The organism is Bacillus sp. 5mfcol3.1 (assembly GCF_900114335.1).
Classification (GTDB): Bacteria; Bacillota; Bacilli; order Bacillales; family Bacillaceae_G; genus Bacillus_A; species Bacillus_A thuringiensis_S.
In genome coordinates this window covers 1245518-1360860 of record NZ_FOST01000001.1, presented here as the reverse complement: position 1 = coordinate 1360860, position 115343 = coordinate 1245518, and the positions used below count along the sequence as shown (strand labels likewise).

The following is a 115343-nucleotide window of genomic DNA, read 5'->3' as shown; positions in this document are numbered from 1 at the left end:
TCTTAATTGCCAAATTAATAGAGTCATCTCTTGTAATGCTTCTTGTGATAATTCTCCAATATAACTTAACATCTCTTGCAATTCTCTATCTTGCGTCATATTCAGAGTACCTTTCGCTGTTAGCATAATAGAAAATAACAATTGTTTTACTGAATCATGTAAATCACGTGCAAGTCGATTTCTTTCCGCTACCACTACATATTTACGTTCTTTCTCAACTAACTGAATACGTTGTATTGTCGTTCCAATTTGAAATGCAATTGATTCTAATAATGCTAACTCTTCCTCTGAAAAATGAGTCTTATGAGGCGCAGCCACATTTAGTAGACCAAATTTTTCTGATCCAGACCTAAGCGGAATTGTCGCATGATGTGTAACATCTTCTGTCTCTCCCCAATTACATTCAATTGCATCTTCTATTCGCTTACATTCAATAATATTAGTCGCTTTTTCTAATCTCCCATTCACAAAACGTTCTACACACCAACAGTTTCCTTCACACATCGGCTTCTTCTCTTGCCACGTAAGAGCCTCTGGTAAATTTTCGTCTACAAGCATGCTATGCTTTCCACTTTCATCAATAAAGAATATCCACCCTGTTTGTAAATTCATTACTTGTAACAATGTATGCAACACTTTTTCTAACATATCCTGTAAGTTTGTTGCTTCATTTAATAATTCAGCAATTTCTTTTAATGCTTCTAAACGATGCATCTCTTTTTCTTCAAAGTTCATTCTCATCACCAACTACAATTATAACATTAAGAAATTTCTAAATTCTATAAATAAAAAAAGAACCGAATCTCTTCAGCCCTTTCTTTATATCAATCATTTTATTATTGTTATTCTATCCAATGTTGGAATCAGAATTTTTGTTAACAAACGATTCTACTTTAGCTGTCCGATAAAGATTTTCCACCATGGATATGCTGTAAACCTTCAGTAGTAACAACCATATTCGCTGCTGGCATTTGCACTTGATTCTTATGAAACATAGACATTAATTCAAATCTTACTTGTCTAGAAGTTTCAAAATAATCTTCTGGCTTTATTAAACCTGTAATACAAAATTCATAGCCAACATATTTCAAGTTAGGATTTAAGTCTGTAACACCGACGTATTTAAATGGCTCAACAGCGTCATCCTCTACTCTATAAAGAGTTTGATCCAATTTTTCATTGCATATAACACATACTTCTTCTAACAATTCCTTCACTCTTGTTGGATCTTCCTGATAACTTACCGTGATGCGTTCAATTACACGCATCCATCCTTTATTAAAATTTTGTATTGTTCTAATCTCTCCGTGCGGGATGGTAAGTAGTTTTCCTGACCATTCACGAATTTGCATAAAACGAATACTAATCTCTTCAATAGTTCCTGAATTTGTTCCGTTAAAAGTTACAAAATCACCAACTCGAAACTCTTTGTCCGCTAATCTTGCAAAGCCTAATATAACATCTTTTAGCATCTGTTGTGCTGCAAAACCGATGACAACTCCAGCTATCCCTGCACCTGCAATAATACTTTTTATATCTACAAATTGGCTAATTAAATATATGATAAGACTGATGATAATGATATATCTAAAAATAGATCGAATTACACTTTGAATCGTCTGCTCTACCTCTTCATCAAAAAAGCTTGATTTCCTAAAAAACCAATCAATAATCCGGTTTATTACAAACGAAATAATGATTAAAACTAAAGCAAATAGTAAAAATCTTAAAAGTAAAAACTCCCTTACATAATTAAAAAATTCTTCAGTATACGTTAATAAACTCATCCATCCACTTCCTTAACTAATAAAAATTCTATACAAAGCTGCTATATTTTTAAAATTCATTAGACATTCTTCTATAAATATACCCTTTTTCATAACCTAAAGGGAGCTAGCAATTGAATTTTTTTATGACTTCACTTTAAGACTACACAACCCATCCCAATAAAAGGAAAACATTTACATAATATCGAATAGTTCATTTGAAAATATTATTACTCACGAGGGTTACAAGCAATGGGATATATTGAAGAACTAAGAGAAGTTGTTGGATCAAGACCGCTTAATTTAGCAGGCGTTGCGGTAGCTGTTTTCAATGAACAAGGACAAATACTACTACAACAAAGGCGAAATGGCATGTGGGGCGTTCCAGGAGGTTTTGTAGAACTTGGTGAATCTATAGAAGCAGCTGGAAAACGAGAAGTACTTGAAGAAACCGGAATCGAAATTGGTACACTTCAGCTAGCAACTGTATTTTCAGGTAAATAATTTTTTGTGAAATTAACGAACGGAGATGAATTTTACCTTATAACAATTGCTTACCTTTGCAAAGATATTACAGGTGGCTTGCTAAAAGCTGATGAAGTCGAATCATTACATGTACAATTTTTTAATTTAAATGAGCTACCACAAAATATTAGCCCATTCATAAAAAAATTAATTGAACAAAATGTCGTCTCAGTTTAAACGCAAAAAAGAGACCTTTTTAAAGGCCTCTTTTTCATTTCACTTCTGCATGTAAACAAGATTTAAAATGTCCAAGTGCAAATTCATGCCCTTGCGCATTAAAAGATGCAACTGCCTTTTCATAAACAACAATTTTAAATCCTTTATTATAAGCGTCTACTGCTGTGTGAAGAACACAAATATCAGTACAAACACCTACAAGATGAACTTCTTCTATTCCTCTTTCTCTTAACTTCATTTCTAAGTCGGTTCCTGCAAATGCACTATATCGTGTTTTATCCATGTAATATACATTTTCAGCATTTTTATATGTTTCGTATACATCTTGTAATTCCCCAAACAAATCTCTTCCACTTGTACCAGCTATATTATGGGGTGGGAATAATTTTGATTCTGGATGATATACATCATTTTTTTCATGTTTATCAATCGCAAAGACAACGTAATCTCCATTTTCAATATATTGCGTCGTTATATGTACAATTTCCTTCTCAATTTCTTGACCTGGTTTTCCGCAAGTTAAAGCACCTTTTTCCGCTACAAAATCATATGTATAATCAATATTAATAAGAGCTCGTTTCATAACTACTATCTCTCCTTCTTCTGTTTCACAGTAAACAATAGAAAATTTGTTATTACGACATCGTATGTACTATTCGACATTTCAAATGAAATACCTACATTTTTCTTGTAAAACTTACCTTAATTCGAGTTTATCATAAAGTGAAACTTTAATCATTGGAGAGTTTGTTCATCTCCAATGATTATTAGTTAAACCAATCGGACAGTTGATCTCCCACCTAATCTCCTCACATATACCGATTTTTAAGGCGAGGTCTTACTGCCCATTAATGCGGGATATAATAGATACACAATGGTAAAACAACTAGCTCCTATTACTAAGTCATGAATTTGGTAATTAAACGTAATTTGAATCACCTCTTGTATCGTAAACCAAATTACTGCCATCATTATACTAATCAAGACGATACGAATACACCGATTTACATCTTCAACCTCTTTCTCTGTCATAGTAGTAGCAAGTGATTTCTTCCTATTTAATCGTATTAGAAAACGAAACAAGTTATTTACTCTTGCACACTCTAGTCCAAATAAAAAAGCACACTACTTTTTTAAGTAATGTACTTTTTATTCTTATTAAGACGCAGGCTTTGTCTCAAATGTTGCTTGATTAAAACTAATAACCTTTCCTTTCGGGTCATTGTTTTCATACTGAACTGCAGTAATCGTATGACTACCTGTTTCAAGCGTCTTTTCTTTTAATTGTACTGTTGTCTGCGTTGTACTAGTTACTTGATGTCTATCTGTATACATTTGATCTACAAATATGAAGGTTTCTTTATCACTTTGAAAATTAGAAAGTTCTAATTCAACTTGCTGAATTAAAGTATCCTTTTTAATGAATACAGTCGGTATATTGCCATTTTCAGAAGTACCATCTGGAGTAATAACTTTTACTTTCCCTTCTCCAATTGACATTGCACCTTCAGGAAATACAACCATATTCTCATCACTTGCGTTTACAACTTGTTCTTCCTGTTTTGATTGCGCGTCCTCTTTTTCCTGTGGAGCACCGCAACCTACTAATAACAATACAGACAATCCAGTGATTATGAATTTTTTCAAAATTCATCCCCCCTGTCATTTGATTATAATTTATTATACAAAAATAACTTTTAAATTTTAAGACAACTTTTAAAACTTTTATGAACATATAGAAGCTTGCTCACGATTAATGTATCATACTTTCCTTAATAGAACATTAATTTTTTTTATGAAATAAATAGTAATTCCTTCTTATTTATCATTTTAGCCCAACAAATCGATATAATACCCCCTCAAAAATAAAAAGACATTGATATGTCCAATGTCTTTTCTATGTAGCACTTTAAAAAACAAATGTTGTGATTTCTTCTACTTCTTTTCTTGGAAGTTTTTTTGGCTTATCTTTCGGAAATCCTAGTGAAATAACCATATTTATTTGTTTTTCAGGCTCAATTTGTAAATATTGGCGCAGTTCATCTTGAGCTAGCAATACTGGCCCTGTCATTGGACAAGTACCAAGTCCCTTTGCATGTGCAGCTAACATTAAGTTTTGTGCCGCTAAACAGCTACTCTTAATGCCTTCTTCTTCCCAAACTGAATCTGGAACAAAAGCAATTGGATCAAATATCTTTTCACGGAACTTTGATTCATATGGTGTTGCCAAACATACGATTAATACTGGTGCCTCCGAGAAAGCTGTTGCATATGGTCCGAAAGAACGTGTAAGTAATTTCCCTGCTTTCTCTTCTCCATTTTCTGCTGCTTTTGCCGCAAGTTTATGTAATGCATCCCATGTCATTTGTTCAATTTCTTTAATCTTCTCTCGATTCATGATAACTAAGAATTCCCACGTTTGTGAATTCGTATCACTCGGTGCGTAACGCGCACAATCAATTATTTCTTTTATATCATTAGTAGATACTTCTTGATCTGTAAACTTTCTAACACTTCGTCTTCCGTGAATTACTTCTTTAAAATCTTCATAATTCATATATTAAATCCCCTTTTTACAGCGTTTTCAAAACTTGTCCTATGCTTGAATTATATCATGAAAAAAAGCCGGAAGAATACCAGCTTTTTTCTTCATGATTAATTTGTCACTTTAAACAAACGAATACTCTCTTCATATGCAGCTTGTAATTTTTTCGTAATTGGTCCTCTTTCACCAGCTCCAAACTGTTCATCACCAATCTGAATGACTGGGAATATTTCAAGTGGCGTCGCTGTAAAGAAGCACTCATCAGCTTCATATACTTCTTGTAACGAAAACTCTCGTTCTTCTACTTCGATATGTAACTCTTTCGCTAATGTAATCACGTAGTGACGTGTAATACCATGTAAAATGAAATGATCCGCTGGATGTGTAATTAACTTATTATTTTTCACAATAAAGAAATTGGAATGACACCCTTCAGTCACAATGCCATCCCGTACTAATATTGCTTCTTGATATCCTTGTTCATTTATTTTGTTTTTGATCATAATATTAGGAAGTAAATTTAAAGATTTTATATGGCAAAACTTCCACCTGATGTCCTCTTCTACTGTTACCTTAATCCCTGCCTCCATTGAAGCAACTGGTCTTGGGAACGAAACAAGATTTGCAAAATATGTCGGTTGTAAATCTGATTCATATACATGATTGCGCGGTTGTGCACCTCTTGATATTTGTAAATATACATTCCCATCTTCTTGAAATTGATTTTTTTCAATCATTTGATATAACTCTTCTACTAATTCTTCCTTCGTAAATGGTGGAATTAGTTTTATTTCTGCCATAGAGTTAAAGAATCGTTCTAAATGTAAATCTAATAAATGAGGCTTGCCATCGTATAGTCTAAATACTTCATAAATACCATCACCAAATTGGAAACCGCGCTCTTCTAATGCGACCATCGGCTGTTCTTCCTTCGTATTAATCATTCTCCCATTAAACAAGATCCAATCTTTATGAGTAGCTTTCATTCTTCCCCACTCCTTTATCACATGATTGATTTTATTGTACAACTTATGCCACCCCGAAAGAAGGAATTTTCTGTATTTTCACAAACAAAAAATACATCACTTCGTAAAAGTGATGTATTTTATCATTTATTTAAGGAAATATTTTTCAATATCATCTAACATAAGGTTCGCAGCTTTAATACCGCCTGCTGTATTCCAGATTACCTCATCTACTTGGAATACTTTATTATTTTTAGAAGCCTGTAGTTGCTTAAAGAGTGGATCTTCTGTCCATTCCTTTGCTAACGAATTTCCTTCATTATTCTTATCTGCATCTTTATCAGACGTGAAATAGAATAAGTAGTCTCCGTCCATATTTGGAATTTGCTCTTTTGTAATTCCTTTTATCGCAAAATCATCTTTATCTTGTAATGGTGGTCGTTTAAATCCAATATCATTTAAAACAACTCCCGAGAATGAGTTTTTTTGATAAATACGAACATCACCTGGCACGAAACGAATAATAGAAACTTTAGAATTCAATTTATCGCCTAACTTCTCTTTCATTCCTTCAATACGTTTTTTATAATCATCAAGAGCTTTTTGCCCTTCTTTTTCTTTATTTACAGCTTTTGTATAAAGCGTAAAGTTTTCTTTCCAATCACCGCGTAATGTTTCTGCATAAACAGTTGGTGCGATTTCTTTTAGCTGATTATATATTTTTTCGTGACGCATTTTATTTCCGATAATTAAATCTGGCTTAAGCTTCATTACTGCTTCTAAATTAATATCACGTTCAGTTCCTACAACTTCCGTATTTTTTAACTCTTTCGCTACATGAGGATACCATTCATCACCAGCACGTGGTTTCGTAGTCCCCACTGGCGTTACGCCCACAGCTAGAAGAGCCTCTGCACCTTCATTTGTTAAAACAACAACTTTTTTAGGTGTACCATTTACTGTCGTTTCGCCCATTGCATGCTTTACCGTATATGAATCTTTTGCTTTCGCTGATATATCATTTTCCTTTTTCTCTTCTTTACTACATCCTGCAATTACAACCATGAGTGTCATAATGCAGAACATAATTAGTTTTTTAGTATGTATCATATGTCCTCCCTAGATGAAATCGATTATCATTAACAATTAAAGATTAATGTATCCTACATACATTGTCAATGTATATCAGAAAACTTTTTTAATATATACTATTTAGATTCTATCCGCTTTTCTAATGTTTCTTTTTAAAACATAGTGCATAAGTATGAAAATAAATGTTGTTATTAAAATGCGTACCCTTGTTATACATAACAAAGATACGCATCCATATTGCATTATCATTTTAATTGCTAATATTGAGTATACTTAATATACGATGGATCATTATATACCCACTGCTTTCCACCAAGGTTTAACCAACCATTTTCATTTATATATACTAAATAAGATTCTGGAGAATTTAATTGGCGGATAGCTGCAGATGTAGTTGATGGACCACTTCTTAAATTTACATTCATCCCTTGTATATATGCAACCCCAATCGGGCTTCCATCACTATTGCTTGTCTTTACAAAATTAATGTACGAAGGATCATTATACACCCATTGTCCATTCCCCAAATCTAGCCATCCGTTACTTTCCTGATATACAACGTAAGATTCTGGAGAATTTAATTGACGAATAACTGAGGAAGAAGTTGATGGACCATTTCTTAAATTTACATTTTTCCCAAGAATATAAGCGATTCCCTTCGTTTGAGGTGTCGGTTGTGGGTTAGGAGGTTGTGGATTTGGAGCTACTCCAAAAATAGCTGCTATTCCATTTGCATACGCTTGACTTAGATCTTCAATAAATTGTGGATTTTTTAATAAATTTGCATCAAACGCTGTATCAATAAAAGCAGTCTCAGTTAAAATTGCATCCATTGCGGTTTCTCTTAATACCGCATAATTTTCTTTTTTTGCTCCTCGATCACGAAGACCATATTTTGTTAATACAGGATTGACAGCTGTATGCATTTTTTGTTGCTTTGCATATGCAGTGCTGCTGTTGGATAACGCATTATAAATATAGCTTTCAAAACCTGTCCCCCCGCCGCTATTAATATGAAATGAAATAAAATAATCCGCACCAAAAGCATTGGCAATATTAGCACGTTCCGATAAAGAAATAAACACATCACTATCACGTGTCATTTTAATTGTAATTGGGTAATTTACCGTTAAAATGTCTCGAACGCGTCTCGCAATTTGAAGTGTTAAGTTTTTTTCTACTAAACCATTACCAACAGCACCAGAATCATATCCACCGTGCCCTGCGTCTATAACAAGTTTCATTTTATTGCCCCGCCCCTTTCTTGTAATATGTTTGCATTGCTACTCGTCCTATTTTATGTGAAATGTACAAGTTCTGTTACAATTACAAATAAAAAAAACGCCTTATGTAAGGCGTTTTCTATCATCTTGCTTTAACCAATTTAAAATAAATATATACGATTGATAGTGAACATAACGTATGCAAAATAAAATAAATAAAAGTGTTATTCCAGCACCACTATAAAGTAAACCGAACTTTAAAAAAACATTCACAAGTGGTGGAAAGTTCATTAGATTTTGTAATGTACTAAGCATACAAAACATAATGAAAAAGACAGGGACGTATTGTAATTCATACGGCTTTTTTTTCTTACTCATTCTTTTCCGAATGAGTATATGACATAATTCTGCTACTATAAAGCACCCTCCAATTAATACAAGACCAGAAGTCATCGTCATACATCCACCTGCCTTATATTTATTTTATCGCATAAGTAATCATCGTTATATTTTCTTTACATACTCTTCATCTTCTGAAGTAAAACCAAAACTCTCTATGAAAGACTTCGCCTTTTCTGTTAATTCCTCTTGTAGCACTTTTATTTCTTTCACATTTCTTTGTTTCATCATTTCTTCAAATGTAAAATACGTATTTGCACCATAACCGTAACCTTGGTAATCAAAATGAATAATTAGCTGTGATAAAACAGCTCGTTCCTCTTGAACACTATAATCTATTACACCAATATATGTATCATCAACTTTCACACAGTACTGTACCTTTTTCTCACCTAAACTATGCGATTTAAACATTTCTTTAACAACGCTTTCATTTTCTACAGTAACTTTCTCAAACGTAATCATATGTCGTCCATCCTTTTACTATTATTGTATCAATAATATTTCCTATTTATGAAAAAAACCTTAAGACCGTATGCGATCTTAAGGTTTTTCTAATTAAACTAAGCTATACGCACGTTTTGTTTCTTCATGGAACTTATTCGTATCGTATTTATGCTCAACATAAATTTGGTGCCATACCATAAACGCAAGGACAGTCCAAATTTTACGGCTATAATCGCCTTTATCTGCACAATGTGCTTCCAGTAAGTTTAATACATACTGTTTGTCGATTAAATGCTCTGTTTTACTCTCGTTTATAATATTGATAGCCCAATCATGCATTTCGTCTTTTAACCAGTGACGAATTGGTACTGGGAATCCAAGTTTTTTACGATCTAATACGTGATCTGGAACGATTCCGCGTGCTGCTTCACGTAAAATAGCTTTCGTAGTTCCGTTAGCAATCTTAAATTCAGTTGGAATTTTAGATGCAACATCGAATACTTCTTTATCTAAGAACGGTACACGAAGTTCTAATGAGTTTGCCATTGTCATTTTATCAGCTTTTAATAAAATGTCACCACGTAACCATGTGAACATGTCAATGTACTGCATTTTGCTTACATCATCATAATCTTTAATCTCGTTATACAATGGTTTCGTGATATCCATATAGTTAACACTTTCATTGTAATACTTCATTAATTCAACTTTCTCTTCTTCACGGAAGATTTTCGCGTTTCCATAGTAACGCTCTTCAATTGGCGTACATCCACGCTCTAGGAAGCTCTTACCTTTAAATCCTTCTTTAAGAGCACCACTTAATGCTTTTAGAACGCTCTTACCTGGGCTAGGAATGTAAGAGAACATTTTTAGTGAGTTTGGCTCACGATAAATGTTATAACCACCAAATAGCTCGTCTGCACCTTCACCTGAAAGAACAACTGTTACATGCTTACGTGCTTCTTTTGCAACGAAGTACAATGGTACAGCTGCTGGATCTGCTAAAGGATCATCCATATGCCAAATGATTTTTGGGAACTCATCCATAAACTCTTTCGCTGAAATGAATACGTTATGGTTTTTAACGCCTAATTTCTCAGCAGTTTCTTTGGCAACATCAACTTCACTGAAACCACGTTGTTCAAAACCAATAGAGAATGTTAAAAGATTTGGATTCATTTCTCTTGCGATAGAAGCGATAATAGATGAATCGATACCACCAGATAAGAATGAACCTACTGGTACATCACTGCGCATATGCACTTTTACTGAATCGTATAACACATCACGAATTGCTTGGATATGCTCCTCTTTCGTTGCGCTTGAAGCATTGAAATAAGGTTTCCAGTAGCGATGGATCTCCATCTCTTTACCGATTTCTTTTACGAAATAATGACCAGGCTCAATTTTATTAACATCAATTGTTAATGTTTCTGGCTCTGGACCATATTGGTACGTAAAGTAATGTTGTAGTGACGTTGGATTAACTCCTTTATCTTCCATCACATGCATAATACTTTTCTTCTCAGATGCGAAGAATGTAGTATCACCTTGTTGTGCGACGTATAAAGGTTTAATACCGAAGTGGTCACGTGCACCGAAAAGTTTCTTCTCTTCACGATCCCAAATCATAAATGCAAACATACCACGAAGATAGTCTACACATTTTTCTTTCATATGTGCATACAATGCAATGATAACTTCTGTATCAGATTGTGTTGCAAACGTTGCACCTTTTTCAAGTAACATTTCACGTAATTCTACATAGTTGTAAATTTCACCATTAAAAATAATTACATATCGATCATTTTCATAAGTTAGCGGCTGATGTCCTGCCTCTAAGTCAATGATACTTAAACGGCGGAAGCCAAATTGTACATGTTCATCACGAAAATATCCTTCGTCATCTGGACCACGGTGGAAAATCATCGTGTTCATATTTTCAAATTGATGTTTTTCTGTTTCTGAAAACTCTCTAGGGTTTTCACATAAACATCCTACAAAACCACACATACTTCTTACCCTCTTTCGGTTTTCATTCTGTTTCTATACTACTATATCAACCCTATTTATACTAGCATAATCAACTGAATATGGCGACCAAAAACTATAAAAAAATCACTCCATTTCACATTTTTAACAATTTTTTATGAAAACATGAAAACTAGGCACTCACCTTTCTCCGCTTTTGTCATATGATATTGCAAATTGATTTCTAGGAGGGAATACCATGAGTGAAGAAAAAAAAGATTCTTCTCGCCCACCGGTTCGTAATTACTTAAAGCAAATTGATGATTTCTTCGAGCAAACACCTCTTCGCAATGTAATCGCTGATTTAAATCATTTTTTCCAAAAAGGAAACCGTTTATTAACATTCCCTGTAGATTTATATGAAGTTGGTGAAGAACTCGTTGTTACAGCTGAACTACCAGGTATACAAAAAGAGCAAATTCAAATTGAAATACAAAGTGAATACTTAAAAGTCTCTGTAAAAGAAGAGATACTCGAAGAAGAAGAAGAAACATCCCATAACTATTATCGCCGGGAACGTTCCATTTCAGAAGCATCAAGATTGATTAAGTTGCCGTATTCAATTAATAAAAAAGCAGCAAAAGCTTCTTATCAAAACGGCGTATTAGAAATTCGGGCGCCGAAACTTCCCCAACAACATGACATTTTATCCATAGACTAATGCAAAAAAATAAGGGTGCATAGCACCCTTATTTTTAATCCACTAATCGCTTCATATCACGTATAATGTCTTCATATGGCGTATTACTAATTCCACTATACTTTTTCATTACTTTTCCGTTTTGATCAATTAAATAAAATGATGTACCATGCATGACCTGACCATTCTCCGGCTTATCTACAAGTGATTGGAAATTATCTTTTGAAAACTTCGTAATATCTTCTAACGAATATCCCGTTAATAAATTCCAGTTACTAGTATCCTCTGTAAACTTTTGAATAAAAGCTTTCAGATTTTCCGGCTTATCAAGGTCTGGATCTACACTAAATGAAACAAACTGAACGTCTATCTTCTCTTCTTTTGCCATCTTTTGCAGCTTGGCCATATTTGCAGTCATTGGTGGACAAACTGTTTGACAATTTGTGAACATAAAATCTGCAACCCAAACTTTCCCTTTTAAATCTTTTGTACCAAATTGCTTTCCATCTTGATTTGTAAATTGGAAAGTTTCTAAATCCCAATTTAATGGTTTACGAAGCTTTGAACCTGATTCACTACATCCAGCAAGTACAAAGAGACAAAATACAACCATAAGACCAATTATTTTTTGATAACGCTTCATTTATAAACCTCTTTTCTCTATCCTAAATTTAAATAGGTTATGTTTATAATAACAAAAGTTAACACTACGAGAAAATTGTTTACTACATTTGTTCACGAAATCGTACGAATTTACGTATGTTACTTCTTTATTTCAAGCGAATTACTAGACAAAATATATTTTTTTACTATTATTTCTATAAATAGAATTGATAAAACTAATTTTATTGTTACTTTTGTAAATACCTCTCCCTATTTTTTAACAATTCCTTAAACATTAATCCATGTTTTACACTGTATTCCTTAACAACATTTCGGTACAATACAAATACAACGATTGTAAATGAGGTGATGTTCATGGCAAAGCGCTATGAAAATATGGATAATGTTAGTACAAAAAAATCAATTCGCTCTTTTTTACGCTGGCGTAAAGAACGAAAGCAAAACAAAAAAGATTTTTCTTTCTTAGTAGAACAATCACCCGTTAAACAAAGTGCATTTTTGCAAAGTAATGTAAAAAAAACGACTGTCACATGGATTGGGCATTCTACTTTTCTTATCCAAACGAATGGACTTAATATATTAACAGATCCAGTATGGGCCAATAAATTAAAGCTAGTTACAAGACTTACAGAACCTGGACTCTCTATAGAAGCACTGCCTAAAATTGATATTGTCCTTATTTCACATGGTCATTATGATCATTTAGATTTTTCAACTCTTCGTCAGTTGAATGATGATGTTCTATATCTTGTACCTATCGGATTGAAAAAATTATTTACTCGTAAGAAATTTAAACATGTAGAAGAGTATAAATGGTGGGAAAGTACGATAATTAACGAAGTTTCTTTTCACTTCGTACCTGCTCAGCACTGGACGAGAAGATTCTTATTTGATATGAATACGTCTCACTGGGGCGGATGGATTATTGATAATGAAACGACTATGGAAACCATATATTTTTGTGGCGACAGTGGCTATTTCCAAGGTTTCAAAGAAATCGGTGAACGCTTTTTAATTGATATTGCTCTTATGCCCATTGGCGCTTATGAACCAGAATGGTTTATGAAAGTATCTCATGTTTCACCTGAAGAAGCTGTGCAAGCTTATTTAGATTTAAACGCTACGCATTTTATACCGATGCATTACGGAGCTTTTGCACTCGCCGATGAAACACCTCGTGAAGCAATAACTAGACTTCGAAATAATTGGAATTTGCGCATGTTACCATGGGAACAACTGCATGTGCTCTTTTTAGGCCAAACTTTTATTTATAGTAACGCAACAAATGATAAGCAAGTAAATGAAAAAATTGAAACTTTACATGTGTAACGTAACGACTGATTTTCTATATCCAACATATAATATAGAAAATCCTATAATGAAATTTTAATCAGTGGGAGTTTCTTTATCCCCACTGATTATTAACCTTCACCAATCGGGCTTTTACGGACAGCCCGCCACCTAACCTCTTTGCTCCAGCTAAATTTTGAGGTGGGAGTTTTACTGTCCGCAAATAGCAGGATAAAGGGTGTTATCTATGAATGAATATTTACAGACTCGCTATATCATTAGCGGTAGTGCCTGTATAGCTCTTCTTATTTCTTACTTTCTATTTACATAAAAAAGCTACTTGAAATATATTTTCAAGTAGCTTTTTTATTACTCTGCTAAATACATAAATCCGATTGCACCTGGACCTGTATGAGTACTAATTATAGGCGTTGTATAGAAAATTTCTGATTGAGCAAACCCACTCACTTTTTCAACCGCCGCTTTCATACTTTCAGCTAAAGGAATTGCTTTCGCATGCGGAATTGCAACAGCCTTTACAACTTTTCCAGCTGTATCTTGCTCAAATAACTTAGCTAATGTTTTTACAATTTGGCCTTGGCTACGAACTTTCGTTACAGGATTATAAACACCATCTTCAAGACTAGCAATTGGCTTTATATTAAGCAGCGAACCGATAAACGCCTTTCCTTTACCGATACGTCCACCCTTCACTAAGTTTTCTAATGTATCTACTACTACATATAAACGAGTATTCTTTCTTACTTCATCTACACGTTTTAAAATTTCTTCTAGTGAGCGTCCTTCATTTGCCATTTTTGCAGCTTCAATCACTTGATATGCTAAAGCATGTGTAATAAATTGAGAATCAACAACTGTTACTTTTGTATCAGTCATTGATGCAGCACTATTTGCAGTTGCTACAGTACCACTCATTCCACTTGTCATATGAATGGAAAGTACTTCACTTCCATCTTCACCTAACTTGTCGTACATTTCTACAAATGTACCCATTGCAGGTTGTGATGTTTTTGGTAGTTCCTCTGATTTAATCATTTCTTCAATAAATTCATCTGGTTGTAGATCAACGCGATCTAAATATGTTTGTCCATTTACAGAGATTGATAATGGTAGAACATGAATGTCATACTTCTCGATTACCTCTTGTGATAAATCTGCCGTTGAATCTGTTACAATTTTAATTTTTTGCATATTATATTCTTCCCTTTCCAATACGCTCTCCTTGTTATTATACTAGTATTCCCACTGCTTTCAACAATTTGGAACGAAATTTCATCAAATTAATTATATTTTTATATCTAAAATGAAAAAGACAGAGCTCCTAACCCTGTCTCTACTCTATATCATGCATTTTTTTCAAGAGTATTTGTTTTATATACATTTAAATAATCATTCCACTTCAAACAATTTTGTAAATATTCACGGAAAGAATATGAAAATCTTGGATGTTTTTGTTTTTGAATTTTTGCAATAAATAATTGAAGACGAGACTGAATTAGAAACGATAATGGATGCTGTGCCTGTAGGACAGGGATTTCGAATATTTTAATACAATCCCCTGTTGAATGAGTGAAATAAAAACTTTTCGTAATCACAATATCAATCCTCTTTTTCATTGGATTTTTGAACTTCCTCTACTTTGCGCTGTAAGACGTGGTTTAAAGTGGAGTAAAATCAGACTTATATGATTTCTGTAGTCCTTATGGCTAGAAGATTTATACTCTATTCATCTCCACCTAATCCATCTTCCCGTCCTAAATATCTCTGAGACGGGAATCTCATTATCCATCAATTGTTTAATACATTTAGTATAAGCTTATAAAAGCGCAAAGTTTGTCTAAATTTTGGAGATTCTATAATTTTTTTCTTCTATATATTGTATACGTTTATAGCTATAGTATAACAAATAAATAAAAAAGTGCCTTTATAACGAGGCACTTTTCGACTGCATTTCTTCTCTTTTCTTTTTCCTCTTACTTACAACCTTTGATAAAGCAATACTTACTTCATAAATACAAATAAGCGGCACCGCAACTAAACTATGAGATAAAAAGTCAGGCGGTGATATACAAGATGCAATGATAATTAATGCTACGTAAGCATACCTTCTTATTTTTATTAAAAATTCCGCCGTAAGTATTCCAATACTAGTTAAAAACATTACAACGACTGGCAATTCAAAAATCACAGCAAATGGAACTGTTAAATTAAGTACAAAATGAAAATACTTTTCTGTCGTAAACATCGTATTAAACATTTCATTACCTATCGTAGTTAAAAAGTGAAATAGAAACGGCATTACAATAAAGTATCCAAAACATAAACCTGCGATAAATAATATAGACAATACCGGTATATACATTATTGTCATCTTTTGTTCATTTGGATGTAAACCCGGTTTTACAAATAACCAAATTTGTATAGCAGCAAAAGGAATTGTACAAACGATAGCAAATACTGTAGCAATCGAGAAAAAAATCCACAATACATCACTTGGACCGAGAACAGTTAATTTCATTGGTAAATCTTTTACAAGCCAAAAATAAATATCCTTTGTAAAAGTAAATCCAATAATTAAAAATAGTACAAAGGATAACACTGTATATATTACTCTTTTTCGAAGTTCAACAATATGTTCTACTACGCTCATTTCCCGATCTTCCATCTCGTTCACCACACTTTATTTATCCATTACAAGGAAAATACATTACAGTTTTTCTTTCTTTTCCTTTTCTTGAAATGCGTCATCTGTCAATTCTTTCGTTGATTTTTTAAACTCTTTTAACGTTTCCCCTAAAGCCTTCCCGATTTCCGGCAATTTTTTAGGTCCAAATAAAATGAGTACTGCTACTAAAATTAAAATTAACCCTGGAAAGCCAATATTTGAAAACATTTCCCCATCCCCTTTATTAGTAGTTTCCTTGTCCTACTATTACATAATTTTATTTTGTCAAAAAAGTTTGAAAACGTCAACAAATCCATTGCCTTTTGTCAAAAAAATTCAAAAATATAATCAATTATACAAATTTCATTTTCTATTGCTCTTGTGTATGATATGGTAAGGGAAATGACATATTATTTTATGATAGTAGAAAGGATTTGCATTATGACTAAAAAAATGACACGAATGACCCAATTTGTAAAAGAAGAAATTGCAAATGCAATTACACATGGTATCGGTGCCATTTTAAGCATCCCTGCCTTAATCATATTGATTATTCATGCTTCTAAGCACGGTACCGCATCAGCTGTAGTCGCATTTACTGTTTATGGTGTAAGCATGTTCTTACTGTACTTGTTTTCAACATTGCTACATAGCATTCATCATCCTAAAGTAGAAAAAATATTTACTATTTTAGATCATTCAGCCATTTACTTATTGATTGCTGGCACGTATACTCCTTTTCTACTTATTACACTTCGTGGCCCATTAGGATGGACGTTGCTTGCTATAATTTGGACACTTGCAATCGGAGGTATCGTCTTCAAAATCTTCTTTGTACGTCGCTTTATAAAGGCATCAACTTTATGTTACATCATTATGGGCTGGCTCATAATCGTTGCCATTAAACCACTTTATGAAAATCTAACTGGACATGGTTTTTCACTACTTTTAGCAGGTGGAATTTTATATTCTGTCGGAGCTATATTCTTCCTTTGGGAAAAGCTACCTTTCAACCATGCCATATGGCACCTGTTCGTTTTAGGTGGTAGTACGATGATGTTCTTCTGTGTACTCTTTTACGTCTTACCTACAGCATAATAAAAAAGGTTTCAGCTTACTATAAGCTGAAACCTTTTTTATTACTTATGTAATTGTGATGCGATAACTTCCTGTGTATGCTTCGTTAATTCTTTAATATCCATATTCGCATACTCTTCAGGTGTAATCGGCTTAGAAATTGTTACTGTTGCATGAGCTGACTTCATACGATTTCCATTCGCTTCAAACATCTTATATGTACCATCTAACGTTACAGGTAAAATTGCTACACCTGATTTTACTGCAAGATGGAAACTACCAGCCTTAAACTCTCCAACTTCGCCACCTTTACTTCTCGTTCCTTCTGGGAAAATTACGATAGAATGTCCATTCTTTAATAGTTCGATTCCATCTTTAATTGCTTTAAGAGATTGACGACGATCGCTACGATCCATAAATACACAATTCATAAGTTCCATCCAAGTTGGTACAACTGGGAACTTTTTAATCTCTGCCTTTGACACGAATCCAATTGGTTTATTTAAGTAACCTAGTAAAACAGGGATATCCATATTACTTTGGTGATTACTTACAACTAGTACCGGCTTGTCTTTCGGAACATTTTCAAGCCCTTTCACTTCTACTGTCCCTCCAGCTACACGTACCATTTTCTTACCAAACCAATTTGTCGTTTTATACACAGCATTATCTTTTTCTTTTGGCGCCATCGTATTTACTTGTCTTTTAAGACGCCACATTCTCGGTGTAATCGCAATTACAATTAAAATTAAATAAAAGATTTTAAAAAACGTTTGAATCATACAGAACCCCCACCTATTATCATTCCGACCTTCATTATACTAGACAAACGAAGGAAAAAGAAGAAAAAAAGTCCAAACAGCAAGTGTTTGGACTTTTTAAGCATTCTATATTAGAAACGTTTTGCTAATTCACGAGCATTAGCAATTGCCGCTTCTTTAATTTCTTGTGCTTTTTCAGGGTTTGCATTCATACCCTCAACTGCAATATAATCAGTATCATTTACACCGACAAATCCTAATACAGTTTTTAAATGATTGCGTCCGAAGTCTACAGCTGCGTATGCTCCTTCAGAATATACGCCACCTGTTGCTTGAATGTGAAGTGCTTTTTTACCTTCTAATAAGCCGACTGGACCATTTTCAGTATATTTGAATGTTTTACCTGCGATTGCTACGTTATCTAAGTATGCTTTTACTACTGGTGGATAGCTAAAGTTCCACATTGGAGTTACGAATACATAACGATCTGCATGCATAAATGTTTCTAAGTTTGTGTTCATTGCTGCTACTTTTTGTTGTTGAGCTTCCGTTAAAGTTTCAAAGCCTTCACCTGCTGCAAATTTACCCCAAGCAGCAAATACATCTGCATCGATTGCTGGTACAGTAGTATTGAATAGATCAATTGTTACAACTTCGTCTTGTGGATGCTCGTTTTTATAAGCCTCGATGAAAGCTTCCCCTACTGCCATTCCGAAAGAACCTTCTGCTGAATTTGGATTTGCTGTGATAAATAGTACTTTTGTCATTGTATTCTCTCCCTTTTTTCTCTTTATCTTCAATTCAAGATTTGTTTTTTAAAAGTTAATAACTTACCTTATGTAAGTATGATACAAAAAGTTTTATTCAATGTCAATAAAAAATAGCTACTTTTTTTTCGTAAGTTAATGATTTATTTTGTTTCTCTAAAATTTAGTATACAGATATTAAGACTTCTCATACAAAAAGGCTACCTCTATAAATTATAGAGATAGCCTTTTATTACATATTATTTTTGAAAAACATGTTTTACTTTTTCAGCTGGAATGTTACTTCCACCTCTACCTTTTACATCTTCAATCATCATTGTAATGACCATATCTGGCGCATTCAAATCAAATGCAGCGAACCAGCCTAGTTCTTTTCCTTCGGCTTCTTTAGATACTTTTAATTCCGCTGTACCTGTTTTTCCAGCAAGAGTCATTCCATCAATCTTAGCAATTTTCCCTGTACCATCCGGATCATTAATTACTTTCGTCATAGCAGTTTTTAATATATCCTGATTTCCTTTAGAAATTACATTTTCTTTCCAAGCTTTTGGTTGTTTATCTGTTTTAATAATATACGGTGATGGAATCGTTCCATCATTTACAATTGGCGCATACGTTAAAGCTAAATGAAGAGGAGTCATTAATACTTGTCCTTGTCCATATCCTGTATCTGCCATTTGAATATCATTTTTAATACCGTCATTTGCAATTTTAGAAGCAGGGAATCCATATTCAATTGGTAGTTTCTCATCGAATCCGAATTTTTTCGCTTCACTCATAAACTTGTCTTTTCCGATTTTCAAAGCTTCTTGTGCGAAGTAAATATTATCCGAGTATTTCATCGCCTTATCAAAATCAATCGGATTTGCATCTTTCACACGCGTTACATAATAATTACCCCAAGAAGAATCTTTTGTCCATTTTAATCCTTCAATTTTCAACTCTTCTTTTGGATCGATTGTTTTCGTTTCAAGACCAATTGCAGCTGTAATTGGTTTAAATACAGAACCCGGTACCGATAATTGTGTAAAGCGATTCGTCATCGGTTTTTTCGGATCATTATTCCAAGCTTCGCGTTGCGCTTTCGATGTTCCTCGTGCAATTAAATTAGGATCATATGCTGGACTACTTACTAGTGCAATTGTTTCTCCACTTTTCGGATTGATTGCTGCACTTGAACCAGCTTCGCCCTTCATTTCATTATACGTTTTTTCTTGAACAGCACTATCAATAGTTAAAGTTACATTTTCTCCATCAACAGCATCTGTTTTTGCCAAGTTTTTAATTTCTTTTCCTTGCGCATCTTCTACAAAGACACGGCCACCTTTTTTACCGCGTAGCTTTTCCTCTAATACTTGCTCTAAACCAGCTTTACCAACTGGGTCATCAGCTTGATAGCCTTTCTTTTGTAGCGTTTTTAAATCTTCAGCATTTACCTTTCCAATATAACCAGTCAGATGAGCTGCCGCTTCCCCTAACGGATATGTACGAACATTTACAGGTTTTGTTGAAACACCTGGTAAATCAATGTACGTATTTTGCGTTGCCCCTTCAGGCAAAATTCCAATTGGTACGAGATACCCTGGTTTTACCCATTTAGCAGCTAATTTTTGATCAATTTCTTCTACAGACATATTTAATAACTTCGCTACTGTTTCTTTCGTTTGCGGAGCAGTATCGCCTAACTTTTCAGGAATCAATCCGATTTCAGAAGCTTTCCCATTCGTTGCAAGACCTTTTCCATTACGATCGTATATTTCACCACGTTTTGGCTGTGTTGTCTGCATACGCACTTTACTATCTTTCGTCATGCCGGGGAAAATAAAATCAGGAGTCCAATCTATTTTCCAAGATTCTTTATCTCCATCTTTTTCTTTCACCATTTTTGCTTCATGGCCAAAAGTAATTTTACCACCAACTGTATCCATGCTTACTTTAAAAGGAACAGGGCCTTCATCTTTTTTATCTTCTTTTACTTCCCCTATTTCTACCTTTAAGTCTTTCACTTCGATACCAGAATAAATTTTTTCATATTTCTCAGTAAACTCTTTCTTTGAAATATCTTTTTTTGCATTTTTTGATAGTTGATCATACATATCTGCAAATTTTTGTTTATTCCACGCTTTTACATATGTATCAAACGCTTCTTGTGGTTTTTCTTCTTTACCACATCCAACTAACATGAATGTTAAGCAAAGAAAAAGAATCCCCCATATCTTTCTCAATCGATTCTCCTCCTCTTTCTATATTAGTACTTTTGAAAATTTTAGCATTTTTACATGCTACCTATCATTATAGCACTATCGAATCTCATCTATAAACTTATATTGGTGAATATAAATAAAAAGATTGATGCGAATTCTCACATCAATCTTCTTTATTATTGTTGTTTCTCATATACGTGGTAATAATACGTATACGGGTTTTTTTCATCTGTTAAACCTTTTTCTACAAAAATCTCTTTCCAATTTGTCATATCCATTTCTGGGAAGAATGTATCTCCTTCAAATGCATAATGAATTTTTGTTATATACAACTTGTCTACGTATGGTAAAAAGAGATCGTAAATTTGCGCTCCGCCAAAAATAAAAATCTCTTCTTCATTTTTACATAGTTCGAATACTTCTTCTACAGAATGAACAACTTCACATCCTTCAACGTGATATCCTTCATTACGAGTTACAATAATATTACGTCTTCCAGGCAGCGGTCTACCAATCGCTTCATAGTTCTTTCTTCCCATAATAAGCGGGTGACCCATCGTTGTTTTCTTCACGTATTGTAATTCACTCGGTAAACGCCAAGGTAAATTATTATCTTTACCAATTACTCTATTTTCGTCCATTGCGACCATAAATGAAACAATCATTTTTTCATCTCCTCTACAATTATACTGCAACCGGTGCTTTAATTGCTGGATGCGGATCGTATCCTTCAATCGTTAAATCTTCCATTTCAAAATCGAAAACAGATTTCACATCTGGATTTAATGTAAGTTTCGGGAACGGACGTGGTTCACGTGCCAATTGCTTTTCTACTTGTTCAAAATGATTTGTATAAATGTGTGCATCACCAATTGTATGAACAAATTCCCCTACTTCAAGACCACATTCGTGTGCAATTAAATGTGTTAGTAGTGAATAACTTGCGATGTTAAATGGTATTCCAAGGAATATGTCACCACTTCTTTGATATAGCTGACAAGAAAGCTTTCCGTCCGCTACATAAAACTGGAATAATGTATGACAAGGGGGTAATGCCATACTTGGTACGTCTTCAGGATTCCAAGCAGAAACGATTAAACGACGTGAGTCTGGTGTTTTTTTAATCATTTCAATTACATCTTTTAATTGATCAAGTGTCTCACCAGCTGTCGTTTTCCAAGCTCGCCACTGTTTACCGTAAACGTCTCCTAAATAACCATATTTATTTGAGAAATCATCATCTTCTAAAACGTTCTTTTTAAACAATTCCATCTGCTCATCGTACTGTACTTTAAATTCTTCATCTTGTTGTGAGCGAAGACCAAAATCCGTCATGTCAGGACCAGTATACTCATCACTTTCTACCCAGCTCTTAAACGCCCATTCATTCCAAATATTATTATTATGCTGCAATAAATAGCGAATATTTGTATCACCTTTCATAAACCAAAGTAGTTCACTTGCTACAAGGCGAAATGGTACTCTTTTTGTCGTTAATAAAGGAAATCCTTTACTCAAATCAAAACGCATTTGATATCCAAATACAGATACCGTTCCTGTCCCTGTACGATCTTCTTTCTTCGTACCATGTTCCATTACATGGCGGCATAAATTTAAGTATTCATTTTCAGCATGTTTCATATGTAGGAAAACCTTCTTTCAATCGTATATGCAATTTATCATAACATGAAAAATGGTAAATTTAATAATCCTAATTAATAAAATTTCTTCCGCTAATTCTTACAAAATTATTAACTTTCCAAATTTAAAAAGGTTTTCATTTTCTATTACCGAAAGTATAGTGCGGTAGAACAAAATTTATATTTGGAGGTTAGAAGTATGTCTAAAATTGAAACGCCTGTTATGACTTCTTTACAAACAGCGGTTGAAAAAATGATGAAGGATTTAAATGTTCCTGGTGCTGCTGTCGCTGTTATAAAAGACGGTGAAGTTATTATTTCAGAAGGTTTCGGCTATCGTAATATAGAAACAAAAGAGGCTGTTACACCGAATACTCGATTCGCAATCGGTTCCTCAACGAAAGCATTTGGCACACTTTCATTAAGCTTGTTAGCACAGCAAAAAAAGTTTAATTGGGATACCCCTATCCAGTCTTATATACCTAACTTTACTTTATCTGAACTACTTGCTAGCTCACAAGTTACAGGACTGGATTTAGCTTCTCATCGAACTGGAGTGAGTCGTCATGAGGCTCTTTGGTATAGTTCTTCCTTATCTCGAAAAGATCTCGTTGAAAAAATAAAACATTTACCACTTGATGCACCGTTCCGGACTGCATTTCTATATAACAACTTAATGTATGCAACAATTAGCTACATTGTTGAAAACATTACAAATCAAACGTGGGAGCAATACACTACAGAACATATTTTAGAACCTTTAAATATGAGACATACAAACTTCTCTGTTAACGATTCACAAACTACAGATGATTATGCTTTACCTTACATTGAAAATGACGGTGAAATAAAAGCAGTTCCATTCCGTAACATCGATACAGTTGGCGCTGCTGGGTGTATTAATTCCACAATTGAAGATATGGCAAATTGGGTACTTCTCCACTTAAATGAAGGAAAATTTGGAGATCATGAATTAATCTCCTCTGAATTATTACAACAAATGTATACACCACACAATTCAATTCCAGACCAACCGGTTTTATCACTCCCTGAATCTCCATTAAATAGTTACGGTCTTGGTTGGTTTATTAGCGCTTATCGTGGTAAAAAAGTGATTCATCATGGCGGTAATATCGATGGATTTTCAGCGCTTGTTTCATTTATACCAACAGAAAACATAGGCCTTGTCATTTTAACGAATGCTGGAGGAACATTACTTCCTACTTATCTCGCTAATCAAATTTATGACGAACTACTTGAATTAGAATCCATTGATTGGCATAAACGTGCTGTAGAAGATACTAAAAAAATGAAGGAAATGATGAAAGAAGCAACTGAATCCCTCCCTGAACAAATTAAAGGGACTACACCTTCGCACAAGTTAGAGGATTATACTGGTACTTTTGAACATCCTGCATACGGAACATTACAAGTATACAAACGAGATGATTCGTTATATGTACAATTTATGGAAATGGATATTCAATTAGGGCATCATCATTACGACATCTTCTCTACAAAAGTTGACTTATTCCAAATGAAAATGAGCTTATTATTCGCTTATGAAATGAATGTAAGTGGTGAATTCCCATCCCTTCAGTTACATGTACCTGCTATGTTAAGTACACAGCCGCTTACATTTAAGAAAATTAAATAATTATTTTGATGGTAAAAAATAAAGGTAGGTGCAAATCACACCTACCTTTTCTATTTCATATCAATCTTATCTGGTTGAAACCAACTTGGTTTTGATAACTCAAAGTTTTTATGATCTTCCAATACAATAGTAAGACGCTCTAACGTATCATCCAACATATGTGGTGCTGCTCTTAATGTCCAGACAACTGATGAGAAAACTGTCATGCCAACGTACACCGCATATAATTTCCAGAACTCCTCTGGTATTCTCCTATTAAAGTATCCTTCTATTTGTCCGATTGAATACGGAATACTAATGTCCCTTGCAAATAGTGCAATTTTCACGAAATCATGCAGTGGATCGCCCCAGTCATAACCATTAAAATCAACTACACCTACATATTTCCCATCCCGTACAATTATATTTTCTAAATGAAAATCATCGTGTTGAAATCGATTTGGGCGATCCTTTACATACATTTCATTTTCATCTATAAACTTAATAATCTTATCATCATTTTTTATTTTTATTCCGCATGTTTTGTATGCTTCTAAATATTTACTATGTTTTTTCATTGCTCTTTCATGCCATGGAAGTATATCATTAGGAGCTTCATATGTATGCATTTTTGCTAAATCTTTTCCTGCCTCTATGCCAATATCATATTGTTCTTTTGGTGAATACGTAGGCAATAGCTTCTTCGCATCTTCCCCTTCTAAATATGAAAAAATACTATAGCATACACCTTCTTCTTCCAATATACCTATTTCAATTGGCCTTTGTGCCTGTACGTTACGTTTTACCATTTCATTTAAAATTTGAAACTCTATTTTCTTTCTTTCATACTCTTTTATATCTCCTGTCCGAAATAAATATTTTTCATTATTTGCATTCGTAATTACATATTTCTTATCTGGAGAGAAACCTTTAGAAATTTCTTCAATATTCGCTGCATCTTTTACAATTTGTATATTGTTTTGCCGTGCTGTAATTATCTTCATATCTATTCCCCTCACATTTCTGCATTTGGTGTATAGGCTACTTCTACAATAAATCCATTCGAATCGTAAAAATCAATCGTATAGTACCTTTTTGAATAATGATTCATTTCAATTGGACCACGTATTACCTTCACTTTCGTACTAGAAAGAAAATCTGCTACTTCATCAACTACTTCTCTATGAATAGCTTGATAACAAATATGTCTAGGACCTAACGTCCTTACGATTTCCTCATCTACTTCTTTAAAGTATATTTCACTTTCTCCCGTGCTATATGCTACTTCATTTAACTTTCTCCATCCAATTATCGGAAACAACTTATCATAATAAGAAATGGATTCCTCTAAATTTGCTACTCAAAATTCAATATGATGAATACACTCCTTGTACTACTTGCACAATTTCCATCGGCTTATGAACCATATAATCGGGTGCGTCTTTTTTCACTGTTTCAATAACATCATATCCCCAAGATACCCAAATTACATTCACCCCAGCCTTTTTACAAGCTGCTACATCTCGCTGTTCATCACCAATGTATAACATATCTTGCTCTGTTATCTTTTTCGATTTTAAAAATCTTTTTATCATTTTATCTTTACCAAACAAATTTTTAGAACAATACACTTCTTGAATATTTTCGATACCATTATTGTGCAAAAACGCCCGAATATGCTCTTCTGAGTTAGATGATATGACCGCAATACCGTATCCTGTTTTATGTAGTTCATCTAATACATCCTTCATCCCATGAAATAAAACAAGATTTTTTATAGCAGGCTGATACAATTTATAAAATTCCAAAGCTAATATCGGTAATTTATACAGTGGTACATCGAGTTGTTTACATCTCTCTGTCATCGTTAATTTACGTAAATGTTCAATTTCGTCTTCCTTTACTGCTTTATACCCATGTTTTTCAGCAAGTTGATTATAAATCGGTACAAATATATTTTGTGAATCTACTAATGTGCCATCAAAGTCAAAAACAATATATTTTTGCATCTCCATACTCCTTTTGCTTCTTTTTTCTAAACCTATGTTATTCAACAACATAGTTGTCTGTCCCTTCTATAAAAATAAAAAAGAACAAGATTTTCTCTTGTTCTTTTTAAGACAACCATTTCGGCGGTACATTCGTATTCCAATAAATATTTCCTAACTCATGATGTCCAGAGTATCCATCATCAAAACGGTGATAATGGAAATTAAAATAATAACCATCTTGCGGCGGATGATCTCTTCTTACATGGAAACGCAATAAATCATTTCCTGATTTCGTATCGTAGACGTGAAAAATCTTTTCATTATTTCCACCAGCTGGTTTTTGAGAAATCGCTAATGATTGTAGTGAATCTTCTGGTACATCACTAGCAAGCTCAGCAATTGCCTCTTCAATTTTCGGTAATATTACATCTTTAAACTCATCTTCAATTACTGGACCAATTTTAGTACCAAACTTTTGCATCGACTGCTTTTCTGCTTCTTGCATTGCATAAGTAATAAAAGTATCGGTGGTTAACCTGTCATTCGTTTCTTCATATGTATAGGACGTGCTCTCCAAACTTTGTTGCCCAGCTGTGCTCGTAGGCTTGTCCGCAGCTTTGGCATTATCAAGTAATATGGAAGGAGGCGTCACTAAACCAAATGTAAATACGGTAATTAATGCGACTAAGGTTTTTCTAAACCAATTTGGCATTTATGTTCCCTCCCCTTTCACTCATTATTTTTTTATATAACGGTGGTTTCTTCTATTATACAAAATGATTGTAATTTTTGCACTTTACAATTTTGTTAACGTTCACATATTTTTCACTTGAATATGAAATTGTAAGGTTTCATACAATAAAAATACAACAATAATAAGGAGGCGATCAGATGACTTTAGATGTCATGTATTCCGCCGCAAGCATACTCGTTTTAGTATATTTTATTTATCAATGTGTTACAGACTAGAAAAAGAGCCGTCAATGGCTCTTTTTTAATGGTAAAAATACAATCCATACAATTAATAAAATAAAAATAATGCCACCAATCACAGCTGGCAATAAATAAAACTGGGCAAGTATAACTATTCCATACAAAAGTATTGCTGGTAGTAGTAAATAACGATTTGCCTTCCATCTTAACAAAAGTAAGTTCCCTTCATCACAATATAAATGAAGAAACATCTTATTCGTAAATTCATTCCAATAATCACGTGCATAGCGAGAAATTGCAACTACAGCAAATACGAGAACAATAGCTGCAATCCACCTAGGAGTCATAATTATACTTGCAGTACTGATACATACAATTTGAATATAAAATATTCGTGCAGTACTTGTACGGAAAAATTCTTTCAAAAAAGATTCGACAATACGAGAATCAGCTTTTTTTCCTAAAAGTCTTTTAGAGTACGGAAACATCCACGGTTTTTTATTCGAACTACTCGGTTTAGCCGCATGACCACCAACTTGCATAATTCCGCTCGTCCAGCGCATGCTTTCCTCCTTTTCTTTCTCAATTTCTTTAAAAAAGAACTTTTTATAATTCATTTTCGCTTTTACTAATACACTACTTAAGAAAATTACTAAACCGATAAATAGAATTGAATAAAATGGATTTTTATAAATAAAAAATAAACTAATTCCAAAAAAGGACACGCTCATAGAAAATACTACATTTTTTACAATCCATAAAACCCATCGTTTCTCCGCATGTACATGAATAAATCTCGTTAACAACGACATCATAAATCGAAATATAGTAAAGAATACCCAAAATAATAGGACTTGTATCTCTGTTACTCCGATACTTTTCATCAACACCGGTAACATAATAACGACTAATATTATATTCGTTATCGCTATTCGAACAAATGTGTACATCATGCCATACTGGACTAATTTTTGCATATGTGTTGCATACGAAATTAAAAATAAACTATCCGCTTGCTCAAAAAATGAACGAACTCCTCTCGGATATGTTACTAGATAAAATGCGAGTAATCCTAATCCGAAATAAATCGTCTCTTCCGTTGATAATTCATTTATCCATAGTGACCTATAATAGATTCCCATAAATATAAGTGCTGGTATAATAATATATAATGCGACTGTCCAATCTGTTACCGAACGTATAGACTTCCACTTCCGCTGAAGCTCATGGCGTAATCTTTTATAAAATTGTTGTTTAATCATGTTGTTCACGCCTTACGATTACATCAAAGCAGTCTAGTAATGAGCTACCCGGCATTTCCGCTAACATTTGAATAGATTCTAAATGTCCATCTGCGACTAATGTACCTTGTGAAATGAGTAAAAATCTTTCACAAATTTTTTCAGCAGTATCCAATACGTGCGTACAAAGTAAAATTCCTGCTCCGCGCTCTTTTTCTTTATATAAATAACTTAAAAACTCTTTCGTAGCTACTGGATCTAAACCGATAAAGGGTTCATCAATGATATAAAAATCTGGCTCAGTTAAAAACGCCAATATTAGCATCGATTTTTGTTTCATACCTTTTGAAAACTTTGATAAATACTCATGTTTATGCTTATCCATTCGAAAAGTATGTAATAATTGTTCCGCTCGTTCTTCCCAGCTTCCCATTTCACTTCCACGAGCAGCCATTAATAATTCAATATGTTCCCAGAGCGTCAAGTAATCATAGTATGTTGGATGTTCTGGCACGTATGCATACGGATTTTTCTTTTCACCGAATGATATTTCACCGTCCATATTTACAAGTAATCCGAGCATCGTTTTTATCGTCGTACTCTTCCCAGCACCATTTGCTCCAATAAGAGCAACTAGTTCACCTTTTTCGATAGAAAAAGCTATATTATGAATTGTTTCTTCGCCTATTTCATATCCAGCTGAGCGGATATTTACTTCTAACATGTATTTCCCCTCTTTCCATTTCCAATACAATCAAGGAAAAGAATAACATATAACTATCTATATATCATTATAAAATATTTATTTTCATAGCAGGAAAAAACATTTTTTAACAGAATATTAAATGTTTGATTACATTTTATTGGAGTGGATAATATGTCTTTTCAAATTCGTGAAGCAACGATAGATGATATAGACGCACTTTGTTCTTTAACGAAAGAATTAAAAGGTTCCTCTATTTCCTATGAAGATATGAACAATCGATTACAATTCGTACAAATGAGTCCGTTTGATTTTTTATATGTTTACGAAGAAGAAGAAGAAGAAGCTATATTTGGATTACTTGGATTTCGTATACGTGAAAATTTAGAAGATGTAACACGTTATGGAGAGATTTCAATTATTAGCGTCGATTCTAACATACGACGGAAAGGCATTGGACAAGTGTTGATGGATTATGCAGAGCAATTAGCAAAGAAACATAATTGCATTGGCACATGGCTAGTTAGTGGAACAAAAAGAGTAGAAGCTCATCCTTTTTACAAAAAATTAGGGTATGAAGTAAATGGCTACCGATTTGTAAAACATTTTTAAACTACTTATAATTGAAGGGACTATAACTATGACAAACATTAAAGCAATTTTCATTGATCGTGACGGTACAATTGGTGGTGACACTACAATACATTATCCGGGATCTTTTACATTATTTCCATTCACAAAAACATCCTTGCAAAAACTAAAAGCTAAAAATATAAAAATTTTCTCTTTCACAAATCAACCTGGTATCGCAGATGGAATAGCAACTGTAGCCGATTTTGTACAAGAATTAGAAGGCTTCGGTTTTGATGATATTTATGTATGTCCTCATAAACACGGTGATGGTTGTGAATGCCGTAAACCAAGTACAGGCATGCTGCTTAAAGCAGCAAAAAAACATGGGCTTGATTTAACACAATGTGCTGTAGTTGGTGATCGCTGGACTGATATTGTTGCAGGAGCAAAAGTAAATGCAACAACGATTCTAGTCCGAACAGGCGCTGGGTATGATGCTTTGCATACGTACCGAGACAAATGGGCACATATTGAACCAAACTACATTGCAGATAACTTTGAAGATGCAACAAACTGGGTTTTAAATCAACTATAATACAAATGAAGATTTTGATTCACTCAAAATAATTTAAAACATAGTTAAAATAGCCTTTTTGGAAAATAATTGTCTTCCATAAAACGGATCACCTCAAAAGATAGCAAGTTCCCTTTTGATACGCAAACATTGCAATTCAAATTTTATTTTTTATTAGTAACAGCAATTAACGTAAAGAAGGAATAGCTTAGTGGCTATCCCTTCTTTATTGACTTCTATTATTTACATTTGTTATCTTTTTTTATTGAGTATTCTCATCGTTTTTATACTCCAAAATATCCCCTGGCTGACACTCCAAAGCTTTACATATCGCTTCTAATGTTGAAAAACGAACCGCTTTTGCTTTCCCATTTTTCAAAATAGAAAGATTCGCCATCGTAATTCCAACCTTCTCCGAAAGCTCCGTTACACTCATCTTTCGTTTTGCTAACATGACGTCAATATTAATAATAATTGTCATATCAACCACCTCAGACTGTCAAATCATTTTCTGATTTTATGTTAATTGCTTCTTGTAGAAGGCGTTGAAGGATAGCGGCAAAAACGGCGATAACGAGCGAAGCAAAAACGATAATAAGTCCCACTAACCCAATAGGAGGGTCCATTTTTTTCGCTATAAAATGAAAAAGTGGCAAACCCAATACATACAAACCACTGATTGTAACTGCACAGTGCTTTATATTCTTTAACGATTTTACAGATAATTCCGAGAACGCTGTGTTCTCGTCAATATACTGTAAAAGATTGAAAGCCTGATAAAGAGCAACGTAAAAAGGCACAGCTGCTCCATACATCACAATGAAAACAAGATATTTTATCGAAGCAATATTAGGATACAAATTCTCTGTGAAATCCGCCATTTCCGGCACTAAAAATATGCATAAAGCAAGTACTGAAATTCCAGCAAGAAAAATAATTACTTTTAAGAACGTTGTTGAACTTCGGTTAAGATTCATTTACAATACCTCATTTATTTAATGATAACATAATTTTATCATATTATTTATCGTTTAACAATAAATAAATATCGTTTTCTTCATGTTTAATTTAGGCAAAAATAAAAAAGAATTTCTCATTACAAAGAAATTCTTTTTCTTGAAAATGTCTCTTTCAACTTAATTTTTTAAAACGTTAATTCGTAATGGAAATAACGATTATCTCTCAAATAACCATTTTCAGCATATAATCGTTGTGCTGATAAATTATCAATCTCTGTTTGCAATTTTACACCTTTTGCTCCATTCTCTAATGCGTATTCTTTAGCAGCTTCTAATAATTTTTTACCTGTTCCGGCTCCACGCTTCGCCGCTTGTACAAATAAATCATTTAAAATCCATAATTCTTTCATTGAAATGGAAGAAAATGATGGATATAGTTGTGTGAACCCAATATATTCGCCGTCTTCAACTGCTACGAAAATAACGGACTCTTTTTTCTCAATTCGATTTCGTAAAAATACTTTTGCACCTTCTAAATCAGAATCCTGCCTATAAAACATGCGATAGTTATTAAAAACTGATGCTAGTCCATCTAAATCTGCAATTGTTGCCTCATATATTCTCATTTTACTCCATTCCCCTTCCAATACTGTCTCATTATATCCGTTGCCCATTTAGGCTGGTGTATTTCTTCTTTCGGCATAAACTCTTTCATTATTGGTTTTATATCCAATATAGGAGTACCATTAATAGCATCTAATCCCTCAACAATAATTGATTTACCTTCTCTTTTGATCACCTTTACAATTGTTACACCTATGCGATTCGGGCGATTTTTTCCGCGCTGTGCAAAAATACCTACTTCAGGATAATCTTTATTATTTCTAGGATGTCTAGCAAAATACTGAATTTGCTCGTCAGTTACTTTATGAAAATAAAAAACAACTTCAATATGGGAAAAATCTTCAATCCCTTGTATACTTTCTTCTGCATACATTTCAGTTAAAGTTATACGGGATCTTACTTCTCCCCAATCATCATCTTTTATTTCCTTTCTTTCATTATGTACAAATGCGATTGGTTGAACTGAAAACATACGCATTCCCCCTTAAATGTAACCACTTACATTATAAAATATTTTCTGAATGTTTTCCAGATATATGAATTAAGTTTACATAATATAATTATAATCTATTTATCTAAAGCTACCTTGACTGCTTCAATTGCATGTATATAAGTCGTATCAAATATCGGGACTGATACGTTTTCTTGCTTTATTAATAAACCTATTTCCGTACAACCTAATATAATTCCTTGTGCTCCTTCTTGTACTAATTCTTCTATAACCCTTTTATAATACTCTCTAGATTGAAATATTATTTTTCCTAAACATAATTCTGTATATATTACTTTATTTATTTCTTTTCTATTTTTTTCTGATGGTACTATTACTTTTATATTATTTTCTTCTATACGTGACTTATAGAAATCTTGCTCCATTGTATATTTAGTTCCAAGCAGACCAACCTTTTGAATGTCTTTTCTTTTAATTGCTTTTGCAGTTGCATCAGCAATATGTAAGACTGGAATATCAATTTTCTCCTTTATTTTTCCAACTACCTTATGCATTGTATTTGTACAAATGATTATAAAGTCTGCTCCTCCCTTCTGTAATGAATACGCCGCATTCGCTAAAACTTCACCTGCTCCATTCCAATCTCCTCTAGACTGGAATCTTTCAATCTCTTCAAAGTCCACACTATTAATCAAACATTTTGCTGAATGTAGCCCTCCTAATCTCTCTTTTATTTCTTCATTAATAATTCGATAATATTCAGAAGTTGATTCCCAACTCATACCACCTATAAGACCTATCGTTTTCATACAAACACCTACCTAAACTATTTTCATGAAACTAATAGCAATGTTTTATTATGTATATTATACATAATAAAACAAGACTTTAAGTTTGGAATATAAAGTCTTGTTTTAACGGAAAATACGGAAATATTAAAGAATAATTCTACTTTCATTTCCAAGGAAATTTTTATAGAATATTCTGAAATTAACAATCTGATGTTTTTATAAATTCTTTATACTTATAATTAAAACACTCTCGATACAGCTCTTTGATTTCATCATATGATGGAACACGTGGGTTATTAGCTGGGCTACCACTTTCAATTGCATCTGATGCCATTTTAGAAATAGCATTTTCAAATTCAATTTCATCGATTCCGTATTCTTTTAAATTTGGAATACGAAGATCAAAGCAAAGTTTTTTTATTTCACCAAGCGTGTAGTCTGCTACTTCCTCATCAGAATTTGAATACAAATCCTTATTTAAACTACGTCCAATTTTTGCTAACCTTTTCATTGCACTTGTTTTTGTAAACTCTAACACTGTAGGTAATAGTATGGCATTTGATATTCCATGCGGTACATGAAATAATGCTCCCACTGGCCTTGACATTCCATGAACTAATGTAACTGATGCATTAGAAAATGCAATTCCAGCTTGTAAGGAAGCAATCATCATCGCTTCTCTTGCCTCCATATTACGTCCATCTTCATATGCTATACGTAAATGTTTCATAATACTTTCAATAGCTGAAAGAGCTAGTACATCTGTAAGTGGTTGTGAAACTTTAGAAATATACGCTTCAATTGCATGACATAACGCATCTATTCCTGTTGCTGCCGTAATTTGTGGTGGTAATGAACTTGTCAAAACTGGATCTATAATTGCTACTTTCGGTATAAAACTAGGATGCTTCATCATCATTTTTACATCTGTTTTTTTATTCGTAATTACTGCTACGCTTGTAACTTCCGATCCAGTACCAGAAGTTGTTGGAATTGCAATAAGTGGTAGTGGGTTGTTTTCTATTTCAATATCCTTTTGGACATAATCCTCAACTTCTCCACCATTTGTATATAAAACCGCTACTGCTTTCGCAGCATCAATACAACTTCCACCACCAATACCGATAATAAAATCACACTTTTCCTCTTTACAAAGAGATAACGCTTCTAACACGTGTATATTTGTAGGCTCAGCATCTACTTTATTATATGTACTAACAGTAATACTTTTCTTATTTAGTTGTTGTATACACTTTTCAACATATCCTAATTTCTCCATAATTGTATCAGTAACTATAAAAGCTCTTTTCCCTAACTTTTTTGATTGTTCCCCCAGTTTTTCAAGCGAATTCCTTCCATATAATACCGACTTTGGCATACGAAACTCAGAAACTTCTTGCAAGTACTCCACCCCTTCTTATCCTAATTAATATTTTATGATATAAATTATCGATTTGATGAATCTTTACGATTCGAATGTTTAATAGAGTCCTGTTAAAGTATAGAACGCGATAACTAAAAATACAGCAACCGTTTTCAAAATTGTAATAGCAAATATATCTTTATAAGACTGTTTATGTGTTAATCCTGTTACTGTAAGAATAGTAATAATAGCCCCGTTATGCGGTAGTGTATCCATTCCTCCTGATGCCATTGATACGATACGGTGCATAACTTCTAATGGAATATCAAATTGATTGGCCGCTGCAATAAATTTATCTCCCATTGCACTTAATACTATTCCCATACCTCCTGATGCAGAGCCTGTAATTCCAGCTAAAATATTCGTCGTTACTGCACCATTCACTAACGGATTTGTGAAAGTAGCAGAGATACCATCTCTCATAATTGCGAAGCCTGGAAGTGCTGCAATAACACCACCGAATCCAAACTCAGCTCCTGTATTCATCGTTGCAAGTAGTGCTCCACCAATACTTGTATTCAATCCAGCTTGGAAACCTGTTACTACTCGCTTCCAATATAATAATAACGTTGTTAAGATCCCTATAATAAGTGCCAATTCTACAGACCAGATTCCTACTACTGCACTTAATTCTACTTTTCCAAATGCTTTCATACCAATTGCAGAAAAATCAAAACCGCTTGGATACCACTTCGGTATCATAATAGTAAACACTTTATTCATTACACCTACTAAAATAAGTGGTATAAATGCAATAAGTTGTTGTGCTCTTGTGATTTCAATGTTATTAATTAATGGCATATTTTTTTGTTCTAATTGCAAAGATGCTGCCATTTCAGTATTTCCATTATTAAAACCAAAATACCCTTCACCTGCTGCTTTTGCCTTCTTACGTCTACTCTCTAAATATAGTAAACCTAATGTAAGAACAAAAATTGCTCCTACAATCCCAAGTATCGGTGCAGCATAAATATCCGTTTTAAAAAATGTTGTAGGTATTACATTTTGAATTTGTGGTGATCCAGGTAGCGCATCCATTGTAAACGTTACTGCTCCAAGAACAATCGTTCCAGGGATTAAACGTTTTGGAATATTAGCTTGTCGAAACAACTTAGCTGCGAACGGATAAACAGCAAACACTACTACATACACACTAACACCACTATACGTTAAAATAGCCCCCATTAATACAATCGCTAATATAGTACGTTTTTCACCAACTAACTCAATAATCGTTTTTGCGATAGAATCTGCAATTCCTGACATTTCCACTACTTTTCCAAATATTGCTCCTAATAAAAACACAGGAAAATATAACTTTATAAATCCAACCATTTTCTCCATAAAGATATTAGAAAAGAAAGGTAATACATAACTAGGTTCTGTCAAAAATACTGCAAATAATGCAAATATCGGTGCGAATAGAATAACAGAAAAGCCTCTGTATGCTACGAACATAAGTAAACTTAGTGCTAATAATATAATAACTAACTCCAATTTTACCCCTCCATTAAACAGAACATTCTAAAATTTATTGATAAACTTCTACTAATCTTTTAATTCTGACATCCCTCCTCTTATTCATACAATTTTTTCATGCTAAAAATGTCTAATTATAAATATTCGATTACATATGAAAAATCCCTTTAAACAGAAACGAATTCCTCATCATACGTTATAAAGGGATTGCTAGCATCTATATTTACTAATTTATTAAACTTTTTTCTGCACAAAAATGATACAGTTCTTCAACATCTTTCACTATGTAAGTCGCACTAACTTCAGTCAGTTCTTTCTCACAGCCATAGCCATATAAAACACCAATTGAAGCAATTCCATTCTGATTCGCACCTATTATATCGTGCTTTCTATCACCAATCATTATCATTTCTTCTTTATTTAGTTCTTCATTTGTTTGTAAAATATGAGCAATTATTTCTTCTTTTTTTATTCTCGTACCATCTAAATTACTTCCAATGATATCTTCGAAATAATTCGTTAATTGAAAATGCTCTATAACTTGTTTCGCAAATACAGTGGGCTTTGAAGTAGCTACGAATATGCGATTTCCTGAACTTTTTAATTGTTGCAAGAGCTTCAGAATCCCCTCGTATACATTATTTTCAAACAATCCACGCTGCTTTAAATACTCACGGAAGTAAAAAACTGCACGTTCAACCTCTCCTTCACTCATATTATATCTCTCTACGAATGATTGCTGTATAGGAGGACCTATAAATGAATCTAACTCACTTATATGTACTTCTTCAATTCCTACTTTTTTTAACGCATACAAAACCGAATTTACAATCCCTTCTTTCGGATCCGTTAAAGTTCCATCTAAATCAAATAGAAATGTTTTATACATGTTTCATTCCTCCACTTAATTTGCTGTATAAATAACTGCTAACATCTCTTCCACTTCTCCCTATTATACTATCATTATCTATTTTTTCGAAAAATCAATTTCCATATGTCACATACTTTCAGTTACAAAATACGATAGATATGATAAAGTAAAAAAGTTACAATTATTTTAATAGAAACTGGTGAAACAAATGTCAATTACGTTAATTTTTATAATGGCTTTCACAATTGTAATCCACGCAGTTGAAACAAGCTCTTATAGTATTCGATTAGCCGGGGTTCGTTTAAAGAAGATTGCTGTCGCATTATCCGTCGTAGGAATCGTATTACTCATTTCAAGAACGTCAAACTTACTACAAGCCTTTTTACTTGGCGGGATTGTGGACGAAGCAAAACTAGATCCTTCTATTGATTTAGAGCATATTATACGTCTTGTACTATTATCTGCTTCTATCGGTACATTGCTTGCGATTATACTGTATCCAACTTTGACAAAACTATTTGGATATGTCATTCAAAACTTTGAAACAGACGGTTCTTTCATTCGAATGATGAAAACGAATAACATTCAAAAATTAAAGTACACAAAAAAATATGTCCGCTTTCCAAAGTTAGAAATGATTCATAGGCTGCGTATCGGCGGTATTCCAAAGCGTATAATGCTTATTAACATGTTCGCTACTGCAATTTATACAGCGGGAGTTCTTTCCGCACTATATGCTTCTTTTTTAATTCCAGCTTTCGCAACAAAAGCCACTACAGCTTCTGGTCTTATTAATGGTTTTGCTACTATTTTATTAACAGTGCTACTAGATCCACGTATTGCTCTTTTAACAGAGCGAGCTCTTCAATCAGAAGAAGGTGCTGAAGCAATGAGTAAAATGTATGCTTGGCTAATGATTTCTAGACTTTTTGGTACATTACTTGCTCAACTGTTATTCATACCAGGTGCTTACTGGATTACATGGATTATAAAGCTTATGAATTAAATTTACTCTCTAAAAAAAAGCAGGTGAGATAACAAATGACTATACAAACAGAACAAGATATCATTCGCTTAATAGAAAACGACGAATGGATGATGAATGTATTACAAATGGCAAAATCACTAGAGTTACCTGATTGGTGGGTTTGTGCCGGCTTTGTTCGTTCTAAAATTTGGGATACTTTACATGACTATGAAGCTAAAACGGCTATGCCTGATGTTGATGTAATTTATTATGATAGTCTACATCAAGATGAGATATACGAACAATCATTAGAAACGAAATTAATGAATATGGATGCTACTATCCCTTGGTCTGTAAAAAATCAAGCTCGTATGCATGTAGTGAAGAATATGCCACCATATTCTTCTTCTGTTGATGCTATTTCTAAATTTCCTGAAACAGCAACAGCTTTAGGAGTTACACTTGATGAACTAAACAACGTCATATTAACAGCCCCATGTGGTATTGAAGATGTCCTTTCCTTACAAGTGAGACCAACAGCTCATTTTCTTGAATCGAAAGAACGATTACATATGTACAAAAACAGAGTTATAAAAAAGAATTGGCAAAGTAAGTGGCCTAACATCACAATCACATATCCAGAAATATAGAAAGGGTGCCTCTCATTTATAGAAGCACCCTTTTCTTCATTTCAAAAAATGTATGACTGTTTCTGCAAACCTATCTGCTTCCTCATAATGAGGTGAATGACCGCTCTCTTCAAATACGATATACTTGCCATTTCGGGCATCTTTATTAAATGTTTTAATTTGTTCTTCACACGTTACTACATCATGTTTTCCTACAATTAATAACATTTGATTCTGTACTTCTTTTATTTTATATAATAATGATTTATGACATGCACCCTCTAATTTTAATCTATCAAAATGAATTTGAGAACGATTTGAAAATACTTCCCACTCTTCATCACTATATAAACTATAGTCTGTTTCATCTTCCTTATAATTGTAAATCTCCATTCTTTTTTCTTCTAATTCAGCGCTTAATCTTATATAAGCTTCTAACAACTCTTCTGAACTAGCATTGCTAGATGAATAAGCAAAGCACTCTTTTGCTACTTCTTCTTTTCCATGCTTTTTTAATAAATGCCCTGTCTTTTGTAACAAAGCTCTACTTGTTAATGCAAAGTCGAAAGTTGGCCCTTCAAATATTATTTTCTCTATTGAACTTGGATATATCGACGCATATAACAATGCTACATATCCACCGAAAGAATGTCCAATTATAGACCACTTCTCAATTTGTAATACTTTTTTTAATTCCTCACAGTCTTCAATCAAATCATTTAATCCAAAAGCTTCGTCTTCAGTAATTTTTTCTGAACGACAAACACCTCTTTGATCTATCATAATTACATATAAAGAATCTTTTAAACGTTCCGCTTGGTGCAATGAAAAATCATAACAACTCTCTCCTGGACCACCATGCAAGTATAAGACTGGCTTATTTTTAGGATTTCCATGTGTTTCAACGTATAGCTTTTTCCCTCTAATATTCATATACTCTCCTGTTTCTATCCAATTCGTCATAAACATCACCATCTTCTTTTTTTACTGAATATTATAACATTTAATGTTAAATAATCCCTATTACATTTAAGAAGACGATAATTATTGCGAGTGGTGCTACAAATCGAAGTAAAAATGCCCAACAAATAAATACTTTCTTCCCATAATTTCCACCTACAAAAAACTCTGCTTCTAGTACTTTCTTTTCCATCTTGAATGATACGAAAATACTAATAAATAGTGCACCAAGCGGCATTAATATATTACTAGATAAAAAGTCTACTGCATCAAAAATATTCTTTCCAAAAATCGTAATATCACTCCATACTCCAAATGATAACGCAGATGGTATACCTACTAAGAAAATACAGAAACCGATAATCCATGATAATTTCGTTCTTCTGTCTTGTTCACCATTTGCTAATGCTGAAACAACAGTCTCTAGTAGAGAAAACGCTGATGTTAATGTTGCAAATGTAAATAGCGCAAGAAATACTGTTAAGAACAATCCACCGAGTGGAATTTGACTAAATACTGATGGTAATACGATAAATAGTAATCCAGGTCCTTCTGTTGGCTCCATTCCTAATGAAAATACAGCCGGAAAAATAGCAAGACCCGCAAATAAAGAAACAAATAAATTCAATCCAACAATTGTTATTGCTGATTTTGGTAAACTTTCTTTTTTATTTAAATAGGAACTATACGTGACCATAATCGAAATCCCGATACTAATCGCAAAGAATGATTGCCCCATTGCGAACAAAATACTTTCCGAAGTAATCTTTGAGAAATCTGGTTGTAAGAAAAACTTCACACCTTTCATTGCATCATCAAGTGTTAACGAACGAATAATAAGAGCGACAAATAAAACGAACAATGCTGGCAACATATATTTACTTGCTTTTTCAATTCCATTTTGTACACCTTTTGATACAACCCATATCGTAATGAACATAAAAGCGAAATGTCCTATAATCGCCCAAGTGGGATTTCCAATTGTTTCAGTAAATAATGCTCCGTAATTTTGTCCCGGAGTAATAAGTTGTCCCGTTACTCCTCTGAATAAATAAATTAACACCCATCCACCTACAACGCTATAAAACGAAAGTAGTATAAAACACGTTCCAACGCCAAGTCGTCCAATCCAGTGCCATCCTGTATTTGGCGCGATACTTTTAAATGCTCCAACTGCTTGTTTCTGTGTACTGCGACCAATCATAAATTCAGCTATAAGTAGCGGTAGCCCAATTAATACAGTAAATAATATAAAGATTAAAAAGAATGCTCCTCCCCCGCTTTTCCCAGCGATATAAGGAAACTTCCATATCGCACCAAGTCCAATTGCTGATCCGGCTGCTGCCATTATAAAACCTAATTTCGAAGTCCATTGCTCCGTCTGTTTCATCTCATTTTCCTCCTAATTAAATCTTTTTATATAAATAAATAAATTTTATAGACCTATCCAAATAAACCCTCCATTTCTTCTTCCATATAATAAAAAAATGGCCTAGCATCTCTATATAAAGAGACGCTAAGCCATTTACTTAACGCGGTACCACCCTTATTGATTCCATTATGAATCCACCTTAGTAGTAATCGTTTGATTACAAACCTAATATCGAAGGTTAACCGTTAAGATTTACTAAGAATGTGATTCCGTTCCACCTTACTGCTCCTAGGCGAGTTCAGGATGTCATTTGACTATGTCGCACCAACCCATAGCTCTCTGTACAAATACATGACCTTACTACTCCTATTCAACACATTTTAATATTTAGAATATATTTTCTTTTGAAATTAATATGAAGTATATCGGTTATATTTGTAACTGTCAAGGGATATATTATTTTTTTGTCGAAAAAGATTTCTCAAGACGTTAATATTGGTCTAATAGCTCTAACATGCCATTCACCAAAAAGTCATTTGGATCATGTGTAAATACTATAGATTGTTCAATCGCCTTCACATCTACTTCATATTTCTTTAGTTCTCGTTGTATTAATACTTTTGCCATATCGGACAATAGTGCTTGTAGTCCATCACGTACTTGTCCTTCCGTTAAAACGTACTTTACGATGACTTCAAAAAATAATACACCCCTTTAGTTTTCCCTCTACTATCGTCGTACACTGTACATAGCCATTACAATCTATAAAACAACAATAAAAATTTAACACTTAATGCACTAATAAAATTATAATGCTCTTTTAAATTTCTACGCTAAAACGCAAAAAAGCACTTGTTGCCTTTAATTAACAATCAAGTGCTTTAAGTTCATATGTTTTTAAGTAGCATAAATTTATAAGTTTTGTAGTAACAGTATGACGCCTTTTGTACATCATGACAAATACTATGTTAAAACTTACGAGTTTGTACAAGTTCGTTAGTTTCATATACAGTCTATGTGGTTTATATTTATCCCCCGGTAAAATATCATCTCGCCTAAACTCGTACTTCTTTTTCTACTCTATCATTGCACATAGTACTCCATGATGGTACAACTTTCATGAGTTATTAATTCAATTTAGATATATCTATTACTGTAAATTTTTTAGAGGTTATTATTTTTCACTTCCTCAAACCACTCATCAGCAAAATCATCAGCCGTTTTTATATCCTCATTTGTATGTATTAAATCATACTTATATTCAGCTTTAAACTTACCACTCTTAGCATCGTATATTAATTTCATCTCAGTTGGCATATCTTTTTCGTATTCTTTGCATAATGTTTCAATTTCTTCGATATCTTCACCTATAATTTGTAGCACCTAAAACATTCGTTCTGGAGATACATCATATTTTTCTTCTCCATTTTCCAATGCATCATTAACCTTATGACACTCTACATACTTTTTGTTAATTAAATAAAAGAAACTACTAGATATCATATCAGCTTGCAATTCAATAAATCTATCTTCAAATTCTTTCATACTATCTTCTCACTCCTTAGATTAATTTTTAAGAACTTTAAGACCAGGATTACCATTAATAAGGTAATTAACTATAAATTTTTCTGGAAGTATATCATTCAGTACTGAGTAGCCTCTGAATATACGCATTTTAACATTGGCTTTTCCCTCTTTTTATTTTTTAGCATGATGCAAAAAAGCTTACTCCTCCTCAAATTTCGAGTTAGAATAAGCCTTCTACGTATGTCGATCAAGTCTGTTCAGCAAGTTTACACAGAATTCAAAATAAACCTCTATATCATTTGCAATACTTGTTCCTTAACACCTTCGTCAAACTTAGCACCTTCCACATTTGCTCCCTTCCAAACTACATTGTCAAGTTTGGCACCGGTAAAATCCGCATCCATAAAATTCCCATTTAAAAGGGTCGCTCCTGTTAAATCTGCATTTGTTAAATCCGCATTTCTAGCATCTACTTCTGATAAATTAGCATTTTCCAAATACGCTTTTTCGAAGTTACCATCAGTAAGATTGGCACTACTAAAATCCGTCCCAGTGCACTCTGCTTGTTTAGCATTGATTCCAGATAAATTTGCATGGCGAAAAGTAGCATGATTTAAAATTGTTCCAACTAATTCTCCATATGAAAAATCAACTTCGTCAAAACATGTTTCAAAACAACTACTTATATTCAATTTTGCATATTTCATATTCGATGTAGAGAAATCCGCTTCACCAAACCTACAATCTGCAATGTGTATTTCCTCTAAATTACAACTTCTGAAATCAGCAAACTCAAAATCACAATCAAAAAACGATGCTCTCATTAATGAAGAAGCTCTTAACAGAACTCGTTTTGCCATGATACGCTCTGCCATTACCTCTGACAAATCTGAAAAAGTAAGGTCTAAATCACTCATATCTAACTGATCTATAACCTCATCATTGTATTGAGATCTATTTAATATTTCCATGACTCTTATTCTATCATTACCATTACCATTCTCATTCATTATTATGATCTCCTTTCATTTAGCTTTTCAGATAGTCCTTCCAAGCAACATTTGGAGAATAAGTTACCCCCATCTGATCTTCATCAAAACTTGGTATAGCCATTACTTGTGCTTGTTCCAAATACTTCATTACTTGTAGCCAATTATCAAGTAATGTATCACTATCACTCTCTAATGGATTATTTAAAATATCAATACAAAGGCCACCCCAATCTAGCTCAGATACCACAGCTGGACTATTTTGTAATAATTCCTTATCAAACATTTCTAAAATATGACCGCTAAAGTATGTTCTAGCCCCTATCCCTAAGGGACCGTTAGGAAGAAACCTAACTGGTATTGGTTGGGAAGATATTTCCATCCACATTTGTAATCGCTCACGTTGGGTATTCCACGGATATGATAAAGGCCAAAAAATTTGAGTTACTCCATAACTTGGTTTCGCAATTTCTGCAATTTGGTCAGATAACTCAAAAAAAGCAGGCCATAATTTTTTAGGTATCGATTTATGAAACTCAAACTTCAAAAATGAGCGATGACTCCAGTTAACTTCGAAACTCCCACTATAGTTCACCGATTTATCACGATAAAGGTAAACTTCTGATACTTTATGCTCTGAAACTACTTTTTCCAGGATTTCCTGACGATTATATTCTACTCGTACCATTTCACTGTTACCCCAATGAGTAGGAGCAAATTTTTCATTTGACTCAAACACATCCAAAAGACGACCTAATACTTCTTCTTCGTTAAAAGATACTGTAGGATACATTGTAATTGAGAAAAAATCAGGTTTCATGTATATCCCCCTTAATACTAAAAAATATAGTCACATAATAATTTTTATTCATAGTTTTTTCCATCGGCCTCCACCAGGTAAACGTGAATTGCCCTCCCATTTATGAGTCACTTTTCCACTACTTGGGTCAGTATAGTAAATCTCACTCTTTTCTCCTAAAGGCCCACTTGGTCTTGGCTTAGGAGGAATCCCATTTAAATCGGGTTTGTCACTTGATATTGTCACAACATGACTCCCATTTTTATCTTCGAGCATTTCTCTTTCAGCTCGCATTTGGCTGTCGTTATGAATAGTTTGCTCTTTTTCACCCATTTTGTGTTTGTGATCATGAACTAAATCAATTTCCCCCTTATCATTACGCCCAATGCTATCTGGACGCGTAAGATGCCCTTCACTAGATGTATATGTAACAACCTCACCAGCATTATTGTCCTCTAATTGGCGATCAAGATGTTCTCCCAAAGCTTTTCTCCCTTTTATTTCTTCTTCTCTTCCACGCTCTTGGCTCTTTCTTAAATTTTCAGTCCTAGCATCCCAATCTTTACGCTCTAAAGGTTTTTTCGTTTCTTCACAATGACGATCATATCTAATATCATCTGCTGCTTTATAATCTCCTCGCGCTTTAGCTTCATCTATTTTCTTTCGATAGTATTCTTCTCGTTCTGAAGTTAGTTTAATTTTGTTTGGGTTTGTATTACTACCTTTACCCGTACCCTTAACAACCTTACTCTCCATATACTGATAAGCCTCTTTCAGAGAATACTGTCCTCCTCCTGAGACATTTCCTACTCCAGCCATGGCGAAGCCTTTTCCCTCGCCTGGGATCCATTTGTATTCCAGTAATGTTTTTACTGCGTGCTGGATTTTTTCATTCCCCTGCAAGAAGGTTGTTTTTACGGTTGTGGCGCCTTTGTTCCATAGATTTCCGATTTTGTCGGCAAATCCTTTTGCTGTGGAGGCTACAAAGTTTACACCCTCTTTTACTTTGTGGCTGGCTGTTTTTATGCCATCGACAGCTGCTTTTCCAGCTTTTCCAGCTTTTCCAGCTACCATTGTTACGCCTTCGCCTAGTTTTTTTCCTGCTTTTACAATCGTCTTCCCAAAGCTAGAAGCGACATACTTTATTCCTTTTCCAGCAAGACTTGCCACTTTTCCAACAGGAACAAAGTTTAGGAGCGTCCATCCTGCGGCGATGAGTCTTTCTTTTGATGATAATTCTTTTCCTGTAATAGGGTCTTTACCGGTAACTGCACGAATTGCATCATTTACTCCAATGAATTCAGCTGCTCCTTCTACGCCCTTTTTCCACCATGATTTTTCATGTTTCTTTTCTGTTTTATGGGTTTCTTTCAATTTTTCATTTTGTTTCTTTTGATATTCTTCATCTGCTTGACGAAACTTTTGAGCGATACGCCGTAATTCTTTTTCTGTAACTTGTAAGTTACGTATGTAAGATTCCATGAGTCTCATTGATCTCATATATTCCCCATAAAAATGCTGACTCGTTGCTCCTTGCCATTGCATTTGAATACTAAACATAGATTGATTGAGATTTTGTTGTATGGTCTGGCTGTGTGTTTGCATCTCTGATATGTTTTTGGCAATTTGTTCGAGTTGTTCAGGTTTGACTTTAATCTCCAAACCTTCTCCCACCTTCCTCTATTTTATACCAAAAAGAAATAGAACTGCATCATTTTTTACTTATTCTCTTTAGAGAAAACATCAAAAATACTGTTATCACAAATCGCTTCAATTTCTTCCTTTACAAATAATTTTTGAAATTTTGTTCCTGGGTTTAATATTACATTTGCCTCTAAATCTATTGTTTTTAATAATTCAACTGCATTCATAGAGACATACGGACATTCTTCTGGAATAACCATTTCTAGATGCTTTAAATCCGAATACAGTGGTAACATTAATCCTTCTTCCATTTCAAAATAATGAATTTGTAATTGTGTATTATTAGTAGAAATCAAATTTCCTTCTTCATCTACACTTGTATCCCCTTCGACAGAAGCAACAACGAATAAATTTGATTTCTGTAATATTTCATAAAAATAGCCTCTTTTTTCTTCATTTTGCAACGCTTCCACTAACGCCTCATCTAATGGACTAATTTCTAGTAAACTCATTAACTTTCACTCCTTATTTGGAATAAAGTTCGCCATCTTACTTGAGATAAGATGGCGAACTTATTATCTACTTATTTTTGAGCATCCATAGCTTTTACTTTTTCTAAATTCTCCATTGCTTTTTGGCGCAATTCTCCATCAATCGTTGTTGCATATTGTGGTCGAGTTAAAAACTCAAAACATTTATATGCATTATTGTTGTCATTTTTGTCTAAATACCCTTTACCTGTTTGTAACATTTTTTCAGAGACAACTTTCATAAATTCTTTTGCAGGTGCCTGCTGATATCCTAAGTTCATCGCTTGATGAGTTAGCTCAACTACTGATGCTAAATCTTCAATAGTGTTTATACGAGTAGCCTTTTTATTAGCAGCATCAAATGTACTTAAATATTCAATGGCAACTTTTGCTTTATCTTTCACTCCAGTCATTTCAATCCCCGGTGTTTTATAAAGAATTTGATAGATTTCTAAAGCTGATAGGTAATTACTCTTTTCAATTTCCCACCCTTCTTTTAATACGCGATTTGCGACATCCGAAAATCCTTTTTTATCATTAACCCCACGATAGGAAGCTTGTCCATAATAGTGTAAAGCTTCGTAAAGCTTTCCGTTCTGATTCGCTTTTGTATTTGCTACTTCTATTAGTTGGATTCCCTCCATCTTTTTCGACGCATTGTCAATAACACTCATACCAACGATTTTTTCAATTGTTTTATCGATATCTTTCAACTGTGCCAATAATGTATACGATGGAAGTACAGTTTTCTCAGCCTTTTCTTGCCAATCTGGTGTTCCATTGATTTGCTCCCATTCAACTTCTGTTTTTTCCCATAGTTTATTTGCATAATTCACCATTTCTTCTCTTGAACGCTCTAATGGATGCTTTGTACGAATTGCATTAGCAATATTCAATACAGCTGTATAATATTCTCCTTTATTTGCAGCCTCATTTGCTTTTCTTTCAAACATAAGTGGCATTAACATTTTATTTGCTTCATCTCGAACAGATTGTTCTACCCTTGCCGTACTTGCTAATAGGTTTGCTTTCTTTAAGGCATCTTCCACTGAAAGTTCAGGGTCTTTCATCTGTCCCCTAAGCCCATCTACCGCTATACTAAATTGCTGATTTAATTTTTCTTTTTGTTGGTCTTTTGCGACATCAATCCATTGATTTGCTAATAGTAAAGCATTTTCATAGTTTAGACTTTCAGGGGTTAAATATGTTTCAATTTTCTCAATCGCTTGATTGATCGGATTTGGTTTTTCTGGTTTTTCTGGTTTTTCTGGTTTTTCTGGTTTCATTTGACCATCTGCATCATTGCTATTTGTTTCTTTATGATTTACTTCTTTCGTATTTTCTTTGTTGTTTTTATTAGCTTCAATTAATTGATCTTTTTTCTCTTTCTCACTAGCTATTTCTGACGCCCCAGTTTTATTCGTATTATCTTCTTTAACAACCACTTGTCCTCCATTACTGCTAGTTACAGTTTCTTTTTCTGGACTTACGTTTTCTTTTGCATCATTTTTAGATGTCACTACTGGTGCTTCGATGTTAATATTTTTTAATTCTTCTTGTAATAGTTTATAGAAAATCTTTTCTACACGTTGATTTGCAGCCTCTACTAATTTAGGATCCACGCTTTCAAGCACCGAAGTAACTAAGTAATATTTACTTAAAGATTGTTCTAGAGAAGCTATATCTGTTTGGTTATTTAACCAAACATCCTCCTCTTGTACAGCCTTATCGTATACTAACTTTGCAACTGATTGAATATACTCTTTCTTATTTTCTTTTAAATAATCTTGTAATTCTTGTTGGGTTGTAACTTTTTCCTTAAGTGTATTCATTTGGTTACGTAAATAAAATAATTCACTTTGATTCGAATAATTCTCCTTATTAGCTAAAATTTCTCCCAAATTGTCCAATGTTAATCTATGATCAGCAACTGTCTGTGCATTTGAAGATGCATTCAATTGAGATATAAGTGTTAACTCTTTATTTTCCTCCGAATATTTAGCCCTACTATTTAACGTGTCAGAATTTTGCCCTTTTCCATAATACTCATTAAAGAATACAGATGAATACCTCTCTCCATTCCCAGCATACCACTCAACTAAAATATCTCCCGTTATTGGTGATACTGTAATTTGATCGTGTGGCACTGGTGGTTTTGGTTTTTCTGGTTCCTTATCACCATCCGGTTTTGGTTTTTCTGGTTCCTTATCACCATCCGGTTTTGGTTTTTCTGGTTCTTTATCACCATCTGGTTTTGGTTTTTCCGGCTCTTTATCACCATCCGGTTTTGGTTTTTCTGGTTCTTTATCACCATCTGGTTTTGGTTTTTCTGGTTCCTTATCACCATCTGGTTTTGGTTTTTCCGGCTCTTTATCACCATCCGGTTTTGGTTTTTCTAGTTCCTTATCACCACCTGGTGTTTTCCCCGTATCCACCAAACTATCCGGCAAATTTTTACTCGGCTCCACCACAGGACCACCCATATTAGTTGGCAGTTCCGGCTTTTGTGGCGCTGGTGCATCTGATAATTTGATTTGTGGATCTTTCTTTTCCACCGACACATCATCTGGCTTATACGTCACTGGTGTAATCGGTGATTTATTATTTCCGATTAAGTCTGCTAAATTAATGTTTGGTTTTTCCCCAGGTTTATCATCTTTTTTTGCAGGATCGGCAACTAAATTTGGGAACATAGACTGTAAATTACTTCCTGTAATACGGTCATCTTTTTTCTCTTCTGTATTACTTGCTAGTTTTACCGTTTCTCTTCCTGCTGTACTAAAGCCTTTGTCATAAACAAGATATCCTGACGTTCCAAATAAAGCCACCGACATTACTGATATAGCAACTTTTTTTCCTAGATTGTTGTTGTTTTCTTCCATGTTTCTTCCCCTTTTCACATCTTTATTGAATCCAGCCGTTTGTTTTCATCTCTGTTAGTTTTTCTTGTGCTGCTCTTACTTCAGTTTCATTTTCATTTGCTTGTACCGTTTTTCTTAAGAAACGACTCGCTTCTTCATATTTTTTTTGTTTAATTTTAAACATCCCGAATGCAAAATTCACATGCGGATCTTCATCATTTTGTGAATATGCTTCCGTGAAAAATTTCTCTGCTTCATTTCCTTGTCCCACTTTGTCGTATAAAATCCCTATATTCACAAGCGTATTTGTGTCACGAGTCCCGTTGTTAACAACTCTATTGTAAGCCTCTAACGCTTGTTGATACGCCGCATTACTTTTTCCGCCATCTCGTGTTTCATAAAATTGACCAGCTTCATAATATACAATTCCTAATTGATTTAGTAACTCTATATTTTTCGTATCTTTTTGAATTGCAGCTTGTAATACTTGCGATGCTTGTTGATAATTCACTTCTTTTTTTGCACTATCAATTAAATTTGTTTTATTCCAAAGTACATATAAATTCGAAAGTTCAATTGCATATATAGCATTCTTTGAATCTTCCATAATGGCTTCCTTAAAGAAAGATTCTGCTTTATCTAATTGCACAGTTGCAGTTGCTAGTTGTCCTTTTAAATATGAAACAATTGCCTTATCTTCATTTGTTTTCGTACTCATTTTGACAATAACATCTTCTGCTTTTTCAAATTCTTTCATTTTCATATGACTTACAGCTAAATCTCGCATCGCATCTTTTTTATATGGTTCAATTCCTTTTGCATTATTCGCTAATGCTTGTTCGAAATTCGGAACTGCTTCTTGATATTTTCCTATACGGAAATTCGCTGAAGCTAATAGATATGCTGCTTCATTATTTTCTTTATCTATTTCTCTATCTTTTATTAATTTTGTAAGGTAGTCGATTGCAATTTTATTTTTCCCTTCAGCAATGTAAATCGTTGCTAGCTGAAGATGAGCTTCATCTTTTCCTTTCACTGCGATCGCATGACCAACAGCTTCTTCTGCTTTTATATATTTTTTATCATGATAGGCTTGGCGTGCTTGTCCCATAAATTTTTGGTATTTAGCATTTGTTGTATAAAAGTAAAATAGTGTTGAACCACCTATAACAACTACTACAATTGAGCCAATAATCAAAACCCGTTTTTTATTCTTGTTCCACCATATTGAGAAGGCGGACGGTTCTTTTTGTTCATGCGTTAATGTAAGAGGTTGATTCGATGCTTTTGCATTTAAAATTTCATCATCTATATCATATTCAACTTGTTTTTTTGTTTGTTTACGGCTCTGTAAAATGCTATTTGGAACTGTGATTGTAGCTGCTATTTCTGGCATCGGTGGCTCTTTTTCTTCTTTTATCTCTTTAATAATGCTTTCAATTTCCTTTTTTAACGCATGATCAATGTTTGGAAATTGTACGATTCGTGAATAGACGAAACAAGCATACTCTTTATTATTTTCTCGCTCCAATTCAGTAGCTAGTTCCACATAACTTTGCAGCACTTTTTTTTGATTTATTTCAGATTCTTGATTCTCTAGTAGTTGAATAATATATGCGAGTTCTTGTTTTAGAGCTGTTGATGGATTGAGTGAATTAAAAATTGTTTTATATTCATATAATGCCGCTTGTTTAAATCCTCTCTCTTCTAATAATCTTGCAATTTCCAAACATTTCGATACAAAAAGAGAGTGTTCTTCTTCTGACTGCCTTTTCGCATCAATTTTTACTATTTCTCTTGCACTATGAAATACATCGTACCATTGTGCAAAGCTTGGACATTCTGCGAAAGTGTTACTATTCCATGCTTGATTAAATAACTGTGCGATTTCCCCATTCCATTGATTATGCAATTCTTGCTGAAGTAACGTATATCTTTCACATTCCGTCTGCATTTCTTCCGTTTTAAAGTAACTTGCATCCGTCCATTTGTTATTTCGAATTTCCTCACTACACCAACTTAATACTTCACCTAATAAAATGGCGCCAGCAAAACGGTCGGCTTCTTTTTGCCATATCCCATTTTCCAAATACACTGGTGCATAACCCGCTGAACCTGCTGGCAATAATGAAGGTCTTTTACTTTTTGGTCCATACATTTGCTCAACATCAACAAGTTCAATATAATGTTGGCCTTCAATTGGATTTTCACTTAAAAAAGGTATGAGTACATTACTGGATGATAGATCATTATGAGCAACCTCATTTTCCTCCATCATTTTAAGTGTTGTAAGAAATGCTTCTGCAATAAAGAAACATTGTTCTTTTGATAACACTCGTTGTTCTTGTAAAATATCAGCCCAAGTTGGCCCTTCAATCCAAGGCATTACAATACTATTAGCAAGATCTTCTGATTTTTCGATAGCAGATGTATGTTCTTCTGTAGTAACGATATAGCGTGAGCATACTTTAAGACCAGCTAAGGAGGAAAGTGGCTTTAAAAATGCTAGTTGATGTTTTTCATCACGATAGCGCTCTTTAAAAACTTTTAACGCAATTCGTTCCACACCATTTTCATGTTGTAATTGATAAACTGTTCCTTGTCTTCCCTCTTGCCCATATGGCATTTCAATCCCAATAACTGCTGGATGTTTCTCAAAACGATAAACATCTTTATTAAAAATAATTTTTTCTCCTACTTCTGGTCGGAATCCCATTTTATCCCCTTACTCTCATATGACAATTTTTAAAGAAAAGACCAGGAACAATAGCTCCTGGTCTTTTGCAATTGTTCTATTATTAATATGCGTTATCTGTGTTACGGAATTTATCAGAAATACGTTTTAATTCTGATGAAATACCTTCTAAAATTGGAATGTATTGTTGCATCGCTTGTTTAGATTGAGCAAATTCGCCTCGGAACTTCGCTTGTGTTGCCCCAGCCCATTGTCCTTCTAAACTATTAATGTCACCTTCAAGTCTATTAATTTGGTTTTGAGCTTCCCCAGCTGCGTTTGTAAAGTTACTAGCAATTCGCTCAAGTTCTTCTGGTGTAATTTTAATTTCTGCCATTGTATATATTTCCCCTTTCAATTCTTAAATGATACAACAATTAGATTATAAACTATATTCGAACAATTTTAAAAGGGGTAAATTACAAAAAAATTCTATTTTCTTGTAATTTAACCCTTTTTTAATATTATTTAACCTTTAATTCTGACCATTTCACAATAATTTTATTTGTCATTTTGTAAAGTAAATGTGGTGGTGTATATGCACATTTTATTTTCATTGGCTTTCTACGTATACAATATCCATCCCCACTAGATAATTCTCGATCCATCTCAGTATGTGGAAGCTTTATATTAAAGAAATAGACATCACTATTTTGAGTCGTACCTAATAAATAACCAAAACTTCTCTTTCTAATTTCTGTAAACCATTTTTCATGAGAATAGCTATTTACACTAGACGTTGTAGCGGCCACAATAAAATGAATCCCTTTATTTTTACAATTTTGAACTATTTGTTCCATTTTATTTTTCGAATCAAAGTCGTTAGATAATATCGCTAACATTTGATCAATATCATCAATTGCAATAATTATTTTTTTATATGGCATCTCCACTTCTTCTTTTGAATCTAAAGATGGCATAACTACTTTTCTATTATTTATTACTTCTAGTAAATCATCTAACATTTCTTTTAATTGTATACCATCTGTAAACCTCTTCTCTACATGAGGCAAATCTCCAAGAGCTAAAATACCTGTAGGTCTTTCACCAAAATCTACTAAGTATAATTCGACTTCATCCGGAGAATATTGATAAGCAGTAGAGAACAGAAGTGTTTGTAATAATGATGTTTTCCCACCTTCTATTCTTCCACCGATAAATATATGATTCATTTCGTCCAATGAAAAACTTTGTAAACGAATATCGTCTGTTTCAACTCCTGCAGAAATTTGAGCTGGTTTTAATCGCCCAACTAAATCTTCTACATATATTTCTTTAGGAACCATTGGAATCTCTCTTGCTTTTTCACCATTCCATTCACTGCTCATTGTTTGAATAATCGTTTTTAACTGCTGTGAATATTCTAATTCACTTTCACCAATAAACGGCAATGCTGCTTGGAACAATTCAGGCGGTTGTCCTTTCATTAACCCACGACCAGCAGGAACTTCGATTAATGGGAAATTAGGTCTACCAACTAAACTATGATATTCAGTTCTATCTTGCAATTCAAATGTAATTGCCATCGGTATATTATTACGAACACGATCAAACATATCAATTGTTTGATTAAGCGAGAAATAAAAGTACACGCCGTATGTGCTTGATTCTCGTAATAACATTTCTAATATTTCATTCTCTTTTTCAAATTCATTTTTAAATCTTATATAACCATCTACCATTACAACAATAGCAGGAACTTTCTTTCCGACCATTCGATTATACATAGAAAATGACTTTGCACCGATGTTAGAAAAACTCTCTTTTCTTTCTGTAATTTCTTTCTTCAAAAAACCAAATAAACGTTTCATTTTTTCATATTCGTCCTCTTGTACAATCCCGCCTATATGAGGTAAATCTCTAAAATCTAAAAACATACGTCCAAAATCAATAATATAAAAATTCACTTCAGCTGGTGTATGAGATACTGCTAGGGACATAATGATCGTTTGTAACATCGTTGTTTTTCCTGTTCCTGGCATACCATATATATTTAAATGGCCTTCTTTTAAATCGAGCTTTAAAGGATACTGCGCTTGATTTCCGACATCATCAATTAATCCAACCGTAATTTGTAAATTTTCTTTCTCCTTATTCCATACATCAGCAGTCCAATTTTCCATTTCATAAAACTCTTTTAATAATAATTTTTCTGGTAAAGGTGCCAACCACGGCCCTGGCAATGCTTTAATATTTTCTTTCTCCGATACGTTCTGTATATAGTGAATAAACGCTTGTAATTGCTTTGGACTATTTGTCATTGGTTTTGGGCGCTTTTTCACTTTTATTCTTTCACCCGAAAGCTTAACTTCTGTAAAATCAACAACAGCAAGAACTTTCTCTTCATCTGGATTATAAGGTGCTCCACTCCATGCAGATTGGAACAATTCCAATATTTCATTACTTCCAACCTGTAAATAACCTCTTCCCGGTACATTAATTTTAGAAGCATCTGGAATTTTTAACATTTCACGACTATCGGCGTCATCTTGTACACGTAAACAAATTCGAAAACGTGAGTTACTCCAAATCTTATCATTTACAACCCCTGAAGGTTTTTGTGTAGCTAATAATAAGTGAACTCCTAATGTCCTTCCTATTGCAGCAACACTAATTAGTTCGTCCATAAATTCTGGTTGTTCCTTTTTCATTTGAGCAAACTCATCAATGACAATAAATAAATGTGGCAAAGGTTCTTTTTCACGCCAGCTTGTTTCATAATATTCATCTAAATGTTGAACATTTCCAGCCTGAATAAACAATTTTTGTCTTCTCTCTAATTCCGCCTTTAATGATATTCTTGCACGCTCGATTAAGTTCGGATCTTCTAAGTTTGTAATAGATGCGATAATATGTGGTAATCCTGCAAACGTGTTTGACATTCCGCCACCCTTATAATCGATAAGCATAAATGCCATCTCATGAGGATGATAGGTAGCCGCTAACGCTGCTATAATAGACTGGATCACTTCACTTTTCCCTGAACCTGTTGTACCAGCCATTAAACCATGCGGACCATGTCCTTTCTTCTCAATTTTATCGTGAATATTTAGAAACACAGGTTTACTTCCTTCTCTTACACCTATTGGAACCGGCAATGAAGTCGGATATCGATTTTTATTCCATCTCTCTAGCACCTGTAACTCTTCCATTTTTTTCACTTGGAACAAATCTAAAAAAGTTAATACTTTCGGTATGTTAGCCGCTGTAGAACTTTTCATTCGAATAGGAGCAATACTTCGCGCACCTGATTCGCATCGTTCAAATGAAAGTCGGTCTACTTTAAAACTAGCACGCGTTGTCCCGCTATTTTCAGCTGAGCTTGAAAATGTTTCTACTAACTCACCATTTTCTCCGTTTAAGCTAATAACAAGATCACATTCCATCGGCAATCGTTCTCTCTGTTCTGCAAATATAAATGTAGATGCTCCGACACTTTCCCCTTCTCTAAGTAACATTGGAAGTATAGGATCATCTTCTAAAAATTCTCTCGCGGATAAGAAAAAAACATACATTGGGATTAAAGGTATTTTCGCATCTACCTGTGCAGAGGAATTATAAATTCTACGCATATTAAGTGGTGTGAACAACGCTTCAGCTAATTTCTGCGCTTCTTGTTGATTCTCAGATAAAAAACGCATGCTTCTCTGCTCATCCCACACATGAGGAATCCACCTCATCCAATCCCATTCTTTCTTTTCCTTCTCATGATAGAAGGCTGCTATTTTCACTTCATTTGGAGCGTGATGTGTCATAATTTGCGTCGTTACAATTCGAGTGAAGTTCAATCGATCTTCTTTATTGCCAACCACACCAATTACATCATTTTTTTTCAATGATATTGAAATATGACCATTAGGGATTGTATTAAAATCTCTTTTCACATTTTGTGCTTCTGTGATTAATGGATTTTCCTCATAACCTTGCTGTTCAGGCACTTTCAATTCAACATAAAATGGTCTCTCACCTGTTCCAATACGGATATCTAAAAAGTCTGGGCTTTCAGGTGTTCGCTCCCATAAATTACTTTCTCGATTTTCAATTCTTTGTACACTCTTTAGTGGACTTGGATTTTGTGTTATTAAATATTTCGCTTGTTCAACCTTTAACGTATCTAACTCCACTCGATGCTTTTGAATTTGCTCCAAATATCTTTGTTGTAACTGCTCCACCATTTGCCTATGTTCTTTCTTTTTACGGAAATGCCCCATCGTTGTAATTGCATACGATCCTAACATTGGGATACTCGAAACCATCATAAGTGGCATATAACTTGCATTCATCTTCATAAATTTCATCATCACAAAATACAATATCAATGTTAAAATTGTCATCATCGCTGGTAATAACATTGTTTCAATAGAAAATTTAGGTTCTTCTGGTATATTTGGCGGATCATGAATAATAACATCCCCTGTTGGTATATCTACTTTCACACGCGGAGAGCGCTGAAAATATGGTGATTTTTGCACAAAGCATTTCTCCTTCCCCATTCAAAACTATTACTCAATGATTTTCCATACATAATCTTCTTCACTAGAAGATATACCTTGTTTAACAGGTTCATTATTAACTTCTTCTGCCGGTAACATTTCAAAAGAAGGGATAATCGCCCCTTTTTTATTTAGCATTACATATTGTCCATCCCAAACATCATTATCTCTCAAAGTCTCGTCATTTCGAATAGAATGCCACTCTTCTTTATCCTTTGTCACTCTAATTTCGTAAATTTCACTTAATGTTTCATCTATTTTTTCGTGATGTAAAATTGCTTCAATAATTTGTATTACTTTCACATCATTTGGGATCGCAATATCTATTTCTTCATTTGATTGTTTTATGTACGTCACAATAATCTCTTCCACGTATATTCACCTTTCCGTTGTATTCTTACCAAGAAATATCTAAAAACGAAATATCATCGCTCGTCGGTGAGCACTGTGCCCTCTCGATTTTTTGTAAGACTTCCTCAAAGTTATACTGCATAAGCGACATAAGTCCATCTGAATGAATTACAATTCTATTTACTTCTTCTCTAGATAACTTCTTTGAAAAAATATCCAATTCACCACCAATAATACCATGATGTGTAGACCATCTTTTCCCTACACTTCTCTCAAAATTCAATTCATTTAAGCACTTTTTCTGATTTTGGAACAATTGTACAAAAGAATCGCCATGTGTAACTATTGTTACATCTACTTCGTCTTGATTTGGAATGAGCTCTATTTTCCCAGCAATGAACATAGCTTCACTACCTTTTCTCCTCTTTTCTTCCAAAACATCGAGAAGTAACCATGGTGTTTCTTCTGGCAATTGAAATACCCTCACTTCCTCTGCTGCTTCTTCTTTCCACTTTTCCAACTCTTCATTTAATAGAATAGAAATATTCTTTTCCTTCAATGTTTCAAATAAATTTAATAATTTCATACCAAGAAATTTCGCAGCGATTTCACCATGAAAAGACATTCCTACACCATCACATAATGCAAAGGTAATACTAGTCCCATTATCTTGAAATATAAGAAAATCTTGTCCACTCTCATTTAAGTCTTGCGTTTCTTTAGCTCTTACGTAACTATATCGATATGTAAAATTTTTACCTTTCTTCTCTTGTAATACTGTTTCTTTTTCTTGCGACAGGATATACTTCACTATTTTTCTCCCTCCTATCGAACCGGCGTTGCAGCAGACATTTGAAATCCAAGTGATACTAAATCTGCATTTGTACCTGGAAACATCATCACTGCACCATCCCCAATATGAAAACCATACTCAGTCATCATCTCACGATAACTTTGAGGGATAGGAGAGGAAAGTCGTTGCAACTTTGCACCATATTCATCCGTAATTTCTGTATGTGGCATAATCCCTTCCCACTTCTTTATACTAGTAATTTGTTCTTGCATAATTTCATCCGAAATAAAGATATTTTCAATTAGTACATTTCCATCAGGTACAGACATATTCATAATTCTTCGCACAATTAATTCTGGATCTTCGCCAGTTGAAGCACCATCTGTCATATGACAAACAACAGGAGCTGGCCCGTCTTGTAAATTCGGTAATTCCTTTTGCAATAACTTCTCCACTACAGAGAAAGCCTTTGCTGTATCAGTTAAGCGATGCGTTTGAATTTTTTCTAGTGGACGTAGTCTTGCTACCTCATCTATTGTTTTCACCCCACCCAAAAGATCAAAAACTTGATCGCTATAAGCTAAAATAGATAACTTATATCTTGGAAGCAATCGACTACCTTTTGTCGAACGAAATACCATTTGGCGAATCGCTAAAGAAAGAGCATCCGTTACAATGTCAATTCTCCTTTTTTCTTCTCCCTCTACATCCATCATTTGATTCATTGATGCGCTTACATCAAGAAGATAGATTATATAAGCTGGTGTTTGTTGTGTTGCTTGAGTTTGATATAACATGTTTCATACCCTTCCATACATTATTATATGAACTTTTTTTATATTCACATTTCATTATAACTTATGAATTTTCTTTTTCTCAATTTATTATAAAATGTTCTCGATATAATTTACATATTTTCACACAAAAAGACATTTTTCTTCTCTTTAACTTATGTTTAAATATACAAAACCCTTCTATATTCATAGAAGGGTTTTAATATTATGGTATAAGACGAGTACAATCTCTCGGAAAAGCACTCGCCTCTCGTACATTTGTTAATTCTAATAGTTTATATACAATCCTTTCTAACCCAATTCCGAAACCTCCATGCGGAGGACAACCGTATCGGAATGTATTTAAATAAGATTGAAATTTCTCTGGATGTAATCCTTTTTCTTTAAACGAAGCGAGTAACATTTCATAATTATGAATTCGCTGTGCCCCTGACGTTATTTCTAGCCCTTTATATAATAAGTCGAATGAATCAGTAATAGCTGGATTCTCTTTATTTTGCATCGTATACATCGGTCTCGCTTCTTTCGGATAATGTGTAATGAAAACAAATTCACTATTATATGTTTCCTTTACATATTTCCCTAGTAACTTTTCACCTTCTGTATCTAAATCCCCTACAGGAGATTCTTTACGATACTTACTTTTCAAAATTTCTTGTGCTTCTAACAATGTAATTTTAGGTATTTCAGTAATAACAGGTACTTCTATTTGTAATAGTTGTAGTTCTATTTCACATTTTTTTGCTACTTGTTGAAACATATATTGTAAAACATCCGTTTCTAGTTGCATCACTTCATAAAAATCATGAATAAAACCAAGTTCTACGTCTAACGATATATATTCATTCAAATGACGGGAAGAATTATGATGTTCCGCTCTATATACAGGTGCAATTTCAAAAACACGTTCTAGTCCCCCAGCCACCATCATTTGCTTGTAGAACTGTGGTGATTGTGCTAAATAAGCTTCTTTTTGGAAGTATGGAAGCTTAAAAACATTTGCTCCTCCTTCTGCCCCTTGCGAAACAATTTTCGGCGTAAAGATCCGTGTGAAATCGTTCTCTATAAGAAATTCACTAAAGCTCTGAACGAGTGTAGATTTCACTTTAAAAATCGCTGCGGTTCGCTCATGTCTTAATGAGAGTACCCGCTCATTAAGTAGTTGATCTAAGCCAACTTGTAACTTCTTTTTATTTATTTCAAATAGAAGTGGTTCTGCACCGTTTATTACTTTCACTTCATGAGCAAGTACTTCAACACCCAATTCTGTTTTCGACGTCTCGACTATTTCACCAATTACATGAACAACACTTTCTACATCAACTTTATATCCGGCCAATTCATTTTCTAATACACATTGAATTACTCCTGTTCTGTCCCGTAATAATAAAAAACTAATATTTCCAAGGTGCCGAATTTTTTTTACCCATCCTTGAAGTAATACAACCTTTCCACTTTGCTTTGTACATTCTTTTGTGAGTGAACGCTTCATTATTGAATCCATTATTTTTCCCTCCAGTAATTTTATATTTATTTACGTTATTGTTGTCATCGTCATCATCCACGGTCACTCACCCCCTTTCAAAGAATACAAAAATCCGCCCCTATAAATAGGGACGGATTTTTTTCCGCGGTACCACCCAAATTGTCATACTGACCATCTTAGCCCTGATAACGGTAGGTACCGTTTGCTTTTACTAATAATCACGTTCAAAGCAACACTCACAGGTGTCTTTCCATCATGCGGTATCGCAACCTTCCCAGCAACCGGCTGCTCTCTGTAGACCTTTGCATCATGTACTTTTCCTGATCATCACTTTTTATATTTACAGAGTATTCTAACTCTTTATCCTATAAAATGCAAGCACTTTTAAATATATTTTGATTTTTCACATCCAGTTTTGTACAATCTCCTCTAAAGCCATTCCACGTGAACCTTTCAGTAAAACAACATCTTTTTTCGTTATAACTTTCAATACTTCCTCTGCTATTTTGGCTTTATTATCAAATGACTTTATTTTTCCTGTATGATAGTTCTTTCTTGCTTCTTCCGCTACAATTTTGGCTAACTCTCCATACGTAAATACATATTGAATGCTCTCCTCATTTAACATTTTACCAATTTCTCTATGATATGTTTCAGCTTTCTTGCCTAACTCCAACATATCCCCAATCACTATAATTTTTTTCTTATAGGCATTTAATTTCTGCAACGTTTCAATTGCAACCTTCATGGAGGAAGGACTGGCATTCCATGCATCGTTAATAATTGTAAAACCTGTTTTAGCGGTTAAAAACTGAAAGCGCATTTGTGTAATGTTTATTTGCTGCAATGCTTCTTGTATTTTTTCTATAGGGACTTTGTAAAATTGACCTACAGCGATTCCGACAATCGTATTAAAAATATTATGTTTTCCATGTAAGGGAACATCGTACTGTATTTTTGAATGATTTAATTTAAAATGAACACCATATTCATCTAATTGTACGTTCGTTGGAAACAAATCATTTGTATACTTTCCACCAAACGACTTACTTTCTATACCTAGCATATTAATATTTTGAGAAAGTAATGGCTCATCACCATTATATAAGAACAGTCCACCGTCATTTAATCCGTCTACAATTTCAAATTTAGCCTTCGCAATCTCTTCTCTTGATCCAAGCGTTTCTAAGTGTGACTGTCCAATCATTGTAATGATCGCTACATCTGGCTGTGCTATTTGTGCTAAGTTTCGAATTTGTCCCGTTTCGCTCATTCCCATTTCAAGTATTAAAAACTCTGTATCCTGTTTCATTTCTAAAATCGTTAGTGGTAAACCAATTTGACTATTTAAATTTCCCTTCGTTTTATGCACACGATAAGTTGTACTTAATATCGTGCTTATTATATCTTTTACCATTGTCTTTCCATTACTACCAGTAATTCCGATAACTTTCACATTACTTGTCTTTCGGTAATATCGCGCTATTTTTTGCAGTGCAAGTAATGTGTCATCTACAAAAATAATCGGTATTCCTTTTGGAGGATCACCGTAAGACTTTTTCCATAAAGAAGCAGCCGCACCTTTTTCCATCGCTTCTTTTACATAATCGTGTCCATCTTTCACCCTAATAATCGGAACAAACAAATTCCCTTTCGTAATTTTTTTAGAGTCAATACAGACGCCTTGCATCTCTATATAATGAAATGATTCTTGTAGTCCTTCACCATTTACTATCTCTTCCAATTTATTTAATTGTAATTGAATCAAATCGTCACCTTTTTCCAATTTTTACATAAAAACCAATTCATTTACGCATATTAATAAAAAATTTTATAGCGAGGTGTGTATATGCAAAAAGCAATTAGTTTCTTTCTCCTATTGTTTTGCCTAATTGTAGTAAACGAAACATACGCCTATTCACCAAAATCTTTACCAATCTCTCAAAACTCTGATCAATGGCAAGTGAATATTGATAAACCGAAAAAAACAAACAAGAATATGCTTCAAGCTAAAAAAGATGAATTTCAAACATATCATTTTTCAGTAAAGAATGTTGGGAATAGTGAGGTATATAACGTAAACGTCGAAGTATTCCGCAACGAACCAAATAAGAAAACGAAATATGAACTCTTTTCCCTAAAGGAAAGTCGTTTAGCAAGTGGAAAAACTGGATTTGAACACGCTAATTTACCTGTTGCTACAAAAGCGGATGAGGTTGATGTGATTATTACATGGCAAGAACACCCATTCCGATCGATGCGAAATGGTCAAAAAGTTGAATCTAGAAAATTTAAAGAGCATTTTGTTTTTAAAGAAGCTAAAAAGTAAATGGGATCCGGATATATTCACACTAACATTGATATAGCTTTATTTACTAGTACCAGTTCGTAAGCAAATTAAAAAGTCGTGGCTTAATGCCACGACTTTTTATATTAATTCGTACTAATGCCTCTCGCTGCCCAAATGCGATCGATATCAGCAGCATGTTGTCCGCCATATAAAAGAGCATCTGCTTGCTTAATCGCTTTTGCTCCATCACTGAATTTAGAGTTTGGTGTTAATGACCAGTGTGATTGTAAAATGATTTTTGTTGCTACATCACGGCCAAAAGCTTGTGCCATTTCGTATTGACCTTGTGCCCAAATTTCACCATCATCATGCACTTCATTCGTTATATCTTTCGGATATACTTTATTCGTATCTAATCGGCGTAAGCATGTTGGATCTGAACTAGAATAAGCTGTCGCATCCCATTCTCCAACACATGCTTTACCATATCCAGTAGTCGATACTGCATCTTCATATGTAGCACCTAAGAAGTCGCCAAATCCTTCTCCCATCGCTCCACCTTCTGCTGAACTACCAAAGCCAGGAACTTGGTTATCTTGAATCGAATGCCCATACTCATGTGCGATAATACCAGCATCTTCTGCATCATCAACACCGCCAGTACCGAAAGTTAAAGCTTTTGTTGATGGAGAATAGAATGAGTTATCATCAGTTGTACCATTAACATTCACTTTTATCGAACGGTTATTAATATTTTTAAAACCTAGACTTTGAATGTAACGTTGCAATGTGTCGATATGATAGTACGACATAACATCTTCAAAGCTATCATTTGCGCGTGTATAGTTAAATTGTAAATTCGTAGATTTTGTTTTCGCTTTTGAAGAAATCGTTACATATTCTCCAATTAAAAATCCTGTTCCATCTAAACCTTTTAACGTAACAGTTTTCAGTTGGTTCGTTAGAGCTGTTGAATCTGCATCGTTATTATCTTTTAAGCCTACTTTACTACCGCTAGATACGACTGGGTTAGGTAAAAATACTTTTCCTGACCCTTCAGCTTTTCGGTTTATATCAACCTTTTTAATTAACTTTCCATTTTCTGCATCAATAAATGTTTCCCATGCACCAAATGGATTATTAGAATGGACTACAACTTTATATACTGGACGAGCAATTCCTTCTTCAACAATATATCCGAACTCTTTATCTGTAGGAGCCCATAAATTTTGCTCACTTGCTTCTCCAACATACGCCATTGATTTTTGTATTGCATCTTTTTCACTAATTTTTGTCGTTACTTCCTTCACACCTGTAACAGGCTGATAATCAGAAACAGCGAGTACTCCCTTTCCCTCTCCGTTAAGCGTAACTGTTATTTGTTTTGAAAATACAGGTGCACCATTAACAACTTGTTGGAACCTAACATATGAAGCTACTGACGTTTCTGTTGTAGAAATATATTGCAAGTCTGAAAGGTCTGTTTTCAATCCATACTGCGCAGCATTTTCTTTTAAATATTCAGTTGCTTTTTTCTGTGGCGAATAAGCTTCTAACTTTACTTGCTGTTGTTTTTCCAATGCCGAAACCGTAGAAATTGTCCCCATTACTAACGGCACAGTCATTGCCATTGCCACCATTTTTTTATTAAACATAGAACCACTCCCCCTAATAAAGTAGCTCAACCTTATCCCATTACCACTCGGCAATCATTCCTCGCAAAACGGATGGATAAAAATTGAATCTACGAGTAATTCTCTATGGACACTTCTATTACCTTTCCATTTAGGGTAAGTGAAATTTTCTCAATATTTATGTGTAAAGTAAACACAATATTTTAGAAATATATTTCTAAAGCAATTCCTTAACTCTTAAACTTTTTAAATGACTTTGTAAAAAACAGGCCACTTTTTTACCTAACGGTAGGTTGATAAAAATATTAATGAATGATACGATTTATATAACCTTTTTTAGGAGGCTTTATTATGAGCAAAAGTGAAGAAACACTCTCTTCAATTGTGGAAGCAAGCTATCGACTGTTTGCCGGACATGGTATTACCAAAACGACTTATTCAATGATTGCTGAAGAAGTCGGAATTGCTAAACCGTCCATTTATTATTACTTTAAATCTAAAGATGCATTAATCGAATGTATTTTCACAGAATTATGTGCTGCGATGCAGTTTTCTTCCTTCTTCCATACAGAAGAGTTTACGAAAGAAAATTTTATTGAAAAATGCATTGAAATTGGATTCAAAATAATTGATGAACAGCAGAACGATCCTTATTTTAATCGTGTGTTGCAAGAATATGTATTACTATCTTCAAGAAATGATATGTACAAAGATCGATTACTAACTGTGCAAACAGAATATTTACAAGGGTTTGAATCACTCCTTACAAAAGCAAATGAACTGCAATTGATTGAAAATATAAATCTAGTTTCAAAAGCTCATATGTTAGCATTAGTGCTTGATAATGTCGGGAATTTTATGATGTTACATGTGGATATAGATTATAGACAAATATGGATGGAAGCTGTAAACAGTATTTTTGAAAGAAGGGATTGAATTGAATACTAAAAAACGAATTATCGGCTTAGACTTTGCTAGAGCTTTGGCGATGTTTGGTATGCTGCTTGTTAATTTTATGGTTATAACAGGTGCAGAAGGAAATGGTCCCCCATTTTTAATAACTTTCATGTCACTTTTTGAAGGTAGAGCTTCTGCCTTGTTTGTTATACTTGCTGGAATTGGCATATCTTTAATGACTAGATCATCTGTTGCTAGCAATGAAAAAATAAAAATTTCTAATAGCCGAAAAATCACCTGGAAACGGGCACTATTCTTATTTATTTTAGGATTACTTTTATACGTAATGGAGTGGACTGGGGATATATTACACTACTACGGTGTTTACCTTTTCGTTGCTGCATTACTCATTACAGTCCGAAAAAAAGCATTACTCTTGTTATCTATTATTATCCTACTCTTGGCACAATCTCTTCAGCTTACTTTCAATACTTTCGAAGGTTGGGGAGGCCCTACTCCATTTATAAACTATGTAGACTTCTGGACAGTAAACGGTTTTCTTCGCAATTTATTCTTTAATGGTTATCACCCTTTTTTCCCTTGGTTTTCGTTCTTCTTAATCGGTATGATAATTGGCAAATTAGATCTTCATAATAAAAAGATTAGAGATAGGTTGCTCTTGCTCGGTATTACATTCACCATACTGATAGAACTTTTATCAAAAGGGCTCACGCATTACTTCATTCCACACATTGGCAAAGAAGCTGCTACATTTTTGTTTAATACGGGACCTATTTTACCAAATATATTATATATTTTATCTGCTACAGGATTTGCTATTGCTATATTAATAATTTGTCTCTATTTCGCTGAAAAATATGAAAATAATTGGTTTGTTACTTCCATTATACAAACAGGTCAATTAACATTAACTCATTATGTAAGTCATGTATTTATCGGTATTGGAGCATTAATTCTATTCGATAGAATGGAACATCAAACACTACTTTTCGTTTTATTATTTGCTACTATATTTTTCATTTTCAGTATTTTGTTTAGCGTATTATGGAGAAAGAAATTTTCTAGAGGACCTATTGAATGGATTATGAGGAAATTAGCTAGTTAATTTACCTCCATACGAAAAAGGAAGTTGGAATCATTCCAACTTCCTTTTTTCTTTAATTAGCTGCACTTAATTTAATTCTAAGTTTTGTTTCACCTAAAGAAAGTTCATCGTCTTCGTTCGTTAAGTGACCAAATGTAAATTGTTTTACGAGTAAGTTTTCTTCCAATAAATCTTTATGGTTCGTTAACGTTCGTTGTAGTTCTTCTTCTGTATCGAGAATAACATCGACTCGTAAATTAACTGGTAAATTCAACTGTTTACGATATTCTTGAACCGCACGAATGAATTCACGCGCTACTCCTTCTTGTAACAATTCTTCCGTTACATTCGTATCTAACATAACCGTATATTGTCCGTTAGTCGTATTAGAGAATCCTGATTTTGCAACTTTCTCAACTAACACATCTTCAGCAGTTACAACTACTTTTTCTCCTGGTGTTGCTTCGTAAACTACTCTTTCTGTTGATACAAAGTTTTGTACTTCTTCTTGTGATAATTGTTTTAGCCAACCATTCACTGCATTCACATTTTTACCGAATTTCGGCCCCGCTGTTTTAAAATTGAGCTTCAATTGATATGATGTGTATTTTGTTTCATCGAGTTCAACATGGAACGCTTTTACATTTAACTCATCCATAACGATATCACGATAAGATTCCCAATCCATATCATTCTCGTTATGCTCAAGTAATACAAGTTCTGCTAGCGGCTGTTTTACTTTTAAAGAATGCTGATTACGGTTACTTCTTCCAAGTTCAACAACTTGTAAAACAGCATCCATTTCCGCTTCTAATTTCGGCTGAAGTAGTGATTCATTTACAACTGGATAATCAGCTAAATGAACGCTACTTCCTTCTAAATTAAGATGAATGTCTTCCGCGACAAACGGTGTGAATGGTGCAATTAATTTACTAATTGTTACAAGTACTTCATGAAGTGTCTCATACGCAGCAGCTTTTTCAGCGTTCATACCAGATTCCCAGAAACGATTACGTGAGCGTCTTACATACCAGTTACTCACTTCATCTACAAGTACTGCAATTTCACGAGCTGCATTCGTAAATTGATAATCATCAAGTACTGTTCTCACTTTTTTCGTTGTACTATGCAATCTTGATAATACCCATTCGTCTAATTTCGTACGCTTTACATCATACGTTTCTTTCGGGTTATACTCATCTAAATTTGCATATAAAACGTAGAAGCTATACACATTGACTAATGTATCTACAAATTTAGATTTCGCTTCCAGTACGGTTCTTTCAGAAAAACGCTTCGCATTCCACGGAGCACTATCAACAAGTAAAGCCCATCTTAGCGCATCTGCACCAAACTTATCTACTAAATCAACTGGATCTAGTGCATTCCCTTTACTTTTAGACATTTTCTGACCTTCTTCATCTAAAACATGCCCTAGTGATAACACTCGTTTATACGGTACTTTTCCTGTATACAGTGCTGAGACTGCTAATAAACTATAAAACCAGCCGCGTGTTTGATCAATTCCTTCTGCAATAACATCAGCTGGAAACTGCTCTTCAAATAACTCTTTATTTTCAAATGGGTAATGATATTGTGCAAATGGCATGGAACCACTATCAAACCAAACATCAATTACTTCTGGTGTACGATTCATTGTGCCTCCGCATTTTTCGCAGCGGACTTGAACTTCATCTACATAAGGCTTATGCAATTCTAAATCTTCCGGTGTTTCTTTCGTACTATGCTTTCTTAATTCGGCAATGCTTTTCGGCGCAAACTGATGATCACAACTTTCACATTCCCACACGTTTAATGGCGTTCCCCAATATCTATTTCGGCTAATATTCCAGTCCACCATATTTTCTAAAAACTTACCAAATCGTCCATGTTTCATATGATCCGGATACCAAGTAACTGAATCATTATTTTGTAAAAATGTATCTTTAATTGCAGTTGTTCGGATTAACCAACTTTCTCCTGCATAATAAAGTAGTGGTGAATCACAACGCCAGCAATGTGGGTAGCTATGTTCATATTTTTCTTTATGATATAGCAAACCTTCTTTCGCTAAATAACGAACAATGTCAACGTCACAATCTTTTACAAATTTACCTTTCAAAAATGGTACCGCTTCTGTATACTCACCTTTTTCATCTACAACGTGCAAGAATGACAATCCTTCACTTTGAACAACTCTATAATCGTCCTCTCCATATGCTGGAGCAATATGAACAAGTCCTGTACCACTATCTGCCGTTACAAAATCTGCTGCGATAACGCGGTAACCGTTTGTAACTTCTTTCATCGGAAATGGTGCTGTATAAGATGTGTTTAATAATTCTTCGCCTTTATGAACAGATAATACTTCATAGTTTTCTTTTAATACTTCTTGTACACGTTCTTTCGCAACAATGTATACATGACCTTCTTGTTTTGCTTTAACGTATTCCATATTTGGATGTACAGCAAGCGCAACATTTGCTGGAAGTGTCCAAGGCGTTGTTGTCCAGCCTAAGAAATACTCATTTTCACTATCTTTCACTTTAAACTTCACTGTTGCACTTAAATCTTTTACTGTTTTATACCCTTGTGCCACCTCATGTGAGCTCAATGAAGTTTGGCAGCTTGGGCAGTATGGTGAAACTCTATGTCCTTTATATAACAATCCTTTTTCATGGATTGTCCCCAAAATATGCCATACACTTTCAATATATGGATTCTTTAAAGTTACATATGGATCATCCATATCTACCCAATAACCAATACTTTCAGTGAATTCACGCCACTGCTTTTCATATGTGAAAACACTCTCTTTACACTTTTGAATAAATGGTTCAATGCCATATTCTTCGATCTCATGTTTACCAGAAATACCAAGTTGCTTCTCAACACCTAGTTCTACAGGTAAACCGTGTGTATCCCATCCTGCTTTTCTTACTACTTTATAACCAGCCATCGTTTTATATCTTGCTACTAAATCTTTAATTGCCCGACCAAGTGCATGGCCGACGTGTGGTAAACCGTTCGCCGTTGGTGGCCCTTCATAAAATACGAAAGACTGTGCGCCTTCTCGATTCTGAATTGATTGTTCGAAAATATTTTGTTCGTTCCACTGTTTGCGAATTCGCATTTCTCTTCCTACAGCTGATTCTTTTACATCTACTTTTTCCATATACAATCACTCCTTTGAATATTTTAAAGCACACAAAAAACCCATCCCTATAAAGTAGGGACGGGTTTACCCGCGATACCACCCTAATTCTATTAGCTTTTTCACTAATAGCACTTAGCAACGTACTATCATACGTGTTCTTTGTAACGGTAGACATCCGTCCGGGCTTACTTACTTTCAGCCTCGGCTCCTCGGAGATGATTTTCAAATAACGTCTGCCCACCGGCTTTCAGCAATATACCGGCTCTCTGGAGAACAGTTCACTATTTTACTCTTTCTCGTCTTCAGATTTGTATACTTTATTAAAAGTTATTTTATGCCATTTGACAACTAATTGTCAACTAATTCAAAATATATGCTTATCCTTATCCCCTATTCTTATACAATTACTTTTCAAATTCTCGCAATGCTGCTAAATTTTCATCATCCTCAATAAGTTCAGCAAAAAATCCCGATTCATCCTCACGAAGGACAATTTCAAGCTCTTCCTTCGCCTCTTCATTTCTATTTAACTGTGCTAAATAACAAGCACGATCATATCTTGCTAACAAATCACTTGCATCCATTGTTAATACTTCATTTGCTATTTTTTCTGCCTTTAGTGTTTGGCCGGCACCATGATATGAAGACGCTAAAGAAAGGAGAATTGCTGTTTCATTTGGATGATGTATAGAAGCATTTTCTAATACATGAATTGCCTCTTCAAACCTTTCTTGACTTTGATACATTTCTCCTAAAGCAAGAAATGCTCTACTTACGAACGGTGTTTGCTCCGTTAATTGTAAGGTCATCTTTTCTGCTTTTCTTTCTTCCCCTGCTTTAAAGAATACTTGTGCTTGCAGAAGAAGTGTATCATAATCATCTGGTAGTTCTCGAACCATTTGCTTCGTTAATTCCAAAGCATCTCTTAACATATCTTCTTCCTCGCACTCAACGAAAAGATTTACAAGTTGCTTCGCTACTTCATAATCCCATCTATTTTCTAGTGACGTGTGCAGAATCTCTATTGCTTCTTTATTCATCTCTAAATTCTCATAAAATAGCGCAAATCGCTGTGCTGCCATGCTATTTTTCGGATTTAACTTTAAAGAGATTTCATATAAATCAATTATCATAGTAACCATTGAAATTTCTTTCGCACGATTTTTCATACGATAAAAAGCTCTCGTAATGATAGATCGTTTCGGCTGTTCATGCAGCTGGCGTTCAATCCATATTTCCGTAACCGCAGCTGCAGCATACATGAATGCTGTACTTCTTTCTGCTTTTTTCACCTTTAACGTATGAAGAAAATCTCGTATGTTAGACAATTTTTTATGTTGCTCTACTGCTTTTACATAAACATCAAATATACGTTCATTATCAAAATCTTTTTGTATTACTTTCATTGCAACTTCAATTGCTTTTACATTTCTTTTTTTCACTAATACTTTTGCATAATGATATAGAACTTCTATATGCTCACCACCTAATTGTAGCGCGTATTCAATCTGTGCTTGTTCTTTATCTATTTCATTCATCGCTCCGTACACATATGCAATCGCATCTAAACGCCATATTTCAGGTACTTCTTCCTCTAATTGTTCTAGTTCAGTCAGCAATTCTTCCTGAAGATTCATATCTACTGAAAGCTGTGCCAAATATTCCATATTAATATGCAACGGCTCTTCCTTCATCGCCTGAACCATATGACTTTGTTCTTTAGAACGGTTTTCTTCTTTTTCGTATATTTCCGCAAGCTGTAAATGTACACCTACGAAATTCCCATCAAGCTCTAAACATGTTTCATACGCTTGTTTTGCTTCCGTCAATTGCCCTAATGCCATAAGTGCTTCACCAATTCGGTAATACGGTAATGCCGTTTCCTTTTGTTCTATCGCCTTATTATATCTTTTCATCGCTTGGCCGTACTGTCCAATAGATTCATATAAAATACCTGCATAACAACCGTACTCACTTACTTCATTACTTTCTTTGTGTAACGTTCTTAAAAACGCTATACCTCGTTGTACAAATTCCGTTCCTTTAATTCGATTCACATATTCATCTAACGCACTTGCTACATTATAATCGCTTTTCTTTATACCATTTTCTAACTTAGATAGCGCTACTTTAAACCCTTCTTCATTTCCACCAAGTTCAAGTTCAGCATCCCATAAAACCATTCCTGCATTCATGAGGAAATCTTGGCTCTTTTCAATTTGCTTCTCAAGACCAAGAATGTATTCTTTTGCTTCCTTGTATTGTTCTCTTGCCATATACACTTGTGTAAGTCCGAAGTGAGAATAAACATCCTCATCGTTTTCTTCTAAAGCACGCTTATACAATACTTCTGCTTCTTCCAAGCTATCATTTTGAAAATGATAGTCACCTAATTTTACGTAAAGAGGTGCTTTATCATCACAATTCTCAATACCGTTTAATAAAATTTCTTTCGTACTTTCCTCATCCTTCAAATCAGATTCGTATATTTCCGAAAGTTTCGTATAAATGTAAGGTGCATTACTATCCAAATGAATCGCTACTTTAAGCCCTTTTATTGCTAAATATAATTTTCCTAGTTGATGTGCACATCTCGCTCGTTCATACCATACATGTGCTTCATATTTATACTCTTTTAACAAGTCATTAAAGATTTCATATGCTTCTTCATATCTTTCTAAATCTATTAATATTAAACCGTGATTCGTTAAAGTGAACCTTTCAGGACTGCGCTCTAACGCAACTTGAGAGTATTGCAATGCTTTTTCAGATTGATCAATATACATATAGGATAAAGCGAGAAAACTCCAAGCAATAGGCTGATCTGCGTCTAATTGTAACGATGAACGAAAGCTTGAAATTGCTTCTATATAACTTTCCTGCTCAAAAGCATATCTTCCATTTATCAAATGATATAATGCACGATTATTTTTCTTCTCAACGCTTGTCAGCATTTGCTCCGCTTTCTCTACTTCCTGAAGACGAATAAAACACTGTGCACCATGCAATTTAACAAAGTCCGAGTTCGGAAACTTTTCCATTAACTTATCGATACAATATAAAATAAATTCTTTATCTACTTCAACATCTAAGTGCTTTATCGTATATAGCCACGTATTTGGATTATCGCTCGTTTCTTTTAAAAATTGTACTAAGTTACTAATTCCCTCTTTGTCATGTTCATCTAAATGATCCGTAAGAGAAAAAATAGATTTAAAATAACGATTTTCTTCCTCACTTAGAAACGCTAGTTGCGCCTTCTTTTCTTTCGGAACAAACGTGATTGCTAAACAGCCTGTATAACGATATTTTTCTTGTAATTTACTATATTCTACAAGAACTGGTTCTATAAAGTTTGGATCTTGAACATAGAAAGCTTGCAATGTATCATCATATCCAGATAGAACTTGTACGTGTGAAGCATGCTCAATATCTATACTTAATAAAACAGGAATTCCTTCATCAATCAGTCTCTTATAATTCTCTTCATTCCCTTTAAAATAACGATATTCATAACCTAATTCTTCTAAATAAGAAACAGTATCTGAAAACTTCGATCCTGTCATATCAAAAATAAACTCTGCTATTTCATCTTGTGTACGTGTCTCTCCCCATATACGCAACATCATCTCTAAACTTGTCGGAACACAATAATTATCCTTTTGTACAATAGGAACTATCGGCAAGTGAACCTTTTTTCCATCCGGATTTTTTTCTAAATTATGATATAAAGATTCTTTTAAACTCTTTTCTTTTTTTAATAGCTTTTGTAAATCTGCAAATTTATTCATTTTGTAAAGCGCTTCTGCACGTAAATGTACAAAGTAAGTATTATAGGCATGATATGGCAGCTGAGTATTTATGTTATCTATTACCGCTAACATCTCTTCATATTGCTCTAAATCTAATAAATACTTTACCTTCTCAAAATGAAAATATGGTACTTGTGGGAACTTTACAATCGCATCATCAATTAACTGTATCGCACGTTTTTGTTCTCCTTTATTTGCATACAATTGTGATAATAAATAGGTAGATAACTCTTCACAATCTTCATGCTGCATGCCAGCAATAAATTGTTCTTCCGCTTTCTCCCATTCGCCTGTATGCATATAAACGTAGCCCCATTTATCAAACACTACGCGCGTACTGTACTCCTCTGCTTTTTGCATATACATTAGCGCTTCTTCATTTCTTTTCATTTCTAAAAGACATCGTACTAACGTAAAATATGTTTTCGCTAAAAAATCTGCATCTATTTCTTCTTTATTACTCTCTTCCAAAGTTTCTTTTAACAGCTGCTCTGCTTCAAGAATTTTCCGCTCATCAATTAGCTCATCACAATATAAAGAGAGCGTTCTCATATTTGGGAATTTTTTATAAGCGTAACGAATGAGGAATGAACTGTATTGGTGCATAAGCCCTTCATCAGTAAGGCGAATTAATATATCGAACTCCTTATGCGAAGTAATATTGGCAAGCCAATTCTTCACATAGGATAAAGTATTCGTTTCTTTTATATATGCAATTTCATTATTTATTTCCTGTAATCCATCTACAAATCTCTTGTCTTTTAAACAAGTTTCTAACTGCTTAAAATCTAGCATGCATTCACCTCGAATTTATATTTATACTGCTACTTGCTTAGATTTTACACACCATATAGTATGTATTCAACTAAAATCTCTTATAATGAATGGTATTAATTAATATTATTCAAATTTATAACAAAATATAGTAAAAATGATTGTTTTTCTCCGTATTTTGTTTAATTATATGGAATAACGTAACATGCGGTTTTAATCTTGTAGAAGCTGAAATTAGTACATAAAATTATATCAGCGATAATTCAAATATATCGGCGATTTTTAAATTATATCGACATTAAACGACAATCCTTATATATCATGACTTTTAACATACTATGTCACCAAATGTAATTTTCATATTCGGAGCGTATACTAAAGAAGAATGCACATGAAATATTTTAAAAAATCGTAGTTCAGCTTCATATTGAGCTAGCGCATCATCATATGTTAATCCTTTAGCTATTAAACGTTCTACAAATTGTTGCTTATCACCCGGATCACCTGCAATCCCCTCTTCTTTTAATGATTGATACAAATCGTTTTTATCATTGTGATGCATATTTGAATCTAAAAAGTTCACTTTATCGCTTACTCTACATTCAATATTTTTCACACCTAATTCACTTAAATATATCGGTATTTTCATGCCTATATTGCCATCTTTACCATTTCTTTGCGTATCATTTTCAAATAATTTCTGCAAAACACCTAGCTGAATAAATTCCGATTGTTTCTCCCCATCTAGTAAATAAGAAGCCATATTAGAAATCCAATGTGGTTCAAAACAGATTATTTTTCCGCCCTTTTTAACTGAATGTATCATTTTTTGTAGCATTGTTTCTGGAGTAGTCATATGTAATAAGAAAGCATGACAGATTGCTATATCGTATGTATCGTTCAATTCAATTTCTATAGCATCTCCCTCCAGAAATTCTGACTCGTACGGAAGTGAACGAAACAACTCTCTCGCTTCAGCTAATAATGTTTCTCCACTATCAATGCCTGTATACTTTGATCCTTCTGGAAGTAAAGGCATTAATAATAAGCCTAAATAACCATATCCACAACCATAATCAACAACATGGACTGGCTCAGAAATCTTCCAAACTGAATTCACTAGAAAACTTACATAATCGATATTGTAATATAAATCTCTCGTATTTTTTAAATACGCTAGTTTACTGTTCCAATCGTATGTTTCCAACCTCTAACGCCTCCTTTTATATACACCCCTTACAATTCTCCATTTAACAAAAACATTCCTACATTTTTAATAATCCCCCCAGAAATTGGTTTTAATAAGGGGAGATTACTGCTTACATGACTCCTATACCAAATAAAAAGGCATACATATCTGTAATGATACATACACCTTTTATGCTACATCTCCTCAGGAGCCTCCACCCCAAGTAAACGTAATCCTTCTTTTAATACAACCGTCACAGCATAAACCAATGCGAGTCTGCTGTCTTTTTCTTTGCTCTCTTCTAATATACGAACATTACCGTAATATTTATTGAACGATTGTGCTACATCTAATACATATTTCGAAATAATCGATGGCTCATTTTTATTGAAAGCTGCTTCAATTATTTGCGGGAATTTATTTAGTAATTTTACGACACTCCAGCTATGATTGTCTTTTAAAGCAAATGTACATGTTTCAAATTCTACACTTTCTTTTCTTAAAATAGAACAAGCACGTGCATGTGTGTACTGTACGTACGGGCCTGTTTCTCCTTCAAATTTCAGCATGTTTTCTAATGAGAATTCGATATTATGCATACGCTCATTTTTTAAATCGTGGAAGATGATTGCACCAACACCGACTTGCTTTGCTACTACTTCTTTTTGTTTTAAGTTTGGATTTTTCTCTTCAATATTTTGTTTTGCAAGTTCGATTGCTTCTTCGAGTACTTCTTCAAGTAAAATAACTCTTCCTTTACGTGTCGACATTTTCTTACCATCTTTTAAAATGAAGCCAAACGGTACGTGTTCCATACCATCAACCCAAGTATAGCCAAGTTTTTTTAATACGGTGAAAAATTGATTGAAATGTAAGCTTTGTTCTGGACCAACAACATATAGCGCTTTATCAAACCCATAAGTGTTTTGACGATATAAAGCTGCCGTTAAGTCACGCGTTGCATAAATCGTCGCACCATCTGATTTTCTAATTAAGCAAGGCGGCATTCCTTCTTCTTCTAAATTAACGACTAATGCACCTTCTGATTCTTCAAGCAACTCATGTTCTTCTAAAATCCCAATAAAATCTTCCATTAAATTATTATAAAATGCTTCTCCCTGAAAATTAGTAAATTCTACGCCGAGAAGTTCATAAATGCGCGAAAATTCTTTAAGGGACTCATGACGGAACCAATTCCAAAGCTCTACCGCTTCTTCATCACCTTCTTCTAATTTCTTAAACCAAGCACGTCCTTCTTCTTCTAGTTCTTCGTCGTCTTTTACCTCTTCATGGAATTGGACATATAACTTAAATAGCTCACGTATTGGATCTTCTTTAACTACTGCTTCATTTCCCCATTTTTTATAAGCCGTAATTAACTTTCCAAACTGTGTTCCCCAATCTCCTATATAATTAATCCCTACAACTTCATAGCCACATTTTTCAGCGATATGTTTCAGCGAATTTCCTATCATTGTAGAACGTAAATGCCCCATCGAAAAAGGTTTCGCGATATTAGGAGAGGAATAATCAATTACTACTGTTTTTTCACAGCCAAAGTGGTTTTGACCGAACTCTTCTTTCTCCGCTAAAACTGTTTTTAATACTGCATCACTTACAGTTTCACGATTGAAAAATACATTTACATACGGACCAACGGCTTCTACTTTCGTAAAAAACGGATCATTTAATTTCTCAGCAACTTCCTTTGCGATAAGAGCTGGTGCTTTTTTATATTGCTTCGCTAATGAAAAACATGGGAACGCTGCATCTCCAAATTCATCTTGTTTCGGTGTTTCAATTAAATCTAAAATTTGTTTTTGCGTTAATTCATTCGTGAAAATATTAGATAAACTTTCCGCAAACTGCATTTTATAATCCATGATACAACCTCCTTATTTTTTAAAACACAAAAAACTCGTCTCTAAAAAAGAGACGAGTTTTAACCCGTGGTACCACCCTTGTTGTTCGTTACGAACCACTTTCCCGTTTATAACGAGGACAGGGGGGCCTCGGCTTTCTCTACTATTCGTTCAAGAAGCATCTCCGAAGTGCGCTTCATCTTTTTCTTCCGTACTAGGCTCACACCATCCCTAGCTCGCTTTCCTTCTAAAAAAGACTACTCTCTTCATCACAGACAGTATATTTAATTAATTATTGCTTATTATACATCTTTTCAAACAATTAGCAAGGGTCAATTACACCAAAATGAAACTTAGCACTTTTTCTTTTGTATACATGAAAATTGTGTTTTTCAAATCTAGAACTACGAAAATGATCTTTTAAAACAACACGTTTTCTCGCCACTCGTTTTGCCTCCGCAATTGTTTCGTCAGTAATATCATGATACAAAGCGAAGTGTTTTAATCCTTTAATTCCATCGGATTCTATGACAGTTTCTTCAAACATCGGATCAAGGTAAACGACATCATAACTATTGTCTTCACATTGCGCTAAAAATGAAAAATGCTCCGTTTGCTTTACTTGGATTCTTTGCATTGCTTCATCGATTTCAGAAACAGATGAAGACCATGTTTTCAAACCATTTTCCATAATATAAGCCATATATTCATTGCCTTCAAGTCCTGTTACTGTTCCACTTTCACCAACAACATAACTAGCTACAACACTATCTGATGCCATACCAAGCGTACAATCTAACACTCTCATTCCGCTCTCTAATTTAGCAGCTTGTACAAACGGATCGTGCTCTCCACGCATTAACCTTTTCACACGAAACATCGCTGAGTTCGGATGAAAGAAAAATGATTCTTCCGTACCTTTCGGATAAATAGCTAATCGGTTCTTTCCTACGACAAGTACATCTTGTTCATACTGTTCATGCAGCTTATGTACTGGTATGTCATTACGTTTAACGAAAGAAGCATTTAATTCTGCTGCTACCTTGTTTGCATAATCTGTCATTTCTTTGTTCGTTCTTCCTGCTGTTGTTACTATCATTCTTTCACCTCTATATAAAGAAAAGAGGGAGATTTACTCTCCCCCTTCTTTTAGCAATTCTTTTCGAAAGCTTGCTCTAAGTTCGTAATAATTTCGTCCATAGTTGCACCTTCAATTTCATGACGGTGAATGAAGTGAACAACTTCTTTTCCTTTTAATAATGCCATAGATGGTGAAGATGGAGGAATTTCTCCGAAGTATTCACGCATTTTTGCAGTAGCATCTTTATCTTGACCTGCGAATACAGTTACAAGATGATCAGGTTGTTTTTCAGCACGAACAACCGCTTGACCTGCTGATGGACGTGCTAAACCAGCTGCACAACCACAAACAGAGTTTACAACTACTAAAGTTGTACCTGATGTATTTTCCATAAATTCTGTTACAGCTTCTTCTGTAGTTAACTCTTCAAACCCAGAACGCACTAACTCTTGGCGCATTGGGATTACCATTTGGCGCATGTATTCTTCATAAGCATTTGACATCTTGTAATCTCTCCTTCAACTTTCATTCCAAATTCATCATATCACGCTCTATTAATAGGTGCAAAAGAAAGATAACGATGATTTCATTTTTTTGTAGGGATTTCACAAACCCCACCGCGGCAATGTCCCACTGGAACAAGTTTTCTATTATTAGCGATATAATCGTATACTTTACTTCCAAAACCAAGTACGATAGATAGCTTTATAAAAGGAACTGCAAACCAATAAGATGGAACGGCCTTTGCTAATACATCTATGCTCTGAATGCCGTCATACCACTTATTATTTTTAAAAATATACAGTCTTTGTTCCATTTTACTTTGTAGTTCTTGAGAAAGCTTATATTTCTCAACTACATCTTCATTTCGAAATGAAACAAATTTCATCTTACCCTTTTTATCTAATTTTTTCGTACGTTCTGCAACGGCCGTACACATCGGACACCAACTATCATAGAAAACAATCATACATTATTCCCCTTTACGAGACTCCGTCATTTGTTTCCATACAGAACCTTTTGCTTCTTCTCCGCCTTCAATACGCTCTAATGCTAGACGTGCTTGCATCGCTACTTCAAACTCTGAATCATCTTGCGCTGCTTTTAATGCTGGAATCGCACTTTCATCTCCAAGTTCAAATAAGAACATCGCTGCACGCCAGCGTACTAATTTACTTGGATCTTTCAGAGATTTAATCATAACGAACATCGCTGCCGGATCACCTACATCTGATAAACAATCTCCTGCAGTACGACGAACACTTACAGAGCGATCTAACAACGCTTTATATAATAACGGTAATACTTCATCACCTTTTACCATACCTAAATACGCTGTTGCTAAACGGCGTATTGAAACTTTTTCATCATCTAACGCCATCTTCAACACTGGAATATCTTCTTCAGTAGGATCCATTTGTTCTAATGCTGCAAAACGGTTTTTCCAGTCAGAATCTTTCATCATCTCTTCTGTTACTTTATATGGCTCACGCTTTTGAATCGTTACTTCAACAGCACCTGCTTGATTTAATAATTCTTTAACCGTTTCATTTACACGTTCTTCTGAATAAGCAGCAACAATCTCTTCTACTACTTCTTTCCCGATTTCTTCAAAATTACCGTAACGTGTACTTTGTTCTACCCATTTACGCTCTTTTACAACGTTTGGTGCAGACATTTGTACTTTCATAATTGATTCTTTGAAACGATCTGGTAAGCCAACGCGTTCTTCCGATGTTCCATCTGTTAACTTTACTTGCATTGGAATTGTAAAGAACATTTGAACAAACACTTTCACTTCTCCAAAATGAGACAGTTGTTGTTCTTCACTTTCTTCCACTACTTTTTCGCCAAAAACAGCACGAACTTGTTGTAATAATACTTTCCAGTCATACTTTGCATTTCGCTCGACTGCTAAAAAGTCAGCTACATGATACACACCTTTAATGCCTTCAATTTTCAAAATTTCTTGCACTTGCATTGGTGCTTGTTCTTTATTTTCATTTGTATAATTATTACGCGCTCCTGATGGTAATACTTCATTCAAAATAACTTTCATTGTATTTGGACTTGGCGTCGGTTCAATTGCTTTAATCTTCACGTAAAAAACTCTCCTTTATTGCGTGTTCTTAGCTGTATTGTAACATGTTATCACTCTATACTCCTACTCGGATGCTTAATTTTACTACTTTCTTCCCGCTACCATACTATTTCATTCTTTTTACATTTCAAATTAGGAATGAGGTTTTAAAAGCTTTCGTTTCCGATGCTTTTTATTTTTTATCCATTTCTTGAGGTACCGCCAGTATTAAAAAAAACACACGCTAAGCAAAAAAATATAATAAGCTGTCCATATAGACAGCTTATTTACATATTTTTCGTTCTCGGAAGTTGATCTTGTAGCGCTCTTTCTCGTAATTCACTATGTTTTCCAAAGAAAATAGTGAAAGACAAGGCGATGAATACATTTGCAAAATGACAAAACTGTAAGAATACACGAGTATTTGTAAGAAAGTTCGATGTTTTCCTTTTTCTTTTTTTATTATAGTGAAAAAGAAGAACGAAATATTCTCTTATGTAGGAAAGGAAGATAATAATGATTGATTTATTAAATAAATGGATGTTAGAAAGTACAGGAAATTTCAATATCGTTGTAGGACTTACAGCACTTCTATTTTTGGGTTCAGTAATTACACTTATTATTATTTACAAAAAAATTGGTAAACCAGATGAAAGAACAACTCCTATTCATTTTAAAATTATTTCTTGTATGTTTACTACTCAAATTCTAATGAATTGCATATTTATTTCTTTAGTTGGTAAAGATATTGAGAATTTCCGTCAAATCTTTATATTATTTGAAGCCTTTGTATTCTTCGTTGGAGCTATTTATTCGTTTAAATTATATAGACAAGAATTTAAATAATTCACTTGCAAGAAACAATAAAAAGGGGGATTCCTTACTCTCAGAAAGGATCCCCTTTTTTATTTTCTATCACTCGATTCTTCTTTTTATACATTCCTATCCTCGCATGGGTTTTACGGTTCTCGATTGTTACTGGATTAGCCGAAAAACGTAATAAAATTTTGTATACTCTTTACTTGTTTTCCAAAAAAAGCTGGCGGTACTCCTTCTTTAAGTTTATTAAAATACTTTCCACAATTTTTTCCGTAGCTATTACTTAAAATCACCTTTTATTACGATGCCCCCTCCCGCCTTCTCTCCAAAAAGGTAATACTCTCAATCACAACTTCAGTTCTATATATTCTCTTGCCTTGTTCATCATCGTAATTACTCGTCTGAATACGCCCTGTAATCCCAACAAGTGATCCCTTCTTACAATATTCAGTTACATTCTCAGCCGATTTTCGCCAAACGACACAATTAATAAAATCGACTTGTTGTTCACCTAAACTATTTCGAAATCCTCTATTCACCGCAATACATATTCTTGCATAAGCAACGCCTTGTTTTGTGTAGTATAATTCTGGCTCCTTTGTCAATCTACCGATTAATACAACTCTATTCATCATAAGTTATACCACCTCACATATTTTTCTCCATTGTAAGGAGAAATGGATGAATGGTAAAAAGCACAAAATGATGTATCCGTAAGTAAAAAGTATTAATTTAGACCTTACAAAACAAAAAAAGAAACCATACATAGTTCAAACATGTATGGTTTCAAAATTTATTACACTTCAGTACAAGATATGTAATATCCTCCGCGAGCCATCTTTATTTCAGCACGGTACATTACATTTTCTAAGTAAAAAGTAATCGGTTTAACTTTACTCTCAAATTTTAGTCTTTCATTGCATTCAGTTGCATATCCTTCAATCGCTGAAGTAATAACTTCAGATGATGGATACGTTAAAGCTTCATCTAGTTCTATGAAAAAACTTTTAGAAAATAGTTTTTTCATAATCCCCTTCTTCCCTTTCATCATATTCCATCTCCTTCAATTCAAGTTGATAACATCCATATTATACCATACGTTCAATATATCTTTGAAAATAAAAAAACCTGCATTTTTCATGCAGGTTTTTTTATTAGTCATTTTTCGTAAAGTAAGAAACGAAACGAAGAATTTCTAAGTATAACCAAACTAGTGTAAGCATTAGTCCCATTGCAGTGTACCACTCCATATATTTCGGAGCTTGACTACGTACACCATTTTCGATTAAATCGAAATCTAGTAATAAGTTTAATGCAGCAACTACAATAACAACTGCACTAATAATAATACCGATTGTACCACCTTGGTGAATGTATGGAACAGTTACACCAAACATATTTAGTAGGAATACGACTAAATACATAACCAGAATTCCGAGTGTTGCTGCCATAACGCCTGTACGGAATTTATCCGTTACTTTTACTACGCGTGTTGCATATAACACTAACATTGCAAATAGAATTGAGATTGTTAGTAATACAGCATTTAAAACGATAGAATCGCCAAATTTCATTGTATAAACTGCTGAAATACTTCCTAACACAACCCCTTCTACCGCTGCATAGATTGGTGCACCAAAAGGTGAAATACGCGGGAAGAACATAGACGCAAATGCGATGATTGCCGCAACGATTAAAGCACCAATTAATACTGGCATCTTCATCGTCCCCTGCATCATCTGTATGTATGAATAGACAGACGTTGCAAGTAGCAAGATAAGCATAATGAACGTTTTGCCTACTGTTCCGCCAATTGTCATCGCAGAAGCGCTTGCTCCCTCTTTACGGAATGCCTCTTTTTTCAACATTGGATTAGATGTTCTCATTTTTTCCCTCCTAAAATAGGTTCTACCAATAGTGTAAAGTTTTTCTCTTTACTTTTCAATATATGCAGCTTGTTTTTATTTTAATCCTTCAACCATGTCTGATAGTTCACTCCATCTTTCCATCTTTTTTTCTAGCTCTTCTTCTGTTTTCTGCTGTGCTTCAGATAATTCTTGTGCTTTTGTGAAGTCAGATCCAACTTTCGCAAGTTCTTCTCCAATTGACTCAATTTTTTCTTCAAGTTCGGCAATCGTATCTTCAATCGTTTCCCATTCACGCTGCTCATTGTATGAAAGTTTACGTTTACGTTGTTGTTTTGGAGCTTCTTCTACTACTTTTTTCTCTTTTTGAACTTCCGCTTTCTCCATAAGTTCTCTCGTTTTTTCCATTTCTAAATAATCTGTATAACTACCTAGGAACTCACGCACTTCGCCTCCGCCAGTAAAGATGAACAGTTCATCTACTACTTTATCTAAGAAGTAACGGTCATGCGATACAGTTAAAACGACACCTGGGAAATCTTCTAAATAATCTTCTAGTACTGTTAATGTTTGTGTATCTAGATCATTCGTAGGTTCATCAAGTAAAAGTACGTTTGGTTCTCCCATTAAAATACGTAATAAATATAAACGTCTTCTTTCACCACCAGATAGTTTACCAAGCGGTGTACCATGTGAATGAGTCGGGAATAAGAAACGTTCTAACATTTGAGATGCACCAATTACTTTTCCATCTGTTGTATGAATAACTTCTGCAATCTCTTTAATGTATTCAATCATACGCTGATTTAAATTCATTTCTTCATTTTCTTGCGTATAATAAGCAACTTTTACAGTTTGCCCAACTTCAATTTCACCACTATCAGGAGATAACTTACCTGCAAGCATATTTAATAGCGAAGATTTCCCGCTTCCATTCGCCCCAATAATTCCGATGCGATCGCCTGGTTTCACGATATGATTAAAGTTGTTTAATACCGTTTTATCACCAAATTTTTTCGTCACATCTTTTAACTCAAGTACTTTTTTCCCAAGACGGCTACCGCTAAGTGCAATATCAACTGACTGTTTTGCAGCTGGCCCTTCTTGGCCCTTTAGCTCATCAAATCGTTGAATACGTGCCTTTTGCTTTGTTGAACGGGCTTTTGCACCGCGGCGGATCCATGCTAGTTCGCGGCGATATAAGTTTTGACGTTTTGATTCTTGCGCAATTTCTTGTTCTTCACGAAGTGCTTTCGCTTCTAAAAACGTACTGTAATTCCCTTCATAACTATACAGTTTTCCATTATCTAATTCGAAAATACGATTCGTCACACGATCTAAGAAATAACGATCATGGGTTACAAGTAATACTGCACCATTATATCGAGCTAAATATTCCTCTAACCATTCCACTGTCTCATGATCAAGATGGTTCGTAGGCTCATCTAAAATTAATAGATCCGGTGTTTCAATAAAACATTGCGCCATCGCAATACGTTTTTTCTGTCCACCAGATAAATTTCCAACAGTTGCAGTGAAGTCCGTAATTCCTAATTTCGTTAAAAGAGATTTCGCATTTGCATTTGCTTCCCATGCACTCATTGCATCCATACGTTGCTGCACTGCAAATAATTGTTCCTGTACTTTTTCATTACTTGGATCTTTTTCGATATGTAATAGCGCCTTTTCATACTCACGAAGAAGACGAATTAAAGGAGTATCACCATGGAAGACTTGCTCTAGCACTGTTAGTTGTTCATCAAACTCTGGTTGCTGTGATAAATAACTAATTGTATACCCACGAGAATGAGTCATATCACCTGTATCAGGAATTTCTGCCCCTGCAATAATTTTTAATAACGTCGATTTACCAGTTCCGTTTACACCGATAATTCCGGCACGGTGTCCTTCTGCAATACTAAATGATAATCCATCAAATAACGGTTTTTCTCCATATGATTTTGATAAGTTTTCCACAGTTAACATTTTCATATTTGTGCATTCCACTCTTTCATAAATTGTTCAATAAACTGTTCCATATAACGATGACGAATTTCAGCCTCTTGTTTTGCTGCATTCGTATTCATTAAATCTTTTAATTTCAAAAGTTTTTCATAAAAATGATTTAAAGATGGATCATTATTTTTTCTATACTCTTCTTTCGTCATTTCTTCACGCGGCGGAATAGTTGGGTCATACATTAATCTCCCTTTTGCCCCGCCATATGCAAATGTACGTGCAATTCCAATTGCACCAAGAGCATCTAAACGATCCGCATCTTGAACAATTTCCCCTTCAAGCGACTCAAGTGTGCCGCCATGGCCACCTTTATAAGACATATTGGCGATGATATGAAGAATATGTTTACTTTCCTCTTCTTCAACACGTAACTCTTCTAACCAATCTGAAACTTTTTTCATTCCTGCTTCTTCAGTTTCGTTTAGCTTTTCATCTGCCACATCGTGAAGTAATGCTGCCATTTCAATTATAAAACGATTTCCACCTTCTTGCTCAGATAAAGAAATCGCCAGTTTATGTACACGCTCAATATGATACCAATCATGTCCACTCGCATCTTTTTCTAAAATATGTTTTACAAAAGTAATTGTTTTTTGGATTTTTTCTTGTTTTGTCATTTTATCTTCACCCAGTTACTTATTGTAACACGCCCGCATTTTTTCATCACATATTTTCTTGTCTGCCCATACACTAGGTGGTAGGCATCATCATGAAGGAGGAATAAATATGTTCTATAATAATCAACCGCCTTATCCAAGGCAACCATTTTACCCTCAACAACAAGAACAAAGATACACAGAACAATACGAAGAACAAGAGTTACAACAGCAAGAACAACAATATGACGAAAACCCATATGCAACAATGCAAAATCAAGAAACTGAATTTCAACAAAATCCATATGGAACACGTCCAAATTATGAATATCCTCAAAATCCATATGCGGTACCACAAAACCAAGAACAACCATATCAACAAAATCCATATGCAGCACCACAAAACCAAGAACAACCATATCAACAAAATCCATATGCAGCACCACAAAACCAAGAACAACCATATCAACAAAATCCATATGCAGCACCACAAAACCAAGAACAACCATATCAACAAAATCCATATGCAGCACCACAAAACCAAGAACAACCATATCAACAAAATCCATATGCAGCACCACAAAACCCATACACAACTCAACCACAACAACCGCAATACCAACAACAAATGTATCAACCAAACTACGACGCACGTGTCTCACCACCTAAACCACCAACAATAGATCCAACGCAGCCACAAATTTTACCGCCAGGACCAACATTAGACATTACACAACCACAAATCTTACCACCTGGACCAATTACTGAACCAACACAACAACAAATTCAACAAGTTGTCGGTACACAGTTTTTACCTTTCAAGAAACCCGTACTAGATTTCGTAAAACCATGGGTAGATTACGGTTTAAATGAAGCAAAACATACATCACACGAACACGCATTAACAGAAGTTGCTGCGATTATGTTTTTAGTTGGTAAAGGCTTCAATCCGACGATTGCACATTATATCGTTGAATCTTGGGAAAAGAATGAACAATTTTAGGATTGTTTATTTGATAAAATACAAAAAACACAAAAGTGCCAAAACCCTTATATCACAAGGGTTTTGGCACTTTTTGAAATCCAGAAAAAATTTTATTGAAATAATTATTTTTATAGATTTTCGTACTTTTTTATATAGTACGTGAACAAAATGTGAGCAAAATGTGTGCAAATATACGAATCGCATTTCGCTGTTGTTGCACCGGTTATTTAAACCCATTCTCAATTATGAGATTTATATGAGAAACTAACACTTTTTCCTGTTGCCACTCGGACAGTTTCTTGATAGCAAGCCACACCCAGACATTATTATTGATGGGATTGATATACTAGAGAACATTACTCCTTATATTATTTTAAATATAATTTGGTCGTAATTAAAATAAAACAAAAAGAGGACGTATATATCACGTCCTCTTTTTGTTTTAGATATGCTCACCATGATCAATATAAGTATCGCCGTATTCGTATGCCGGCGCAGGTGGTCTACCGTGATCAAAATCGGCCACATTAGAAATATAATCTGGTCTTTGTGGTGCAGGCGGTCTACCATGATCAGCTTGTGATGTAAAAGTTTCAGTAAAGCTTCCAATAGTTAAAACAGCAGCAAAACTAAAAAATCCTATTAGTACTTTTTTCATTTTAACGCACTTCCCTTCTGAAGTAATTCTTTAGCATCATAAGATATATTAAAGTATTGGCTAGCCTTCTCATGATTACCTTCTTGATAAAGTTTTTTCGCTAAAATTCCAGAGTACTCTTCCATAAATCCATAAAGTTTTTGGGATTCGAAGTAATTTAGTCCATCTGCAATCGTTGTTTCTAAATTCTGCTTATAACTTTCATCGTATTGTGCTCGAAGTATTCGTAAATGATGTGTATATTCAACGTCAGCTAATTCAAAACCTTGAGTCAAAAATTCTTGCGCTTGTTCAATTTCATTTATTTTGAAATGTTCTCGAGCCAGTAAGAATACAGTTTTATGATATGGTTTTTCAGATTTATACACATCCATTAAATGTCGAATTGCAGTTGCGGATATACCTTGTTTTGCATAAAGAAAACCTAAGTTGTATTGAATTAAGGTAATTAGTCGAGTACAGTTATGTTTTTTAGCCATATCCAAGCACTTAACAAAAAGCTCTTCTCCTTGTTCAAACTGACTTAAAGTGACACTTGCCAAGCCTAGGATTGTATCGCATTCAATTTGATTTATTATATAATCTTCATGTTTTTTGTATATGTCTTTTGCTTTCATAACATGCTTAATTGTTAATAAAGGTTGTTGAAGGTGGTAATATAGTTCACCAAGTTTATAATTAAATTCAGCTTTTTCAATGTCATTAGGAATATACTCTAAAAGTCGTTCAGCTTCTTCAAATTGCTCCATCGCTTCCATATAGTTAGCAATCATAGTGTTATGCACAGCTTTATAGAAATGGTAGTAGTATCTTAAATACTCATCAATAGTTTTTGTTGTAAGTTTTTCAACTGCATCAAAATCACTACGAGTTACATATGATTTATTTATTAACACTTTATAACTATAATCCAATAGAGAATAGTACAATAAGAGATTTTGATCTTGTAAATCTCGGTTTTGTTCGACCATTAAGACACTAATCTTTTCATCAACTTCTTCTTTCATTCTTGTCGCCTTTGTTATTTGTTTAGATAGAATAACCTTATACCATTCATTTAATAGTCTAGTAACTTTTTCATTATTCAGAATTATCATAACGCAATCTCCTTTATTTAGTTTATATAAAATCAATCATAACAAAGTTTAATTGTAATAAGTTGTAAAAAACAATTTTATAAATAATATCCAGAATATTTAATTTAATTTTTATCAATTGACGTAAAAACATCGGTAAATCGTTAGATTGTAAAGAAAGAATTATCTATATAAAACTAATTGTAATGCTAGTAATGGTATAGCGTGAACCTTATTTGTCGAAAATTTTTGGTAATTATTTGGTTTATAAGTATTTATTTCCCATTATTTTGGGGTTAATATCTGAATTATGCTAACAAATAAAGGTAAATTAGCATGATATTGTCTTAATTAATATTTTAGGAGGTATGAAAAATGAAAAAGATTAGTAAAGTTTTAAGTGTTGCAGGATTATCTCTTGCTATATTCGGAGGAGGAACAATTGCAAGCGCAGCTGAGAATAACACAGTTGATTCTACTATAAAAAAAGGTAATGTATTAGATTTAACAGATCAATCGAATGTACAAATAGGTGAGGTACTAACGTTTGGGGAACTTGTTAATCAAATTGCTGCAGATACCAATAAACCTAGAGAAGAAATTTCTCAGCAACTCATGGCTCAGGGGAAAGCTCGTGGGCAATCATCTGCTGCAACACTTGCCGCTACGTACCGAACACTAACAACCAATTTTTCAGTAACACCTTTCTATAGCCCTTCATTAAGGTTTTATTGTGAAACAAATGAATGGGGTGGAAGCTTCAGGGGTATTAAGGAAATAAAACATATTAATATGAATAGAGATGCAAATGGTCTTTCTAAAACGTTCAGTGGTACAGTTCAAGCAAATTTAGAGGATCCTAACAGAATTTTCTATATTGTTAATGGTGATTTTCATAATAATGGCACAACTACTTTTAATGGCAATGTATCCATTACTGTAGGGAAGACAGGAAGTGTAGGTTTTAATGCATCTTATGCGACGAGTCACTATAAATATACTTATAAAGAAGGATATGTATATTTTTAAAGTTGATAAATTTTTAAATGATCGATTACTTCTTAATTACATGTTAAGTTCATTATACATGCTAATTTAATGGAGGTGATCTCTCTGCAACCTAAATATATTCTGTTCATTCAAATTCTAATAGGAATACTAATAATCATAGCACCAATTATTATTACTGGTGAATTATATAATGTTTCAAAGACTATGGGTGATTTGCTAGTTGCTGAATTAATAATAAGAACACTTTCTTTCATAATAGGACTTGTAGTTATTAGCAAGGGGTTTGAAAATTATTCTAAATAGTTATTTGTACGTTATTTTCTAGAAACTTATAAAAAAGGTCTACTCATATTGAGTAGACCTTTTTCTCTACTTCACATACACATAGGCTTCATTTGCAGTTATATAGTATGTTACGCCTTTACTGTTGTGTACTTTGTATTGTGGTGAACCATTAACGGATACTTTAGCATCAATCGTAAATCCAAGTCCTTCATCTACCGTTCCTGCTACATCTTTATCAGACCAAGAAGCAGAGTCATAGAAACGAAGGTCGTCCACTTTAGAAGCAACACGTTTTCCTACTACAGAACTTGAAGTAGTAGTTTGTTCCTCTTGATATTTAATGTAAGATGGGTTGTTATAAATCCATTGGTTACCGCCAAGATTTAACCAATCACCTTGTTTTCCCCATACTTGATATGCTTCTCCTTTATTTAATTGACGGGTAACACCATAATTTGTTGATGGTCCACTTCTTAGGTTTACGTTAAATCCATCAATATAAGCTACTCCTGTTTCGCCTACAACGTTTTGTGATGGTTCTTGTGGTTTTGGTTTAACTGTAACTGTTGAGCCTTCATACGCTTTTTGTACGTCCGCTCTGAATTGTGATTCTGATACACCATGACTGCGAAGGTAATCAATCGGATCTTCGTGGTCAGTTCCACCTAATTTGTAAGTAATATCTTTATGTGTCCATAAACCTTTGCTTGGATGAATCCCTCTATCTTTTAAAATCTTAGCTAATAGTTTTACATAACGCTCGTAAGAAGATTTAAATTTATCTGGGTTGCTAGTTTCAGAAAGTTCTACGTGAACAAATCTTTTATTTGCATATGGTCCAGCACCGTAAGCCACATATTTTGTATCGGCAATTTGGACTGTTTCGTTCCAATCTACAGCATAGTGTACAAATGCATTTCTCCATGTTCTAGCTTCATAATTTCGAATATTAATCGCTGGTGCTTCTGGTGTTGCTGTACTATGTGCCACAACGCCCTCATAAGCGCCCACACCGTAGCGATATGCTTGTTTCGGTAAGTCTTGGATAATTAGTACTCTATCCGCAAAAGAAGCCGTAGCAAACGAAAATAAGAGTAATAGAGTCATAAATAATGAGCTAAATAGTTTAATTGGTTTTTTCATTGTGTGTTTCCCCTTTTTGCCAAACAAAAAGAGCACCGTCTTTTGACAATGCTCTCCTTATGTAAGGCGTGTATTTTTTTATTTGGTAGCATGTTTTTCTTTTCGTGCATCACTTCTTTGAATCTTTGCTTGAATTTCGGATGCTACACTTTCTAATAACCATGCAGGAATCCATTTTTCCCAGCCAATTCGCGCACAGTTTGCTGCGAAACTATTAAAAATGTGGTAACTCAATCCACCGACTACCATGAAGAAAAAGAAATCAGGTAGTTTAAGAGCAATATCAAATAAATGTGCAAGGGCTGGTAATGATAAAAGCACCACGGTTCTCGTGATGCCCTCAATTCCATATTGTGATGAGTATGTTCCGTCTAGCTTTGAAGCTTTACTACCCGTAATCCAGTCGAGCATGATAATCCAGCAGTAAATTGATATCCAAATTAAATTAGCTTTGCCATAGAGTAAATTAATTATTGTTCCTAATCCACCACCGATAGCACCACCTACTTTAAATTGAGTACTTGTAATAACATCGCTTATATTCCATGCCTTGATGAGTTCGTGAATTCTTTCCAAGTTCTCACCTCCTTTCAAATTTTGACCAAAATAAAAAAGCGTGCTGCAGCACGCTCAATTTCGATAAAGTTATATGTTCATTTTCTTCCACGCGTATTCTAGTGGTTCAGCACGTGGTGGTTTTATTACTGCTTTTTCAGTAGTATTGCTTTCGTTTCGGGAGAAATTAAACATAACCCCTTTTCGTGTGGTGGTTTGTCTCACCCCTGTAATATACATGTCACTGATTTCTAATTTTGAGCCTTTGCGTATTTGTGGTTTACGTTGTACGGGTGGATACAGTGTTTTTGGTTGAATTATTATGCCTTTTATTGTCATAAAATCACCAGCCTTATTCTACTCTTAATGCAATGTTGTACTCTGAAAATGAACTCCATACACTTGAGTAGTAGGTGTTAAATAATTTATATTTCTGGACTTCTCCATCTTGAGAAATTTCAACGATATCACCAATTACAAAATTTGAACCCCTATATGTGTAAAGGCCATCAAATTTTGCTCTTAATCCATCTACGTTATCTCCCATAAAAAATGATGTAAATATTATATTTCCTTCTAAAGATGGTGCCTTTAAAAATACCTTATCCCAAATGAAAATAGGAACAGAAACATTTTTTAATCCCTCATATATAAGTTTACTTCTAGCAGCCACCAGTGCTGCATAAGGGTCCCACTTTGGGCAAGCACTCACTAAGACACTAAAAGGAGAAGATATAGGTGTGAATTGTTCTTGTTGATATAGTTCATCTGGAATACCAAATAATCCTATTACCGTCTTCCCTTTTCGTTCTGGAAGATTATCATCGTTTTCATAAACACAATAGATAACAATGTCTTTATCAACGTATAAATATAGGTCCACCATAGCAATTGGTTTGCTAATAGTAGTAACACTAGTATTGTTAATTGTTTTCCCTTGATGAAAACATAATGGATAGAACGCACCAGGTCCTCCATAGGTAACGTCCTTCTCTTTATCATATCGTTCAATTAATCTAAAGCTTGCATCAGTAACAGAATTAGCAGAATCCCTTATATCAAAATTGGAATATTTACCTGCTATAATATCTTGGCTACTTGCATTAACGGCATCAAATGGACGTAATTCTATAGAATGGTTCTTCATACCGTCGTTGCCGCTTGAGTACATGACATAAATTTTATCTTTTGATGGCGCATCAGCATTTAATTGCTGCCATCCAGCCTTTTTCATTTCATCGATAATCTTCATAAAGACTTCTCTTCGCTCTAGTCTGTGTAACTTACAAATTTTATTTGTCATTCTGTATGTTCCTCCTTAACTTAAACGTATCGCTTTTATAGAAACATTAAAAGTAGAGGTTGCCACGCCCCTATTTTCTATATAAAGATGTACCTTGTTTGTATGATCTTTATCCTCACAAGGAATAGCCAAAATATCATATGTTCTTTTTTCTGATAAGCTTTTATAGACTTGATTCCCATTCTCTTTTTGATCGTACATAAATAACATTGCTTCAACATTTGAATCATTTGTAACTTGAATCGTGCGAATATCGTATTTGTTACAACCTACATCCAATGGAGTATATAGAGTTTTTCCTGGTTCAATTGTAATTTGTATATTCCTTTCAATAAGGATTGACGGTGTAATCTCACTTTCGGATGTATATCTATATAATTTCATTACAGTTCCCATATTGTATTCACCTCAATTATGTTTTAGATGAATATTAAAATAAAATGGTTCAAATGCTAGGAAATTTGTATCCTTTACAACTTTTACCCAAAAATCACGCGTGCTTTGTGCGGCTACTGAATCAATCTGTATTTCATTTAAATAGCTTGTCCCATCTAACGAAATAAGCGCCCAGGTGTAACCGACTTTCTCCATGTACTGTTGAATGGATAGTTTTATATTTGTAGCAGCACCGATGTTATCATTTACGATTGTCATTTTTACAATACGCTCGTTATTCACCATGTAACCTAAGTTCGTTGGATCCGTTGTATTTAATTCTTCGCTATTCATTTTGATTTGTAGGGATGAACCCGTGCAATACATATCCCCACCGTAAAAGGTAGCTTGTTTCTTTGCTATAAGTTCGTTTTCCTCATCATATATTTCTATGATTCCCTCAAACTCTAAAGAAGGAAGTAGAATATCAATGCCTGTATGAGCTGCAGCTACAATGTTAGTAGACAGGATATTATCTGCAGTATCTTTTAATACAACCTTATAATTTTCATATAGTTGGCGCAGACGTAACATATTGCTTGTTGTCATAATAATTTTATTGATGTCTAGCGGTACAAATCCCTCTGCAGTTCCTCTTTTTAAAACAACACCAATTCTTTTTGCTGCTAATGAATCGTTATCCACATAATCAAAAAATGTATCTGTCTTTGTGTAAAAGTCCCATTGATCTTCCTTGCATAATGCCATCCACTCTTTATTGCTTTGTGAACCATTAGCAGAATAGGATTCAAGGAACTCTACTTTATTCTTTTCATTTTGATAAATCAGTAAGCCACCTTCATCTCCTTCTTTTGTAGGAGCATAATCCGCAATAACTTGGATTGCAAAGTTGTCTTGTGGTCTGTCAATTAATAGCATAACGTCTTTATCTACAGAATGATTCATACGTAGGAATCCTTTTTTTACAGCGTTGTTAAATGCATTTGATGGTGACATAAGCCATTTTGGATTTACGGAATCAAAATCATCTACAAATATTTTTCCGCTTTCTTTTTCATACAAGGATACTTTAGGCTTTTTAATTAAATCTGGTGATAGTAATTCTCCCTGTAATACGTCAATAGCATCTATAATATTATCTTGAGCTTCAATTACAACTGTATGAATTCCAGGTTCAATGTCCAATTTCTCATAAACTAAACATTGAAGAATAGTTGATTTTGGAGAAAGTGTGTAAGTTTCAGAAGAACCGTCTATAGTGATTTTTATTGGATCTCTATAACTTGTACTATTGATGTATTTAGAAATAATGCGAATTCCCTTTCCAGAAAATACGAACTCGCATTTTGTAGGTTCAGTACCATGATTTGAGTTCTTGTATGACAACGTATTATTAGAGTCACCTACCGCATTACTATTATGAAACCAAGGTCCTGTGTACCGAATATTGCTATCCATATCATCAAACCGTTTCCAACCTGGTTCCGGTTCTTTTAATACATCACCAACTTTAGCGCTTAAATCTGCGTAATCAATAGCAGCTAAAAATGTATAAATAAGTCCAGGTGTTCCTGGTGGTAGAGCGGAGCCTTTTGCTGTAACTGTAACGAGATGCTCACCTCTCACTAAATCTAGTCTTTCAAAACAAACATGAAAAGAACTAGAAGTAGCAGGAACAGAACCAGTAAACTTAGTTCCATCAATACTGACTTCAATGTTAAATCTGTGTTCATGCCATCTTTTAAGCATTATGCGCAAAGATGTTCCAGTAAACTTAAATGAAAATGTGCGGCCCTCTTTTCTCCCTACAAACCAGGCACTTTCATTAGTAAGATCTCTATCATCGCCCACTACATCCCATTTTCCATCCTGTTCATTACTAGTGCCATATGGTGGCACATCGTAAAAAAACTTACCTGGACCTACGTTTGCTAAACTACAATACTCTCGTGTCCAACCGGATTCTGGGTTTAGTAGACTTTTTCCTAATTGATTGGCCATTGTATACTCTCCTGCTTATCTTGTTTTTTTCCAGTTTGAATTTGTCCACCAAGATTGACGACTATGTCGCAGCCATAACTTCGGATCATCATTTTCCTTTTCGATGATTATTAATTCATCTGGTTTTTCTGCATCTAGTACTCTCTCCATTTTGAATAGTTCATTATCCTCTAGAACTGATTCTCGTTCTGGTATACGTTCAAACCGTTCATATTCCTCTGTAACGCTTTCTAATTCATGTTCCCTATCGAATGTATCTACTTCGTTAGTCACGGCGTCTGCAATGGCCTGTCGCTCTAATAATTCTTGTTCACTAACGATTGCATATCGTTCAGATTCCCTTGCTGCATGTACAGTTTCAATTACTTTTGTATCTGTTGTTATAACTTCTTTATCAGCTGGTGTTATATCAGAGATTATTCCGCCCTCAAATTCACGTATACCGGTAAAAGCTTCTTGCTCTGTAATAAGAGCTTGTTGTGTATCCTGTTTATAAGAAATATCTAATGATATATGTTCAGCATCTAAGATAATTGGAACGATGTCAGAAGCCACTGCTTCAATTACTGCAGTTGTATGTTCTTTCATTGCTTTTTCAGATTCAATTGTTTGATCTAGCTTCATTTGCATCACATTTAGTGATTTAGATGAATCGTTAAGTAAGGTAATACGTGTTTCTAGTTCTTTTTTAACACGGCCAAACAAATCGAATTCTGGAAGATATACGGGAATACCAAGGCCCTCGAATAAATCAAACTCTTCTATGATAGCTTGTAATTCTTTTTCGGTTTTATTGGCAACTTCATCAGTATTTACATCAGTAATAAGTAAGCGTTCTTTTAATCCGAATGAAGAAATTTCATCAACATGTGTAAGTGCTGCATTATCTTCTTTATCAGCTTGTTCCAGTTCAACTACAGTTGCTTGTAGCTCATTTTTCACTTCTGCAAATGTAACGTTTGGCGATACGCCTTGTAATTCTTTTAAGATACGATGAGAATAATCTGCATCAGAAATACCGGCATTTATTTCATGTAACCTTTCTGCTTCTTCTGCGACAATTGTCTGTATCTCGAATATGTTTTGCGGTTTATTTGCATCGTCAGTTCCGGAAATATCTTTAACAGATAATACCCGTGAAGCATTTTTAACTTCTTGTCCTACCTCTATAGCTGCAGTAAATGCATTTTCTTTATTTGCGAATTCTTGTTGATCGGCATAAACAGAATTAAGTGTTTCTTCGATACGTTCAAATGTGTGTGTTGTATCTACATTCGCATACTGTTCTTTTGTTCTTGTAAATGATGTAGATTCATTTCTTTCAGTATCAAATACATTTATTTTCTTGCTTACTTCGTTATTTGCAATAACATCTGCAGCAATTTCCTTTTTTCGAATAGTTTGATCCAGGTTAATTTGCTCTACATCTATTTCACGAATTAAATACGCGCTTTCAATATCTTCATAAGGAAGCAGGTCCACATTTTCAATTTCTTCTACACGATTCAACTCATATTGTTTAGCGATAGATGTTTCAATGTCTCTTTGCATACGAGTAAATAAATCATAATCCGGAAGATAAACCGGTATACCCATACCATTGAACAAATCAAATTCTTCTATAATCCCTTTAACTTCTCGCTCTTTTGCACCAAATTCGAATTGTGCCGGAGCATGAAGAAGTATTTCTTTTTGCTGTATATCACCAGTTTCATTTTCGACAATGGATACAGGTAATATATTCGGAACTGCAGTAGATAAAGTAACTTCTGCATGTGTAGCTTTTAGCTCCCTGGTAACAATATCGCTCGTTTCAGTATGCATTGATATAGCTTCATAATCCTTTGTAACTCTGTCGGCCATAAGATCATTATAAAAACCCTCACCGTATACAATACGCGCAACATTAACCCATTCTGGTAATACTTCTACACCTGCAGCGAATTCACGTAATTTCCCCTTTAGTAAATCATGCTTTATGATCGGTGCAGCTTCATATTCATTCGTTATAAGACTTGTTTCATCAGAAGCGTGTACCATTGCCTCTATCTCGTTTGGTTTTTCGCTCTCTACCCCTTCGATATGGTTTATATCGAAAATTCGTCTATGTTGTTGCGATGCTTCTGTAGAAATTAGTTGAACAGAAATACTGTCCATTCGTTGCGAATGCTGCATTTCAATGTTGGCCACATTTATATTTCGATTTAAATCAAAATCAGTTGTATTTGAAATGTAGGCTTCTACCTCTATTTGTCGCAATGCATTTTCTACAACATCTGTTAAAATCCCTTTTGCTCTTACTTTTGTGGCGGTTACTCCTACGTTATCTTCTTTAACAGCCTTATATCTCGCATAAGGAGCAATGCAAATTGGATAATCAACATCATTTTTATTTTCTGTATTCGCTGGTGTAATAGAAAAAGAATAAACTTTTTCATTCCGATCTGGTCCAGAACCAACGACAACAACATGACTTTTTTCTTTGGTACATATAGAAGGGGAAGCAATAGAATAAACTTTTTCACTCATTCTTCTGCTACCCCCTTATGCTTAAATATCTTCTTTGTAGATTGCTAAACCAATTGGATTAAATGGTGTTGCTTTCGCTTGTGTCATAGGACAAACGGGCGTTGTCGGTAATGTGTAACGATATAATTGAGCCATTTCATAAGCGCCTGTGATTTCAGAACCAATAACCGGTGCTTCGTTAAATGTAACGGTCTTATCTTCTGCATTGTATACATAATCTGTTTTTTCTACTTCTTTACATGAAATGAATAATCTTAACGTTTCGCCCTTTGGCTTATGTTCTAAATGAAATACTTTACGGTGTCCGTCACCTTGTCCAAGTACTTCATCTACAACTGTTTTTTCAATTTCTAGTTCATCGGCTTGTTGGATGTTCTTCGGATGTACTGCATATACATCATCCAGCTTTCCAACATAGCCATCATTTGGATGCACAATATAAATTTGAGATAAATGATATTTACCACTATAAACCGATGGATTAAAGCGTCCTTGTCCACTATCTACTGACATATCATGAGTAATGAAAGCTAAATAATGATGCTGGTACATGGCTCCTGTACTTGATTGTGATAATTGAACTGTTTCATTACCATTTGATGTATCAGAACCGTAATCAAGTGGCGCATTCCCGACTTTTTTATTTGGAGAATATGAAAACTGATCACCAGGTCTACAACCACTTAAAATCACCATGTTTTTTCTTGGTGCGACATCAAATGTATACAGTTTTCCAATATACAGCGGTACGAATAAGGCACGAACCGGATTAGGTGTTGGATCTACACGCATAAACATAACCATGCGGTCTTTATTTGCATTTCCATACAGATAAACAACAGAGTCACGATTCAATTCTTTAGAGAAACGCTGCTCTGGTGTAAAACTAATTGATGTATAAGGGGATGGATTTACAAAATTAATTGTCGAATATACTTCCCCCATAATGCTCTCCATCTTTTGTACATCAAAGCTCGTTTTTGCGGTTAATGCATCCAGTGTCCCGTCTTCTTTTGGTAATAAGAAATAAATACCGCTAATCTTAATTGTTGTATCTGCTGCAGGTGCGGTTTTAAATACAATTTCCGTTTCAGTGAACGAGTACTCGCTAGAATCAACAATAGTATTATCTTTGTAAACTACGGCCCTGCTTTCGTCAAAGTTAGGGAATGGTAATGCGAAGTTCTTTTTTGTTCCATTTCCTTTTCCTAATTCCCCTAATTTATCACCGGAAAGGATCTCTTTTTCAATAAAGTATCGATTGAAAGTGAATAGCAGCATGTCATTGTTTGGCTCGTATGTGTTGGTAGCTAATCTGTATTCGCATGTTACTTTATCGCCTTTTGCAATAGCGGTAGTAAATGTTACTTTTCCTGTAGTTGCATCCACCTTATATTTACTCTTTTCTTGCTCAAACCCATTTACATATACAATGACAGAAGGGCCAAGAACAGGAGAAACAGGGATAGAGAAGTCTTTCTTTACTCCATCCCCCATCCCTAATTTACCTAATGGCGAATCTGCAGAAATAAACCGACTATCAGTGAAATCAGAATCCGCAGTATCATACGCATTTGCTATACCGAATCTTCTGCGTTCTCCATCACTTCCTAACGATTCAAATAACCTTACATCAATAAATTTTGAAATACCGCTCTTAATTTGGAAAAATAGCGTTCGTTTCCAACCGTTATCAGCAAATAGTTTTTCTAATTCTTGCGGTAATGTTTGTAAATATACGACTTTATCAAACCACATATATGTACACTCCTTTATACTGTTTTCTCAAAAATACCTAATCCAGCAGGACGATACGCTGTAGCAGGTCTTTTTGTAATTGGTGAAATAGCATCTACATTAAAGAATTTGTAAATGTCGTGTGAATCCGGACAAGTATTCTTTCTAACTTTTAATCTATCGCCATTTAATAGACCTAGCGGAGACAATAGGATCATATAAGGTAAATATCCACGTACACCTTCATCTGGATGAACAATATAAGCACGAGAAGTATGTACTTTATTGCTATAAACAGACGGGTTAAATTGATATTTGTATTCGTCATTATCTTGTGATTGCCATGCTAGTGAATATTGACCGCCATCTTTACCAACACGATCTGGTGGCATTGCATTAGGTGCTACATTCCAAGCAATAAAATGGGCCTGGTATCTTGCTCCTAATCTTGAACGTTTAATAATTACGTTATCAATGCCGTTACCAGGGGAACGTGGATAAGACTTCATGACAGGCATGTAGTTTTCTACATTTCTATATGGTTTCGTATCGTTAAAATCGAATTTGTGTGATGCTGCTTCGTTTCCATTATCAAAGGCTGTTCCCGCCCATAAAGCGTCACCTAATGTATCATCATTTGCATAGCTTTCTAATTGGCCCATATAAAGCGGTGTAACTGGAACCACATTGTTTTCAAAGGCTGGTGTATTATCAGCTTGTATTAATAAAACAACACGGCTTTCATCAACTTGGCCATTAATTCGAACCAATGAATCCGGCCACCAATTTGTTTGAGCATCGATACCTTGTAAATTCGTATTTCGTAATGTTACTTTCACCCAAGGGGACATCATGACTTGTGTCTCTGCTTCGTCATAAGAGTAAACTTTGTAAGATATACCATTATTTACTTTTGGAGTAACTGTTATTTTGGTTAATTCTACATCTAATAATACTTTTTCGAATTTATTAGATTCATAAGGAAGAACAAGTACACCTTCTTCAGCAACGCTTGGTTCTTTTTCAATCATGTAAACATAAAAACAAGAACGATCCCTACCGCTTTCTAGACGTTTTTTACCGTCTTCAGCAAAAGCTTTCTTTCCTTCTTCATTTGTGAAGTTGTATTTAATCTCTGACTTTTTAAGTGACCATTTTGAAATTTGAGCAATTCCATAAATAGAACCGCTATTGTTCTTCACTAGCATGTGCTTACTCATGCCGAATTCAAATTTTGTATCATCGTCGGATTTTATATCTAAATCCGGATAAACGGCTCTGAAAAACGATTTTACTTTCTTCCATCCGTTAGCGATTACCAATTTAACAATTTCGTCTTGGAATTCGCCTTCTGTATACATTTTTTCAACGTATGCCATCTATTTCACGCTCCTAATCTCTTAATAGTTGGTAATTAAGCCATATAGCTTTTTTCTCTGCAGATGAATTGTGGTATTCAAACTTTAGTTCTGCATTAGCAGGTATAGGTTTTACAATGGAGAAATTAAATCCCTCCGGCACATCTTTTACATAAACCTCTTTAAATACTTGTTGGCCATTAATAAATAAATTCCAGTAGTCCGAATCACTGTAATGTGAAGCGGCAACAGAAAAAGCAATCATTTCTGTTTCGAATGGTAATGAAAACTTATCTACATGAATTTCATCATGTATACCAACTCTTCGCCCTTGTATGAATGGCTCTGTTTTTGTTGGGAAGTAAGGTGCGTCGAATCTTCCACCAGCCATATAGGTAACAGCAAAACTCATCAATACGCCCCCTTATCTTAAAAAGTGCAATTCAAACCAAACTGTTTTATCAAGAATTCCTTGGTTATGGAATCGAAATACAATTGTGTCTCCTGCTTTAACTGCTTTATAAACCATAAAGTGCATCCCTTCCGGAAGCCGCTTTGTATAAATATCTTGGCAAACGGTTTGCCCGTTTACGATTAAATCCCATTTATCATCTAATTCGTAAATGGAAGAACTAACACTAATTGCGTAAATCTCCATATCTGCAGGTAATGTATATTTCACTTCATCCGTTTTAAATGATGTGGAATCCATAATGAAACCAGGTATGAATGGTTCTGTTTTAGTCGGATGAAAAGGTGGATCTAATCGGCCACCGGCTAAATAGGTTGTTTCAAACAAGAGCAATCACCCTTTTTCGTGTATTAAAAAATTCCCGTGCATCATTACGACACATCGGGAATTGGTAAATCAGATAGTATACCGTTACCTTTATTAAGAAGTCTCAGCTGCACACGCTCTAATTGTTTTTGTGCATTGTATATTAATTGTATCTCCATCTCTTTTCCGGTTACTTTATGAGAGACAAGAACCTTTTCTAGCATACCGTGTGCATTAAAGGCTAAGTCATAGTGCAGATATTTATCTCCATCAACTGCAGATAAACGAGCACCATCACGAATAAGTGTATATCCTTCGGTCATGCCTTCTTTAAATACGTCATTTGGGTCGTTCCCAGGCATTGGCTTACCACCGGTATATATTTGTCTATCAATTAATCCTTTCATCAAATACATGATTGGATCATATAAGTTTTTTTGCATTATCATAGAATCACCCCTAGTTCACGCGCGTAACAGACCATGTTTTGGCTGGACGCTGGATATAATAGTGATTTGCATCTTGATTTACCCGAGGAAATGATAAATCTGGTAAAGAACCATAATCAAATAAGATATTATTCTGCGTATCCAGTACTTGCAAACGTCCTGTAAGAATCCCTTTTGGGTTTCGTGCTGCTTCAAATACGATAATATTCACGCCATATTCAAGTGGAATATCTACATATGTCGGATTGTTCCGGATGAAATAATTCTCTTCGATTAATTTATCATTACAGTAAATATTTAATAAATCGCCATCCTCTAAATCCCAATCCCAAAGTTTTAAACGTAATGTATCTACATTTACTGTAATACCGGTTATATCTGTATAGGGAGCAGGTTCATACCCATAGTTAACAGTTAAATCTAAAGTTTGATAGAATCCATCATCTGCAGAGATCATTGTATTAATCCCTTTAACAAAGTAATTCCACTGTTGACCAGAATCTCTATTGTAAACAGAAATAACATCAAATAATTGAATCCTTGGATCACCAACTACTGCTACTGTTAATGTTCTGAACTTCTGAATTGCCTTTAAATGATAGGCTGCAGCAACCGCTCTTCTTGCAAAGAATGTTGTTGCCCAGGGTACTTCTATCATTTCCTCTCGTAAATCACCCTGCGATACATTTTTTAATAGAAACGAATTAAGAAATCCGTTTGCGTAATCTCCACATTTAACAACAATACTGTTACTTATATCCTGGTCAGTTAGCTGCATATCTAAAGAGATAAGGTTTTCCCCTTCTCTAAAACTAAACTTTGCAGGTTCATTAATTGCGTAGTCTGGCATTTTCATAAATGTACAACTTCCGTCTGGTTCGTGTTTAATATAGTGGAATGTTGTATCTATAATATCGCGAACAATTTCATCCCATTTTTGAAATCTCTTACCGGTTGCTCCTTCAACAATCCAACTTTGATTGGTTCCAGGAATATTTACTCTGTTACCGTGCAATGTAACTCCTGCTTTTTCAAAGAAGAACTTCACAACATCATAAACATTACCGGTAGGTGCAACAATTTCATCTGATCCAGGTGTTGGGATTACTGATTTATGTAAAACCTTCTTATAGGATGTAGTGCAGGTTACTGAAATCGTGCCGCTTTCTGCGTTTACCTTCACATCAGATACAAAACCATGTATATACGGTAAGGCTTCTTCACCGTAGCCAATAGACACCTTAAATTCAGTCTGCGGATATAGCTGGTTTGTATTTGTTACCTCACTGTTATAAAACCATTCTTGAATAGAAGAGAATTTGCCATACCAGTTATCAGGAGCCATTTGACCGTATTCATTTGCAAAGGTAATAGTAAATGTACTAGCAAACTGGTCTGCGTTCTCCTGTACTTCTAGGCCCGTTACACGATGTTGTATTTGGACGTAAGAAGAAGAGTCTCTTCTTTTCATATAAACAATTAAATTAGGGGAGTTATTCCCCACTTGGAAATAGCTCCCCAACATTCTAATTAAAGAAATAGAACCTTCTCTCACATTCCATCAACTCCTATTCCTGCTTGTGACATAGATATTAATTTACATTTTGCTATGACTAGCGTTCCTTTTCGTATTGCATCTACTTCATTCGGTGGTATTATACCCCCGCAGGTACCGTAATCACCAGTAATAATATGAGGGCGGTATATTTCCCTCATGAAATCACGCCAATAACTGATATCGTTGAATAGTAAAGTGAATTCTACTTCACATCCTTTGTTACCAGCGCTTTGGGAACGTGGATATCCATGCATGACATTATAAGTTTTTAAGCCATCTAGTGATTTCGGTAATTTTGTTTGTTCAATCTTTTCTATATTAGGTACATGCCCAAATGCATAATAATGTACGTCGCGTATATATGCTACGTCAGAGGAACCATAACCGATTGTTGTAAATTCAATTGTTTGTGGCCCTGCATCTACAAAGATTTCTCTCGCTTCCCAATCATAAGGACCTCGTGCTCTGAATCTTTCAATCCCATTAACTCGAACAACAAAGTATTTATTTGGTAGCATTCCATCAGAACCAATAGGAACCTGGGACAAAAACGAAAAGTTATATGTCCCTGGCCATGAGAAATTAATCGTATATCTTATTGTATTTTTTACTTCTGCTGCATCCCCTAAGAGATGGTATGAACCACCTCTTCTATGCAATGTTTTTAATATACTCATACATTTCGCACCGCCATTCCCATTAGATCATCAGCAACTACGTTTTGTAGCAGCTTTCTCATTCTTACAAAGTCGTCTGCAGATTGTAGTTTTTCAACAGCGACTTTAAATGTAGCATTTTGAATTGATACGCCATTATCTGTTTTCTTCTCAACGTGGGTTTGTCCAGCAAATGGATGTGCAGTTTTACCGATTAGATCAGCAGAACGTGCTCCCATTTGGCCAATTTGATTAGATACATCGCTTACTAGTTTCATTGGTTTAGGTGGAACGACAGCTTTATTTAATAGTTCAGAAGCTTTGTCTACTGCAGGAATCATTTTTTCCATCCCTACACCAAGACCTTCTGTAATATAGCCCCCGTATTCCATCATTAACCGGGATGGGCTTCGGATACCAAAGAACTTTAATACGGCTTTAGGTATTCCCGAAACAACTCCTTTAGCTTTTTTTATAAGCCAATCTGCCATACCGGACATCCCTTCACCAATACCGGCAATAATATCTTTTCCCCAGCTAACTGCATCTTTTGCTACATTTTTTACTATGGAACCTACTTTACTAAATACATCTTTTACAGTATCTACAACCCCTGTAAATGCACCAGTGATCGCTTTCTTTATAGTTTTAAAGTTACTAACAATAAATTCTTTTATACCGCCAACAACATCGGTTATTGTATTATATAATTTGTTGAAATTAGTAATTACAAACCCAACAAATTCACGAACCGCATTAATGATTGTAAACTTTATAAAATTCCAAGCTGATTGAATCACATTTTTAATTGTGTTCATAACGCTAGAAATTGTATCTTTAATAGATTCCCAAGAAGATTTCACAAAATCTTTTAAGAATTTTAATACTGTAGTAAAGGTTGATTTAATTGATTCCCAGGCTTTTTTTACAATTTCCTTAATCGTGTTAAAAACACTGGATATTGTATTTTTCATTTTTTCGAATTCGGTTTTTACGTACTGCTTTATTATTGCTAAAGCCATAGAGAAAATTCTTTTAATAGCATTCCATCCAGTAGAGAAAATTTTCTTCCAAGTGTTAACTGCCTTTTGGACACTATTCTTAATGAATTTCCATGTGCCATCTACAATTTTTTTCAAACCGCTTAATGCTAGATTAAAAACAAATTTAATGGCATTCCATCCAAATTCGAAAATGTTTTTCCAAATCTTAATGTTGTATTCAATTCTTTGTTTTATATATTTCCAAGCTTCTTCTAAGACTTTACCCAAAAATGATGAAGCAGATTTGAAAAGTTTTTTTGTACCATTCCAAAATCCAGAGAAGAACTTACCTAAACCATTCCATGCCTTTTTTGCACCTTTTACGGTTGCATCCCAAGCTTTGGAACAGACATCACCAATCCATTTAACTGCTTTCTTGGTGTATTTTACGATGTCATCCCAGTTTTTATAAATTAGATATACTAATCCTACAATTGCTAGTATGGCAATCGTCCAGGGATTCATCAGTAAGGTCATCATAGATCTGCCCAACAGCGCTAGAGCTTTCCCGATTCCACCAAACATACCAATAAGTTTAGGGCCGACTTTAAGAATACCTGTAAATAGTAATGGTACTTTAGTAAGTATTGGTACTAGGAATCTTAATGAGCCAACAAATGCACCAACCCCACTTGTCATAAAGCCCATCATGGCGACTAATGGACCTAATACAGCGACCATACCTAAAATTGCTACAATACCAATTTGAATAGGCTTAGGCATAGAACTAAATGCCTTTGCAACAACTTCTACTGTTTTAATAATTGGAGGAAGTGCTACTTCTGCAATATCTAAAATAGCTTGTCCTAATGGTTCTAAAGATGCCATTGTAGTACGCATTAACTTTTGCCAACGAACACCAAAAGCTTCTTGCTGCGTCTTCTGCATTTTGCCCATTGTGCCCTCGACATCGCCTAACGCACCATTTGCATTATTAAGGCCCAAGACAGCTTGAGCGCCCATGTCTTCCCATTTTGTCAATTGTGTTATCGTAAAGGCTTTTTATCCTCTACTTCTTACAGTTCATTTCCTGTAAGTTCGGCATACGTTTTCACTAATAAGTGTCGCGGTCTCGTGGAAGGATTATATCTTTTCACCTTCTATGCTCTGCCCCTGGCTATACTTTGTATATCCTTCGGTTCAAATTAGGATTCGCACCCTCTTTGCTTTATACCGCGATTTTATTTCGGCACAATTTATCATCTACCGAATACAGCAACTCCAAGTTGGTTTGCTTTTACTTTATCGTCCATCTTACCTAAATCACCTAAAACGGCATTAAATACATCCGCAGAAGTTCCTTTACCTTTATTGAAATTGTCCCAAACCTTTTGAGTTGCTGGACTCATTTCTGCAAAGGCATCAGATACGCCTTTAGAACCATCTTGCACACGAATACCGAATTCTTTTACGAGATCGTTAATGTAATCGAGATTATAACTGCCATCACGAGTTCCGTTTGCCATAATGGTAAACATCTCGTTAGCAGAGAAGCCGGCTTGTTTGTACAATGGCGCATATTCGGCCACATTATCAAACATTTCATTTGAATAGTTCAAACCTTCTTGTCCACCAGCAGCAAATAAATCGAATGCTTCCTTTGAAGAAATACCAAACTGATTCATTAACTGCCCTGCACCACGAGTTACTTCATTGATATCAGAATCAAATGTTTTACCCAATGTCATAGCGCTTTTTGTAGCTTCTTCTAATTCTTCGTGAGGAACGTCTTTCATATTCTGATACACTTTTATAAGAGACTGATCTACTTCTTCAATACTCTGGCCAAATCCATCTTTCCAAGTTTCTTTTGCGACTTTACCAAGGTTTTCTGCACCTTTTTCAGTAAGTCCTAAAGAAGATTGGATGTTTCTTTGAGATGTATCGAAGTCAGACGCTACTTTAACAGCAGCAGCACCGATACCAGCTAAAGGCAAGGAAACGCCCGTTGTCATGTTAGTACCAACATCTTTCATTTTGTTACCTACATGACTAATTGACTCCCCTGCCTTTTGGAATTTATCATGCATTCCATTTGCAGTTTTTTGTACACGATCTTCGAATTGTTGTAAATCTTTATAAGCACCTTCTGCTTTAATACCAATCGTTCCGAACAGTTGGAACATTTCAGCTAACATTTACGCACCCCCTTTCACGGGGCCGATAACCATTTTATTCTGCATCTTCATCGTCTTCTTGGAAGTGGGCCATGATCTGCTCAACATGCGCTTCACATTCTTCTTTCGTCCATACTTCACCCATTTCATAAGACGATTCTTTATCGCCCTGGTTGTCAGTGAGCCCAAAGGCTTGAAGATAATCATTGAAAGTAGTACCTTCTTCAAGCTGACGAGTTTGAAAGCCAATGAACGCCATCTTCTTCCACTCATTTAGTTCTTCTTGCTGCTCTTCTCGTGCAATTAGAGAAAACAGGTCCATTAAACGCGAATACGGTATAGATAAGACATAATCATCTGTCCATCCATACCGTTTTTGTATCTTGTCGAAAGCACGTAACATATTTTGTTCTGCTTCCTCTAAATATTCATCTGAGTCTTCATTTACGCTAGGATTGGCGCTGCTGCTGATTGGCTCCATTTCTCGCTCTGAACTTTCACGAGTCCCTTGACCTGGTTGAAAAAAGTCATTAAGTCTTCACTTTCCAGTAATCCTTGAATAACAGAAACCATTGCTTCCGGAGGGAACTGTCTAAATTCTTCTGCTTTTACTTTTAATAAACTAGCAAAGAACTCTGTAAAATCATCCTCACAAGCAGGGATCATCGTTAGAACACGGAAAGCAAATTCTAATCCTTTTTGTTGCTGCTTCTCTTTAAGTGCAACTAATTGTGCTTGTTTTTCTTCTTCTGGAAGAGATTCTGCTGCTTTAGTAAGTTCATCCATTGCTTGCTTATCCTTACCGAAATCAGCGAAGTTAACTATTGCGCTGCGTCCAACCTTCGAAATAATCTTAGCGAATCGCCAAACGTCCGTTACATTTAATCGTCGCATCGTTACTTTTTCACCTAAGATTGTAATTTCTGTACCTGTATTCATCATTTTTTCTAATATAGAAGTCATTTTGTCCGCTCCTTTTTTTGTATTCAGCTCGTTTTATGCAATAGAAAACCGACTACCATTTATGCGGTAGCCGGTGCTTTTTGTACTGTTGCTTTCTTTTTCTTTGGTAAATAGATCTCGTATGGCGGTGTAGTTGGTGCAGTTTCACTATAATGACCGATAAATTTACACTTCAAACCAACCGTTCCTTTACCGTCTTTTAAATCCACCTCAATAGAAGAAACAACCATTGCATTACGAATTACGAATATAACAGGTGATTCACTACCCGAAATCATACCAATTAATGCGATATCATGGTAATTCGAATCTGGAATATCATTTGAAGGCTTCATAATATCGTAATCTGGTTCAGTTGTACTATCTACCGTCATCCCAGGTAAAGCTAACTGCAGGTTTTCTTTTGTGAACTCTACTAATGTAAGTTCTACATGCGGCTCATCTTTTAATAACCACTTACCGCGCACCATTTTACCTAGTACACCATCAATATCTGCATCATAATACTCACGATCAAAACCCACTTTAGTTCCGCCTGTAGTCGCTCCTACAAGTTCACCTAATTCTTTTACACTTTTAAACCCTTTGTACATGACACCAGGGCCGATAACAAAATTATCAGTAGTCCCTTCACGGACACCATTAATTAATTTCCAGCTCATTTGTCCTACCCCCTAATACAAGTCCGTTCGCATGGTTCGGACAAGAAATTTTACATTTATATGAATGATAGATGGGTCTTCATCTGGTACAGGGATGCTACCTGCACGATGTATAGAAAGTATCCCATCATCTTTTAAACCGACTTCTCTATCTAGTAACTTCTCAATACGTGTAGCAATTAATCTTGCCTTATCATAATCCCCATTATCACAATACACATCGAAATTTAGAATCATACGATCTATAATTTCAACATCATCCGGATTATCTGCTTCAATTCTCATAACTACATAAGGCATTTCCATATCATCTTGTGCAGTTTGGAATGAAAGAGCAGGCCCTTTGTCCTCGCCTTCACCATACTCTGATAGATTAGCTTTTATTATTTCATCGTTCTCTACAAGCATTCTAATAGCTGCAATAGCGTTAGACATCTATTATCCTCCCATCATTCTTTTAAGTTCTCTGCGTTCTTTTTCAAACGCTTTTAATAGGAATGGACGGGCTTCCATATGACTTGTACCAGTTTCAAGCCATATTGCTTTTTTCAAATCGCTCCCTACTGCACCCAATACCTCTGATTGTGACCGTTTAACATTGTATTTAATCGAATTTAGCAAGTCACCGGTACGAACAGCAGGAGCTTCACCTGGTTTAGAAGCAGTATATTTACGACTCGTATGAGGTATTTTATATTGCTTACCGCTACGGCTACCTGTGAGATTCTTCTTAACTTGATTTTGTAAATAAATAGATGCTGCTGTAACTTTTTCAACACACATAGCATTAATATGCGTCTTTACTTGCTCCATATTGCTTGAGTACTCAATTTCTACTGAATTCGCCATATAGAATCATACCTTTTCGCAATAAATTTCAATGTGATGATTCATAAATGCAGGATTACGTGGTTCGCCTTTTACTTCAAACATATAATCAACGCCTAATTCTTCACTTTTGAAATGGATACGATCATTCGGCTTAATTTTGTAGGAAGCAGGTGCATATATCTTAAAGGTTGTATCGAAATTTTGTTTATCACGCTTAAACCTCTCATTAGCAGCAGCAGAATTAGTAGTTACACGACAAGTCATATTCTCATAAACGTCTTCTTCTATTTCTGCATAATTACCTGAGGATTGTTTCTTTTTCATTTTTCGTTTTACTACTACCTCATGAATATATAAATCATCCATATCGCCATCATCGAAGTACGTATTCATGTAGCCATCACCGGCTTAACTCTTGCTCTAAACCCTTTTAAGCCATTGAGTATCTTATTATTTGTAGCTGGTTCATCTAGCGTTTCTGGGCTAATCTGGTACGAATAATCCCCTATACTCTCCGATGTCTTCATACCTTTTCGTTGTAAGTTAGCGCGAACTACTGCAGAAACAACCAAATCAATAATACATTTCTTCATAAGTACCTGCAGATCATCATAATCTTGTATCTTATATTCGAATTCATATAACTGATTTTCGGATAAACCATAAACAATACGCCCATTTACAGTAATAGAATCGATCATATCTTGTTTAGAACTAACATGAGTAACTTTTGTTATAGATTCAGCAGGAAAAGAAAGCCAAGCTAGTTTACTTGTTTGAATGACTTCTTTCATTGGATTCTCTGGCTTAACTCTTAAATACTTTTTAGCAATAACTGCATAGTTATCTATTAGTTCTTGAATTACTGTATCAGGCATCCTCTGCACATTTACGCGGTCTTTAATGTCCTGCAAGGTAATATCCATTATGTTTCTTTCTCCTTCTTATCGACTTCTTTTACAAGTTCAAAATGTCCAGTACTTACAAGGTAATCAGCTTTTTCATTTGCAACTGTTTCTTCTTGGCCATTCTTAAACTTTTGTCCATAAGCGGTGTAAGTGCCACCGTATCGCAGCGTAACTACTTTCATAATTAACACCCCTTTCACGAATGTAAACTATTACTTGAAAGTTTACATTCGTATTGTTGGTTTTATTGGTTATATCTCGTTTTCCATTAGAAACAAGAAAATATTAAAAAAGTATACATTCAAAACCCTAATAACAAAGAGTTTGTTTCCATAAAAAATACGCCTGGATATTAAGCTCCAAACGTATCCGGAATATTTGTTAGAATTGCTACTGCATCCATTTCTTGAATTACAGCATCATCATCAAAGTGGATTACATAAAATCGTTTATCTTCCATTACTGCAGTTTTACCTTCTGTAGTTTTACGAACACGAGTGTCGTATGTATTAACCGCAATGAAGTTTTTAGGATCTGCAAGAATAATAACATCGTCTTCTAAAGATGGAACCGTAACAATTCCGTATCCCATCGGTTTATTAACTTGATCTCCTGCTCCAAGTAACGCAGCATCACCAGCACCAGTAGGACGATTTGTTAAATACTCAATCCATTTCTCTCTACGGCTTGGAGACATAATCCAACGTAGGTTGCTGTTTTTATATTTATTTGGCATTGCACCGGATAAAGCAAAGATAGAACCTTTCCCAAATCCATTTGCCGCAGCAGCTTCACCTGTACCAGTTACCAATTTAGCATGATCGACAATATGAGACTCTTTTGATTTCTTGATTTTTTTCAACCATCCATCATTGATAGATAACATTCCGTCGGAAGAGTCTGTATCACCATTCCAATGTAAATCCTCTAAATCGATACCTAATTGTGTAGACATAAGAGCCATTACAGTATCTTCATAACCTTCACCTTCAATATTTTCGCGGAGTAATTCTTCTGTAATTTCCCAAGGTAAACGAATAGCCTTTGTATTGTACTCAATTTTAGAAGTTTGAACACCTGCGCGGTAATTATCATCGCTGTTTTCTGTTTTCTTGCGTAAGATACGGCCACCAATTGCAATTTTATCTAATTCACCTTGTTTTGCTTTACGCATTTCTTTACGGTGTAATTGTGAGAATGGCGTTGTATCAAATGCCATACGGAAGAACTCTTTGCTTTGTTCTGGATTTAATAATCCTGCATTCATTCCACTTGTTGTCATTGCTGCCTTTTCAATACGATCTAAACGTTTTAATAATTGTGCGTTAGTCATTGTCATAATGATAAATCCTCCCCTTACAGGTTCAATCCTGCCCATTTAGATTTTTTAATTTGTTGTTGTCCTGGTGTAACTTCTTCATCTGGATCTAAACCTTTACGGATAGAAGCAGCATTTTCGATATTTTCAAGTCGCTTTGTAATTGGTTCTAGTGCTTTTTGAATAACTGCTGCAGCTTTTTCTTCCTCTGTTTGCTCTTCTGGTGTCGGTTCTACTTCCTCACCATTCACTTGTTTTTCAATCTTATCTAACTTAGTAGCTAGTGGTTCTACTGCTTGTTTAACAATCTCTGCAATATCTTCTGCTTTCATTTCATCTTCCTCCTGTGGTGAAGCAGCTTCTTTTATTTCACTAATTAAAGCTAATGCTTCATCTAATTTTGCATGATTCTTTTGGGATAAAACTTTCCCGGCTTTTTTAATACTTTCTAATACAATGCTTTCTGCTTGTACACTATCTTCTGATTTCGCAATGGTGTAACCACCTTTAATAGAAGAAAGTATGTCCTTCATATCATCCAGAGCAGCTGCCATACGGTCGATATCGGGATTACTTTCCCAAATCTCCCAATAGAACACATCTTCAAACAAATTAAATACAGCTCGCAAATCACGCTTTTGTTTTTCATCAATAAAGCGGTCTTTTACTTCGCCTTTTGTGATTTTGTGACTTTCACCTTTAACGAAATCTAACATCTTTCGAATAAGGCCTTTATCTTCATGAGTAAAATCATCAGTCTTGGCGATTTCTACACGTTCACCAAATCCACCCATAGAAAAACCAGTGACTTCACCTTTTTTTATTTCTTCCCAGGTGTCTGCATCATCAACGCGAACAGTCATAAGCCATGTTCCTGCTTGTACTTCTTGTTCGCCTACTGTCATATCACTTTTAGCAATCCAGTTTTCGACTACTGTACCTTTACCAGCGATTTCGTCATGTTGCTTGTCGATGTGCTGGTAATTTTCCATAAAGGTATAAGCGGCCTTTTCTATTTCTTCTGCAGTCATTGTATCCCCATGTGAATCTTCTACATCCGGTTCATACACAACTCCTGTAACAAGCTGCTTCTCTTCCTCTGTTTTAAGGATTGGGACTTGCTTTGATATATTTGGTTGTTTAGCAGATTCACTTTTCATAATGGCAAATTGACGACCGTTTGCGCCCTTTGTAACTAATGAAACATAACTAATATTGGCGTTTTTTAGTTCGTATCCCATCGTTTTACCTCCTTCCCTATAAATATTGGGGTTCCACTGTCAAAACGCATAGCAGCCAATTTAAAGCCATATACGTTTTGACGATGAAACCCCAATCAAATAGGTGTATTTTACTACTCTTCTGAAATCATAGTGCAGCGGCAATGCGGATGAGCTGGCGGACACATCTTTCCATTACTAAATAGATCATCAATATCTACCGTTTCCCCATGCAAACCACCACATTCCTTACAAACACGCTCATCGTTTCCTGTAAGCCATGTTTTCTTGTTTCTATTTGTACCCTTATAAGCAATTAAATTGCCGTAATTCATTGCATATGTTGTTTCTGTACGTGCAATCATCATTGCTCTGTAGTTACTTGCTTCTGACATTACATCGGCAATGGAAACACTTAATGCATCGACACCCATTCCTTCACTAAGATTCTTTAGCATTGTTTCTCTTAATCTATCTTTAGTGGTTTCATGGATTCCCTTTGCTAATTCAAAAGCATAAGTAGCTACCCATTTTGTAGCAACGTCACCAATTGGATCTAATACCATCCAGGTTAAACCGTTAGAAGCTATAGCACTCTGTACAAACTCTGTTACATCATCCTGCAGAGTGTCTGTGACTTCATCGACAAACATTTGTCTTTCTTCATTCCAATCGACACTATCAAGAAAGTCATCAACTTCTGCTTCTGCAATTACAAAATCAATCTCTTCATCTGCTTTATTAATACGAATTACGGGAAGCAGGTTTAAGAGCCGTTTTCCCTGTTCAGAAAAAAATCAGCTACCTTCTTTTGCATAGCTTTCTCTATTTCTTCATGCTTTTCCCTAAATGTATTAATAGCAATTAAGTTGTCTTGCTCATTATCTGCAGCTTTTGCAATTGGTTCCGGTAGAGAAGGTTCAGTTGTACCATCAAAGAATTTGTCCCCTTCTGGTACAGGTTCATAACCTACTACTTTACGAGACTCATTCAGTTTTAATATTCCACCCTCATAACTGTCTTTTGCATACTTTAAATCTGCTTCACGGTCACCCGTATCAATTTCATTTAATTTGAAATACCAATCTAAACTACCTAGTATTTCAGCGAATACACAGAACAATTGATTGTTCAATCGATGCTCTAGGATTTCTTGACCAGGCTCTATAATAGAGCGCTTGTACATCTCGTTCATTTCTTTAGCAGTTGTTTGCCCCAATGAACCTGTCATAGCCCAGCCGATACGATAAGGCGGTACACGATGGGCCACACATATCTCCATTGCGCTATCCTGTTTATATAAACGGAAACTACCTTCTTTTACATCTGGACTAATCTTTTCTAACCTTGCTTTCGCACCATCTGGCACAGGTACAACGGCTAATTTATGATGTTCTCCTTTTGTTTCTGCAGAGAAGAATGCTTTCAGTTCATTTTCTGTTCCAGAATCTACTTCATCGACTCCCTCAAGAAATAAAATGGAATCCGGGATGGTTTTACCTGTAAAAAAGTCGATATTGTAATCTCTTGCTGCTTGTGAACCAACTATTGAACCTATAGAACTAACGTAATTAGGTATTCCATAATAAGAAGAACGAGAACCAAATTTACGAATAACAATTACTTCTCCGGCTTTTTCTGTTCCATTTCCTGCAGGATCATCTGCACCTAAAGGCCTACCATCAGCAAGATGATAATCATCTGGATAATTAAACTTTTTAAACCATATTTCTTTATTGTTTACGATTTGAGCAAAGCGTATTTTGTCCTTATGAGCACGTACTGTATGTCCCGGTATATGATAAAGCTCTACCGGACTTTCACCTTTATTATCGCGAACAACTTCAATAATGCCCCAGCCAACTGTTTCATAATCCTCCCATACAGCTCTAAGAATTTCTGAACTTGTCATTTCTGGGTTGCACTTCCGCATGAAATTTTTTAGCATTTCATATTGCTCCTGGCTCGCTGCTTCTTTCACTTCTTCAAAAGGCGCGAAGTCAAAGCCGACACCTGCAATATCATCCACTTTCGCACTAATACAAGCAGAATGAATAGGATTACTTTCCTTTATATCAAGCAGCACTTTCATATCATATGGTGGTTTAACCAATCCTTTATCGCCATATATTTGTGCGAATGGATCAACCGCCATTTGTTTACTGTTATCTTCCTTATTCTTTGGATCATCTGCAGCTTTGTTTATTCCGAATACTTTTACATTCTTCATTGTTTTCTTATCGCTCATATCGTTTATGTGTCCTCCTTTCTTTTATTAGGGGCACCACCACATCGCTATCAAGTTAAGAAACACATTCTTCCCCAAAACGATAAAAATGAACTTCGGTGCTATAAAAAACACACAATAGTAAAAGGTTAGCATAGCATATAATATAATGATGAATAGATTTCATGTAAGGTAACTGCTTATATTCCTATAACAAAATATACCCATAGGAGGTAGTTATATGTTTGATAAAAATCAAATACTTCAAGCTAACGCATTGAATCCAAATTTAATTGGTCCTACACTTCCCCCAATTCCCCCATTTACTTTACCAACAGGAGCAACAGGCCCAACGGGAG

At 34.6% G+C, this 115343-nt stretch carries 109 protein-coding genes, 5 pseudogenes and 4 other annotated features (1 of these 118 cut by a window edge); of the genes and pseudogenes, 17 read left to right on the top strand and 97 right to left on the bottom strand.

The genetic code is table 11. The annotated features are described in order from the left end of the window. Both casK and BM089_RS07110 read right to left on the bottom strand, forming a co-directional pair. On the bottom strand, positions 1–714 hold the 5' portion of the coding sequence (gene casK, locus BM089_RS07115; RefSeq protein ID WP_170925745.1) for a two-component system sensor histidine kinase CasK. It extends 384 nt beyond the left edge of the window; only the first 714 of its 1098 coding nucleotides appear in the window; its start codon is at positions 712–714; its stop codon lies off the left edge, out of view. Between the two features lie 179 nt (positions 715–893). After that, positions 894–1787, bottom strand: a complete 894-nt coding sequence (locus tag BM089_RS07110) for a mechanosensitive ion channel family protein (RefSeq protein WP_090976459.1) — start codon at positions 1785–1787, stop codon at positions 894–896. Positions 1788–2018: 231 nt separating this feature from the next. Here BM089_RS07110 and BM089_RS07105 point away from each other — a divergent pair. Then, positions 2019–2468, top strand: a pseudogene (locus BM089_RS07105) (NUDIX hydrolase). A 34-nt stretch (positions 2469–2502) separates the two neighbouring features. Here BM089_RS07105 and BM089_RS07100 read toward each other — a convergent pair. The 10 genes from BM089_RS07100 to asnB form a co-directional block, all read right to left on the bottom strand. Then, a complete protein-coding gene (locus BM089_RS07100) occupies positions 2503–3051 on the bottom strand; it encodes a cysteine hydrolase family protein (RefSeq protein ID WP_000816771.1) in 549 nt (182 codons plus the stop codon). A gap of 242 nt (positions 3052–3293) precedes the next feature. Further along, a complete protein-coding gene (locus BM089_RS07095) occupies positions 3294–3500 on the bottom strand; it encodes a hypothetical protein (protein WP_015406474.1) in 207 nt (68 codons plus the stop codon). Between the two features lie 126 nt (positions 3501–3626). Beyond that, positions 3627–4115, bottom strand: coding sequence for a putative periplasmic lipoprotein (locus BM089_RS07090; protein WP_000713495.1), 489 nt, complete (start codon positions 4113–4115; stop codon positions 3627–3629). 262 nt (positions 4116–4377) lie between these two features. Beyond that, entirely contained in the window at positions 4378–5025 is a 648-nt protein-coding gene (locus BM089_RS07085) for a nitroreductase family protein (RefSeq protein WP_053564602.1), read from the bottom strand. Positions 5026–5123: 98 nt separating this feature from the next. Next, positions 5124–5999, bottom strand: a complete 876-nt coding sequence (gene dat / locus BM089_RS07080) for a D-amino-acid transaminase (RefSeq protein WP_000648384.1) — start codon at positions 5997–5999, stop codon at positions 5124–5126. 126 nt (positions 6000–6125) lie between these two features. After that, on the bottom strand, positions 6126–7088 hold the full coding sequence (locus BM089_RS07075; RefSeq protein WP_090976457.1) for an ABC transporter substrate-binding protein: 963 nt from the start codon (positions 7086–7088) through the stop codon (positions 6126–6128). A 239-nt stretch (positions 7089–7327) separates the two neighbouring features. Then, entirely contained in the window at positions 7328–8314 is a 987-nt protein-coding gene (locus BM089_RS07070; protein WP_090976455.1) for an N-acetylmuramoyl-L-alanine amidase, read from the bottom strand. Positions 8315–8416: 102 nt separating this feature from the next. Continuing rightward, the gene (locus BM089_RS07065) at positions 8417–8746 is read right to left on the bottom strand and encodes a hypothetical protein (protein WP_000200465.1); all 330 of its coding nucleotides are present in this window, start codon (positions 8744–8746) and stop codon (positions 8417–8419) included. A gap of 51 nt (positions 8747–8797) precedes the next feature. Beyond that, on the bottom strand, positions 8798–9157 hold the full coding sequence (locus BM089_RS07060) for a GNAT family N-acetyltransferase (RefSeq protein WP_000627519.1): 360 nt from the start codon (positions 9155–9157) through the stop codon (positions 8798–8800). A 93-nt stretch (positions 9158–9250) separates the two neighbouring features. Beyond that, on the bottom strand, positions 9251–11152 hold the full coding sequence (asnB, locus tag BM089_RS07055; RefSeq protein ID WP_000333826.1) for an asparagine synthase (glutamine-hydrolyzing): 1902 nt from the start codon (positions 11150–11152) through the stop codon (positions 9251–9253). Positions 11153–11369: 217 nt separating this feature from the next. Between asnB and BM089_RS07050 the strand changes: the two genes are divergently transcribed. Beyond that, positions 11370–11831: an Hsp20/alpha crystallin family protein gene (locus tag BM089_RS07050; RefSeq protein WP_001288086.1), complete on the top strand. Its 462-nt coding sequence runs from the start codon at positions 11370–11372 to the stop codon at positions 11829–11831. 34 nt (positions 11832–11865) lie between these two features. On the opposite strand, the gene BM089_RS07045 is transcribed toward BM089_RS07050, so the two are convergent. Further along, positions 11866–12453, bottom strand: coding sequence for an SCO family protein (locus BM089_RS07045; protein WP_000833332.1), 588 nt, complete (start codon positions 12451–12453; stop codon positions 11866–11868). Positions 12454–12788: 335 nt separating this feature from the next. On the opposite strand from BM089_RS07045, the gene BM089_RS07040 reads away from it, so the two are divergent. Further along, complete coding sequence (locus tag BM089_RS07040) at positions 12789–13763, top strand: MBL fold metallo-hydrolase (protein WP_001129640.1); 975 nt, start codon at positions 12789–12791, stop codon at positions 13761–13763. Positions 13764–14093: 330 nt separating this feature from the next. Here BM089_RS07040 and BM089_RS07035 read toward each other — a convergent pair whose 3' ends face one another. The 4 genes from BM089_RS07035 to BM089_RS07015 all read right to left on the bottom strand — a co-directional run bounded on the left by BM089_RS07035 (position 14094) and on the right by BM089_RS07015 (position 16638). Further along, positions 14094–14936: a DegV family protein gene (locus BM089_RS07035; protein WP_029948540.1), complete on the bottom strand. Its 843-nt coding sequence runs from the start codon at positions 14934–14936 to the stop codon at positions 14094–14096. Positions 14937–15088: 152 nt separating this feature from the next. Continuing rightward, a complete protein-coding gene (locus BM089_RS07030) occupies positions 15089–15340 on the bottom strand; it encodes a DUF2535 family protein (RefSeq protein WP_000629012.1) in 252 nt (83 codons plus the stop codon). 329 nt (positions 15341–15669) lie between these two features. Next, a complete protein-coding gene (gene tatC, locus BM089_RS07020) occupies positions 15670–16410 on the bottom strand; it encodes a twin-arginine translocase subunit TatC (protein ID WP_000390119.1) in 741 nt (246 codons plus the stop codon). Between the two features lie 42 nt (positions 16411–16452). Continuing rightward, positions 16453–16638, bottom strand: a complete 186-nt coding sequence (locus BM089_RS07015; protein ID WP_000492442.1) for a twin-arginine translocase TatA/TatE family subunit — start codon at positions 16636–16638, stop codon at positions 16453–16455. Positions 16639–16851: 213 nt separating this feature from the next. On the opposite strand from BM089_RS07015, the gene BM089_RS07010 reads away from it, so the two are divergent. Further along, entirely contained in the window at positions 16852–17508 is a 657-nt protein-coding gene (locus BM089_RS07010) for a PAQR family membrane homeostasis protein TrhA (protein WP_090976453.1), read from the top strand. A gap of 41 nt (positions 17509–17549) precedes the next feature. Here the strand turns inward: BM089_RS07010 and BM089_RS07005 are convergent, their stop codons facing one another. From BM089_RS07005 to BM089_RS06985, 5 genes are all read right to left on the bottom strand, one after another. Further along, positions 17550–18269 (bottom strand): lysophospholipid acyltransferase family protein, encoded by a 720-nt coding sequence (locus tag BM089_RS07005; RefSeq protein ID WP_000616582.1) that lies wholly within the window; start codon positions 18267–18269, stop codon positions 17550–17552. 110 nt (positions 18270–18379) lie between these two features. Beyond that, the gene (locus BM089_RS07000) at positions 18380–19015 is read right to left on the bottom strand and encodes an FMN-dependent NADH-azoreductase (protein WP_000170028.1); all 636 of its coding nucleotides are present in this window, start codon (positions 19013–19015) and stop codon (positions 18380–18382) included. A gap of 239 nt (positions 19016–19254) precedes the next feature. After that, complete coding sequence (gene pbpC, locus BM089_RS06995) at positions 19255–21240, bottom strand: penicillin-binding protein 3 (RefSeq protein WP_090976451.1); 1986 nt, start codon at positions 21238–21240, stop codon at positions 19255–19257. 155 nt (positions 21241–21395) lie between these two features. Next, complete coding sequence (locus BM089_RS06990; protein ID WP_000637207.1) at positions 21396–21884, bottom strand: dihydrofolate reductase; 489 nt, start codon at positions 21882–21884, stop codon at positions 21396–21398. A 19-nt stretch (positions 21885–21903) separates the two neighbouring features. Then, a complete protein-coding gene (locus tag BM089_RS06985; RefSeq protein ID WP_000679600.1) occupies positions 21904–22860 on the bottom strand; it encodes a thymidylate synthase in 957 nt (318 codons plus the stop codon). A gap of 198 nt (positions 22861–23058) precedes the next feature. On the opposite strand from BM089_RS06985, the gene BM089_RS06980 reads away from it, so the two are divergent. Beyond that, entirely contained in the window at positions 23059–24516 is a 1458-nt protein-coding gene (locus BM089_RS06980) for a serine hydrolase (protein WP_000034316.1), read from the top strand. 50 nt (positions 24517–24566) lie between these two features. On the opposite strand, the gene BM089_RS06975 is transcribed toward BM089_RS06980, so the two are convergent. The 6 genes and pseudogenes from BM089_RS06975 to BM089_RS06950 all read right to left on the bottom strand — a co-directional run bounded on the left by BM089_RS06975 (position 24567) and on the right by BM089_RS06950 (position 29384). Further along, on the bottom strand, positions 24567–25499 hold the full coding sequence (locus BM089_RS06975) for an aminoglycoside phosphotransferase family protein (protein ID WP_000692072.1): 933 nt from the start codon (positions 25497–25499) through the stop codon (positions 24567–24569). Between the two features lie 11 nt (positions 25500–25510). Beyond that, positions 25511–25876 (bottom strand): annotated as a pseudogene (locus BM089_RS06970) (VOC family protein). Then, positions 25863–26504: an HAD family hydrolase gene (locus BM089_RS06965; RefSeq protein ID WP_001174995.1), complete on the bottom strand. Its 642-nt coding sequence runs from the start codon at positions 26502–26504 to the stop codon at positions 25863–25865. The pseudogene BM089_RS06970 and the gene BM089_RS06965 overlap by 14 nt, the downstream one beginning before the upstream one ends. A 106-nt stretch (positions 26505–26610) precedes the next feature. Continuing rightward, a complete protein-coding gene (locus BM089_RS06960) occupies positions 26611–27198 on the bottom strand; it encodes a YpjP family protein (protein WP_001134421.1) in 588 nt (195 codons plus the stop codon). A 268-nt stretch (positions 27199–27466) separates the two neighbouring features. Further along, positions 27467–28681 carry an ABC transporter permease gene (locus BM089_RS06955; RefSeq protein ID WP_000595455.1) on the bottom strand — a complete coding sequence of 405 codons (1215 nt, stop codon included), beginning with the start codon at positions 28679–28681 and terminating at the stop codon, positions 27467–27469. Continuing rightward, positions 28674–29384 carry an ABC transporter ATP-binding protein gene (locus BM089_RS06950; protein ID WP_053564612.1) on the bottom strand — a complete coding sequence of 237 codons (711 nt, stop codon included), beginning with the start codon at positions 29382–29384 and terminating at the stop codon, positions 28674–28676. Before BM089_RS06950 ends, BM089_RS06955 begins: the two co-directional genes overlap by 8 nt. 153 nt (positions 29385–29537) lie before the next feature. Between BM089_RS06950 and BM089_RS06945 the strand changes: the two genes are divergently transcribed. Both BM089_RS06945 and BM089_RS06940 read left to right on the top strand, forming a co-directional pair. Further along, positions 29538–29975, top strand: coding sequence for a GNAT family N-acetyltransferase (locus tag BM089_RS06945; RefSeq protein ID WP_078400563.1), 438 nt, complete (start codon positions 29538–29540; stop codon positions 29973–29975). 28 nt (positions 29976–30003) lie between these two features. Beyond that, positions 30004–30531 carry an HAD-IIIA family hydrolase gene (locus BM089_RS06940; RefSeq protein WP_000181782.1) on the top strand — a complete coding sequence of 176 codons (528 nt, stop codon included), beginning with the start codon at positions 30004–30006 and terminating at the stop codon, positions 30529–30531. Between the two features lie 241 nt (positions 30532–30772). Here BM089_RS06940 and BM089_RS06935 read toward each other — a convergent pair whose 3' ends face one another. The 8 genes from BM089_RS06935 to BM089_RS06900 all read right to left on the bottom strand — a co-directional run bounded on the left by BM089_RS06935 (position 30773) and on the right by BM089_RS06900 (position 37126). Continuing rightward, on the bottom strand, positions 30773–30991 hold the full coding sequence (locus BM089_RS06935; protein WP_000152534.1) for a helix-turn-helix domain-containing protein: 219 nt from the start codon (positions 30989–30991) through the stop codon (positions 30773–30775). Between the two features lie 10 nt (positions 30992–31001). After that, positions 31002–31487: a DUF2975 domain-containing protein gene (locus BM089_RS06930; protein WP_090976449.1), complete on the bottom strand. Its 486-nt coding sequence runs from the start codon at positions 31485–31487 to the stop codon at positions 31002–31004. A gap of 167 nt (positions 31488–31654) precedes the next feature. Next, positions 31655–32095: a GNAT family N-acetyltransferase gene (locus BM089_RS06925; RefSeq protein WP_001223866.1), complete on the bottom strand. Its 441-nt coding sequence runs from the start codon at positions 32093–32095 to the stop codon at positions 31655–31657. Continuing rightward, positions 32092–32565 carry an SAM-dependent methyltransferase gene (locus BM089_RS06920; protein WP_072938307.1) on the bottom strand — a complete coding sequence of 158 codons (474 nt, stop codon included), beginning with the start codon at positions 32563–32565 and terminating at the stop codon, positions 32092–32094. Before BM089_RS06920 ends, BM089_RS06925 begins: the two co-directional genes overlap by 4 nt. A gap of 95 nt (positions 32566–32660) precedes the next feature. Next, positions 32661–33353: an aspartate/glutamate racemase family protein gene (locus tag BM089_RS06915; protein ID WP_090976446.1), complete on the bottom strand. Its 693-nt coding sequence runs from the start codon at positions 33351–33353 to the stop codon at positions 32661–32663. Positions 33354–33534: 181 nt separating this feature from the next. Continuing rightward, the gene (locus BM089_RS06910; RefSeq protein WP_069355518.1) at positions 33535–34737 is read right to left on the bottom strand and encodes an iron-containing alcohol dehydrogenase; all 1203 of its coding nucleotides are present in this window, start codon (positions 34735–34737) and stop codon (positions 33535–33537) included. Between the two features lie 78 nt (positions 34738–34815). Then, positions 34816–36255, bottom strand: coding sequence for a GntP family permease (locus BM089_RS06905; protein ID WP_000424331.1), 1440 nt, complete (start codon positions 36253–36255; stop codon positions 34816–34818). A 208-nt stretch (positions 36256–36463) separates the two neighbouring features. Then, positions 36464–37126, bottom strand: a complete 663-nt coding sequence (locus tag BM089_RS06900; protein WP_069355516.1) for an HAD family hydrolase — start codon at positions 37124–37126, stop codon at positions 36464–36466. Positions 37127–37316: 190 nt separating this feature from the next. Between BM089_RS06900 and BM089_RS06895 the strand changes: the two genes are divergently transcribed. Then, a complete protein-coding gene (locus tag BM089_RS06895; protein ID WP_000028911.1) occupies positions 37317–38114 on the top strand; it encodes a lipid II flippase Amj family protein in 798 nt (265 codons plus the stop codon). A 35-nt stretch (positions 38115–38149) separates the two neighbouring features. After that, positions 38150–38725 carry a nucleotidyltransferase family protein gene (locus tag BM089_RS06890; protein ID WP_090976445.1) on the top strand — a complete coding sequence of 192 codons (576 nt, stop codon included), beginning with the start codon at positions 38150–38152 and terminating at the stop codon, positions 38723–38725. Positions 38726–38761: 36 nt separating this feature from the next. Here BM089_RS06890 and BM089_RS06885 read toward each other — a convergent pair whose 3' ends face one another. From BM089_RS06885 to murF, 17 genes and pseudogenes are all read right to left on the bottom strand, one after another. Then, positions 38762–39667, bottom strand: a complete 906-nt coding sequence (locus BM089_RS06885; protein ID WP_090976443.1) for an alpha/beta fold hydrolase — start codon at positions 39665–39667, stop codon at positions 38762–38764. A 46-nt stretch (positions 39668–39713) separates the two neighbouring features. Next, complete coding sequence (locus BM089_RS06880) at positions 39714–41054, bottom strand: sodium-dependent transporter (RefSeq protein WP_090976441.1); 1341 nt, start codon at positions 41052–41054, stop codon at positions 39714–39716. Between the two features lie 116 nt (positions 41055–41170). Beyond that, positions 41171–41419 (bottom strand) — a binding site (T-box leader). A gap of 109 nt (positions 41420–41528) precedes the next feature. Continuing rightward, positions 41529–41669 (bottom strand): annotated as a pseudogene (locus BM089_RS06875) (DNA recombinase); the annotation flags it as partial. A 531-nt stretch (positions 41670–42200) separates the two neighbouring features. Next, positions 42201–42581, bottom strand: a pseudogene (locus tag BM089_RS06865) (DUF600 domain-containing protein). A 272-nt stretch (positions 42582–42853) separates the two neighbouring features. Then, complete coding sequence (locus tag BM089_RS06860; protein ID WP_090976437.1) at positions 42854–43573, bottom strand: pentapeptide repeat-containing protein; 720 nt, start codon at positions 43571–43573, stop codon at positions 42854–42856. A gap of 19 nt (positions 43574–43592) precedes the next feature. Next, positions 43593–44372, bottom strand: coding sequence for a hypothetical protein (locus tag BM089_RS06855; RefSeq protein WP_090976435.1), 780 nt, complete (start codon positions 44370–44372; stop codon positions 43593–43595). Between the two features lie 48 nt (positions 44373–44420). Next, positions 44421–46013 carry a WXG100 family type VII secretion target gene (locus tag BM089_RS31440; RefSeq protein WP_139213223.1) on the bottom strand — a complete coding sequence of 531 codons (1593 nt, stop codon included), beginning with the start codon at positions 46011–46013 and terminating at the stop codon, positions 44421–44423. A 56-nt stretch (positions 46014–46069) separates the two neighbouring features. Then, the gene (locus tag BM089_RS06845) at positions 46070–46507 is read right to left on the bottom strand and encodes an SseB family protein (RefSeq protein WP_053564628.1); all 438 of its coding nucleotides are present in this window, start codon (positions 46505–46507) and stop codon (positions 46070–46072) included. Positions 46508–46578: 71 nt separating this feature from the next. Then, the gene (locus BM089_RS06840; RefSeq protein ID WP_139213222.1) at positions 46579–49407 is read right to left on the bottom strand and encodes a hypothetical protein; all 2829 of its coding nucleotides are present in this window, start codon (positions 49405–49407) and stop codon (positions 46579–46581) included. A 22-nt stretch (positions 49408–49429) separates the two neighbouring features. Next, on the bottom strand, positions 49430–52102 hold the full coding sequence (locus BM089_RS06830; protein ID WP_090976429.1) for a tetratricopeptide repeat protein: 2673 nt from the start codon (positions 52100–52102) through the stop codon (positions 49430–49432). Positions 52103–52184: 82 nt separating this feature from the next. Then, positions 52185–52457: a WXG100 family type VII secretion target gene (locus BM089_RS06825; protein ID WP_053564631.1), complete on the bottom strand. Its 273-nt coding sequence runs from the start codon at positions 52455–52457 to the stop codon at positions 52185–52187. A 127-nt stretch (positions 52458–52584) separates the two neighbouring features. Beyond that, positions 52585–56592: a type VII secretion protein EssC gene (gene essC / locus BM089_RS06820; protein WP_139213221.1), complete on the bottom strand. Its 4008-nt coding sequence runs from the start codon at positions 56590–56592 to the stop codon at positions 52585–52587. Between the two features lie 30 nt (positions 56593–56622). Continuing rightward, positions 56623–56985: a ubiquitin family protein gene (locus BM089_RS06815; RefSeq protein WP_000391135.1), complete on the bottom strand. Its 363-nt coding sequence runs from the start codon at positions 56983–56985 to the stop codon at positions 56623–56625. Between the two features lie 25 nt (positions 56986–57010). After that, the gene (locus tag BM089_RS06810) at positions 57011–57778 is read right to left on the bottom strand and encodes a hypothetical protein (protein WP_090976424.1); all 768 of its coding nucleotides are present in this window, start codon (positions 57776–57778) and stop codon (positions 57011–57013) included. An 11-nt stretch (positions 57779–57789) separates the two neighbouring features. Beyond that, positions 57790–58554, bottom strand: coding sequence for a vWA domain-containing protein (locus BM089_RS06805; RefSeq protein ID WP_000966848.1), 765 nt, complete (start codon positions 58552–58554; stop codon positions 57790–57792). Between the two features lie 202 nt (positions 58555–58756). Continuing rightward, entirely contained in the window at positions 58757–60055 is a 1299-nt protein-coding gene (aspS, locus tag BM089_RS06800) for an aspartate--tRNA(Asn) ligase (protein WP_090976423.1), read from the bottom strand. A 105-nt stretch (positions 60056–60160) separates the two neighbouring features. Beyond that, positions 60161–60374: a binding site (T-box leader), on the bottom strand. A gap of 66 nt (positions 60375–60440) precedes the next feature. Beyond that, positions 60441–61805, bottom strand: a complete 1365-nt coding sequence (gene murF / locus BM089_RS06790; RefSeq protein ID WP_061660799.1) for a UDP-N-acetylmuramoyl-tripeptide--D-alanyl-D-alanine ligase — start codon at positions 61803–61805, stop codon at positions 60441–60443. Positions 61806–61886: 81 nt separating this feature from the next. Between murF and BM089_RS06785 the strand changes: the two genes are divergently transcribed. Further along, the gene (locus BM089_RS06785; protein ID WP_001167912.1) at positions 61887–62366 is read left to right on the top strand and encodes a hypothetical protein; all 480 of its coding nucleotides are present in this window, start codon (positions 61887–61889) and stop codon (positions 62364–62366) included. A gap of 104 nt (positions 62367–62470) precedes the next feature. Here the strand turns inward: BM089_RS06785 and BM089_RS06780 are convergent, their stop codons facing one another. Next, positions 62471–63982 (bottom strand): M36 family metallopeptidase, encoded by a 1512-nt coding sequence (locus BM089_RS06780; protein ID WP_000482274.1) that lies wholly within the window; start codon positions 63980–63982, stop codon positions 62471–62473. A 330-nt stretch (positions 63983–64312) separates the two neighbouring features. On the opposite strand from BM089_RS06780, the gene BM089_RS06775 reads away from it, so the two are divergent. Beyond that, entirely contained in the window at positions 64313–64897 is a 585-nt protein-coding gene (locus BM089_RS06775) for a TetR/AcrR family transcriptional regulator (RefSeq protein WP_090976421.1), read from the top strand. A 1-nt stretch (position 64898) separates the two neighbouring features. Then, positions 64899–65984, top strand: a complete 1086-nt coding sequence (locus BM089_RS06770; RefSeq protein ID WP_139213220.1) for a DUF418 domain-containing protein — start codon at positions 64899–64901, stop codon at positions 65982–65984. 52 nt (positions 65985–66036) lie between these two features. Here BM089_RS06770 and ileS read toward each other — a convergent pair whose 3' ends face one another. The 8 genes from ileS to BM089_RS06730 all read right to left on the bottom strand — a co-directional run bounded on the left by ileS (position 66037) and on the right by BM089_RS06730 (position 79939). Then, positions 66037–69138 (bottom strand): isoleucine--tRNA ligase, encoded by a 3102-nt coding sequence (gene ileS / locus BM089_RS06765; protein WP_090976417.1) that lies wholly within the window; start codon positions 69136–69138, stop codon positions 66037–66039. A gap of 53 nt (positions 69139–69191) precedes the next feature. Further along, positions 69192–69432 (bottom strand) — a binding site (T-box leader). 92 nt (positions 69433–69524) lie between these two features. After that, positions 69525–73727 carry a bacteriocin-processing peptidase family protein gene (locus tag BM089_RS06760; protein WP_090976415.1) on the bottom strand — a complete coding sequence of 1401 codons (4203 nt, stop codon included), beginning with the start codon at positions 73725–73727 and terminating at the stop codon, positions 69525–69527. A gap of 307 nt (positions 73728–74034) precedes the next feature. Next, positions 74035–74913 (bottom strand): class I SAM-dependent methyltransferase, encoded by an 879-nt coding sequence (locus tag BM089_RS06755; protein WP_090976414.1) that lies wholly within the window; start codon positions 74911–74913, stop codon positions 74035–74037. A 176-nt stretch (positions 74914–75089) separates the two neighbouring features. Then, positions 75090–76778 carry an arginine--tRNA ligase gene (argS, locus tag BM089_RS06750; protein WP_090976412.1) on the bottom strand — a complete coding sequence of 563 codons (1689 nt, stop codon included), beginning with the start codon at positions 76776–76778 and terminating at the stop codon, positions 75090–75092. A gap of 45 nt (positions 76779–76823) precedes the next feature. Further along, positions 76824–77039: a binding site (T-box leader), on the bottom strand. Between the two features lie 40 nt (positions 77040–77079). Beyond that, positions 77080–77856, bottom strand: a complete 777-nt coding sequence (locus BM089_RS06745) for a class I SAM-dependent methyltransferase (RefSeq protein WP_000637461.1) — start codon at positions 77854–77856, stop codon at positions 77080–77082. Between the two features lie 50 nt (positions 77857–77906). Continuing rightward, complete coding sequence (locus BM089_RS06740) at positions 77907–78341, bottom strand: BrxA/BrxB family bacilliredoxin (RefSeq protein ID WP_000063706.1); 435 nt, start codon at positions 78339–78341, stop codon at positions 77907–77909. 83 nt (positions 78342–78424) lie between these two features. Then, positions 78425–78808 carry a thiol-disulfide oxidoreductase DCC family protein gene (locus BM089_RS06735; RefSeq protein ID WP_000634891.1) on the bottom strand — a complete coding sequence of 128 codons (384 nt, stop codon included), beginning with the start codon at positions 78806–78808 and terminating at the stop codon, positions 78425–78427. A 3-nt stretch (positions 78809–78811) separates the two neighbouring features. Beyond that, complete coding sequence (locus tag BM089_RS06730; RefSeq protein WP_090976410.1) at positions 78812–79939, bottom strand: conserved virulence factor C family protein; 1128 nt, start codon at positions 79937–79939, stop codon at positions 78812–78814. 495 nt (positions 79940–80434) lie between these two features. On the opposite strand from BM089_RS06730, the gene BM089_RS06720 reads away from it, so the two are divergent. Further along, positions 80435–80764, top strand: a complete 330-nt coding sequence (locus BM089_RS06720) for a 6-aminohexanoate hydrolase (protein WP_065483389.1) — start codon at positions 80435–80437, stop codon at positions 80762–80764. Positions 80765–81036: 272 nt separating this feature from the next. On the opposite strand, the gene BM089_RS06715 is transcribed toward BM089_RS06720, so the two are convergent. From BM089_RS06715 to BM089_RS06695, 5 genes are all read right to left on the bottom strand, one after another. After that, positions 81037–81372 carry a single-stranded DNA-binding protein gene (locus BM089_RS06715; protein WP_000982013.1) on the bottom strand — a complete coding sequence of 112 codons (336 nt, stop codon included), beginning with the start codon at positions 81370–81372 and terminating at the stop codon, positions 81037–81039. Positions 81373–81533: 161 nt separating this feature from the next. Then, complete coding sequence (locus BM089_RS06710) at positions 81534–81788, bottom strand: DUF4318 domain-containing protein (protein WP_053564643.1); 255 nt, start codon at positions 81786–81788, stop codon at positions 81534–81536. Between the two features lie 103 nt (positions 81789–81891). Beyond that, positions 81892–82623, bottom strand: a complete 732-nt coding sequence (locus tag BM089_RS06705; RefSeq protein ID WP_023521797.1) for a Bax inhibitor-1/YccA family protein — start codon at positions 82621–82623, stop codon at positions 81892–81894. 75 nt (positions 82624–82698) lie between these two features. Further along, positions 82699–84594, bottom strand: coding sequence for an ABC-F family ATP-binding cassette domain-containing protein (locus BM089_RS06700; protein WP_000783192.1), 1896 nt, complete (start codon positions 84592–84594; stop codon positions 82699–82701). Then, positions 84591–85238: an HD domain-containing protein gene (locus tag BM089_RS06695; RefSeq protein WP_090976408.1), complete on the bottom strand. Its 648-nt coding sequence runs from the start codon at positions 85236–85238 to the stop codon at positions 84591–84593. Before BM089_RS06695 ends, BM089_RS06700 begins: the two co-directional genes overlap by 4 nt. Positions 85239–85347: 109 nt before the next feature. Here BM089_RS06695 and BM089_RS06690 point away from each other — a divergent pair, with 109 nt between their 5' ends. Then, positions 85348–86220 (top strand): hypothetical protein, encoded by an 873-nt coding sequence (locus BM089_RS06690; protein ID WP_090976406.1) that lies wholly within the window; start codon positions 85348–85350, stop codon positions 86218–86220. Positions 86221–86644: 424 nt separating this feature from the next. Here the strand turns inward: BM089_RS06690 and BM089_RS06685 are convergent, their stop codons facing one another. After that, positions 86645–86860 carry a hypothetical protein gene (locus tag BM089_RS06685; protein ID WP_090976404.1) on the bottom strand — a complete coding sequence of 72 codons (216 nt, stop codon included), beginning with the start codon at positions 86858–86860 and terminating at the stop codon, positions 86645–86647. Continuing rightward, positions 86857–87957: a response regulator aspartate phosphatase gene (locus tag BM089_RS06680; protein WP_175495683.1), complete on the bottom strand. Its 1101-nt coding sequence runs from the start codon at positions 87955–87957 to the stop codon at positions 86857–86859. The genes BM089_RS06685 and BM089_RS06680 overlap by 4 nt, the downstream gene beginning before the upstream one ends. Before the next feature lie 354 nt (positions 87958–88311). On the opposite strand from BM089_RS06680, the gene BM089_RS06675 reads away from it, so the two are divergent. Beyond that, complete coding sequence (locus BM089_RS06675) at positions 88312–88965, top strand: hypothetical protein (RefSeq protein ID WP_000724005.1); 654 nt, start codon at positions 88312–88314, stop codon at positions 88963–88965. Between the two features lie 69 nt (positions 88966–89034). Then, the gene (locus BM089_RS31875) at positions 89035–89250 is read left to right on the top strand and encodes a hypothetical protein (RefSeq protein ID WP_090976399.1); all 216 of its coding nucleotides are present in this window, start codon (positions 89035–89037) and stop codon (positions 89248–89250) included. 66 nt (positions 89251–89316) lie between these two features. Here BM089_RS31875 and BM089_RS06665 read toward each other — a convergent pair whose 3' ends face one another. The 28 genes and pseudogenes from BM089_RS06665 to BM089_RS06530 all read right to left on the bottom strand — a co-directional run bounded on the left by BM089_RS06665 (position 89317) and on the right by BM089_RS06530 (position 115005). Then, positions 89317–90375 (bottom strand): N-acetylmuramoyl-L-alanine amidase, encoded by a 1059-nt coding sequence (locus BM089_RS06665; protein WP_090976397.1) that lies wholly within the window; start codon positions 90373–90375, stop codon positions 89317–89319. Positions 90376–90453: 78 nt separating this feature from the next. Next, positions 90454–90951 carry a phage holin family protein gene (locus BM089_RS06660; RefSeq protein ID WP_090976394.1) on the bottom strand — a complete coding sequence of 166 codons (498 nt, stop codon included), beginning with the start codon at positions 90949–90951 and terminating at the stop codon, positions 90454–90456. A 69-nt stretch (positions 90952–91020) separates the two neighbouring features. Continuing rightward, complete coding sequence (locus tag BM089_RS31870) at positions 91021–91269, bottom strand: hypothetical protein (protein WP_090976392.1); 249 nt, start codon at positions 91267–91269, stop codon at positions 91021–91023. A 13-nt stretch (positions 91270–91282) separates the two neighbouring features. Then, positions 91283–92233: a hypothetical protein gene (locus BM089_RS06650; RefSeq protein WP_090976390.1), complete on the bottom strand. Its 951-nt coding sequence runs from the start codon at positions 92231–92233 to the stop codon at positions 91283–91285. 15 nt (positions 92234–92248) lie between these two features. Continuing rightward, the gene (locus tag BM089_RS06645; protein ID WP_090976388.1) at positions 92249–92629 is read right to left on the bottom strand and encodes a hypothetical protein; all 381 of its coding nucleotides are present in this window, start codon (positions 92627–92629) and stop codon (positions 92249–92251) included. Between the two features lie 12 nt (positions 92630–92641). After that, a complete protein-coding gene (locus BM089_RS06640) occupies positions 92642–94630 on the bottom strand; it encodes a hypothetical protein (RefSeq protein WP_090976387.1) in 1989 nt (662 codons plus the stop codon). 15 nt (positions 94631–94645) lie between these two features. Next, positions 94646–97159, bottom strand: a complete 2514-nt coding sequence (locus BM089_RS06635) for a hypothetical protein (protein ID WP_090976385.1) — start codon at positions 97157–97159, stop codon at positions 94646–94648. Between the two features lie 21 nt (positions 97160–97180). Continuing rightward, positions 97181–98917, bottom strand: a complete 1737-nt coding sequence (locus BM089_RS06630; RefSeq protein WP_090976383.1) for a hypothetical protein — start codon at positions 98915–98917, stop codon at positions 97181–97183. Between the two features lie 14 nt (positions 98918–98931). After that, positions 98932–100275, bottom strand: coding sequence for a hypothetical protein (locus BM089_RS06625; RefSeq protein WP_090976381.1), 1344 nt, complete (start codon positions 100273–100275; stop codon positions 98932–98934). Positions 100276–100288: 13 nt separating this feature from the next. After that, positions 100289–100666 carry a Low copy number virion structural protein gene (locus BM089_RS06620; protein ID WP_090976379.1) on the bottom strand — a complete coding sequence of 126 codons (378 nt, stop codon included), beginning with the start codon at positions 100664–100666 and terminating at the stop codon, positions 100289–100291. Between the two features lie 12 nt (positions 100667–100678). Next, the gene (locus BM089_RS06615) at positions 100679–101053 is read right to left on the bottom strand and encodes a hypothetical protein (RefSeq protein ID WP_000464284.1); all 375 of its coding nucleotides are present in this window, start codon (positions 101051–101053) and stop codon (positions 100679–100681) included. Between the two features lie 44 nt (positions 101054–101097). Beyond that, positions 101098–101481 (bottom strand): hypothetical protein, encoded by a 384-nt coding sequence (locus tag BM089_RS06610; protein WP_090976377.1) that lies wholly within the window; start codon positions 101479–101481, stop codon positions 101098–101100. 10 nt (positions 101482–101491) lie between these two features. After that, a complete protein-coding gene (locus tag BM089_RS06605) occupies positions 101492–103036 on the bottom strand; it encodes a hypothetical protein (protein ID WP_090976375.1) in 1545 nt (514 codons plus the stop codon). After that, positions 103033–103716 carry a hypothetical protein gene (locus tag BM089_RS06600; protein WP_090976373.1) on the bottom strand — a complete coding sequence of 228 codons (684 nt, stop codon included), beginning with the start codon at positions 103714–103716 and terminating at the stop codon, positions 103033–103035. The genes BM089_RS06605 and BM089_RS06600 overlap by 4 nt, the downstream gene beginning before the upstream one ends. Further along, positions 103713–105719 (bottom strand): phage tail family protein, encoded by a 2007-nt coding sequence (locus BM089_RS06595; RefSeq protein WP_090976371.1) that lies wholly within the window; start codon positions 105717–105719, stop codon positions 103713–103715. Before BM089_RS06595 ends, BM089_RS06600 begins: the two co-directional genes overlap by 4 nt. A gap of 224 nt (positions 105720–105943) precedes the next feature. Continuing rightward, positions 105944–106876 (bottom strand): annotated as a pseudogene (locus BM089_RS06590) (phage tail tape measure protein); the annotation flags it as partial. A 34-nt stretch (positions 106877–106910) separates the two neighbouring features. Beyond that, positions 106911–107336, bottom strand: a complete 426-nt coding sequence (locus BM089_RS06585) for a hypothetical protein (RefSeq protein WP_086392353.1) — start codon at positions 107334–107336, stop codon at positions 106911–106913. Beyond that, positions 107300–107818: a hypothetical protein gene (locus tag BM089_RS06580; protein WP_000200742.1), complete on the bottom strand. Its 519-nt coding sequence runs from the start codon at positions 107816–107818 to the stop codon at positions 107300–107302. Before BM089_RS06580 ends, BM089_RS06585 begins: the two co-directional genes overlap by 37 nt. 59 nt (positions 107819–107877) lie before the next feature. Continuing rightward, a complete protein-coding gene (locus BM089_RS06575) occupies positions 107878–108480 on the bottom strand; it encodes a hypothetical protein (protein WP_090976367.1) in 603 nt (200 codons plus the stop codon). Between the two features lie 12 nt (positions 108481–108492). Beyond that, positions 108493–108915 carry a hypothetical protein gene (locus BM089_RS06570; RefSeq protein ID WP_090976365.1) on the bottom strand — a complete coding sequence of 141 codons (423 nt, stop codon included), beginning with the start codon at positions 108913–108915 and terminating at the stop codon, positions 108493–108495. Positions 108916–108918: 3 nt separating this feature from the next. Continuing rightward, positions 108919–109329, bottom strand: coding sequence for an HK97-gp10 family putative phage morphogenesis protein (locus BM089_RS06565; protein ID WP_090976363.1), 411 nt, complete (start codon positions 109327–109329; stop codon positions 108919–108921). Between the two features lie 6 nt (positions 109330–109335). Continuing rightward, positions 109336–109704 carry a hypothetical protein gene (locus BM089_RS06560; RefSeq protein WP_090976361.1) on the bottom strand — a complete coding sequence of 123 codons (369 nt, stop codon included), beginning with the start codon at positions 109702–109704 and terminating at the stop codon, positions 109336–109338. Beyond that, positions 109701–110237, bottom strand: a complete 537-nt coding sequence (locus BM089_RS06555) for a hypothetical protein (RefSeq protein ID WP_090976359.1) — start codon at positions 110235–110237, stop codon at positions 109701–109703. The genes BM089_RS06560 and BM089_RS06555 overlap by 4 nt, the downstream gene beginning before the upstream one ends. Beyond that, positions 110237–110401 (bottom strand): YqbF domain-containing protein, encoded by a 165-nt coding sequence (locus BM089_RS06550; protein ID WP_000869888.1) that lies wholly within the window; start codon positions 110399–110401, stop codon positions 110237–110239. Before BM089_RS06550 ends, BM089_RS06555 begins: the two co-directional genes overlap by 1 nt. Before the next feature lie 170 nt (positions 110402–110571). Continuing rightward, the gene (locus BM089_RS06545) at positions 110572–111558 is read right to left on the bottom strand and encodes a phage major capsid family protein (RefSeq protein WP_061663822.1); all 987 of its coding nucleotides are present in this window, start codon (positions 111556–111558) and stop codon (positions 110572–110574) included. A gap of 17 nt (positions 111559–111575) precedes the next feature. Continuing rightward, positions 111576–112778: an XkdF-like putative serine protease domain-containing protein gene (locus tag BM089_RS06540; RefSeq protein WP_090976357.1), complete on the bottom strand. Its 1203-nt coding sequence runs from the start codon at positions 112776–112778 to the stop codon at positions 111576–111578. Between the two features lie 113 nt (positions 112779–112891). Next, positions 112892–113410, bottom strand: coding sequence for a phage head morphogenesis protein (locus BM089_RS06535; protein WP_090976355.1), 519 nt, complete (start codon positions 113408–113410; stop codon positions 112892–112894). A gap of 113 nt (positions 113411–113523) precedes the next feature. Further along, positions 113524–115005 carry a phage portal protein gene (locus BM089_RS06530; RefSeq protein ID WP_090976353.1) on the bottom strand — a complete coding sequence of 494 codons (1482 nt, stop codon included), beginning with the start codon at positions 115003–115005 and terminating at the stop codon, positions 113524–113526. 220 nt (positions 115006–115225) lie between these two features. Between BM089_RS06530 and BM089_RS06525 the strand changes: the two genes are divergently transcribed. Further along, the coding region (locus BM089_RS06525) for an exosporium leader peptide-containing protein (RefSeq protein WP_139213242.1) at positions 115226–115343 on the top strand (118 nt) is incomplete at its 3' end.

Bases quoted from the DNA above. Each gene is read 5' to 3' on its own strand.
- BM089_RS07110 (WP_090976459.1), bottom strand. From the start codon at position 1,787: ATGAGTTTATTAACGTATACTGAAGAATTTTTTAATTATGTAAGGGAG.
- BM089_RS07100 (WP_000816771.1), bottom strand. From the start codon at position 3,051: ATGAAACGAGCTCTTATTAATATTGATTATACATATGATTTTGTAGCG.
- BM089_RS07095 (WP_015406474.1), bottom strand. From the start codon at position 3,500: ATGACAGAGAAAGAGGTTGAAGATGTAAATCGGTGTATTCGTATCGTC.
- BM089_RS07085 (WP_053564602.1), bottom strand. From the start codon at position 5,025: ATGAATTATGAAGATTTTAAAGAAGTAATTCACGGAAGACGAAGTGTT.
- dat (WP_000648384.1), bottom strand. From the start codon at position 5,999: ATGAAAGCTACTCATAAAGATTGGATCTTGTTTAATGGGAGAATGATT.
- BM089_RS07075 (WP_090976457.1), bottom strand. From the start codon at position 7,088: ATGATACATACTAAAAAACTAATTATGTTCTGCATTATGACACTCATG.
- BM089_RS07070 (WP_090976455.1), bottom strand. From the start codon at position 8,314: ATGAAACTTGTTATAGACGCAGGGCACGGTGGATATGATTCTGGTGCT.
- BM089_RS07065 (WP_000200465.1), bottom strand. From the start codon at position 8,746: ATGACTTCTGGTCTTGTATTAATTGGAGGGTGCTTTATAGTAGCAGAA.
- BM089_RS07060 (WP_000627519.1), bottom strand. From the start codon at position 9,157: ATGATTACGTTTGAGAAAGTTACTGTAGAAAATGAAAGCGTTGTTAAA.
- asnB (WP_000333826.1), bottom strand. From the start codon at position 11,152: ATGTGTGGTTTTGTAGGATGTTTATGTGAAAACCCTAGAGAGTTTTCA.
- BM089_RS07050 (WP_001288086.1), top strand. From the start codon at position 11,370: ATGAGTGAAGAAAAAAAAGATTCTTCTCGCCCACCGGTTCGTAATTAC.
- BM089_RS07045 (WP_000833332.1), bottom strand. From the start codon at position 12,453: ATGAAGCGTTATCAAAAAATAATTGGTCTTATGGTTGTATTTTGTCTC.
- BM089_RS07040 (WP_001129640.1), top strand. From the start codon at position 12,789: ATGGCAAAGCGCTATGAAAATATGGATAATGTTAGTACAAAAAAATCA.
- BM089_RS07035 (WP_029948540.1), bottom strand. From the start codon at position 14,936: ATGCAAAAAATTAAAATTGTAACAGATTCAACGGCAGATTTATCACAA.
- tatC (WP_000390119.1), bottom strand. From the start codon at position 16,410: ATGGAAGATCGGGAAATGAGCGTAGTAGAACATATTGTTGAACTTCGA.
- BM089_RS07015 (WP_000492442.1), bottom strand. From the start codon at position 16,638: ATGTTTTCAAATATTGGCTTTCCAGGGTTAATTTTAATTTTAGTAGCA.
- BM089_RS07010 (WP_090976453.1), top strand. From the start codon at position 16,852: ATGACTAAAAAAATGACACGAATGACCCAATTTGTAAAAGAAGAAATT.
- BM089_RS07005 (WP_000616582.1), bottom strand. From the start codon at position 18,269: ATGATTCAAACGTTTTTTAAAATCTTTTATTTAATTTTAATTGTAATT.
- BM089_RS07000 (WP_000170028.1), bottom strand. From the start codon at position 19,015: ATGACAAAAGTACTATTTATCACAGCAAATCCAAATTCAGCAGAAGGT.
- BM089_RS06990 (WP_000637207.1), bottom strand. From the start codon at position 21,884: ATGATTGTTTCATTTATGGTCGCAATGGACGAAAATAGAGTAATTGGT.
- BM089_RS06985 (WP_000679600.1), bottom strand. From the start codon at position 22,860: ATGAAACATGCTGAAAATGAATACTTAAATTTATGCCGCCATGTAATG.
- BM089_RS06980 (WP_000034316.1), top strand. From the start codon at position 23,059: ATGTCTAAAATTGAAACGCCTGTTATGACTTCTTTACAAACAGCGGTT.
- BM089_RS06975 (WP_000692072.1), bottom strand. From the start codon at position 25,499: ATGAAGATAATTACAGCACGGCAAAACAATATACAAATTGTAAAAGAT.
- BM089_RS06965 (WP_001174995.1), bottom strand. From the start codon at position 26,504: ATGCAAAAATATATTGTTTTTGACTTTGATGGCACATTAGTAGATTCA.
- BM089_RS06960 (WP_001134421.1), bottom strand. From the start codon at position 27,198: ATGCCAAATTGGTTTAGAAAAACCTTAGTCGCATTAATTACCGTATTT.
- BM089_RS06955 (WP_000595455.1), bottom strand. From the start codon at position 28,681: ATGATTAAACAACAATTTTATAAAAGATTACGCCATGAGCTTCAGCGG.
- BM089_RS06950 (WP_053564612.1), bottom strand. From the start codon at position 29,384: ATGTTAGAAGTAAATATCCGCTCAGCTGGATATGAAATAGGCGAAGAA.
- BM089_RS06945 (WP_078400563.1), top strand. From the start codon at position 29,538: ATGTCTTTTCAAATTCGTGAAGCAACGATAGATGATATAGACGCACTT.
- BM089_RS06940 (WP_000181782.1), top strand. From the start codon at position 30,004: ATGACAAACATTAAAGCAATTTTCATTGATCGTGACGGTACAATTGGT.
- BM089_RS06935 (WP_000152534.1), bottom strand. From the start codon at position 30,991: ATGACAATTATTATTAATATTGACGTCATGTTAGCAAAACGAAAGATG.
- BM089_RS06930 (WP_090976449.1), bottom strand. From the start codon at position 31,487: ATGAATCTTAACCGAAGTTCAACAACGTTCTTAAAAGTAATTATTTTT.
- BM089_RS06925 (WP_001223866.1), bottom strand. From the start codon at position 32,095: ATGAGAATATATGAGGCAACAATTGCAGATTTAGATGGACTAGCATCA.
- BM089_RS06920 (WP_072938307.1), bottom strand. From the start codon at position 32,565: ATGTTTTCAGTTCAACCAATCGCATTTGTACATAATGAAAGAAAGGAA.
- BM089_RS06915 (WP_090976446.1), bottom strand. From the start codon at position 33,353: ATGAAAACGATAGGTCTTATAGGTGGTATGAGTTGGGAATCAACTTCT.
- BM089_RS06900 (WP_069355516.1), bottom strand. From the start codon at position 37,126: ATGTATAAAACATTTCTATTTGATTTAGATGGAACTTTAACGGATCCG.
- BM089_RS06895 (WP_000028911.1), top strand. From the start codon at position 37,317: ATGTCAATTACGTTAATTTTTATAATGGCTTTCACAATTGTAATCCAC.
- BM089_RS06890 (WP_090976445.1), top strand. From the start codon at position 38,150: ATGACTATACAAACAGAACAAGATATCATTCGCTTAATAGAAAACGAC.
- BM089_RS06885 (WP_090976443.1), bottom strand. From the start codon at position 39,667: ATGACGAATTGGATAGAAACAGGAGAGTATATGAATATTAGAGGGAAA.
- BM089_RS06880 (WP_090976441.1), bottom strand. From the start codon at position 41,054: ATGAAACAGACGGAGCAATGGACTTCGAAATTAGGTTTTATAATGGCA.
- BM089_RS06860 (WP_090976437.1), bottom strand. From the start codon at position 43,573: ATGAATGAGAATGGTAATGGTAATGATAGAATAAGAGTCATGGAAATA.
- BM089_RS06855 (WP_090976435.1), bottom strand. From the start codon at position 44,372: ATGAAACCTGATTTTTTCTCAATTACAATGTATCCTACAGTATCTTTT.
- BM089_RS06845 (WP_053564628.1), bottom strand. From the start codon at position 46,507: ATGAGTTTACTAGAAATTAGTCCATTAGATGAGGCGTTAGTGGAAGCG.
- BM089_RS06840 (WP_139213222.1), bottom strand. From the start codon at position 49,407: ATGGAAGAAAACAACAACAATCTAGGAAAAAAAGTTGCTATATCAGTA.
- BM089_RS06830 (WP_090976429.1), bottom strand. From the start codon at position 52,102: ATGGGATTCCGACCAGAAGTAGGAGAAAAAATTATTTTTAATAAAGAT.
- BM089_RS06825 (WP_053564631.1), bottom strand. From the start codon at position 52,457: ATGGCAGAAATTAAAATTACACCAGAAGAACTTGAGCGAATTGCTAGT.
- BM089_RS06805 (WP_000966848.1), bottom strand. From the start codon at position 58,554: ATGTTATATCAAACTCAAGCAACACAACAAACACCAGCTTATATAATC.
- aspS (WP_090976423.1), bottom strand. From the start codon at position 60,055: ATGGATTCAATAATGAAGCGTTCACTCACAAAAGAATGTACAAAGCAA.
- BM089_RS06785 (WP_001167912.1), top strand. From the start codon at position 61,887: ATGCAAAAAGCAATTAGTTTCTTTCTCCTATTGTTTTGCCTAATTGTA.
- BM089_RS06780 (WP_000482274.1), bottom strand. From the start codon at position 63,982: ATGTTTAATAAAAAAATGGTGGCAATGGCAATGACTGTGCCGTTAGTA.
- BM089_RS06775 (WP_090976421.1), top strand. From the start codon at position 64,313: ATGAGCAAAAGTGAAGAAACACTCTCTTCAATTGTGGAAGCAAGCTAT.
- ileS (WP_090976417.1), bottom strand. From the start codon at position 69,138: ATGGAAAAAGTAGATGTAAAAGAATCAGCTGTAGGAAGAGAAATGCGA.
- BM089_RS06760 (WP_090976415.1), bottom strand. From the start codon at position 73,727: ATGCTAGATTTTAAGCAGTTAGAAACTTGTTTAAAAGACAAGAGATTT.
- argS (WP_090976412.1), bottom strand. From the start codon at position 76,778: ATGGATTATAAAATGCAGTTTGCGGAAAGTTTATCTAATATTTTCACG.
- BM089_RS06745 (WP_000637461.1), bottom strand. From the start codon at position 77,856: ATGATAGTAACAACAGCAGGAAGAACGAACAAAGAAATGACAGATTAT.
- BM089_RS06740 (WP_000063706.1), bottom strand. From the start codon at position 78,341: ATGTCAAATGCTTATGAAGAATACATGCGCCAAATGGTAATCCCAATG.
- BM089_RS06735 (WP_000634891.1), bottom strand. From the start codon at position 78,808: ATGATTGTTTTCTATGATAGTTGGTGTCCGATGTGTACGGCCGTTGCA.
- BM089_RS06720 (WP_065483389.1), top strand. From the start codon at position 80,435: ATGATTGATTTATTAAATAAATGGATGTTAGAAAGTACAGGAAATTTC.
- BM089_RS06715 (WP_000982013.1), bottom strand. From the start codon at position 81,372: ATGATGAATAGAGTTGTATTAATCGGTAGATTGACAAAGGAGCCAGAA.
- BM089_RS06710 (WP_053564643.1), bottom strand. From the start codon at position 81,788: ATGATGAAAGGGAAGAAGGGGATTATGAAAAAACTATTTTCTAAAAGT.
- BM089_RS06705 (WP_023521797.1), bottom strand. From the start codon at position 82,623: ATGAGAACATCTAATCCAATGTTGAAAAAAGAGGCATTCCGTAAAGAG.
- BM089_RS06700 (WP_000783192.1), bottom strand. From the start codon at position 84,594: ATGAAAATGTTAACTGTGGAAAACTTATCAAAATCATATGGAGAAAAA.
- BM089_RS06695 (WP_090976408.1), bottom strand. From the start codon at position 85,238: ATGACAAAACAAGAAAAAATCCAAAAAACAATTACTTTTGTAAAACAT.
- BM089_RS06690 (WP_090976406.1), top strand. From the start codon at position 85,348: ATGTTCTATAATAATCAACCGCCTTATCCAAGGCAACCATTTTACCCT.
- BM089_RS06685 (WP_090976404.1), bottom strand. From the start codon at position 86,860: ATGAAAAAAGTACTAATAGGATTTTTTAGTTTTGCTGCTGTTTTAACT.
- BM089_RS06680 (WP_175495683.1), bottom strand. From the start codon at position 87,957: ATGATAATTCTGAATAATGAAAAAGTTACTAGACTATTAAATGAATGG.
- BM089_RS06675 (WP_000724005.1), top strand. From the start codon at position 88,312: ATGAAAAAGATTAGTAAAGTTTTAAGTGTTGCAGGATTATCTCTTGCT.
- BM089_RS31875 (WP_090976399.1), top strand. From the start codon at position 89,035: ATGGAGGTGATCTCTCTGCAACCTAAATATATTCTGTTCATTCAAATT.
- BM089_RS06665 (WP_090976397.1), bottom strand. From the start codon at position 90,375: ATGAAAAAACCAATTAAACTATTTAGCTCATTATTTATGACTCTATTA.
- BM089_RS31870 (WP_090976392.1), bottom strand. From the start codon at position 91,269: ATGACAATAAAAGGCATAATAATTCAACCAAAAACACTGTATCCACCC.
- BM089_RS06650 (WP_090976390.1), bottom strand. From the start codon at position 92,233: ATGACAAATAAAATTTGTAAGTTACACAGACTAGAGCGAAGAGAAGTC.
- BM089_RS06645 (WP_090976388.1), bottom strand. From the start codon at position 92,629: ATGGGAACTGTAATGAAATTATATAGATATACATCCGAAAGTGAGATT.
- BM089_RS06640 (WP_090976387.1), bottom strand. From the start codon at position 94,630: ATGGCCAATCAATTAGGAAAAAGTCTACTAAACCCAGAATCCGGTTGG.
- BM089_RS06635 (WP_090976385.1), bottom strand. From the start codon at position 97,159: ATGAGTGAAAAAGTTTATTCTATTGCTTCCCCTTCTATATGTACCAAA.
- BM089_RS06630 (WP_090976383.1), bottom strand. From the start codon at position 98,917: ATGTGGTTTGATAAAGTCGTATATTTACAAACATTACCGCAAGAATTA.
- BM089_RS06625 (WP_090976381.1), bottom strand. From the start codon at position 100,275: ATGGCATACGTTGAAAAAATGTATACAGAAGGCGAATTCCAAGACGAA.
- BM089_RS06620 (WP_090976379.1), bottom strand. From the start codon at position 100,666: ATGAGTTTTGCTGTTACCTATATGGCTGGTGGAAGATTCGACGCACCT.
- BM089_RS06610 (WP_090976377.1), bottom strand. From the start codon at position 101,481: ATGATAATGCAAAAAAACTTATATGATCCAATCATGTATTTGATGAAA.
- BM089_RS06600 (WP_090976373.1), bottom strand. From the start codon at position 103,716: ATGAGTATATTAAAAACATTGCATAGAAGAGGTGGTTCATACCATCTC.
- BM089_RS06585 (WP_086392353.1), bottom strand. From the start codon at position 107,336: ATGGAGCCAATCAGCAGCAGCGCCAATCCTAGCGTAAATGAAGACTCA.
- BM089_RS06580 (WP_000200742.1), bottom strand. From the start codon at position 107,818: ATGACTTCTATATTAGAAAAAATGATGAATACAGGTACAGAAATTACA.
- BM089_RS06575 (WP_090976367.1), bottom strand. From the start codon at position 108,480: ATGAGCTGGAAATTAATTAATGGTGTCCGTGAAGGGACTACTGATAAT.
- BM089_RS06570 (WP_090976365.1), bottom strand. From the start codon at position 108,915: ATGTCTAACGCTATTGCAGCTATTAGAATGCTTGTAGAGAACGATGAA.
- BM089_RS06565 (WP_090976363.1), bottom strand. From the start codon at position 109,329: ATGGCGAATTCAGTAGAAATTGAGTACTCAAGCAATATGGAGCAAGTA.
- BM089_RS06560 (WP_090976361.1), bottom strand. From the start codon at position 109,704: ATGAATACGTACTTCGATGATGGCGATATGGATGATTTATATATTCAT.
- BM089_RS06555 (WP_090976359.1), bottom strand. From the start codon at position 110,237: ATGGATATTACCTTGCAGGACATTAAAGACCGCGTAAATGTGCAGAGG.
- BM089_RS06550 (WP_000869888.1), bottom strand. From the start codon at position 110,401: ATGAAAGTAGTTACGCTGCGATACGGTGGCACTTACACCGCTTATGGA.
- BM089_RS06545 (WP_061663822.1), bottom strand. From the start codon at position 111,558: ATGACAATGACTAACGCACAATTATTAAAACGTTTAGATCGTATTGAA.
- BM089_RS06540 (WP_090976357.1), bottom strand. From the start codon at position 112,778: ATGGGATACGAACTAAAAAACGCCAATATTAGTTATGTTTCATTAGTT.
- BM089_RS06535 (WP_090976355.1), bottom strand. From the start codon at position 113,410: ATGTTTGTCGATGAAGTCACAGACACTCTGCAGGATGATGTAACAGAG.
- BM089_RS06530 (WP_090976353.1), bottom strand. From the start codon at position 115,005: ATGAGCGATAAGAAAACAATGAAGAATGTAAAAGTATTCGGAATAAAC.